The sequence below is a fragment of the Pseudoalteromonas sp. BMB genome, assembly GCF_001709235.1.
GTDB lineage: Bacteria > Pseudomonadota > Gammaproteobacteria > Enterobacterales > Alteromonadaceae > Pseudoalteromonas > Pseudoalteromonas maricaloris.
The window spans coordinates 1-112,400 of record NZ_MBQA01000172.1 but is presented as its reverse complement, the minus strand read 5'-3'; the positions used below and the strand labels follow the sequence as shown (position 1 = coordinate 112,400).

The 112,400-nt window shown below is 43.1% G+C and carries 97 protein-coding genes, 1 pseudogene and 1 CRISPR repeat array; of the genes and pseudogenes, 40 read left to right on the top strand and 58 right to left on the bottom strand.

Annotation, left to right across the window (positions count from 1 at the left end; translation table 11 throughout):
- Nucleotides 1-161 precede the first annotated feature (161 nt).
- From BB427_RS15195 to BB427_RS24515, 9 genes are all read right to left on the bottom strand, one after another.
- Nucleotides 162-854, bottom strand: coding sequence for a hypothetical protein (locus BB427_RS15195; protein WP_069021654.1), 693 nt, complete (start codon nucleotides 852-854; stop codon nucleotides 162-164).
- A gap of 274 nt (nucleotides 855-1,128) precedes the next feature.
- Nucleotides 1,129-3,525, bottom strand: coding sequence for a PKD domain-containing protein (locus BB427_RS15190; RefSeq protein ID WP_069021652.1), 2,397 nt, complete (start codon nucleotides 3,523-3,525; stop codon nucleotides 1,129-1,131).
- A 23-nt stretch (nucleotides 3,526-3,548) separates the two neighbouring features.
- Nucleotides 3,549-4,100 carry a hypothetical protein gene (locus BB427_RS15185; RefSeq protein ID WP_069021650.1) on the bottom strand — a complete coding sequence of 184 codons (552 nt, stop codon included), beginning with the start codon at nucleotides 4,098-4,100 and terminating at the stop codon, nucleotides 3,549-3,551.
- Nucleotides 4,101-4,167: 67 nt separating this feature from the next.
- Nucleotides 4,168-6,123, bottom strand: coding sequence for a hypothetical protein (locus tag BB427_RS15180; RefSeq protein WP_069021648.1), 1,956 nt, complete (start codon nucleotides 6,121-6,123; stop codon nucleotides 4,168-4,170).
- Between the two features lie 42 nt (nucleotides 6,124-6,165).
- Nucleotides 6,166-7,074, bottom strand: coding sequence for a hypothetical protein (locus tag BB427_RS15175; protein WP_069021646.1), 909 nt, complete (start codon nucleotides 7,072-7,074; stop codon nucleotides 6,166-6,168).
- Nucleotides 7,075-7,091: 17 nt separating this feature from the next.
- Nucleotides 7,092-8,657 (bottom strand): hypothetical protein, encoded by a 1,566-nt coding sequence (locus BB427_RS15170; protein WP_139119075.1) that lies wholly within the window; start codon nucleotides 8,655-8,657, stop codon nucleotides 7,092-7,094.
- 1,828 nt (nucleotides 8,658-10,485) lie between these two features.
- Entirely contained in the window at nucleotides 10,486-11,127 is a 642-nt protein-coding gene (locus BB427_RS15165) for a hypothetical protein (protein WP_069021643.1), read from the bottom strand.
- A gap of 156 nt (nucleotides 11,128-11,283) precedes the next feature.
- On the bottom strand, nucleotides 11,284-11,880 hold the full coding sequence (locus tag BB427_RS15160) for a hypothetical protein (RefSeq protein ID WP_069021641.1): 597 nt from the start codon (nucleotides 11,878-11,880) through the stop codon (nucleotides 11,284-11,286).
- A gap of 31 nt (nucleotides 11,881-11,911) precedes the next feature.
- A complete protein-coding gene (locus BB427_RS24515; protein ID WP_175401292.1) occupies nucleotides 11,912-12,073 on the bottom strand; it encodes a hypothetical protein in 162 nt (53 codons plus the stop codon).
- Between the two features lie 715 nt (nucleotides 12,074-12,788).
- On the opposite strand from BB427_RS24515, the gene BB427_RS15155 reads away from it, so the two are divergent.
- Nucleotides 12,789-13,832: a hypothetical protein gene (locus tag BB427_RS15155; protein WP_254663649.1), complete on the top strand. Its 1,044-nt coding sequence runs from the start codon at nucleotides 12,789-12,791 to the stop codon at nucleotides 13,830-13,832.
- Nucleotides 13,833-13,881: 49 nt separating this feature from the next.
- On the opposite strand, the gene BB427_RS15150 is transcribed toward BB427_RS15155, so the two are convergent.
- A complete protein-coding gene (locus BB427_RS15150; RefSeq protein WP_045990740.1) occupies nucleotides 13,882-14,295 on the bottom strand; it encodes a VOC family protein in 414 nt (137 codons plus the stop codon).
- Nucleotides 14,296-14,461: 166 nt separating this feature from the next.
- Between BB427_RS15150 and BB427_RS15145 the strand changes: the two genes are divergently transcribed.
- From BB427_RS15145 to BB427_RS15095, 12 genes are all read left to right on the top strand, one after another.
- Complete coding sequence (locus tag BB427_RS15145; protein WP_069021639.1) at nucleotides 14,462-16,480, top strand: S9 family peptidase; 2,019 nt, start codon at nucleotides 14,462-14,464, stop codon at nucleotides 16,478-16,480.
- 28 nt (nucleotides 16,481-16,508) lie between these two features.
- Nucleotides 16,509-16,739 carry a hypothetical protein gene (locus tag BB427_RS24725; RefSeq protein ID WP_254663648.1) on the top strand — a complete coding sequence of 77 codons (231 nt, stop codon included), beginning with the start codon at nucleotides 16,509-16,511 and terminating at the stop codon, nucleotides 16,737-16,739.
- Nucleotides 16,740-16,964, top strand: coding sequence for a class I SAM-dependent methyltransferase (locus BB427_RS24720; RefSeq protein ID WP_368072337.1), 225 nt, complete (start codon nucleotides 16,740-16,742; stop codon nucleotides 16,962-16,964).
- 258 nt (nucleotides 16,965-17,222) lie between these two features.
- The gene (locus BB427_RS15135) at nucleotides 17,223-17,729 is read left to right on the top strand and encodes a hypothetical protein (protein ID WP_139119074.1); all 507 of its coding nucleotides are present in this window, start codon (nucleotides 17,223-17,225) and stop codon (nucleotides 17,727-17,729) included.
- A gap of 17 nt (nucleotides 17,730-17,746) precedes the next feature.
- A complete protein-coding gene (locus BB427_RS15130; protein ID WP_069021635.1) occupies nucleotides 17,747-19,045 on the top strand; it encodes a hypothetical protein in 1,299 nt (432 codons plus the stop codon).
- A 64-nt stretch (nucleotides 19,046-19,109) separates the two neighbouring features.
- The gene (locus BB427_RS15125; RefSeq protein WP_069021633.1) at nucleotides 19,110-20,555 is read left to right on the top strand and encodes a hypothetical protein; all 1,446 of its coding nucleotides are present in this window, start codon (nucleotides 19,110-19,112) and stop codon (nucleotides 20,553-20,555) included.
- A gap of 118 nt (nucleotides 20,556-20,673) precedes the next feature.
- Nucleotides 20,674-22,521, top strand: a complete 1,848-nt coding sequence (locus BB427_RS15120) for an SUMF1/EgtB/PvdO family nonheme iron enzyme (protein ID WP_175401291.1) — start codon at nucleotides 20,674-20,676, stop codon at nucleotides 22,519-22,521.
- 130 nt (nucleotides 22,522-22,651) lie between these two features.
- A complete protein-coding gene (locus BB427_RS15115; protein ID WP_175401290.1) occupies nucleotides 22,652-23,422 on the top strand; it encodes a MotA/TolQ/ExbB proton channel family protein in 771 nt (256 codons plus the stop codon).
- Nucleotides 23,423-23,427: 5 nt separating this feature from the next.
- Nucleotides 23,428-24,498 carry a VWA domain-containing protein gene (locus BB427_RS15110; protein ID WP_069021627.1) on the top strand — a complete coding sequence of 357 codons (1,071 nt, stop codon included), beginning with the start codon at nucleotides 23,428-23,430 and terminating at the stop codon, nucleotides 24,496-24,498.
- The gene (locus BB427_RS15105; protein WP_069021625.1) at nucleotides 24,495-25,436 is read left to right on the top strand and encodes a VWA domain-containing protein; all 942 of its coding nucleotides are present in this window, start codon (nucleotides 24,495-24,497) and stop codon (nucleotides 25,434-25,436) included. The genes BB427_RS15110 and BB427_RS15105 overlap by 4 nt, the downstream gene beginning before the upstream one ends.
- 54 nt (nucleotides 25,437-25,490) lie before the next feature.
- The gene (locus tag BB427_RS15100) at nucleotides 25,491-26,546 is read left to right on the top strand and encodes a hypothetical protein (protein WP_069021623.1); all 1,056 of its coding nucleotides are present in this window, start codon (nucleotides 25,491-25,493) and stop codon (nucleotides 26,544-26,546) included.
- Between the two features lie 82 nt (nucleotides 26,547-26,628).
- A complete protein-coding gene (locus BB427_RS15095; RefSeq protein WP_069021621.1) occupies nucleotides 26,629-27,030 on the top strand; it encodes a DUF3574 domain-containing protein in 402 nt (133 codons plus the stop codon).
- Nucleotides 27,031-27,193: 163 nt separating this feature from the next.
- Here BB427_RS15095 and BB427_RS15090 read toward each other — a convergent pair whose 3' ends face one another.
- Together BB427_RS15090 and BB427_RS15085 are read right to left on the bottom strand one after the other, a co-directional pair.
- Nucleotides 27,194-27,601, bottom strand: a complete 408-nt coding sequence (locus BB427_RS15090; protein WP_069021619.1) for a hypothetical protein — start codon at nucleotides 27,599-27,601, stop codon at nucleotides 27,194-27,196.
- Between the two features lie 4 nt (nucleotides 27,602-27,605).
- Nucleotides 27,606-28,925, bottom strand: a complete 1,320-nt coding sequence (locus BB427_RS15085; RefSeq protein ID WP_069021617.1) for a polymorphic toxin-type HINT domain-containing protein — start codon at nucleotides 28,923-28,925, stop codon at nucleotides 27,606-27,608.
- Nucleotides 28,926-29,003: 78 nt separating this feature from the next.
- Between BB427_RS15085 and BB427_RS24195 the strand changes: the two are divergent.
- From BB427_RS24195 to katG, 4 genes and pseudogenes are all read left to right on the top strand, one after another.
- Nucleotides 29,004-29,382 (top strand): annotated as a pseudogene (locus BB427_RS24195) (S9 family peptidase); the annotation flags it as partial.
- 109 nt (nucleotides 29,383-29,491) lie between these two features.
- Nucleotides 29,492-30,274: a class I SAM-dependent methyltransferase gene (locus BB427_RS15075; protein ID WP_069021614.1), complete on the top strand. Its 783-nt coding sequence runs from the start codon at nucleotides 29,492-29,494 to the stop codon at nucleotides 30,272-30,274.
- A gap of 113 nt (nucleotides 30,275-30,387) precedes the next feature.
- Nucleotides 30,388-31,539, top strand: a complete 1,152-nt coding sequence (locus BB427_RS15070) for a hypothetical protein (protein WP_069021612.1) — start codon at nucleotides 30,388-30,390, stop codon at nucleotides 31,537-31,539.
- Between the two features lie 441 nt (nucleotides 31,540-31,980).
- Nucleotides 31,981-34,203, top strand: a complete 2,223-nt coding sequence (katG, locus tag BB427_RS15065) for a catalase/peroxidase HPI (protein WP_175401289.1) — start codon at nucleotides 31,981-31,983, stop codon at nucleotides 34,201-34,203.
- Nucleotides 34,204-34,492: 289 nt separating this feature from the next.
- On the opposite strand, the gene BB427_RS15060 is transcribed toward katG, so the two are convergent.
- Nucleotides 34,493-35,605 carry a VarG family subclass B1-like metallo-beta-lactamase gene (locus BB427_RS15060; protein ID WP_069021610.1) on the bottom strand — a complete coding sequence of 371 codons (1,113 nt, stop codon included), beginning with the start codon at nucleotides 35,603-35,605 and terminating at the stop codon, nucleotides 34,493-34,495.
- Between the two features lie 111 nt (nucleotides 35,606-35,716).
- Here BB427_RS15060 and BB427_RS15055 point away from each other — a divergent pair, with 111 nt between their 5' ends.
- Nucleotides 35,717-36,649: a LysR family transcriptional regulator gene (locus tag BB427_RS15055; RefSeq protein WP_069021607.1), complete on the top strand. Its 933-nt coding sequence runs from the start codon at nucleotides 35,717-35,719 to the stop codon at nucleotides 36,647-36,649.
- A gap of 70 nt (nucleotides 36,650-36,719) precedes the next feature.
- Here the strand turns inward: BB427_RS15055 and BB427_RS15050 are convergent, their stop codons facing one another.
- The 5 genes from BB427_RS15050 to BB427_RS15030 form a co-directional block, all read right to left on the bottom strand.
- Nucleotides 36,720-37,175, bottom strand: coding sequence for a DUF3293 domain-containing protein (locus BB427_RS15050; RefSeq protein ID WP_069021605.1), 456 nt, complete (start codon nucleotides 37,173-37,175; stop codon nucleotides 36,720-36,722).
- A gap of 111 nt (nucleotides 37,176-37,286) precedes the next feature.
- A complete protein-coding gene (locus BB427_RS15045; RefSeq protein ID WP_069021603.1) occupies nucleotides 37,287-38,135 on the bottom strand; it encodes a lipase secretion chaperone in 849 nt (282 codons plus the stop codon).
- Nucleotides 38,132-39,049: an esterase/lipase family protein gene (locus tag BB427_RS15040; RefSeq protein ID WP_069021601.1), complete on the bottom strand. Its 918-nt coding sequence runs from the start codon at nucleotides 39,047-39,049 to the stop codon at nucleotides 38,132-38,134. Before BB427_RS15040 ends, BB427_RS15045 begins: the two co-directional genes overlap by 4 nt.
- 241 nt (nucleotides 39,050-39,290) lie before the next feature.
- Nucleotides 39,291-40,253, bottom strand: coding sequence for an LNS2 domain-containing protein (locus BB427_RS15035; protein WP_069021599.1), 963 nt, complete (start codon nucleotides 40,251-40,253; stop codon nucleotides 39,291-39,293).
- A 158-nt stretch (nucleotides 40,254-40,411) separates the two neighbouring features.
- On the bottom strand, nucleotides 40,412-41,443 hold the full coding sequence (locus BB427_RS15030; protein ID WP_069021597.1) for an NAD(P)H-dependent flavin oxidoreductase: 1,032 nt from the start codon (nucleotides 41,441-41,443) through the stop codon (nucleotides 40,412-40,414).
- Between the two features lie 166 nt (nucleotides 41,444-41,609).
- On the opposite strand from BB427_RS15030, the gene BB427_RS15025 reads away from it, so the two are divergent.
- Together BB427_RS15025 and BB427_RS15020 are read left to right on the top strand one after the other, a co-directional pair.
- Nucleotides 41,610-42,053 carry a GNAT family N-acetyltransferase gene (locus tag BB427_RS15025; protein WP_069021595.1) on the top strand — a complete coding sequence of 148 codons (444 nt, stop codon included), beginning with the start codon at nucleotides 41,610-41,612 and terminating at the stop codon, nucleotides 42,051-42,053.
- Between the two features lie 93 nt (nucleotides 42,054-42,146).
- On the top strand, nucleotides 42,147-42,662 hold the full coding sequence (locus BB427_RS15020; RefSeq protein WP_069021593.1) for a hypothetical protein: 516 nt from the start codon (nucleotides 42,147-42,149) through the stop codon (nucleotides 42,660-42,662).
- A 103-nt stretch (nucleotides 42,663-42,765) separates the two neighbouring features.
- Here BB427_RS15020 and BB427_RS15015 read toward each other — a convergent pair whose 3' ends face one another.
- The 11 genes from BB427_RS15015 to BB427_RS14965 form a co-directional block, all read right to left on the bottom strand.
- A complete protein-coding gene (locus tag BB427_RS15015; protein WP_010375685.1) occupies nucleotides 42,766-42,972 on the bottom strand; it encodes an EF-hand domain-containing protein in 207 nt (68 codons plus the stop codon).
- Between the two features lie 9 nt (nucleotides 42,973-42,981).
- Nucleotides 42,982-43,203, bottom strand: coding sequence for a crotonobetainyl-CoA--carnitine CoA-transferase (locus BB427_RS15010; protein ID WP_010375684.1), 222 nt, complete (start codon nucleotides 43,201-43,203; stop codon nucleotides 42,982-42,984).
- Nucleotides 43,204-43,252: 49 nt separating this feature from the next.
- Nucleotides 43,253-43,474, bottom strand: a complete 222-nt coding sequence (locus BB427_RS15005) for an EF-hand domain-containing protein (protein ID WP_010375683.1) — start codon at nucleotides 43,472-43,474, stop codon at nucleotides 43,253-43,255.
- A gap of 50 nt (nucleotides 43,475-43,524) precedes the next feature.
- Entirely contained in the window at nucleotides 43,525-43,746 is a 222-nt protein-coding gene (locus BB427_RS15000; RefSeq protein WP_017218753.1) for a calmodulin, read from the bottom strand.
- Between the two features lie 68 nt (nucleotides 43,747-43,814).
- On the bottom strand, nucleotides 43,815-44,036 hold the full coding sequence (locus BB427_RS14995) for an EF-hand domain-containing protein (protein WP_069021592.1): 222 nt from the start codon (nucleotides 44,034-44,036) through the stop codon (nucleotides 43,815-43,817).
- A 79-nt stretch (nucleotides 44,037-44,115) separates the two neighbouring features.
- Nucleotides 44,116-44,337: an EF-hand domain-containing protein gene (locus BB427_RS14990; RefSeq protein WP_069021590.1), complete on the bottom strand. Its 222-nt coding sequence runs from the start codon at nucleotides 44,335-44,337 to the stop codon at nucleotides 44,116-44,118.
- A 79-nt stretch (nucleotides 44,338-44,416) separates the two neighbouring features.
- A complete protein-coding gene (locus BB427_RS14985) occupies nucleotides 44,417-44,638 on the bottom strand; it encodes a calmodulin (RefSeq protein WP_010375680.1) in 222 nt (73 codons plus the stop codon).
- A gap of 59 nt (nucleotides 44,639-44,697) precedes the next feature.
- Nucleotides 44,698-44,919, bottom strand: coding sequence for a calmodulin (locus BB427_RS14980; RefSeq protein ID WP_010375679.1), 222 nt, complete (start codon nucleotides 44,917-44,919; stop codon nucleotides 44,698-44,700).
- Nucleotides 44,920-45,490: 571 nt separating this feature from the next.
- Nucleotides 45,491-45,862, bottom strand: a complete 372-nt coding sequence (locus BB427_RS14975) for an SH3 domain-containing protein (protein ID WP_069021588.1) — start codon at nucleotides 45,860-45,862, stop codon at nucleotides 45,491-45,493.
- Nucleotides 45,852-46,313 (bottom strand): GNAT family N-acetyltransferase, encoded by a 462-nt coding sequence (locus BB427_RS14970; RefSeq protein WP_069021586.1) that lies wholly within the window; start codon nucleotides 46,311-46,313, stop codon nucleotides 45,852-45,854. Before BB427_RS14970 ends, BB427_RS14975 begins: the two co-directional genes overlap by 11 nt.
- 132 nt (nucleotides 46,314-46,445) lie before the next feature.
- A complete protein-coding gene (locus tag BB427_RS14965) occupies nucleotides 46,446-47,372 on the bottom strand; it encodes a hypothetical protein (protein ID WP_069021584.1) in 927 nt (308 codons plus the stop codon).
- A gap of 177 nt (nucleotides 47,373-47,549) precedes the next feature.
- On the opposite strand from BB427_RS14965, the gene BB427_RS14960 reads away from it, so the two are divergent.
- Nucleotides 47,550-48,362, top strand: coding sequence for a hypothetical protein (locus BB427_RS14960; RefSeq protein ID WP_069021582.1), 813 nt, complete (start codon nucleotides 47,550-47,552; stop codon nucleotides 48,360-48,362).
- A gap of 60 nt (nucleotides 48,363-48,422) precedes the next feature.
- Here the strand turns inward: BB427_RS14960 and BB427_RS14955 are convergent, their stop codons facing one another.
- Nucleotides 48,423-49,148 (bottom strand): YebC/PmpR family DNA-binding transcriptional regulator, encoded by a 726-nt coding sequence (locus BB427_RS14955; RefSeq protein ID WP_010375669.1) that lies wholly within the window; start codon nucleotides 49,146-49,148, stop codon nucleotides 48,423-48,425.
- Nucleotides 49,149-49,345: 197 nt separating this feature from the next.
- On the opposite strand from BB427_RS14955, the gene BB427_RS14950 reads away from it, so the two are divergent.
- Together BB427_RS14950 and BB427_RS14945 are read left to right on the top strand one after the other, a co-directional pair.
- Nucleotides 49,346-52,090 carry a methyl-accepting chemotaxis protein gene (locus BB427_RS14950; RefSeq protein ID WP_069021580.1) on the top strand — a complete coding sequence of 915 codons (2,745 nt, stop codon included), beginning with the start codon at nucleotides 49,346-49,348 and terminating at the stop codon, nucleotides 52,088-52,090.
- A 164-nt stretch (nucleotides 52,091-52,254) separates the two neighbouring features.
- Nucleotides 52,255-52,695, top strand: a complete 441-nt coding sequence (locus BB427_RS14945) for a GNAT family N-acetyltransferase (RefSeq protein WP_083229893.1) — start codon at nucleotides 52,255-52,257, stop codon at nucleotides 52,693-52,695.
- A 65-nt stretch (nucleotides 52,696-52,760) separates the two neighbouring features.
- Here the strand turns inward: BB427_RS14945 and BB427_RS14940 are convergent, their stop codons facing one another.
- The 3 genes from BB427_RS14940 to BB427_RS14930 form a co-directional block, all read right to left on the bottom strand.
- Entirely contained in the window at nucleotides 52,761-53,510 is a 750-nt protein-coding gene (locus BB427_RS14940; protein ID WP_069021658.1) for a phytanoyl-CoA dioxygenase family protein, read from the bottom strand.
- Nucleotides 53,511-53,745: 235 nt separating this feature from the next.
- The gene (locus tag BB427_RS14935) at nucleotides 53,746-54,219 is read right to left on the bottom strand and encodes a peroxiredoxin (protein WP_069021577.1); all 474 of its coding nucleotides are present in this window, start codon (nucleotides 54,217-54,219) and stop codon (nucleotides 53,746-53,748) included.
- 119 nt (nucleotides 54,220-54,338) lie between these two features.
- Nucleotides 54,339-56,408 (bottom strand): winged helix-turn-helix domain-containing protein, encoded by a 2,070-nt coding sequence (locus BB427_RS14930; RefSeq protein WP_069021575.1) that lies wholly within the window; start codon nucleotides 56,406-56,408, stop codon nucleotides 54,339-54,341.
- A gap of 338 nt (nucleotides 56,409-56,746) precedes the next feature.
- Between BB427_RS14930 and BB427_RS14925 the strand changes: the two genes are divergently transcribed.
- A complete protein-coding gene (locus BB427_RS14925) occupies nucleotides 56,747-59,782 on the top strand; it encodes a TonB-dependent receptor domain-containing protein (protein ID WP_069021573.1) in 3,036 nt (1,011 codons plus the stop codon).
- Between the two features lie 46 nt (nucleotides 59,783-59,828).
- Here the strand turns inward: BB427_RS14925 and BB427_RS14920 are convergent, their stop codons facing one another.
- Nucleotides 59,829-60,986, bottom strand: a complete 1,158-nt coding sequence (locus tag BB427_RS14920) for a serine hydrolase domain-containing protein (protein WP_069021571.1) — start codon at nucleotides 60,984-60,986, stop codon at nucleotides 59,829-59,831.
- A 250-nt stretch (nucleotides 60,987-61,236) separates the two neighbouring features.
- On the opposite strand from BB427_RS14920, the gene BB427_RS14915 reads away from it, so the two are divergent.
- The 4 genes from BB427_RS14915 to BB427_RS14900 are packed head-to-tail and all read left to right on the top strand — an operon-like array spanning nucleotide 61,237 to nucleotide 64,364.
- On the top strand, nucleotides 61,237-62,028 hold the full coding sequence (locus BB427_RS14915; RefSeq protein WP_069021569.1) for a MipA/OmpV family protein: 792 nt from the start codon (nucleotides 61,237-61,239) through the stop codon (nucleotides 62,026-62,028).
- Between the two features lie 10 nt (nucleotides 62,029-62,038).
- A complete protein-coding gene (locus BB427_RS14910; RefSeq protein WP_039496252.1) occupies nucleotides 62,039-62,410 on the top strand; it encodes a DUF3019 domain-containing protein in 372 nt (123 codons plus the stop codon).
- Between the two features lie 8 nt (nucleotides 62,411-62,418).
- Nucleotides 62,419-63,111, top strand: coding sequence for a response regulator transcription factor (locus BB427_RS14905; RefSeq protein ID WP_069021567.1), 693 nt, complete (start codon nucleotides 62,419-62,421; stop codon nucleotides 63,109-63,111).
- Nucleotides 63,111-64,364 carry a sensor histidine kinase gene (locus BB427_RS14900; RefSeq protein ID WP_069021565.1) on the top strand — a complete coding sequence of 418 codons (1,254 nt, stop codon included), beginning with the start codon at nucleotides 63,111-63,113 and terminating at the stop codon, nucleotides 64,362-64,364. Before BB427_RS14905 ends, BB427_RS14900 begins: the two co-directional genes overlap by 1 nt.
- A 91-nt stretch (nucleotides 64,365-64,455) precedes the next feature.
- On the opposite strand, the gene BB427_RS14895 is transcribed toward BB427_RS14900, so the two are convergent.
- Complete coding sequence (locus tag BB427_RS14895) at nucleotides 64,456-66,459, bottom strand: beta-propeller domain-containing protein (protein ID WP_069021563.1); 2,004 nt, start codon at nucleotides 66,457-66,459, stop codon at nucleotides 64,456-64,458.
- Between the two features lie 210 nt (nucleotides 66,460-66,669).
- On the opposite strand from BB427_RS14895, the gene BB427_RS14890 reads away from it, so the two are divergent.
- From BB427_RS14890 to BB427_RS14865, 6 genes are all read left to right on the top strand, one after another.
- Nucleotides 66,670-67,545 (top strand): MipA/OmpV family protein, encoded by an 876-nt coding sequence (locus BB427_RS14890; RefSeq protein ID WP_226899030.1) that lies wholly within the window; start codon nucleotides 66,670-66,672, stop codon nucleotides 67,543-67,545.
- The gene (locus BB427_RS14885) at nucleotides 67,535-67,924 is read left to right on the top strand and encodes a DUF3019 domain-containing protein (RefSeq protein ID WP_010375649.1); all 390 of its coding nucleotides are present in this window, start codon (nucleotides 67,535-67,537) and stop codon (nucleotides 67,922-67,924) included. The genes BB427_RS14890 and BB427_RS14885 overlap by 11 nt, the downstream gene beginning before the upstream one ends.
- Nucleotides 67,924-68,613: a response regulator gene (locus BB427_RS14880; protein ID WP_010375648.1), complete on the top strand. Its 690-nt coding sequence runs from the start codon at nucleotides 67,924-67,926 to the stop codon at nucleotides 68,611-68,613. The genes BB427_RS14885 and BB427_RS14880 overlap by 1 nt, the downstream gene beginning before the upstream one ends.
- Before the next feature lie 7 nt (nucleotides 68,614-68,620).
- A complete protein-coding gene (locus BB427_RS14875; RefSeq protein ID WP_069021561.1) occupies nucleotides 68,621-69,856 on the top strand; it encodes an ATP-binding protein in 1,236 nt (411 codons plus the stop codon).
- Between the two features lie 119 nt (nucleotides 69,857-69,975).
- Nucleotides 69,976-70,935, top strand: a complete 960-nt coding sequence (locus BB427_RS14870) for a DUF3137 domain-containing protein (RefSeq protein ID WP_069021559.1) — start codon at nucleotides 69,976-69,978, stop codon at nucleotides 70,933-70,935.
- A 282-nt stretch (nucleotides 70,936-71,217) separates the two neighbouring features.
- On the top strand, nucleotides 71,218-72,159 hold the full coding sequence (locus tag BB427_RS14865) for a sialidase family protein (protein ID WP_069021557.1): 942 nt from the start codon (nucleotides 71,218-71,220) through the stop codon (nucleotides 72,157-72,159).
- A gap of 83 nt (nucleotides 72,160-72,242) precedes the next feature.
- On the opposite strand, the gene BB427_RS14860 is transcribed toward BB427_RS14865, so the two are convergent.
- The 15 genes from BB427_RS14860 to BB427_RS14790 all read right to left on the bottom strand — a co-directional run bounded on the left by BB427_RS14860 (nucleotide 72,243) and on the right by BB427_RS14790 (nucleotide 91,746).
- The gene (locus BB427_RS14860) at nucleotides 72,243-73,142 is read right to left on the bottom strand and encodes an SMP-30/gluconolactonase/LRE family protein (protein WP_069021555.1); all 900 of its coding nucleotides are present in this window, start codon (nucleotides 73,140-73,142) and stop codon (nucleotides 72,243-72,245) included.
- Nucleotides 73,143-73,149: 7 nt separating this feature from the next.
- Nucleotides 73,150-75,519 (bottom strand): family 20 glycosylhydrolase, encoded by a 2,370-nt coding sequence (locus BB427_RS14855; protein ID WP_254663646.1) that lies wholly within the window; start codon nucleotides 75,517-75,519, stop codon nucleotides 73,150-73,152.
- Between the two features lie 4 nt (nucleotides 75,520-75,523).
- The gene (locus BB427_RS14850; protein WP_069021553.1) at nucleotides 75,524-76,477 is read right to left on the bottom strand and encodes a sugar kinase; all 954 of its coding nucleotides are present in this window, start codon (nucleotides 76,475-76,477) and stop codon (nucleotides 75,524-75,526) included.
- Complete coding sequence (locus BB427_RS14845) at nucleotides 76,474-77,904, bottom strand: sodium:solute symporter family protein (protein WP_069021551.1); 1,431 nt, start codon at nucleotides 77,902-77,904, stop codon at nucleotides 76,474-76,476. The genes BB427_RS14850 and BB427_RS14845 overlap by 4 nt, the downstream gene beginning before the upstream one ends.
- Before the next feature lie 37 nt (nucleotides 77,905-77,941).
- Nucleotides 77,942-78,328 (bottom strand): RidA family protein, encoded by a 387-nt coding sequence (locus BB427_RS14840; protein WP_010603922.1) that lies wholly within the window; start codon nucleotides 78,326-78,328, stop codon nucleotides 77,942-77,944.
- Nucleotides 78,329-78,357: 29 nt separating this feature from the next.
- Nucleotides 78,358-79,824: an N-acyl-D-amino-acid deacylase family protein gene (locus BB427_RS14835; RefSeq protein ID WP_069021549.1), complete on the bottom strand. Its 1,467-nt coding sequence runs from the start codon at nucleotides 79,822-79,824 to the stop codon at nucleotides 78,358-78,360.
- Complete coding sequence (locus tag BB427_RS14830; protein WP_010603924.1) at nucleotides 79,824-80,696, bottom strand: MurR/RpiR family transcriptional regulator; 873 nt, start codon at nucleotides 80,694-80,696, stop codon at nucleotides 79,824-79,826. Before BB427_RS14830 ends, BB427_RS14835 begins: the two co-directional genes overlap by 1 nt.
- Nucleotides 80,697-80,709: 13 nt before the next feature.
- Entirely contained in the window at nucleotides 80,710-81,936 is a 1,227-nt protein-coding gene (locus BB427_RS14825; protein ID WP_069021547.1) for an amino acid deaminase, read from the bottom strand.
- Between the two features lie 106 nt (nucleotides 81,937-82,042).
- Complete coding sequence (locus BB427_RS14820) at nucleotides 82,043-85,261, bottom strand: TonB-dependent receptor (RefSeq protein ID WP_069021545.1); 3,219 nt, start codon at nucleotides 85,259-85,261, stop codon at nucleotides 82,043-82,045.
- Nucleotides 85,262-85,669: 408 nt separating this feature from the next.
- Nucleotides 85,670-86,083 carry an alternative ribosome rescue aminoacyl-tRNA hydrolase ArfB gene (gene arfB, locus BB427_RS14815; protein ID WP_069021543.1) on the bottom strand — a complete coding sequence of 138 codons (414 nt, stop codon included), beginning with the start codon at nucleotides 86,081-86,083 and terminating at the stop codon, nucleotides 85,670-85,672.
- 80 nt (nucleotides 86,084-86,163) lie between these two features.
- Nucleotides 86,164-87,372: an ABC transporter permease gene (locus BB427_RS14810; protein WP_069021541.1), complete on the bottom strand. Its 1,209-nt coding sequence runs from the start codon at nucleotides 87,370-87,372 to the stop codon at nucleotides 86,164-86,166.
- A 10-nt stretch (nucleotides 87,373-87,382) separates the two neighbouring features.
- On the bottom strand, nucleotides 87,383-88,714 hold the full coding sequence (locus tag BB427_RS14805; protein ID WP_069021539.1) for an ABC transporter permease: 1,332 nt from the start codon (nucleotides 88,712-88,714) through the stop codon (nucleotides 87,383-87,385).
- Nucleotides 88,715-88,723: 9 nt separating this feature from the next.
- Nucleotides 88,724-89,413: an ABC transporter ATP-binding protein gene (locus BB427_RS14800; RefSeq protein ID WP_069021537.1), complete on the bottom strand. Its 690-nt coding sequence runs from the start codon at nucleotides 89,411-89,413 to the stop codon at nucleotides 88,724-88,726.
- 12 nt (nucleotides 89,414-89,425) lie between these two features.
- Nucleotides 89,426-90,697, bottom strand: coding sequence for an efflux RND transporter periplasmic adaptor subunit (locus BB427_RS14795; RefSeq protein ID WP_069021535.1), 1,272 nt, complete (start codon nucleotides 90,695-90,697; stop codon nucleotides 89,426-89,428).
- 245 nt (nucleotides 90,698-90,942) lie between these two features.
- Complete coding sequence (locus BB427_RS14790) at nucleotides 90,943-91,746, bottom strand: chromosome partitioning protein ParA (protein ID WP_069021533.1); 804 nt, start codon at nucleotides 91,744-91,746, stop codon at nucleotides 90,943-90,945.
- 92 nt (nucleotides 91,747-91,838) lie between these two features.
- Between BB427_RS14790 and BB427_RS14785 the strand changes: the two genes are divergently transcribed.
- Nucleotides 91,839-92,738 carry a response regulator gene (locus tag BB427_RS14785; protein WP_069021531.1) on the top strand — a complete coding sequence of 300 codons (900 nt, stop codon included), beginning with the start codon at nucleotides 91,839-91,841 and terminating at the stop codon, nucleotides 92,736-92,738.
- Here the strand turns inward: BB427_RS14785 and BB427_RS14780 are convergent.
- Nucleotides 92,730-93,155, bottom strand: coding sequence for a hypothetical protein (locus tag BB427_RS14780; protein ID WP_069021529.1), 426 nt, complete (start codon nucleotides 93,153-93,155; stop codon nucleotides 92,730-92,732). The two genes, BB427_RS14785 and BB427_RS14780, sit on opposite strands and share 9 nt — an antisense overlap.
- A gap of 883 nt (nucleotides 93,156-94,038) precedes the next feature.
- On the opposite strand from BB427_RS14780, the gene nhaR reads away from it, so the two are divergent.
- Nucleotides 94,039-94,929 carry a transcriptional activator NhaR gene (nhaR, locus tag BB427_RS14775; RefSeq protein ID WP_069021526.1) on the top strand — a complete coding sequence of 297 codons (891 nt, stop codon included), beginning with the start codon at nucleotides 94,039-94,041 and terminating at the stop codon, nucleotides 94,927-94,929.
- Between the two features lie 13 nt (nucleotides 94,930-94,942).
- On the opposite strand, the gene BB427_RS14770 is transcribed toward nhaR, so the two are convergent.
- On the bottom strand, nucleotides 94,943-95,653 hold the full coding sequence (locus BB427_RS14770; protein WP_069021524.1) for a LytR/AlgR family response regulator transcription factor: 711 nt from the start codon (nucleotides 95,651-95,653) through the stop codon (nucleotides 94,943-94,945).
- A 280-nt stretch (nucleotides 95,654-95,933) separates the two neighbouring features.
- On the opposite strand from BB427_RS14770, the gene BB427_RS14765 reads away from it, so the two are divergent.
- The 4 genes from BB427_RS14765 (at nucleotide 95,934) to BB427_RS14750 (ending at nucleotide 102,550) form a co-directional block, all read left to right on the top strand.
- Nucleotides 95,934-98,777: a TonB-dependent receptor plug domain-containing protein gene (locus BB427_RS14765; RefSeq protein WP_069021522.1), complete on the top strand. Its 2,844-nt coding sequence runs from the start codon at nucleotides 95,934-95,936 to the stop codon at nucleotides 98,775-98,777.
- Between the two features lie 225 nt (nucleotides 98,778-99,002).
- On the top strand, nucleotides 99,003-100,802 hold the full coding sequence (locus BB427_RS14760) for a 2OG-Fe(II) oxygenase family protein (protein ID WP_069021520.1): 1,800 nt from the start codon (nucleotides 99,003-99,005) through the stop codon (nucleotides 100,800-100,802).
- A 108-nt stretch (nucleotides 100,803-100,910) separates the two neighbouring features.
- A complete protein-coding gene (locus BB427_RS14755; RefSeq protein ID WP_069021518.1) occupies nucleotides 100,911-102,071 on the top strand; it encodes an aspartyl/asparaginyl beta-hydroxylase domain-containing protein in 1,161 nt (386 codons plus the stop codon).
- A 203-nt stretch (nucleotides 102,072-102,274) separates the two neighbouring features.
- On the top strand, nucleotides 102,275-102,550 hold the full coding sequence (locus BB427_RS14750) for a SelT/SelW/SelH family protein (RefSeq protein WP_017218799.1): 276 nt from the start codon (nucleotides 102,275-102,277) through the stop codon (nucleotides 102,548-102,550).
- Between the two features lie 351 nt (nucleotides 102,551-102,901).
- A CRISPR array of direct repeats spans nucleotides 102,902-106,246; the repeat unit is 29 nt; unit sequence CGGTTTAGCCCCGTGCGTACGGGGAACAC.
- Nucleotides 106,247-106,399: 153 nt separating this feature from the next.
- Here the strand turns inward: BB427_RS14750 and cas2e are convergent.
- The 6 genes from cas2e to casA all read right to left on the bottom strand — a co-directional run bounded on the left by cas2e (nucleotide 106,400) and on the right by casA (nucleotide 112,302).
- Nucleotides 106,400-106,708 carry a type I-E CRISPR-associated endoribonuclease Cas2e gene (cas2e, locus tag BB427_RS14745; protein WP_069021516.1) on the bottom strand — a complete coding sequence of 103 codons (309 nt, stop codon included), beginning with the start codon at nucleotides 106,706-106,708 and terminating at the stop codon, nucleotides 106,400-106,402.
- The gene (gene cas1e, locus BB427_RS14740; protein WP_069021514.1) at nucleotides 106,705-107,634 is read right to left on the bottom strand and encodes a type I-E CRISPR-associated endonuclease Cas1e; all 930 of its coding nucleotides are present in this window, start codon (nucleotides 107,632-107,634) and stop codon (nucleotides 106,705-106,707) included. Before cas1e ends, cas2e begins: the two co-directional genes overlap by 4 nt.
- Before the next feature lie 70 nt (nucleotides 107,635-107,704).
- Nucleotides 107,705-108,382 carry a type I-E CRISPR-associated protein Cas6/Cse3/CasE gene (gene cas6e / locus BB427_RS14735; RefSeq protein WP_069021512.1) on the bottom strand — a complete coding sequence of 226 codons (678 nt, stop codon included), beginning with the start codon at nucleotides 108,380-108,382 and terminating at the stop codon, nucleotides 107,705-107,707.
- Nucleotides 108,375-109,046: a type I-E CRISPR-associated protein Cas5/CasD gene (gene cas5e / locus BB427_RS14730; protein ID WP_069021510.1), complete on the bottom strand. Its 672-nt coding sequence runs from the start codon at nucleotides 109,044-109,046 to the stop codon at nucleotides 108,375-108,377. Before cas5e ends, cas6e begins: the two co-directional genes overlap by 8 nt.
- Nucleotides 109,043-110,209, bottom strand: a complete 1,167-nt coding sequence (gene cas7e, locus BB427_RS14725) for a type I-E CRISPR-associated protein Cas7/Cse4/CasC (RefSeq protein WP_069021508.1) — start codon at nucleotides 110,207-110,209, stop codon at nucleotides 109,043-109,045. Before cas7e ends, cas5e begins: the two co-directional genes overlap by 4 nt.
- 14 nt (nucleotides 110,210-110,223) lie before the next feature.
- The gene (casA, locus tag BB427_RS14720; RefSeq protein ID WP_069021506.1) at nucleotides 110,224-112,302 is read right to left on the bottom strand and encodes a type I-E CRISPR-associated protein Cse1/CasA; all 2,079 of its coding nucleotides are present in this window, start codon (nucleotides 112,300-112,302) and stop codon (nucleotides 110,224-110,226) included.
- Nucleotides 112,303-112,400: the final 98 nt, after the last annotated feature.

Genomic DNA, 112,400 nt, shown 5'->3' with positions numbered 1-112,400 from the left:
TAACGAAGTATGCTCTCACCCTGACCCTTTCATAAAGTTTCCCTTAAATAATTTACTTCCCAATTTATTGAATAAAATGCAACCACTTTCTTTTATAGTAAATCTATATACACACAGCAAAGCCAACGTAGCAAGGCATGAGATTTACAGACGTTCAGCCATTAAAACCCTTGTGAAATGATCACACTAAAGTCAAGAAAATCAGCTTCACGGTTACTTGGTAAACCACTACTGCTGGAGGGATAAGTAAACTGCACTTTAAGAAAATTACAACTTCCATTTGTATTGTGTTGTTTAGATACAGCCCATTTACTGCCTGAGTCTTGAGCGTTAAATGAACCACACGATGCAGACATTTTCAGTGATTGATCTGAGCGGCCAAAAACATCAAAGAATAGCATTTTCCCATCATCACCTTCTACCCTCACTGTCATTTCATATCCAACAACTTCTTTAATAGTTACGCGAACAAGCTCATCAGATCTGCAGGGGTCGGCGGGTCGTATATATACAACTCGAGACTGATATACAGGTGAAAAATTGGATTTGCTAAAATCATAACGAACACCAGAGTCGATATAAATAGGATAAACTGGCGTACTATATACTTGTGCTGGTTTCATCATTTTCTCGGGCAGTATGGTAATTACCGATGAGTTACTTGGATTTTTATCGTCGGGTATACATATCCTCTCTGGAGGACAGCATTCAAGGTCACTTGGACAACACTCCGCATTTGATAATAATGTGTTTTTATTAATCAGGTTTAGTCCAACAACCTTTGTATTCGCTGCTAAATGCAAAGGTAGAAAAACCGCCACAAAAAAAACCAAAAATAATAACAAAAATCTCACAAACCCACCTCAAAGAACCGTTAATTAACATTTAATTTAAAATACCAAATTTACAAATTAAGTAAAAACATTAACTTAAAAAACAACATAAAACATTAAGCCAAAAAAATTTAAAAGCCAAAATTCACCCTACACTGGATCAGAGAAACTCCTAAAAATAATTTCCTAGTAAAAAATTTAACAACAAACCCCACCTTATAGCCAAAAATATAGCCACAAGGTGGATTAATTAATATATATAACAAATTACAATTAAAGAAATTATACACAAACATTAATTATCGCAAATAAATGCAAAACTTGACTGCTCTATATGTGAATAATATACATCCATTTGTGCATTACTTGGAATAATTACGTTTAAATTATCTGGCACATATAGCTCGTATTTAGCTTGTGCAGGAAGGTTAATAACACGCTGCCCACTACCCCGTTCATCCAATTTAATATTCACTAATTCATCAAAAGATGTGACGAAGTTTCCGACCTTAAACATGGGTGATAACATGCGAACACCAATATCGATAGCGCCTGAGCCTACACCAATATCCAAATTACATACCTGTACACTCAAATTTAAAGGCTGTAGGTAGGGCACGGACTCTTCACCTAAGTTAACGATAAAGCCGTCTTGAGATACCTTTGGAGAGGTATAAAAACTCTTAGCTAACCGCACATCATCTGTTTCAAAAACTAAAGCGGAATCTTTCTCTGCTTCTAACTGGATATTGAAAGCGCCATTACGATCGCTGAGGTACTTTTTCCCATTGATAATAATACCTGCATTAGGTACTGGTTTATGTAGAGGATCTTTAAATGAAGCACTTACATAACCTGTCACCATATCAATTGGGTCTGATGCATCTACGCGAACTAAAGTACTGCTTGTGTTACCAACTGAATCCGTTAATTCCAAGCTAACGCTATATGTGCCTGCAACATCCGCAGTAAAACTTGCGACTGAGTTTGCTTTACCGTACAGCTGCGCACTAGATCCTTGCGGTACTTCTAGAGACCATTGATACGTCAGCATATCACCTTCAGGATCGTAACTCTTTGATGCATCGAAGTTGATTTGCTCACCAATAAGGGCTGTTCTTGGTGCATCATTTTCTAAAATAATAACAGGAAGTAAATTGGCTTTCACTTGGACTAAATGAGCTTCCACATCAGAATAATCTTGTCCATCATTTACACGTAAAGATACAATGTAATTACCAAGTGTTGTTGGAGTAAACGATGCAGTGCCATTGTCCTTTACTACGATTTCTACGTCACTGGCTGCTTCGATAAATTGCCATTCATAAGTCAGCGTATCGTTATTTGGATCGGAACTTTTAGTTCCATCTAATTCAATAGGCTGGTTCACATAGGCTGTTTTAGGACCTGAAATATGTGCTACAGGCTTGTGATTACCACTGACATTGAAAATTTGTGTATTCGAAGTAGCTTCGTTTTGACCATCTGAAACTGTCAAGGCTACAACATAAGCACCTTCGACATCGGGTGTAAGCTGCGCTTTTTCTTCTGTTGGAAATGCAATGTAACCTTCGCTCAGCTCTGGACGGCTAATTAGTCGCCATTGATAAGCAAGAAGCTGCCCTTCAGGGTCATAACAAGATGCACATACCAGCTCATTCGACTCTAATGGTATAAACATTTCATCACCAAGTGACACAACTGGCGGCAAGTTTTCTGTGGTAACAGACAAAGCATACGCAGCTGTAGATGTTGCTCCATTCGAGTCAGCCACACTGACAGTAATTTCATATGTCCCAAGTGTCTCTGCGGAGAAGCTCGTTTGTGCTCCTTTTATATCACTCAAACTCGCCTTTGCCCCATCTGGCTGGGCAGTTATTTCCCATAAAAAAGACAAGCGATCAAACCGATCTGGATCGTAGCTTTCACTAGCGTCAAAAAATGTTACTTCATTCGGCTCCAATTTAGCTTTACTCTTTTTCAATACAACCACAGGGGGCGAGTTGATCTCAAGCGCATCGCTTGTGATTGTAATAACATCCTTTGCACTTTCTCCCGTTGCTTTTTTAACGGTCAGCTCTACAACATACTGGCCAACCACATCAGGAACAAACGATGTTTTAGCTTTTTTATATTTAAATATTCGCGCTGTGGAGTTAGCTGGCTGTTCGACAATCCTCCACTCGTAGCTTGTAAGGACCCCCTCAACGGCGTAGCTATTAGTACCATCTAACGAAACTATTTGGCCCTTTTTAACCGTTAGGTCTCGTCCCGCTTGCGCGACAACAGCAACACTGTCTTGTAATTTAATTACTAATTCTGAAGGAACGCTGTTTTTTTTTCCATCTGATGCAATAAGAGACAGCACATATTCATCAGCTTCTGCAAGCTCAAATACAAGCTCTTCGCTGTTTGCTTGTTCTAAAGTGACAGGAGTTCGTCCTGTGCCTTTGCTGAGGTTCCACGAATAGGTAAGCGAGTCACCATCGTTGTCATAGCTTTTAGCTGCACTAAATCGAGCAATCGAATTTAGTTTAATTTCCGATGAACTTTGAGTAATAACGGCAACAGGTCGGTGATTATTATACCCCCTCCCAATATCAACTCCAGATACAGCATCAGCAGTACCAGAACCTCCACATGCAGAAATCAATATACACACCGAAACAGGAAAGCTATTCTTCCATTTCATACTAAACATTCCTTTTTATCAAATTATTGATTACCATATGCAGCTTCTCTTATGGCTGCATTTAATACCATTGCCTGTCTACCAAGCTCTTGCGCTCGCTCTATTAATTTTTCCTGCTCACTAATTAGACTTTCATCCAAACTACGTGAGCTCGCACCTGTTAGCGCAACACCTTTGTTTCGCTCTGACACCTTTTCAGATAATATATGGAGCCGCTCTTCCTGCACTTTTATTGCCTGTCTATATTCAGTAACTTGCTCTTCCAACTGTGGAAAAGATTTCACAACAAAATCGAAATAGCTGTTTTTATCAAATTTATCCACTTGACCTAAATGAGTGATAATCCCCTCGGTCGTGCTCAATACTTTCGCTTGTTCAATTGTTTTATCTAGCTTTTCTAACCGACTAGATTCACCTTTCTTTTTATTAAATGTGTCTTCTTCAATGTGTTCTTTTGTTTCCACTTTTGGACTCACAGCCACCGGCTGCCCTGTCTCTGCTCCGGTATATATGTTAAAGCCCAAAAAAATGAAAACAGTAGTACAGACGACTGCAATGACGATCTTTGCCTTCATAAAAAATCCTACAATTACCAAATTAAGTAAAAAATTGAGGGGGAAAGCCCCCCTCGAACCTTATATTTTAGTTACAACGGGTAGGGTCAAGGCATACTTTTGCTTTAATTGAAGCAGTACCTTGATATACGTTGAACGAATCTTTCTCAAATCTTCTCCAGATTTTTCCATATTCATCCGCATTGTACGAAGTGGTACCTTGTGCTTTCGAACCACCTATCTTGTCAAGAGTACGAAGTACAACATTGGCAAAATGACAGACCGCATTTGCTGGACATACTTTTTTGATACCATCCCCCAGTGTAGCACCGACGTCACTCTCACCTGCGTCAGGTACTTCAGGATCTTTAACGACGAGATCATAGGACTCAGCATAAACAGCTAAGAACATTTTCCACATTTCGCTGTACATTTCTGCTTCAAATTTATCAGCGAGTCTTTTTGCTTCTTGTGGATCTGGAGCTTCAGGTACGACGGATAAATTACACTCCATACCTAACTCTTCAAGTGCTGATGTACGGATATGATCCCAACTTTTAGTTTTGCTTCTGAACCAACTCCAACCTTTAGACTTACCTGCATTTCTCCAGTAACTGTTCATCCGATCGACTTCGATTGAGCACTCGCCTTTGATTTTCCCTGGGTATGCATAATAGCTATAACTTAATGCTATCGTTGTAGCAAAAACTGGTTGGTTTAGTGTTGGTCGGTACTCATCACGAGTTACAGTCCAAGAAGATGTCGTTCCGTCCGCACGCCTATATGTATAATCACGAGACACATCTTCTACAATATCACCACAACGCGCTGCGGTTGTTACATGGAAGTCAACTCCACCAGAACCGTATGCCTGAGGCCCAGTAACATCATAGTGTATGGTATCTCCGAACTCCTCACGTTCAAATGGCATCGCCCATTCATCTTTCAAATTTCTTTTGTTAATAAAGCTATCTCTAGGGTAGCTCCAAACATTTTTACGGAAAATAGGATGATTATCATCAGTCGTGATATTTGGGTTGTCACGTGTTACATTGGCCTGCATTCGAATATCAAATACATTAAGCTGCGTTACTGAATAGTCAGTGCGCCCAGCTTGAAGTAATGTATTGGATAAGATTGCTGCTTCATTCCCCCATAAGTTATAGCCAGCGGAAGCGATACCTGTAATGTAATCGCCCATCTCTTTGACAGCTTTATATTCAAAATCATATGCATTGTTAACTATCATACTTTGTGCAGCATAGAGCTGTTGTAAGAATGTAAATTGAGTTGTTAGACGCGCAATTTTTTCATCAACAGCATCAAATTTACCTTTAGCTTCGTAGTATGTATCACTGATGGCGTCGATTTTGGCTTGAACCTCATCTACTTTTTTATCTGCTTCAGCATAGAGTCCACGATATTTATCTAGGGTATCGAAATAGCATTGATACCCTTTATCTGGATCTGTTCTCATAGTGAGCATACAAAAATCTTTGTCTCGCTGTTCTTTTTTTTCCAAACTAGCAATATCAGCTTTAGCTTCAGATTTGTCTCGAGCTAAGTCTATCCACTGCTGCTCCATTATTTTGAAAGCATCTATTTCACCTTCGTGCTGCACAGCTAGCATCGAAATTTCGAGGCTTTTGCTGCGAATATCATCAATTGCTTTACCGTTAGCAGCTGGAATAGCGAACGCTAACTGAAAGTAATTACTTACAAAGTCACCACGCTCATAAGCCTGCTGTGCAAGTTCATCGGTTAAGGGAACTCTATCTAGCTGCATTCGCTTAGTTGAGTATGCAGAACAACTTGGTCCACCACCGGTATTTGCATAAGTACCCAATATTTCTTTATCATTGGCCGGACCAACATAAAGCGTTTTAGGGTTTTCATGATCTTGAAGTACATTACCAATGCCGGCCGGTGTTTGTAGACCCAAGTTGTTGAGTACATTCCCCGTGGTGGTATCAGGTAACGCATTTACCGATGCACTTTGTAATAGTGCTGCAGCTGCAGAGGCTGCAATGAGTTTTCCGTACATAATAATATTTCCTTTACGGCGTTAAAAAATCCTTTCCGATATTTATCTTAAATTTGATTTAGCTCGTTTAAGTGTTGTTAAATCGCGACCAATATTTTTGTCCTGTAAAAAAGAGATCTGCGTGCCTAGGTAGTTAGAAAGGTCGCTCATCGTAATTTCATTTGAACGAATGTCATTCAATAAAGCATTTCGTAAATTAGCCATCTGCGATGTGCACAGTGTGGAAGTACTTCCCGCTCCACAATACTGTTGTAAGTAGCGCTTTCTAGTATTCAAATCGCTAACAATCTCCGAAGCAGTGCCTTTTGTTATTTCATCTTCAGAGAACTCCGCCAGTTCTTCTAGCACTATAATTGCGTCATTAATTGACGCCAATAAATCATTATGACCACTAGTAGGTACAGCAATACTAACTAGGTGGCTCAGGTACCCATTCATAGATTTCAAATCTCTAGCAACCGCGTCAAAGTAATATGGTTCCGGATAAGTAACCAATTGCTGAACTTCTAATTGACAACCCGGTTTTATCGCTTGAAAACCTGCAGTCCCATCAAGCGCTTCAAAATTCAACGCCGTTTGTGAATTACCATGAGTTAATTCTATCGATTGTGGCTCGTGAGTACGCGCTCCCGCGATGCGGTTCGATGAAGATGAGCCATCTGCACTTGAAAGTGTATAACGGACAGATAAAGAACGTAATGACTCACACATAAACGTATAGTTGAGCACCGTCTTGAAACGACCATTACTGACTATCGAACTGTTCGAGTATGCATCATTCTTTAAAGGTTCAAGGCTCATACCTCTAAATTCACACGGTGGAATAAAACGCTCACCGAGCGATGTAGTGCGTGATTGACATTGGTCTTCTGCGTTGAAAATCACTTGCGGGTAAGCGTAAGCGACCACCGAACTTGTCAACGACAAGGTCGCAAATAATAAAACTTTCATTATCTATATCCTTTAAATTAAATTTGCTCGAGGGTAGCGGTTAAAACCTGACGACTTACAATTTCTTGCTGATCTGTAATTTTAACCACCATATTGACTTGTTGATTACTCTCTGCACAGGCATGGAATGCAGACTGCTTTATCCTAAGCTTTAAACTATTGAGGGGGGAATTCATACCCATGCCACCGGGTAATAGTGAATTGGTCATAGTACCAAGCCCATCAATAGATGGGAAAACTTCAGATAAGCTAGCCGACATTCTAGGCGTCCAGAACATCCCATCATAGTCTAAGTATTCTACTTCAATTAGCAGTTCACCCGTGTTTGTTACAGTCGGGTCAAATAACTCCCAATTAATAGTTAGAATTCGGTCTTGTGCGAATTGCTCAACATTAGCAATCGCTTGACTGCGAGCCGATAAGTTGTTTAATTGTGCAAGCTTTTCTTGTATCTCAAAGATTAGCGTCTCCGAATAGTCCTCATATAAACGATAAATCATTTCTTTGATAGTCTTGGCTAGTTGATGACTATCACTTGTGATCTGTGCCAGCTCGGGGCTAAGCTTATTAAACTCTTTACACAATAAAATAGGTTTTTCATCTAGTGTCGCTAGTGTTGATAACCCAGCGTTACTTTTTACATCAGCAATTTCAGTTAAATGATTGAGCGTTTCTCTACTCCTTTGACTACCCGTGAGATAGGCAATATTTATCGCCGTTGCCAAACGATCTAGGCTGGACTCCGTTCTATGTTCTCTAAAATCAGAAAATTTATCACTTATAAAGCCAGCTAGATTAACCACTCGAGACTGCCCTGGTGGCGTCAATTGATAACTACCATCATATACATAGGTTAATGCCGCTACTTCATCAGACAACTGAAGAAGCGCTTGTTCAAAATAAGACAGGCGATGATCAAAGTTAGGGTAGAAAGGTGTTTCTAGCGGCGCTTTAACTTTGTTAAAACATATTCCACTGCCACATGAGGCCAAAGAGATATCAACATACTGATTGAGCACTTGAGCTTTGTGCAACATAATCTCTTGCAAGTCAGTAGGAAGCTGGCCGACACGTTGGGCAAAGGTAGACATACGGCTGTTCAGCTTGCTTAGACGACTGGCAGAAATAGTTTCCAAACTGTAGCGTTTGAGAATGTTCCAAAGACGCAACTGACGAGAATAGTTTTCACTCAATTCTGTCTTTAAGCTTTCCTTTTGTGACGATGAAAAATAAGGAAAATTATCAACTTGTGAGAACATATGTACAAGAGCCTGGTTTAACTGCACCTCTAACTCAAGCCCCAGAGAATAGCGTCTGTATACCGCCGCATAACGTAAAGAATCAGCTTCTCGCTCAATACGAGATAACAAATCTAGCCTAAAGTTTTGACGCCGTAATTCATCACTTGCCGGGGAAAATCCAAACTCACCAGGCGTTGAAATAAAATCATTGTACAGTTCTTGGTGTAACGAGACTTGGAATATACTGAAGTCGGTAAACAGACTCTTATATGAGACTAAATCACTTACGTGGAACCATGACTCATCACCTTCGGTTTGAAACCCTCGAGCAGAGCCCCTCATAGAGTCAACTATCTCACATGGCAATGATAATTCTTTAAAACACTCTGATTTTATTGAAGGGGTTGCCGTTAAGCACACATCAACACAACTTTGTACATTGTATTCAAAATAGCATGTTTGAGGCTGAAAATGCCTAAGCTGAAACTTAGTGCTACAACTAGTATTCTCTGCAAAAGCAACGTTAGGAGCCAAAGTGTTTAGTACTAAAAACGCAACACCTAGCCATGCTCTCTTTTGAAAAGCAGTACATGTCATATTAAATCCTTTTTAAAAATTTAGCATGCTTGAGAAAACACAAGCAAATTGCACAAGAGGTGTACCCATATTAATACTAAAAACAACCATAAATCAAATAAAAGTTAAATCACTTAAAACAATTACAATTAAAAGCAATAAAAACAAAAATATACCACCCATTAACCATCTTTTTATTTTAATAAATTTTTATAAAACTCGAAGATCATGGCTCATCAAGTTAAAATTCAAATAACTTTATAAAATTTACAAACCCTCTTTTATTCTTATTAACTAATTTATCATTGACACCATTAACTGAACGCACAGAAAGTTAAATTAAATTCTTTCAATAGTTAAACACCACCTTTATAGCCATATACCCACCAAATATAAGCAAATGATTTTTTAACACTTATAATATACAATGAAAATAATAGAGAAGAATACATGCATGACAAGGAGAAGTCCGATTTTGACAACTACAAAGTACTCCCGTATTTAACCCTCAAGTGCGATGCTCTATCAAAAATTTTATAGTCTGCACCAACTATTTAAAGACAACCGTAGGCTGCTTAAAACCAAAACATTTTTCGGCCGATAATTTATGTGTGACATCTCGCACTCAATTACTAATCTTAAATCTACGTCTTTCTTTATATGCCGCCGTACTAAATCATTTTACATTTTCCCCACACTCTCAAGAACATCAAGGGAGCAGATGTAAAGCCCTATACCTAAAGTACACTAGCTGTAACCCCCATTACTGTCTGCTGCGCTTATGTGCTCATAAATTTTATACGGTGCAAGCGGCTCTACTGTTGCCTTCGAAACATCGCCTGCTGATTTTGATATGACTTTTTACAAGATAAAAACGTGTTTTTCGTTCTAACACCGTGGTTAATACATTCGTTCCTTGTTTTCCCAAAACAGTTTCAATATAGGCGTATCACTTATCAAAAACTTCTAGCTGTTTACCAATTAAAAGTGAATTCAAAATCGCAGAGCTTGTGTCCTTTTTTCTCGTTTATATCCTTAACATAAATGCGACCTAGCTTACCTCCAGTATGCTTATCCTGTGCAATATAGCGATAAATCCACTTGTGACAGACCGATTGCACCACGCTCATCAATGAGCTCTAGACACCAATCTGCTTCTAGCAATATTCAAATAAAATCGATACGTTTTGATGGATTGGATGTGGTATTCCTTTGCTGCTGTGCGTTTCTTCTGAGCGACAACATGCGCAGTTTTAGGGCAATAAAACGTCTCTTTAGCTCTTTACAAACGGTAGAGCGATCACAATCTATTTTTGGCGATTTCAGAGATCGAACGCCCTACTTCCGCAGTTGACTTCCTCTTCTACGCGTCCATGTGTTCCGCACTTATCGTCTGAAATCGGAAAACATATAACTCTCTTCGCCCACGCTTCTGCCATAGTGGCTAACTGAAATGCGGCAACAACAATCGAGAATAACATGCTGATAAAATTTCTTTGTCTGCTTATTTTCACTTAAAGCTCTGCTGTGTTAAAGCACGCTTTTAACTAAAAGGAAGCCTTCCTTTGTCTTTGGTTTTGTCGCTGACGATTGCTTAGTAGAATTTCTCTCTGATCGAAATATTAAGCTCGAACGCAGACGGACCGCTATTTGCGGGGAAAGTATATTTCAACTTCATAGATTGACAACTTTTCACCGTATTCTCTGTTTTAGAGATCACCCATTCATCACCCGAGTCCGACGCGCTAAACAAACCACAAGAAACTGACAAATTCATTGTCTTATCAGAACGACCATTGATATCGAAGATTAAGTCTGGACCATAGTCACCATCTACTTTGAACGTAGCCTCGTAGCCTGTTAGTTCATTAATACGAATAGGTTCTTCCATAAAACAAGGATTAAAGACATAACGCACGGTATAAATTGGAGAAAAATTAGACTTACCAAAGTTATAGCGTGCACCAATATAAATTGGCGAATTCAATGTAGCAACATTAAGTTCTGCCAACATCTCTTCGGTTGGTACCGATTTTGATATATCTTCTTGTGCCTTGGTATAATAGGGTTCACAGTATCTTTCGTGGTCATTACAGCAAGGGTACCTAAGCGCTATCTCTTGCACTGACAGCTCTTGCTTAAAGATATTCAGCTTATTGTCATTCACGGTTGCCGATGAGTGAAATGAACTTATACTTATTAACGATAGAAGTCCTGCTAAAAGTAACGCTCTCATATAACTTCCTTTTTATTGATTTGTGTTTAGAAACTATGTAAAACAAGCTATAAAATAGCTTATCCCTGATATAGAACACATTAGGTTTATGTTTCATCTTGACTTTAAGGTACAGGGTTATATACGAGCTGTATTTCCCCGCATTAATTGCGTCTTTTAAAACCCTGTAGAAATAATCATACTCAACTCAAAAGACGATTCGTCGAACCAAGTACCAGGTGATGGAAACATGACTTTCACGTGCATAGATCGACAGCTTCCATCTGTTTTTTGCTCCCTAGATATCGCCCATTTAGTACCTGAATCAGACGCGTCGAATGAACCACATGAAATACTCAGCTCCATATGTTGGTTTGATCGGCCATTGATATCAAAGTATAGATCTTGCCCACCATCACCATCAACAGGGACTGTTACCTCAAATCCCTCAAGTATACCTACCGGGCCAATCCCGCCCCAATCACAATCATTGCCGCTTCCAACATGGTAAATACGAGTGAAGTTTGATTTATCTAATTTGTGGCGGGCGCCGTCAATGTAGATGAAGCCATTACTTATTACTGTCTGTGCCGCAGTATCCATTTGCGCAAGCCATTCAGCGCTTCTTCTTGAGTAGTCTCTCGGCCGACATTGCTGTTCAACTGTCGTAGTTTGATTCGATCTTTGCTCGGCAGTGTTAGTGCCGTGTGGATTCACAAGGACAGTCGAAGGCCCCATACTTGTAAGTAACAAAAATACAGATAACGCTTTCATATAATTTTCTTCAATGCTTGGTTGATTACTACTAGTTCGAGAAAACTTTATAACCCATGATGTGTTCATTCACGTGAATAGCTTCAAAATCACTGTTAACGTATTGGTGTAATTCATCACTAACGTAAACAGGCTTGACCGCGTGAGCACCGAAGGAGAGTAAAAAAGCTATTGCTGTTGTTAACTTCTTCATTTTAAATTTCCTTTTATTTATTGATCGCAGATGAGTGTATGTTTAGATATAAAACCGCCAGGAAAATACTTCCTAAGAGCCAGGTTATTTTTAATCAGTCGTCTAAAACCATACAATATTTAGCTGAAACAGGTAGACTTCACAACTGACTGGAAAACCTGTATTTATCTAGCTCAAAATTAACTGTATGACCTGCAGCGAGAGTAATTATGGCGACCACTGGCGTCCTTGAAATTAAGCTATAGTTAACCTGATGTTATTTGGCCGCCCCCCATAAAAAAGGTACTAATTTTATATATTTCATAAACGTTCAACACATCAGAATCGACAAAAAACTACGGACCCATATTAAATCCAAACTTTGACAAATACAACCACTATCTACGAAAAACGTAAACATAATAATAATAAATACCAAACACACCCACACAATATAAAAACAACTTTTTTACAACTAAAATATGAATCAATCGGGGGGTTGTCGGAGGCTAATGATCTTGAGAGAATTACCGAATGAAAAAGGTAACACAATTCCCAGAAATCGCAAACGCGCAGTTCGTACGGTTTTGACTTCAGAACATGAGTACACTTCAATGGGCTACTTTGGGGTTAGTTTCATCTAAGTTGGTTGTAAGCCTGAAAAATTAAGGACGAGGATTAACGAATCAGCTTCAGGATTTACTGGCACGATTCAATATTCATAGAAGTTGACTATATGGAAAGTAATGATGCAGGTATTACGCCTCACAAACCCGCACTCGACAAAGTAAAAGCGGCGTTTGCAGCTCAAAATATAGCAGTGCACTTTGACGTAGGTAACTTGTATCACCAAACAGAAGGCTTATCACCTGAACAACATGATTTGGGTGGCGGCGAGCAGATCCCCTTTGTACAAACCACAACCTTTGCAAGTTCAGAGCAAGCGCCGAGTATTCTTGATCACAAAGCCAAGCATTTTGACCTTAAACGCCGGCCAATTTTTCACTATATGCTGATGGCAAACAGTCAAGAAGCAGACGGCAGTGGCGGATCTTCTGGCTTAGCTGAGTTATTTGGCAACGACCTTATTATCTCGCTGGGGAATTGGGGACTGAACTTAGAGTCTGAGCTCATGACCAATGTGACCTACAACTACCAAGCAGGAACGATTATGCACGAATTGGGGCATAATCTCGGTTTGTATCACGGTGGCAATGAAAATACTAACTTTAAGCCAAATCACTTTAGCGTGATGAATTATTTGTATCAACTCAGTGGGTTATCAACCATTGGCAATAACGAAGGCGATCGATACTTACGTCGCTGGTTCCGTAAAAACGAAAACTGCTTTCCGGAAGGCACAGCAATTTTAAACGGCCCGACAGATGATATTACGAACTTTGTTATTGACTACTCTCATGGTAAAAACCTGCCATTAGACGAAGCCAAGTTGGACGAATCAAAAGGCCTTAATAATCCCAACTCAGAAGCCATTGATTTCAACTGTAATGGCAGCACTTCTGATATTTTAGTGGACTTTAACCTCAATGATGACAGCGAAAACGCATCCATTTTGACTGACTACGATGAATGGTCAAGTTTAATACTGAATTTTACACACTTCTGGAGTGGTGCGAACAGCGGTCACTCGCATCAAACGACTGAAATGCGTCCTAAACGGTCCATCATGCATACCGACATTCAATTAGTGCATGAGGAAACGGCACCACCGAAAGCGGTATTTGAACAAATTAAACATTGGTCAAACTATCAACAATAGATATAACGCACGAATAGGCCCTAGTTTGGGCCTATTTTTTACATTAACATTAATCACTATTACGCTCAGAAGGCAGATCGCTCATATATTCCACAAACTCAATTTCATATCCGGCTGGATCGATAAAGTAAACGTTTTTTCGGTGTGGATGCTGCGCCCCGACTTTATCAACTGTATAACCCGCTTCGGTTAGCCTATTGACGACACGCTCGATACTTTGAACCACATAGGCAAAATGTGCCAAGCCGACTTGGTGACCTTCGAGTGCTCTGTTTTGACCCTCACCGTGATCGCTAAACGCTATATAATGATAGTCATCACCAAAATGCAGCCATGTTCGAGCTTTGCCATACCACTCGCCGTGCCCTTTGCTTCTAACTTTCCAGTGAGGAAATGCGGCGCGATAAAAGTGAAGCACCTCTTCTAGGTCGCTAACTACCAAATTTACGTGTTCTAAGTACATATCATCCTCTTCATTACAAATTTCGCTAACTGGTGGCAACGATAAAACCGCAAGCTAAGTTGAGGTAAAGCACTTTTTTATGGATTTTTAATTTGTTCACCGCAAAGAGTTGATTAAGCTGCAATATGGCGCATAGTGGAAATGATAATTAGAAACAGGATGAGTCATGAAATACTTTCTAGCAGGCGTCGCTATTGCAAGCTCAGCTTGCGCTGTGCAAGCCGCATCGCTTGAGCCAACCGATATATTTAATCTTGAATATGCTAATCAAATTGACATCACCAATGACGGTGACAAAGTCTTCTTCGTGCGCAACCGCATGGATATCAAAAGTGATAGAAAAGTCGGTAATATCTGGTCTGTAGACCTTGCTACCAATGCAATGCAGCCCGTTACCTCTGGATTGCACATGGATTATTCTCCTGTGCTGTCGCCTAGTAATGATCGCATCGCTTTTGTTTCTACTCGCGACGGTAGCAGCCAAATTTATGTGAAATGGTTAGCAACCGGTGCCATTGCCAAGATCAGCAATTTAGCCCATGGACCATCAGGACTACATTGGTCACCAGATGGTAAAAGCCTATACTTTAGCCAGTTTGTTCCCAGCCAGAAGGCACCACCGGTATCTGTTGTAGGGAAACCCAAAGGGGCAGAATGGGCAAAACCCCCCGTATTTATCGATGAGGTATACTATCGCGCCGACGGTGCTGGTTATACCGAACCGGGCTTTAATCATATTTTCAAAATTGACGCCAACGGTGGCAACGCAAAACAGTTAACCTCTGGCAACTTTGATCATGGCGGCGAACTGAGTTTTGCTGATGACGCAAAGGCGCTGTATTTTTCGGCTAATCGCCACAAGGATAACCAATTAAACCCAACCAACAGCGAAGTCTATAAGCTAGACCTAAACTCGCTTGAAATCACAGCGGTAACTGACCGAGTTGGCCCAGATAATCACCCAGAGGTGTCACCTAATGGCCGCTATCTGGCTTACCTTGGTTATGATGATAAAAAAACCAATTACGAGAATAGCCTACTCTATGTCAAAGATCTCAAATCAGGCGAAACCAAAACCTATGCAGCCGATTTAGATAGAAGCCTTGCCTCTGTCACTTGGGCCGCCAACAGCCGTGGCGTCTATGTGAGTTATGACAGTGAAGGGAAAACCACACTTGGCTATCAGCCGTTAAAAGGGCGTTTTGAGCAGATAACGGATGCCATTGGTAGTGTTAGTTTTGGTCGCCCCTATTCAGGTGGTGACTATGCCATCAGTGACCGTGGATTAGTGGCTTTTACACTCGCAGATACCCAGCGCCCTGCCGATGTCGCAATTGTAAAACGCGGCGAGCCAAGACCAATTACAAAGCTTAACGAAGATGCCCTTGGTGATAAAACACTGGCAAAAGTTGAAGAAGTTTGGCTAAAGTCGACACATGATCAACTGCCAATTCAAGCTTGGGTCGCCTACCCTCCAGGGTTCGATAAATCTAAAAAGTACCCTCTCGTACTTGAGATCCACGGTGGCCCAGTTGCAAACTATGGCCCGCACTTTAGCGCCGAAGTACAACTTTTTGCCGCCCAAGGTAGCGTTGTACTTTACATGAATCCAAGGGGCAGCGATTCCTACGGCAAAGAGTTTGCTCAAACTATCCACCACAACTACCCAAGCCACGATTTTGACGACCTAATGACAGGTGTGGATCATCTGATCGGCGAAGGCTATATAGACAAAGACCGCTTGTTTGTTACGGGCGGTTCAGGTGGTGGCGTACTCACCGCGTGGACTGTCGGTCACACGGATAGATTCGCAGCAGCGGTCGTAGCAAAGCCGGTGATCAATTGGTATAGCTTTGTGTTAACTGCAGATTTCTATCCATTTTTTGCGGACTACTGGTTCCCAGGAAAACCATGGGAGCACATGGAACATTATATGAAACGCTCGCCTATTAGCTATGTGGGGAATGTAAAAACCCCAACCATGTTACTGACAGGTGAAGCGGATTATCGTACGCCAATTTCAGAAACTGAACAGTATTATCAAGCGCTTAAGCTACAGGGTGTAGAAACAGCTATGGTCAGAATTCCAGATGCCTCACACGGAATAACCAAAAGGCCATCTAACCTGCTAAACAAAGTAGCTTATATTCAGTGGTGGTTCGACAAGCACGACCCGAAGAAATAAACGGGCTCCCAACCAAGCCGGGGCAGTCTTGCCTCGGTTTCTTTACTCGTTATTGTTAAAGAAAACCCACAAAAATAGGGAATTCAGTAAGGATTATGTCTCTCTCAATCGCGCGGCATGGGAAGAACGAGCCAAGGCACATTTTGACTCTGAGTTTTATGACGTCAATCACTTTTTACAAGGTACCTCTTCGCTCAATCCCATTGAATGTGAGATACTTGGTGATGTATCAGGCACCTACAATGTCACTTCGGCTTAGATAGCCTGCCATTCACAATGGCTGGGAGCTAACGAAACTGGTGTCGACTTATCGACAGAAACCATTACCCGAGCAAGTACATTGGCTCAGCAAACTGGGCTTGATGCCAGTTTTATCTGTCAGGATATCGCGCAATTTGGGCTTGAGAATACCACACAGTTCGACATCGTCTTTGCATCCTATGGCACCATTTTCTGGTTACAAGATTTATCTCAGTGGGATTGATCCCTTCGAAGGCTACTCATCCAACTTCACGAAAGGAGCTCACTCTAAATATAGCGAGTGGAGACGCAAGCGTTAGAATCAACGCTATTCTCGGTGTTGATTACTGCATAACTCCGTACATTACAGGCCACATGGTAACAACTTGTTGCAAAAAATATCAATTATTAATAGAATGCTAACCAACAAACATGTATATACAGTGGAAGTATGGTCTTTTTTAAGAAATTCATATCTGTTGTTATCATCACAATCAGTCAAGTGTCCTACGCACAAACTGAACAAGAACCGTCGTCGGCATACGACTGTACTGCCGTGGAGTTGGAGGCTGTTGATGCGTCTACCTTAACCACAGAAGAGCAAATAGCCCTGCTTGAACAATCGCTATTCAACTCCGTAGATAAATACTCTACTTGCATGGAAAAAGTACAAAAGAAAATGTCTGCTACTAGCGCTGCCAAGGGTTCTGGAGCCAATAGCGGTGCAGGAGCTAATACTACTTCAGGGACCAATGGTGATTCCATAGCCTCTGCAGGAACTGGCGTGAGCGAAAATACAGCTGCCAGTTCAGGCAGTAGCGCTAATTCAGAAACAAACTCCAATAGATCTGGCTCGTCAGGGGCCGAGAATCAAGTCGTCGCACCAAAAGATAATGACTCCGTTGTTTGCACAATGATTTATGAAGAAATCAGCAAAGAGTCAGACCCTAAAGCAAAAGAAAAAATGAAGGAACAGTATAAGCAGTATAACTGTGGCCGCTCTAATTGATAACATAGGAGATATAAATGTTCGGGTTTTCAACAATGTTAAGTAGAAAAGTCCTGTTTACCCTTGGCGCTGTTACATTGCTAGGGTTGACAGGCTGCCAAGCAACCAAAAGTAATATTGCGCAAACAGGCCCTCTTATGGTTGGTCCTGGTGCTCAAACGGCATTAGGGAAAGTTGAAAAAGATTATACATATAATTCAGATATTTACCTTGATATCGCAGTGCCAGTATTTAATCCGGGTTTGCCTTTAAACGACCGTGGCGAAGTGGACTATGAAGAAGTCGATGAACAACAAATTTGGCCACAGTTACGTCGAGCTGAAGCGAAAAGGTTTGCTATTCAAACCAAAAAAGCACTTGAGAATACAGGGGCTTTCGGTTCAGTTAGTGTCGTGCCTTCACCGAATACTTCGGCTGATGTTTTTGTTTTAGGCAGTGTTGACCTTTCGGATAGTGAGTTTGTCAAAGTAACCGCGACTGTCGTTGATAGCACGGGCGATATTTGGGGCAATAGGCAATTTGAGCATCAAGTATCAAAAGGTTTCTTCCGCGATGCGCAAAACAAAGATAAAAACCCGTATGAGCCAATATTCAAAGAAATCGGAGACTATGTTTTTGACTTGTTGGTGAAACAGAATGAACAAGAGAAAGCAAGCATAAAGGAAACTACTAAGGTTAGATATGCTCAGCTCTATTCACCAGAAACTTACGGTAAATATATCGAGCAAAAATTGGTTAAAGGGCGCAGTGGTATTCAAGATCACTATCGCTTTAATCTAGTAGGTGCCCCGAGTGAAAATGACAGAATGCTTAGCCGCATTGAAGTCCTTAAGACTCAAGATCAAATGTTTGTTGATGGATTGCAAGAGCAATATTTGGCATTTGACGCAGAGACCGTTGAATCATACCGTACATGGCAAAGAGAAACACTGCCAGAAGCAGTAGCAGCTAGAGAAGCAAAAAGTGAACGCCTAAAATCAGGAATATTAGCGGGTGTATTCGCGGTTGGAGCTGTGTTGCTTAACAAAAACAGTGGTTCAACAGCTGGCGCTGTAGGTAAAACTGTCGGCGCGTTAGCGTCTGCATATTTCATCAAAGATACATTAGATAAAAATGCTGAGTTGAAGGTTCACAAAGAATCGCTAGATGAAATAGGTGAGAAGCTAGACATTAACCTAAGTCCTTCAGTTATGGAGTTTGATAACAAAACAGTTGAACTTACAGGGACTGCTGGTGAGCAGTACGAACAATGGAAGTCTCACCTGCGTAAAATATATGAAGTTGAGTCAGCGCAAGCTCAAGATAATAAATTATAAAAAATAGAAGTGCCGAGTAATCGGCACTTCTCGTATTAGGTGTACATTAAGGACGAATACTGCCGTGTCCGAATTGAATAATTCTGATCAGGATATTGATTCTTTACAAAAAAAAAGACAAAGACAAACATGGATGGTGGTAGCCGCCGTGCTGGTAGCTATCATCATTTTGCTTTTGATATCTCTAGTTGGAGGAAAAGCCTCGCAGCAAACAGCCGAGTTCGAGTCAACAAAAGTCAACAACAACTCAGAACCTGCAGTTACATTGTCTGTGGAAGAAACTGAATCCCTCAGAGAACAGTTTAAAAACAGCTTGTCAGTATTTGAAACGCAATATCAGCCTCTGCTCGACGATGTAGAATTATCATCATGGCAGTCTGAGCAGGTCAATGAAGCGCTAAAAACAAAAGAGCTTGCGATTTCTCAATTTGCCACTGGTAGCTATAAATCTGCCGTTGTTTCTTTAGAGTTAGCCATGTCACTCACTAAAAGCGCGAAAAGTCAGTGGGATAGCGACTTTGAGGCTTTTTATAGTGAAGCTTTATCTCATTTTAATAACGACGAACTTGCAGCTTCGCAGTTAGCTTTAAATAAGGCCAAAAACGTTAAGCCTTCATCTTCTCAACTAACCGAACTTCAGCAACAGTTAGATGACTATCCTTATATTCAAAAGCAATATCAGGAATACAACGTTGCGATCACTGAGAACAATCTACAGAAACAAATTACCATCTTGCAGCGAATTCTCTCAAGGGATAGTGAGCATGAACCAGCTAAATCTGATTTAGCGCGTATCAAAGTTCGTGTTATCGAGCAGAGATTTCAAGCATATATCAATGAAGGCTTATCTTTGTTAGCTAAAGGTGATTTGCAAGGCGCAGATGCTGCCTACGTAAAAGCGAGTAAAGTATTTCCAAACCGTGCAGAACTAAATGTATTAGCCAAAAAGTTAGACAAGCAGGATGCAGATTTGACTTTACAGTCAGTCACACAGCAATTAACAGAGCTGTCAGAACAAGATAACTGGGCTGAAATCCAAACATTAGTTGCACAAGCTGAGCCCTATTTCCCGTCAGATGCGTTAGTTGCGAAATATAAAGAACAAGCGTCGGCGATTTTATCTTTACGTCGAGATGCGCAAGTTTATTTACAAAAGCCTGAACGTTTAGCAGATGACAATATTCAAGGTAATGCCAAAGCATTAATTAGAAAAGCAATACCTTACATGAGTATCAGTCAGTCTTTAGCAGATGAAATTAAGCTGATAGGCGAAAATATAGATAAAGCTTCTCAAGCTTACCCACTGACTATCATTTCTGATGGTCGAACACACATTGAAGTTTTGCGAACAGGGGTTTTAGGGACCACGAAGAATACAACCATTCAGCTAACCGCTGGTACCTATGTTTTGGAAGGCAGTCGCAAAGGTTATCGGAATAAACAAGTGACGGTCACGATTGATAAAAATACAAATAATACAGTGAATTTGGTGTGTAATGAGCGGATCTGACAAACATATACAATCAGCGCAGCGGAAAAATACAATATTAGCTTTGATTGTTGGCTCGATTGTAACAGTATTGATATTGGGCTATTTTTCTTGGCTTATGCTGGCTAAGGGATATACGGTGAAAGTTCTTCCGGAACAAGCAACCACAAGTAAGTTTCTTTCTGTTTCGAATGGACCTGGGGTAATCATTAGCGACAAAGTATACGCTTTTGGTGGCGATATTACATTGCAAGTTGGTGCGCCAAAATTTATTACTCAATCGTTGCTTATTAAGCCTGATGACCCAAGCACTATTGAAGTAATTTTGGAACCCAGCCCTGGCAAGCTTTTGTTAACAACAGGTCTTCAAAGCCCAGATACTAATTGGTTTATTAATGACGTTCTGGTGCATATAGGCGAGACTTTGGCAGAGTCACTAAAACCAGGAAGCTATACAGTTCGTGTCGAAGATAAATACTACGAGCCTTTAGAGCTTGAAGTCAAAATAGAGAGCTTAGAGGAAGTTTCACAAACTTTATCGCTGACAGAAGTGCAAGGATTGATTGAGATAAACTCAACACCAGTTGGCGCAAGAGTTAAAATCAATGATGAAGAAGTCGGTGTTACCCCCATTAAAGTTGAAGCGAGTAGCGGCCACTATGATGTTGAAGTCGAGACTTCAGGTTATGAACTTCTTACTGATTCACTAGCGCTAACATACGCAGATGCAAATCCAACGCGTAGCTATTTATTGGAACCCAAAAAAGGCACTCTCAAGGTATCCGCAGAGCCTAATAACGGCACACTGATCATCAATGGTAAAGCAGTTCAGCATGGCACCATTCAACTTGCTGCTAACCGCGAGCATCTCGTGTTATACGAAAAAGACGGCTTTTTCCCATTTTCTAGTCAAATTAAATTAACTCCGGGACAAACCAAAGCGTTTGATATTGTTCTCAAGCCTGAGATTGGGGATGTGACAATTATCGCTAACCCCAATGCAGATATCACCATTGATGGAAAGCTTGTTGGCACGGGTAGCTACAGTGGAAAATTACCAGCAATAGCCCATTCAGTAGAAATATCAAAAGCGGGGTATCGTAGTGTTAATCGAAACCTTAGGCCCAGCAGCAGTAGACTCAGTAAGATTGATGTCACGTTACTTACCGAATTTGATACTCGGCGTGCAGAAGGTAAACCTTTGTACGTAGATACCATAGGTATCGACATGGCTAGGTTTAGAATGACGGAATTCAGCTTGGGGTCTCCGGCAAATGAAAAGGGCAGGCGTCGTAACGAGTTTGAGATCCCGGTCAAGTTTTCTAAGCAGGCGTGGATAAGTCGTCACGAAATAACCCAAGCTCAATATCGAAATTTCGAACCGGCAGCCGATAATTCATCTTTGCCAATTACCAACGTAACTTGGAACGATGCCGCATTGTTTTGTAATTGGCTAAGTGAACAAGAGGGTTTACCGCCTTTCTACATCAACCGTGCAGGCACCGTTGTTGGTGTAAACGAACAAAGCAAGGGCTACAGGCTACCAACTGAAGCGGAGTGGGAGTGGTTGGCCAAACGCTCCAAACGTGCAAATTCAACGGTATTTCCATGGGGTAGCCATGAACGAATTCCAAAAGGAACAGGTAACTTTGCAGATGAATCAGTAAAAGGCTCGCAAACATTTTATCTGAAACAATACAATGATGGCTTCGTTGGCACGGCTCCGGTTGGAAGCTTTAGGGCTGATCGCGCAGGTTTGTTTGATATCGCGGGTAATGTGAGTGAATGGGTACATGACTACTACTCCAGCCGTCCGCCAGCTGATGGCGTTAAGGTTGACTATTTGGGGGCTACGAGTGGCAGTGGTCATGTAGTCAAAGGTGGAAACTATCAGTCCGGTCGTTTGGCAGAGCTCAGAGCCGCTTATCGTGAATTAGCAGATAATGCCTCGGAAACAATAGGATTTAGAATAGCTCGATATCAGTGAGAAGGATGATGAAGAAAAAATTCAATAAAAAACTCGTTTTAGCTATCACGCTTTTGCTTGCATGTGGCTCAGCCGCAGCAGTCAAAATTAGTTTACATTCGCCAGCAAGCTTTCCTGTGGATATATAACGATGAACAACACTCGACTTCAAAGCATGAACCCTTCAAAAATTGTGTTCTATGCTGCATTACTTGGTATTTTTACGCTCATACATTTACTTTACCAAGGTATTGTTAGACCGACAGCTGAAGCGGCAATTGCGCTTCAAGGTGCAGGGGCCACCACAAATATTTGGGTTATTTTAAAAGATTTTGAACAGCAAATTTGCCTCTCTTTAGGGATCTTTTGCTTATTCCTCATTGCTTACAAATCATTTCGGATCTTGAATGAGGAGATCGTGTATACCTTCAATCATCTACATAACTTGCGTGATGATGACGGCCAAGACTTAGACAAAATGCTGGCAGAGCTTCAACAAAGTAAATACAAGGATAACGAAGGCCTGCAAACTTGGATCAATTGTATCCTACGCTACAAAAATACCGGTAATGTTCAACACGCTTCAGATGCGATTAAAGCGACGGTTGAGGGATTAAGTGCTCAGCTTGAGGCCGGGAATAATATGATCCGTTATTGTATTTGGGCTATTCCAAGCATTGGCTTCGTGGGGACCGTTCGTGGTATCGGCATGGCGCTGGCAAAAGCTGAAGAGGCAGTAGCTGGTGATATCTCAGGTATGGTTGATAAGCTAGGGGTGGCATTTAATTCTACATTAGTATCTCTGCTAATTTCACTGGTTTTGATGTTCTTTTTGCACCTTTTAAATAACCAACAAGATCTGTTAGTTATAAAGACTCAAAAGTCGTGTGAAAACAATTTACTTACCCACTTACATAAATAACGTTTATGACAAAGCGTAAAAAGGAAGACGGCTTTAACGTCTCATTCTTGGATGTCATGGCATGTGGACTTGGTGCCGTGCTAATGATCTTGATACTGGTCAAGTTCAATGCCAATACCAACATTCCAAGCGATGAAATCGAACGACTTAAAAAAGAGCTTGCCGCCACGCAAAACGAACAGACTCAAGTGCAAAAAAGCATTGATGAAGTCAATGAAAAAGTGGCGATGGAAACCGCCACATTAGAACAACTTCAGCGACGCATAGAGCAGCTTAAGATTGAACAGGACGCGAGTAGACGAGCACTAAACGAAAAAATGGCAGTAGTTGCCAATCTTGAAAAATCAGTTGCCGCGGCAGCCCCAAAAACGGCGAATGATGCGATTACGCTGAGTGGTGGTGGCGAAGAGAATTACCTCCTGGGCCTTAAAGTAGAAGGCAAGCATATTGGTTTTTTAATCGACAAAAGCGCTTCGATGACTGAAGAAAAACTTATTGACGTCATTAAACGGAAAATCAGTGCACCTGCAGTGCGTAAGGCTAGTCCCAAATGGCAACGTACGGTGCGCATAGCTAAATGGCTTTTAGCTCGTTTGCCAAAAGATGCCAAAGTGAGCATGGTGGCTTTTAGTGACACCGCAGCAACGCTTGGAAGCAGAGCGACTTACAGCACGAAATTTTCGCAAACTGCGCAAACATTGGCCTCAGAAATTGATAAATTAACGCCAGAAAATGGTACCAATCTACAACTTGGCTTGAAACAGATCACTAGTGCAATGCCCAAAATGACAGATTTATATATTGTTACTGATGGCTTACCGACCCTGGGTGAGCAGGCCAAAACCCTTAAAAGTTTCACTCAGTGCCGTAGCTTTTTTGGCTCAGCGAAAACCATTTCTGGTGAATGCCGAATGGCATTGTTTAATCATACGCTTAAAACCACAGCGCCACGAGGTGTACGTGTAAACGTCATTCTGTTGCCATTAGAAGGTGAATCACAAGCATCATCTGCTTATTGGCAATGGGCAAGTGTCACAGGGGGAATGATGATAAGCCCAGCGAGGACTTGGCCATGAAAAAGTCTCGAGCGCCAATAGAAGTATTTAACCTCGCGTTTTTAGATATTATTTCCTGTGCTTTTGGTGCGGTAGTAATGTTGATCCTACTGGCAAAAAATGGTGAGGAAGGTGAACACAACGATGCTTCCCAAGTGAGTGAGTTGATCCAAGCAATAACCAAAGCAGAAGCACAAGTGAGTGAACTGCAAGGCGCGTTATCGGATAAAGAACTTCAGCTGATGCAAGCAAAGGCTAATTCTGCAAGCAATGCAGAGCAAGCTGAGGCGTTACAGGCAAGTATTGCTCGGGCGCAAAATAATGTCCAAAAACTCACCGATGCTGCCTCTGGGCTTGAGGATGTAAGAGAACAGCAAAAACGGGCAGCAATTCAAGCAAATGAAGTAAAGGAACGGGATGAAGAAGTTGGTGGTATCCCAGTTGACAGCGAGTATGTGATTTTTATTGTTGATACATCAGGCAGTATGAAGCGAATTTGGAATAAAGTCATGAGCACCATGAACGAGGTACTGAACAATCACCCTGAGGTGAAAGGCTTTCAAGTCATGTCCGACAACGGGGAATATCTAATTAGTTCTTCCAAAGGAAGTTGGCGTAAAGATGGACAACGACAACGCGCTTCAATTCTGGACGCAATGCGCAAGTGGCACGGTTCGTCGTCGAGCTCTCCTGCTGAGGGCATTGAAGAAGCTTTGAGTCGCTATGGGCAAAAAACTGACTCTTTGGCGCTATACGTGTTTGGCGACGAGTTTTCTGGTGGTTCTTACGACAGCACGTTGGAAAAACTCAATAAATTAAATACCAACAAACGAACCGGTGAAAAAATCGCTCGGATCCATGCTATCGGTTTTAACTCTGGATATTCATTCGAGAAATTCGCGACCTTAATGACGGCGGTTGCACGAGACAACAACGGTACATTTATGACAGTCAACTAATCTTGAGGTCATTGTCAGTAATAAAATAACATTTTAATTTGATAGGCATTTAACTTGGGATCTGAATTTATAAATTTTGTTGGTCTGTTCTTTGGCGTAACTCCACCGCTTATTTTCGCGTTGATGCTTAAAGGAGCAACACCGGTCTACCATCGGTATTGGCTGTTTGGTGTGTTTTTTATCATTATTTCAGCGGCGTTCTTCGCATTATTAGATGGATTGACCAAGGCGGTGCTTAGCTTAAAATTTGAAGAAGAGGTGATTAATGATGTAAAAAACGCCTTGGCTATTTGGGCCTACATTGGGCCTGCTGCTTCACTTGCGATTGGTGCTAATTTAATCACTCAATTTTTAATATTAGCTAAACCTGAAACTCCATTCTCTCAGCGAGTATCCGAAATGTTTAATAAAAAGAGCGCTATTAAAGGTTTCATCGATTTTATTTTGTCAGCTCCTGCGCCTTTGAACTGGCTGGCTTTAATTTCCATTATCTCAATAGTAATAAAACCGCTGCTTTTTGATAAAATTCCCGAATTATTCAATGGTGCAAAAGAGCTCGGTATTATTTTAGAAGCCGTATTAGCATCTGTTATTGCAAGCTATATATTTTATTTGATTGTCGTACACAAAAAACAGTGTGATGATAATCAGCTAATTTTACCTTTAGTTAATAAATGGGCGCGCTCGCTGGTTTCAGACTGTAAAGGATTGTTGAACGCCATCGCAAAAGAAAGTGATACGGAATTAGCTTTTGAAAAATTAGATGAGAGTCAGCTTAAAATTGCACTGGAAAAAATTGATCTGAACCGTAACTCAGCCCCATTACATATTTATGCTCAAGGCGCTGCAACGTGGTTCCAGTACTTGAGTTACAATAGAACGAGGGCGCTTGAGAATACATCAAGCATATTTTCACAAGTGGTGTTTTTAGACGCCGAATTCGCTTCTAAAATTATAAAAATCAACGACTCTCACTACCTCAATCAAATAGAATTGGTGGCAGAATTTCCAATTAATAACACAGAAGCACAGTTTTTGAGTAAACCCCTATATGACTATGTTCAATGCTGTAGAGACTTAGACGAGTATCTTGGAAAAAATGAGAAATAAAGGTGATAAATATTGCGCTTTTGGATAACAGCTAAGCGGTTATCGCTTGGTTGTGAAGACACTTTCAATAGGAGATTTACTTATGCTCGGGCGAATACTAATTTTAGTGCTGGTCTTATTTTGTGGTGTAACGCCACTCAGCTATGCAAATACCGACGACGTTTTCCGGCTAAGGTTATATTTTGGTATGTCACTTCCTGAAGGTGGCGCGGTTTCCCTAGCTGAGTGGGAATCGTTTCAGAATGAACAAATCACAAAATATTTTGATGGGTTCAATGTGGTAGATTCTGTAGGTTACTATAAAGGTCAGCCGGAGCGCTCCAAAATCGTCACCGTGATAGTCACTGAACAAGAAGTAACAAAAGCCAAAGAGCTTGCTTCTATTTATGCAAAAACGTTCAAACAAGACTCTGTCATGATGGTTAAAGTACCAGTTTTAGAATGGGATTTTATTGAGGCGACGAGTTTAGAGCCTGAAAAATAGTAGTCAGTATAATGAATACTTACTGCAGTTAATACTCGAACTTATTATTTTTCGTGCACTGCTAGCTCCAAAGAAGTGGAAATTATGTTTAATGACAGAAAAGAGAAAGCTTCCGACAGAAGGATGTCAAATTAGTTACAGACACTAATGTGTACGAACTAAGTCAAAGATCTTCGTAAGTAAGACAAGTCATTGATGAAACAATATTGTTAGAGGTCCAAACTTGAAGTCCAAGATCAAAGTATTCTCTTGGAACTTTAATATCGTTATCATCATATTCGACAGGCTCTCCAATTTCATCAGGAAGAACTCCCAGTAGCGCACCTAATTCTATAATATTTATGCCAATACAGTTCCTTCCTAAATGTGTGAAATTCTTAAATGACGTTATAGATACAACAGTATCATCTTCACAGTCTACATATACGTCATCATTTTTTATGTAGTAAGTTGACCAACCTGTAATGGGATCGGATTCATGACCTAAAAGACTATGTTTTGATTTAACACTAGATAGTGATTCCCCTAAATTTATATTACCTAGTGATTTATTTGGAATCCAATGCCACAAAATTTTATCCTTTCTTTTTCATTGAATGATTTTCACCTTTTCTTTTTCTTTCTATATCTTTTTGTATATTTTTTATTTTTTGTTTTATCCTTTTAGCATCTCTTTTATTTGCGGTTTTCAATTGCATCTTTAAGTCAGCAAGCTGTTGCTCTGCTTTTATTGCTGCTCTACCACCGTCTCCGTGTGCTTCATTTTTACCTGCCCCTGTTCTTTTTTTAAAAGGGCAATTATGTACCAAGACATTTTTTTCTGTTACATAATATGTTTGAAAATCGGCAACGGTAAAGTTGTAAGTCAGTTCTAATCGACTTGTATCAACAACACTGACCACTTGCATTGGACCATGACCATCGGTTTCGATCAAGTCACCAATGTTAAGCTCTATGGTTTGCTTCCAACCACTACCAATTACATAGAAAGGGTGGTCATCGGTTGCTTCAATCTTTTGTTCAAAGTCACTCTCACTTTCCAAGCGAATATCATAAATACCACGATCAGGTTCGACAAACACTCTGGTGACGGGTTTCCAATCTTGTTCACCTGTGTCAGTGTTTTTAGCCCAAAGCTTCTCACCAAGTTGTACGTCTTCGATATTTTTGTAACCGGTTGCTGTAAGCACCTGAGTACCAGCTACAAAACAACAAGATCTTTTTTTGGGCGCCTTGGTTTTACCAATCATTGCCACATGGTTTGATTTGTCATTGTTTTTGGCTTTAGAAACATGTCTAGGAGGGGGACTATCTTTGAGCAAAGACTGCTTATTGAGTTCTTCGTCGATTAGTTTATTGCATTTTGAACTTGATAATTTTCGACACTTATCCCTTCTTACCTTACGAGCAACCTGTTTTACTGCATTTGCTTTTTTTGGTTTTGCGCGGCTAACAAACTGCTTGTCTACCTGACTAATTTTGGATGATGAAGCGGTTTTAGGTCGAGTTGCATGGGCTTGAGGTTTGGTATTATTTCCTTGGCCTTCTTTATGCCATCGGTTAAGGCTACGGCTGTTTTTTAGTTTTTGACTACGTAAGTTAGCGTTAATTTGTGAAGAACTTTTTTGTGATGTACTTTTCGATGAATTGCTTTTGGATGAAGTGCTTTTCGATGCTTTGTTCTGTTTGGACTTATTGTTTTTCGTTGAGGAGTTTGTTGGCTTGTTTCTTATACTCCCTTTTTTTTTAGCACATTTGCCTTTGGCACATTTTCCCACCACCTCTTTAGCAATTTTTCGAGCCAATGGGTTTGCATCCGCTTGGGAAGTGTAAGAGCCTAAAAAAATAACGGTAATTAGTAACAGCAATGAAAACGAATGGTTTTTCCTGAGCATAAGAGGTGACATCCATATCAATGATATTCACAAACTATATACATTCAATTACATATAGTAAAGGCGTGTTCTGGTTTATTTGCACTCGCAGATACCCAGCGTCCAGCCGATGTTGCAATTGTAAAACGCGGCGAGCCAAGACCAATTACAAAGCTTAACCAAGATGCCCTTGGCGATAAAACACTGGCAAAAGTTGAAGAAGTTTGATTAAAGTCGATACATGCTCAACTGCTAATTCAAGCTTGGGTCGCCTCCCCTCTAGGGTTCGATGAGTCTCAAAGGTATTCGATCATACTTGAGAACCATAGTGGCCCCGCTGCAAACTATGGCGCACACTTTAGCGCCCGAGGTACAATTTTTTGCCGCCCAAGGCTGTGATTCCTGTGGCAAAGAGTTTGCTCAAACTATCCATCACAACTACCCAAACCATGACTTTGACGACCTAATGACAGATGTGGGTAATATAAAAACCCCAGCCAAGCCGGAGCAGTCTTGCCTCGATTTATTTACTAGTTTATCTAACTTCTTTATTATTAAAGAAAATCCACAAAAATAGGGAAATCAATATGGATTATGTCTCTCTCAATCGTGCGGCATGGGAAGAACGAGCCAAGGCACATTTTGATTCTGAGTTTTATGACGTCAATCGCTTTTTACAAGGTACCTCTTCGCTCAATCCCATTGAATGTGAGCTACTTGGTGATGTATCAGGCAAGAGTCTGCTTCACCTACAATGTCACTTCGGCTTAGATAGCCTGTCATTCGCAAGGCTGGGGGCTAAGGTGACTGGTGTCGACTTTTCGACAGAAGCCATAACCCGAGCAAATACATTGGCTCAGCAAACTGGGCTTGATGCCAGTTTTATCTGTCAGGATATCGCGCAATTTGGGCTTGAGAATACCACACAATTCGACATTGCCTTTGCATCCTATGGCACCATATGCTGGTTGCAAGATTTATCTCAGTGGGCTGCCACTATTGCCCGTGCATTAAAACCCGGCGGTCAGTTTTGTTTCGTAGAGTTTCACCCAAGTATTGACCTTCATTTAGGTTACCCTTACTTCCCACAAACTCAGCCTGATATTAGCGAAGAATCAACCTATACCGAAAACCATCAAGATAGCAAACAAACCATTGCGACTTGGCCGCACTCAATCGCCGAAGTGATGCAGTCCTTAATGCAAGCAGGTCTTACAATTACCCACTTCGATGAGCACCCTTATAGTCCATATAACTGCTTTGAAGGTTTAGAGGCAGTGTCTGGACAAGGTTTTCAGTTATTGAGTAAAGGGCATCAAGTGCCATTGCTATTTTCAATATTGGCGAATAAAGCGGGGGCTACATTTTAAAAAGCCAAAACCTAAATGCGCGCAACAAATAGAGCTAAGATATATAACTGTATACACTTAAAGAAATAAATGTAAACTTAGTGCGTAAATTGACCAATATATAAGGAAATAATATGAAGGCAATTGCATTACTGTTTTTTGTTTTACTTTTTAACTCCAACAGCAGCAGCGCAAGTTTAAATGAGGCATCAACTAGTTCAAGAGACTTCTACGAGTCTGTCATTTGTGATAACTGTGGTTATAGTGAGGCAAGAAGTATCGCATCAAGATCTAAATACGTCCCTACCATGCAATGCTTCGTCGGTAGTTCTGGTGGACCAGAAGATGAAGCTTGCTATTCAGCTGTCAACAAATTAGTGGTTTATGACATCGCACAAGAACGAGCATACGGCTTTTATATTAGGCATAAAAATCAAGGCGGTATATCCCCATATCTAACTATTGAAATCGCCGATATGCAACAGATCCCCGCTGATGTGATGACGCTTCATAAAAATATCGTCAATGGCTACAAAGTGATGACGAATGTCACTCGAAGTTTAAGACAGGACTTTAGTTTTGATTCTTTAGTTTCTGACTCTACCCAGTCAAGTCCATCGCTCAACAATCGAGCTACATCGGCCAATACGTTAGCCACCGACTGTAGTAGTAGCCCTGAGACGAAGGCTATGGACTTAGCTCATAATCTTTTAGCAACAAGTAAGTTAGGAATTGAAGCTAATAATAGGACGGATCGTGATAGCAATTATAAAGGCTCTTTCCAAGATATAAGGATAACAGGTGCCAACTTTCAAGCCGCTATCTATTCTGTTGGGATCGATGGTACTGTGGAGTATTTTGATACAATCAAACAGATTGTTACCGACTTTACCGTGCACTCAAAATACTTTGGTACAGATACGCAAAATCAAGTCGTATTCGATTTAAAAATGCTTGATGGCACCGTGGATGCTGAGGTCAATGCTCGAAGAACTGTAATTGGAGGTGAGAGATTGCTCGATATTCAGAAGAGTGGTAGTAGCGTCGGAATAATGAAGGCGAGTCAAATATCCAATTGTTTAGCCGACGCGATAGATAAAACATTTCCTAAGACGGTAAGTAGCTCAGGCAGTATAGGCGGTGGAAGTAGTTCAAGTCCAAATTGGGGAAATATTCCGCTGAGTCAAGGTCATGGTAATACCGATGGTGGCGGTGATAGTTGTACACACACTTACCACAATTTAAATGGAGAGCCGATGTTTTCATTTGCAGGCCCCTGCCCGTAACTTTGCTCTTTATGGCTCTAAGGGGGTTTGCGTATCAATCCTCCCCTTTAGCAAGATATCAGGCATCAAGTGCCATTGCTATTTTCAATATTGGCGAATAAAGCGGAGTAGAATTCACTACTCCGCCATATATTTTTTCATCTCCAATACAATCACGAGACTTTTTTGCACAACCCTTACGCACCTAGTTAACTACCAAAATACAATATGGCCTTACAAGCTTTCTGTTCTAAGCCAATTATTGCAAAAGACTAAATTAAATTTTCAATTCAAAAATATTCTTGCTATAGAAGATAAACATAACACTTTGATAAATTAAATTTTTTATCGATTTATTTTTCCGAACATACCAATTTGTTTTTCTGGATTTTCTCTTTCCAATTTGTGAACTAAAGTTTAACACGCAGTTTGAGACACACTTTAATTACGAGGGAAAACCCCATGAATAGAAAATCTAAAACGATGTTGTCTGCCGTCGCGCTCGCAGTAACAACAACGCTATCAGCCCCGAGCTTTGCTGCAATGAGTGAAGCAAAAACTAACCAATTTTGGTGGCCAGAACAACTAAACCTAAGCCCATTAAGACAACACAGCCCAGAATCCAATCCTTACGGCGCAAATTTTGATTATGCTGCTGAATTTAGCAAACTAGATCTTAAGCAAGTCAAAAAAGATATTGAGCAAACACTCACCGATTCACAAGACTGGTGGCCTGCCGACTGGGGTCATTATGGTCCCTTTATGATCCGTATGGCATGGCATAGCGCTGGGGTCTATCGCGTACACGATGGCCGTGGTGGCTCGGCAGGTGGCCAACAACGTTTCGATCCGCTAAACAGTTGGCCTGATAACGCAAACTTAGACAAAGCAAGACGATTATTATGGCCGATTAAACAAAAGTACGGCCGTAGCCTATCGTGGGCAGACTTAATGGTCTTAGCGGGCAACGTTGCGCTTGAGTCAATGGGCTTTAAGACCTTTGGTTTCGCCGGTGGCCGTCAAGACGATTGGGAACCAGATTTAGTTTATTGGGGTCCAGAAGATGCTTTCTTAAAAGACGAGCGTCGCGACAACAAGGGCAAACTAAAGGGCCCATTGGCAGCAGTTGAAATGGGACTTATTTATGTCAACCCTGAAGGTCCACACGGTAAACCAGATCCATTACTTGCCGCAAAAGATATTCGCATGTCATTTGGTCGCATGGCCATGAACGACGAAGAAGTGGTCGCACTGATCGCGGGTGGTCACACCTTTGGTAAAGCACATGGCGCGAAAAAGCCGTCTGATTGTGTGGGTAAAGAACCAGCCGATGCAGAGATTGAAGCGCAAGGCCTAGGCTGGAAAAATAAATGCGGCACGGGTAAAGGTGCAGACACCACAACAAGCGGTTTAGAAGGGGCTTGGACGGTCACGCCAACTCAATGGTCAACCAATTATCTCGACAACCTAATGAACTTCAATTGGGTAATGACAAAAAGCCCAGCAGGCGCGACCCAATGGATCCCTGACAACAAAGCTGCGGCAAACCTAGTGCCAGACGCCCACATTGAAGGTAAACGCCACGCACCAATAATGTTCACCACGGATTTGGCATTAAAATTTGACCCTGAATATCGTAAGGTCATTGAACGCTTCCGCAAAGATCCAAAGCAATATGAGTTGGCGTTCGCGAAGGCTTGGTTCAAATTGACCCACCGTGATATGGGTCCAAGAGCCCGTTATGTGGGTTCAGAAGTACCGAGCGAAGTACTGACTTGGCAAGATCCAATTCCAAAAGCGGATTATAAGATGATTGGTAGTAAGGACATAAACACTCTGAAAAAATCAATCTTGAACTCAGGTCTAACAAAGCAAGAACTGATCAGAACGGCATGGTCGGCAGCATCTAGCCACCGTGTTACTGATATGCGTGGTGGTGCAAACGGTGGCCGTTTACGCCTCGAGCCTCAGGTAAGTTGGGAGGTAAACAACCCTGACGAGGTAAACAAAGTACTAGCTACATTGACGGACATTCAAACCCAGTTTAATAAACGCGCTGGCAAAAAAGCGGTCTCTATAGCCGACTTGATTGTGTTAGGTGGTTCTGCGGCAGTTGAAAAAGCCGCAAACGACGCAGGCTACAAAGTAAATGTAGCGTTTAAACCGGGCCGTACCGATGCCTCACAAGCACAAACGGACGTCTTATCATTTAGCTATCTGGAGCCAAAAGCTGACGCGTTCCGTAACTATTACAGTGATGAAGCATTTATGTCACCAACTGAAATGTTAGTAGACAAAGCCAATATGTTGGACCTATCTGTACCTGAAATGACGGTACTATTAGGCGGCCTACGTAGCTTAGACGCAAACTACAAAGGTTCAGAGCACGGTGTATTTACTGACAAACCAGGTCAGTTGAGCAACGACTTCTTTGTTAACCTGCTAGATATGTCGACTAAATGGTCAAAGGTAGAGGGGCAAGAAGGCTTATACGAAGGCCGTGACCGTAAAACTGGAGAGATAAAATGGACGGCAACACCGGTTGATTTAATCTTTGGCTCTAACTCTGAGCTTCGCGCAATTACCGAAGTCTATGCATCGGACGATGCCAAACAGAAGTTTGTAGACGATTTTATCGCCGCTTGGGTGAAGGTAATGCAACTAGACCGCTTTGACTTAAAATAAACCAATTAAGTAGCGCAAACGGGGCCTAATTTAGGCCCCGTTTTTTATTCGTGCTGCAAACCTACTAAGGTCAAAATATTGCCAATATGCGTTTTCGCACCACACGCTCGCAGTGTTTTCATAAGACATTTGTGAATTAGCTTCAGGTACTCGAGACTCACGAGTAGACAAATATGGTTGATAATTTATCTGACTGGCCACGGGTAGTTGGCTTTATGCAATTGGTAGAGAGCCGATTATTCAATTTAGTTTATGCACAAAAAATCGGCGCTTAGCGCGCCGAGAGAACTTAATGATCAATCATATCAGCCAAAATGATGGCTGCGTGGGTTTCCACCGCACCTGAATCGAAACCATACATGTGCCCATATTTGTTCGCTAGCTCGGAATGCACATTATTGATGATCTCTTCTTGCCAGCGTTTGAACCAAATGAAGTGGTTGCCGTCACTAAAAATTGGGGTGTAGGGCGCAACTTCTAATTGTTTACCGACTTCAGTTCTAACATCAGCAATGTATTCCAGCAGATCTTTTACGTCCTTTTTTGAACCTATATTGCCATGACCGCCATTAATAAAGTTCCAGTGCTTACTGAGCGGTTTCCTCAGAAGATTTTGTAGATCCACTTCGTAACCATGGAAATCTTCCGCTCCCGCAAAATTGTAAAACGGCAGCTGATCAGGGTTAATCATGTCAGCGAAATGCAGCACGCGATCGCTTGGAATTAGAATCATCGTGTTATCCGGTGTGTGACCAGAACCTTCTGGTGCCATCATCTTCAGCCTTATGGAGCCAAATTTGACCGTTTTAGCTCTTTTCAAATCGTACACCTCATTTGGTGCAGGAACTTTAGGGGTTCTCACACCGTTTTCGTTCAATTCAGCGTGAAGGTTGATCTTGTCAGCAACGGTTTGACTAGCGATAACACGGACATGACCCACCCTTGGGTAATTTTTCTTAATTAAGTCAATAAGTTGATTACCTCCACCTACATGATCTAGGTGATAATGAGAATACATAATAGCAGTGATCGGCTTATTGGTGATGGATTGAATACCTCGAAAAAGCACATCAATACGACCATCACCAAGAGGGTCAATCAGCAACACCGAGTCTTTGGACACCACAACGGTAGCGTTGTAGTAATTTACTCCGATCCAGTAGGTGTTTTTACCCAATTTTTGTACTGTGAATTTACTGTCATCAAACTGGCGTTCATAAAGGTTATTGATTTTTTGGCCGATTTTCAGCGAGTGCTTTGCTGATGGTTCAACTTCGATTTGAGCCGTTTCACCAGGGAATAAAATCGCGTGTTGGTTATTATGGTCATGGCCCAACGCACTGACATTAAAAGTAAACACTGCAGCAGCAATAGGGGTTAAAGCTAGGGTGGGTAGTTTCATTTTTCTCTCCTCAATAAGATGAAAAAAAGATAAAACAAAAACAAATATATCAAAAATGCATGTTCGTTATAGTATGTAGATCATTTACGCATAACTTTATACGGTGATGGCATGGGTGTACCTGAGTTGAATCTACGCAGTATTGACTTAAATTTGTTAACGATCTTAGAGAAGGTGTTGATCCACAAGCATATTAGTCAAGCCGCTCAAGCATTAAACATGAGCCAGCCAGCAGTGAGCCGAGCCCTGATGCGCTTAAGAAAGCAATTTGCTGATCCATTGTTGGTAAAGGTGAAAAATGAGTATCGTTTAACTGCAAAAGGTGAGCGCCTTCGTAGCGAACTGGAGCTATCACTCACTACAATTCGTCATATGTTGGTGGATGATGAGTTTGACCCCCTGCAATACTCAGGCGTATTCACTATAGGGGCGCTGGATTTCGAAATGATGATGATTATGCCGAAATTGTTAGCGCGTTTTCAACAGCGTGCTCCAAATTTGAAATTACAAATTGTGTCTTACAACTCGTTTATACCGCTTCATGACTACTTGGAAAAGGTAGCGGATTTATTACTGTACTCCACAGATGAGACACCCACCAACGTGTTTAAACAGCGTTTATTTAATGATAATTATGCCATAGTAATGTGTTGTCAGCATAAATGGGCTCATCAGCCTATGACGTTAGCGCGCTATTGCCAGAGCCGACATCTAATCGTTTCAGGTAATGGCTTGTGCAAAACGGATATGGATCATGAACTAAAAAGGTTGGATGCTCAGAGAGAAGTAGTGGCATCTTTACCCCATTTTTCAATGGTGCCGGAGTTATTGATTAACACGGATCTGATTGCCACTTTACCAAAGCGGCTGGTCACTCATTTAAGTAGACGTTATGACATCACGGTAGCCGATTTACCGTTCCACACTGCCGATTTTCAAGTTGAACAATTTTGGCATCTCATTCATCACAACAGTCCAATCCACCAGTGGGTGAGGCAGGAAATAAAAAGCTTGGTGGATGAAGAGATCGGTGAAACGGTGTGAGGCGACTCGATTAAATCGCCTTTTCACTCGCTCTCTCAACTAAGCATTATCTTTATCGATAGTTCTGTTATTAAACATCACTTCGCGCAGCTAGACATCCTGAATTATTTTTAGGCAATGCAACAAAGCAAAGCCGAGATACGAACTTATCCGTCACCACATCGCTTTGCGCCTTATCGCTACTGTTATAGAGATGCAATTGATTATCTTCGACGAAATAAAACCCCAATTGGTTTAATCGTGCCGCCCACCGAAACCCCGATGCTAAATCACACTTTATATAAACACTTAACTCTCGATATTGCATTTGCTGATCACCGCCCCACAGCAACTGATAAGGCACATTTGCGCGCTGTAAAGCCCCTTGCCAAAATCGTGATAAGCGCTGATTTTTATCTTCACGGAGTACCTTTCCATGTGGATTCCACAGACTTAAGATTGCGCCCCGTGTATCAAAGCGGATTGGCTGTAATGGTTGAAAATATACTTGTAAATAAAGCTGCCACAGGTTTGGTTCAATTTTCATGTTTTACTGTTTGTTTGATTGTATTTACCAGCTACCAAGACGGGCTCATGGCTGAAGGTTTGGCTGCTCCATGTAACCGACCTATACATATTATCAATAACTAAAAAATTATCACTTAACCAATACAGCAACTCGCTTTTGCTCGTTCTCCGTAAAGGTTTGTTTGAGTAGTGACTCGACTTTTTCTTTTGCGACTTGGCTATCACCAAGCTCGGCTAAAATATTTTGCTTTTGCAGCATAAAGCTTTGTAGTTTTTGCTGCCAATGCTTTTGTTGCTTCTGGACTTCAAGAATACGAGTTGCAGCTTCATCACCAAATTCGGCACTTAGTTCGTTATAGTGTTTTTTCTGCCAGTTTGCGTTTAGGGTGTGTAACTGAGCTGAGGTTTGAAATAACACTTGTTCGCGCTTTGGCAGCCCACTGATATGCGTTTCAATTAATTGCTGCTTTTGCGACTCAGGTATAGATGCGTCTGACAAAATTTGCCAGCGACTCAAAGCTTGCGTATCCCACGCATTATCATCTTCAAACCAAACTGCAATCACTTCATCCGTAAAAAATTGCCGCTGCAGTGCGTGTAGCAGCTCAACACGTTCTTGTAGATTAAGATGTGTGTCCACGTCAATTAAGGCCTGCTTAAATTGCACGTAGAGACCAGCAACTTCGTGAAGGCATTGTGGTAATAGTTCCAGATAAGCTTGCCACTGCTCGGCTTGGTTATGGTTTTGTAGCTCAAAAAGCCAATCGTCGATTTGGTGCTTATGCTGTTTATTAATGGTCTCACAATGGACGCTTACAGATACATTCCTTTTGGGTTGTGGGACCTTATGCGCATCATTTTTCAGCTCAGATAACTCCGCGAACCGGGGAACATGACGCGGCGTCTCTTGCTGTTCACTCTTGATATAAACCAGCGACAGCATAGTCAAAATGATTAGCAAAAGGCCCCACTTTTTCATAGCGCCAGACCTTTTAAGCGGCGAATATGCTGGCGATAAACGGTTAATGGGTCTGTTTCGAACAAGTGATGAATACCAATGGTGTGGTTTACCTGATCTAAATGGTTCATTTTGAATTGGTTGTTGATCACCTGACCTAAATTACTAGAACAAGCTGATACTAGGCCGTCGTTGGCCTCATCAAAAACTTGAGAGAACAGCGCAAGTGCGTTGTCAGCAGGGTCAAATACATTGGTCCATGCTTTGCTGCCACTCCATGAAAAATAATGTACACCATTGCTCGCTAGACTTTGGGTTTCGCCACAATAATGACTTGGCACACCCTCAGGGTATTTTTGGTTAAATGCTAATGTGCCAGCCGTGGTCAAAGCGCCTAGCGCTTCGAGTGCATCTTTTGGTGCGGTTGCTTTACCAGATAACAAATCAATCAACCCCGCAAGGCCGTTAGCAAGCGACGCTAAAAACTGCTCCGAAAATGAGCCACTGTCTACTCCACCGCGAACAACATCAGCAAAACGGCTCCCCCAGTTTACGCCACCAATACTAGTCGCTGAGGCCACCCACTCAGGTTTAACTGAGGCGACGTAGCGAATAGTTTGCGCACCTTGGCTGTGACCAATTAAATTAACTTTGTCTTTACCCGTTAATGCTCGAACCAACGCAACTTGCTCAAGTAGTTGCTCACCACGCAATTCTGAATTATGGGCTGATGATACTTCTGCAACATAAACCTGCCCACCTTCATCTTGGATCACTTGTGGTACGCGATAAAAATAATCTACCCCGAGCAGATTATCAAAACCAAATAGACCGTGGACTAAGACCACGGGATACTCTAATTCCTCACCGCTGTGGGCGGGAGAGGTAACGACCGATAGCAACCCAAGCAGGGCGCTGAGAATTAACCTTTTCATGTACTTGCTCCAATTATTACAATTTAGTAACAAATAAACTTTAGATTACAATGGTCAGAGGTCAAGCCAGAATAGTGTAAAAAATGAAATTTTAATGAATGTTACGTAAACAAAAGTAAATAATGGGAGTGTGAGTTAGTACCTAGGCCCAGAGGTTAGTACACACAGGATGCCCCAAAAGAAGCCAAAATACGGCTCCTTTTGAGAATTTCTAAAAATTAGGATCAATCGAAGGTAAGGTCTACAAGCAATCAGCGTGAGGATAAGTTGTGAGCTCACCTAAATGCACTTGGTAACTATTGCCGGTAATTGCTGTGGTATCGTAATGTCCGGCATCAGAACCAATAGTAAACGCCTCTGAAGCTGGGATCCCCGCTTTGATAAAGGCTTCAGCATCTGTTTTGGCATTACCATAAGCACGAACGACATCAATGCCCTGCGCCTTTAAGCGATTAATCTCCGCTGTTTTATATTCTGCCGTTTTAAACAAGCTGGTTTCATTACTGAGTGATGTGCGTAAAAAGCCTTGCGGTAGGCCCATCCAATTTAACCAACCGCGCGTCCCTTTAGCATACCAATACACTCTGGCTGTTAAGAATACGGGTTGATAGCCCAAATCAAGATAGTGGCGTACTAAATCATAAGCGCCATCTTTGGGGTCGGCATGATCTATTCCGGTATAGTCGCCTATTTGCTCAGCATCGGATTCGGTTAATGTGCCATCGATGTCAAACAGGACCGCTTGAGTGCCTGGCTCAACAACCGTAACATAACCTTGTGCACCGGTGCCATCAGCTGGTACGCCTGCGTATATACGATACTGACCTGCCGATAATTCAGGCAAGGTGATAAACGCCTTACCATCGCCATTAGTGGTTTGCTCACCAAGATACTGCCAATTTGTGTCCGACTCAGCACGGTAGTAAAACTCCACCGACTCGAATTCCAAGTCTTTATGAGTGATGCTACCGTAGTCAAATTTAGCAGTGATCTGAGTTGCAGCACCGGCAGCGGTTACTTGATCGTGTACCATATGGTAACTCGGCAGCCAAGATAAGTATTTGTTAAATGAGCTAGAAAAGCTACGCTTGACCATATTTGGTGCTGCATAATGGGTTTCTAATGCGGTAATACTTGGGCAAGTAGGGGTTGCCAGCGAAGAAAAAGAAGCGAATAACGCTGCTGTTAAAATAGAATGTCTCATGCACGACTCCGTGTTTATTATTGTCAATAGCGAGGGCCACCTAAACATAAAAATGGACTTGTTCAGGTGGCAAAGAGCAAGGCACAGTAAAACTGGCCTCATTATAAAACGCTAGAGCATAAACTCAGATTGTGTCAAATTTGTTAATTAAAAGAATATCATTTAACATTCCATAAATTGTTTATCATCTCTTCTGTGCTGACCTCCATACAACCTTGGCGGTTAACCCCTGACCAAAGGGGGCTGAAATCGCCGCTTCCTTGCTTTTCAGCAGCAGCGCGCAATGGCGTCAAAGCAGCTGATGCGTATGGAAAAGTCGGTACATCTTCATTAATGAAATTAAGATCTATCATTAAGCGATTTTCAATCCCACGCGCAGGGCGACCAGAAAACACATTGGTCACGGCAGACGGTTCAGCCAGTGATTTAAGTGCATCACGATGTACCAAAGAGGTGCTTGCTTCATCACATAGTAAGAAGCATGTGCCTATTTGTGTTCCACAGGCACCCAATTCGTGCATCATAGTGACATCATGATGAGAAGCAATACCACCTGCAGCGATTACAGGAACCGATAGCGCATCAGCGAGGATGGTGACCAATTGACGAGTATGTAGCTGAGACTCAAGAGTTGCTTCTGTAAAGGTTGCTCGATGTCCGCCCGCTTCAATCCCTTGTGCTATCACGATGTCTGCACCATTTTCAGCTAACCATATCCCCTCTTCTAAGGTCGTTGCTGAAGATAAAATAATCGTCCCCCACGACTTTACCAACTCGACCAATTCGGCATCTGGAAGACCAAAATGAAAACTGATCACGGGAGGTTTATAAGGGGCAATGGCCTCAGCCATGTCCCTATCAAACGGGCGTCTTAAGATCCCCATGTCATCGCTAGGTGTTAACTCCAGCTCATCGTAATATGAAGCCAGCTTTTTCTTCCACTTATCTTGTTGGTAAGGGTCAAGTTCCGGCATTTCATGGCAAAAAAAGTTAAGGTTGTATGGGCCAGAAGCATGCGCTTTAAAATGCTCGATTTCAGCAACGATCTGCTCCTTACTCAGCATCCCACATGGGATTGAGCCGAGTATTCCGGCATTGGTCGCTGCGGCCGCTAAGCGCCAATTTTGCACGCCTGCCATTGGCGCTTGGATCATAGGAATGGAGATATTAAGTAATGTGGTAAGCTGCATCACAAGGTCCTTGTTTTAGGCAAAACGACATAAAGCCGAAGGTGCTTCCCAGTGTGGGGAAGAAGCGCTTAACGGTCAATGATTGTATGCTTTATAAAGCAAACTTTCTCTTGCCAAAACAACCATGTTTGAAATAGTGTTTCTATAACAATACAAGGACGCCATGATGACTATTTCTCTAAGAGCCATTGATAAACACAACTACGAAGCCATTTGCGATTTAGATGTCAGCCCTGAGCAGCAAGATTTGGTAGCCTGCAACATGTTTTCCATCGTGGAATCAAAATTTAATGATGGCTATACCACACGCGCAATTTATCACGATGATGAAGCTGTTGGGATGCTAATGTGGGTACAAGAAAGTATAGAGCGCATCTCCATTTGGCGCTTTATGGTTGATCAACAATTTCAGCAACAAGGAATTGGGCACAAAGCACTCACCCTCGCGCTCGAAGAAATCAAGCTGACACCAAACCTTGCCACCATAGAAATCTGTTATGTACCGAGCAACCCCGTTGCAAAATCGTTTTACGCGAGCTTTGGCTTTGAAGAAGTTGGACTCGATGAAGAGGATGGTGAAATGCTAGCGGTGATCAAACTTCCTCTATAACAAGTTGTAATCTTCGGTAATTTGCGCAAATGGAAGCGTAGGGTAAACTTACTGACAATGTAAGTTGAGCTGCTCAAAGGAACCCGAATTAACATGCACGAGCATACAAAGCGCATTTGTGATTTTCTCACCGAAATCCAGCTACCTTTTCGATTTCATGAAGTCGAGGAAAATACGTTTTTACCGGGTCTAAAAACGGTGATGGGGACACTCTATATTGATAATGAGAAATTGCTATATCCTGGCGATATATTGCACGAAGCCGGCCATATCGCCGTATGTGAGCCGATATTCCGCGACCAACTTCATGAAGACGTGTATAAAAATGGCCTAAAAAATGGCCGAGAGAAGCAAGCCATGCAAGGCGAAGAAATGGCCGCCATTGCTTGGTCGGTTGCTGCCATTCAATATATCGGCTTGCCTCTAGAGGTCGTACTACATAAGGATGGCTATAAGGGCGCCAGCAATAGCTTCGTAAGTGCTTTTAAGGAAGGGAAAGGGTTTGGCTACCCATTACTCAATGCATGGGATATGACTTGCCCAGAACAAGGCTTTCCTAAAATGCAGAAATGGATCAGGGATCACCGCTGGATTAATGAATTAAGTTAATCCATTCCCTATCTACACCTTAAGCTCCCTAGCAGCTCGAAATAAAAAAGCCCGACTACAAAGTCGAGCTTGGGGAGGCGTGGCGCTTTGGATTGCCACTTGCTTACTGATTAAATTCTTTCTCAGACAGTTTGCCATCTCCGTCGCTGTCTAACTTATCAAAGATTGAAGCAAGAGATTCTGACAGTGACGCTTCACTTTTGGAGATAAAACCGTCTTTGTCTAAATCAAAATCGTTAAATTCTGCTGCCATTGCTGAGCCGGCAAAAAGTACTGTGGCGGCTGTAATTGCTGTTGCTAACTTTTTCATTGTGACCTCCTAGCCTTTAAAGTTAGAGAATTCAGAAGCGCTTAGCTGACCATTTTTGTCTGCATCTAGCTTCTCGAACTGACCAAGTAGTGTTGATGATACTGATGCTTCTTGCTGGCTGATCTGCCCGTCTTTATCCTTGTCTACATCTTGAAATGACAAGGTTGCTGCCAGTGCCATCGTACTCACCAATACACCTATGGTCGTTGCACATACCGTTCTAAGTTTCATAGCCATTCTCCTCACTATGCCCGTCTCTCATTGCGGCTCTAGTCGCAAATTAACCTTTAAAGTTAGAGAACTCAGTTTCGTTTAGTTCTCCGTCAGCGTTTACATCTAAGTCTTTAAACTGCTCGATAAGCGCTGTATTTACTTTTGCTTCGCTCATGCTAATAGCACCGTTACCATCTGTGTCATAGCTTGCGAAATCTTCACCAGCGATAGTATTTGCTGAAGCCAATGTTAGACCTGTGATTGATAGTGCGATAAGTACGTTTTTCATCATTCTGCTCCTAAAATTTCCTAAATATGATTTGCTTTTGGGCGGCTTGATTAGCCTTGGTAATTTGCGAATTCAGACTCGCTCAACTCACCGTCGGCATTGCTGTCTAGTTGCGTAAACTGCTCTGCAAGCGACTGATTTACTTTTGCCTCAGTCATGCTGATGGTGCCGTTACCGTCAGTATCATATTTAGTGAAATCTTCACCAGCTAATGCAGAAGCTGAAGCGAATGTTAAACCTGCAATTGAAAGTGCTGCTAATACGTTTTTCATGATAGTCCAATCCTTCTGTCGTGTTCGTAATGGTGTTAAAGGCAGTGGGCGCTAAGCCCACCTAGCAATTAGCCTTCGTAATTTGCGTATTCAGACTTGCTTAGTTCGCCATCGGCGTTCGCATCTAAGTCTGCAAACTGTTCAGTTAGCGAAGTGCTTACGCTTGCTTCAGTAACGCTGATTGAGCCATTACCATCAGTATCTAGTTTTTCGAAATCGCCACCAGCAAGTGCTGACGCTGAAACCATTGATAAACCTGCGATTGATAATGCTGCTAATACGTTTTTCATAATGTAATCCTTCAATTGTGTTATTCGGTTTTGGTGAGTTAGGAACTCTGCCTAACTCATTGTTGATTTCAGTGCTAAATTAGCCTTCGTAGTTCTCGTATTCAGACTTGCTTAGCTCGCCATCAGCATTGGTGTCTAAGTCTGCAAACTGCTCGCTTAGCGACGCGCTGACACCAGCCTCTGCTACACTGATTGAACCGTTGCCATCAGTATCCAATTTTGCGAAGTCATCACCAGCGAGAGCTGACGCTGAAACCATTGATAAACCTGCGATTGATAGTGCTGCTAATACGTTTTTCATACTCTAATCCTTCAAATGTGTTATTCGGTTTTGGTGAGTTAGGAACTCTGCCTAACTCATTGCTAAATTCAGTGCTAAATTAGCCTTCGTAATTTGCGTATTCTGACTTGCTTAGTTCGCCATCGGCATTAGCGTCTAAATCCGCGAACTGCTCGCTCAATGACGCGCTTACGCTCGCTTCTGTTACACTGATTGAACCGTTGCCATCAGTATCCAGTTTTGCGAAGTCATCACCAGCGAGTGCTGACGCTGAAACCATTGATAAACCTGCGATTGATAGTGCTGCTAATACATTTTTCATAATCTTTTCCTTAAATTGGGGTATATTTAAAACTTTGCTATTATGTCGTCGGCTCGTGCTTAGCCTTCAAAGTTATCAAACTCAGACTGGCTTAATTGACCGTCTTGGTCGGCGTCAAGGTCTTTAAACTGCGCCATCAAATTTGGATTTGCTTTTGATTCGCCTAGTGAGATGTAGCCATCTCCATCAACATCGTATTTATCAAACTCAGAGTTTGCGTGAGCACCTACTGATGCGAAAGAAAGTACAGCTGCTGATAGTGCGATTGCTAAAGTTTTCATAATCAGTTCCTCTCATATTTCTAAACTTGTCGTTTCTGCTTCTCTACGTTGGTTTGTGTTGAAGCGAATGTTTTTTGCTTTCGAGATAACTATTCCAACTTTGATGCCAAAGTTTAAAAGTAATTAAGAATCAATAGGTTAAAAATAAAGGTAAATTTTCATTAAGGATGGATTCAGTGATATTGTTGCCATTTAGCAACAGGTGATTTTGAGATAAAATTAAAATTTATTTATTTTCAATAGGTTAAGCTGTCGCATAAAAGCAACACCTTAAAAAATTAGGATGTAAGTGCAGCCCAAGGCGGTTAAGTTTCATGCGACAATCATTCACATTCGGTATTGAGCAGACCCGCCAGAAAAATTTTTATGAAAATATCGAAAATTTTTTCTTATATTTTCTAAAAATCAAAAAATAAATATAACACATTGAAAGTAAACACATTAAAACCAACTTTCATCTTGGGTAAATTGCTATAAAAGTGACTGAGTGGGCGGGAAACTGACGAAAAACACAAGTATTTTAAAAAAGTAGTAAAGAAAAGAGAGGAGTGTTGCTAAAAAGCAACACCCGCTAGATTGGTGTTAGATTACGAAGCGGTACCCAACCTTGCAGCTCTGACTTTTTACTTGAGCACCACACCCAACCATTGAGTTGGTTATGCCCCAATAAGCGTTCACCTTGAACTACCGATAGTTCCTGAGCGGTATAGTCCATTAATGCGATACCTTGTTTGGGATTGACTAAGCGAAACACTTGAGCAGGTACCCAACCAGACACTTGCTCCTCAGTTTCACAGAAAAACCAATTGTCCCACCCCTCTTCGCCCTCATATTCTTCACCAACGGCCAATCTGGCGCCTTGTTTAAACGTGATGGGAGTCGGAAACTCATTGATATGTTCCTTGATTACTTGATATTCGATATCTAACTGCTTATTTTCCAAGTTTCAACTCCATATAGACAGACAGCGGATCCGATCTGTGATCACCAAATTCTTTTCTTTCGATAAAACCAAACTGCGCATATAACCTGAGGGCTTCTGGTTGCTTAACTCCGGTTTCTAACCGTATCAGTGGATATTGACGATTATCTGCAAAAGCGATTAACTCGGACAAGATTGCTTTTGATAAACCAAGACCGCGATGGTTTGGCTTTACATACAGTCTTTTCAACTCACCATAGAGACAATCATGATGCTTTTCGACGATTGCGCCGCAAGCAATGATCTCGTCATGCTGGATAATGCCAATAAAATGCGCAGTAGGTGAACATAGCTCTTGCAATGTCGATAGCTGGTTGCTTTCAGCAGGGTATAGCGAATTCATCAGCGCATCGATTTCTGCTATTAATGTATCAAGCGATGGAACACTCGCATCAAGTGCAACGATTTGCATTTATCATTTCCTTGATTTTCGGTATTAATTAACTAGAGCCGGGGATTAAGCTGAACATTCAAGTGCAACTATTAGTAAAAGTACTAAAGTTTGGTAAAGCTCAGCTCCTCACTCAGTTAGCCTTAATATGCGTCAGCCATTAGACTGGCGTTTTAGCTCTTCTAGCATACGCTCATCGCCCATCAAGTTTTTGAGGATGGCTTTAACCTTAGGGTCCGATGCATTTTCGTAGAGAGACAGCAAATCCTGAGCGATCCTTTGTTGCTGCTTTGGATCAGCGCCTGACTGGAAGTACTGTGACATCAATCCTTCTGCTGCGAGACTTTTCACGTAATCATTAGGCTCTTGCTCTAGCATTTTCACAAACGATTGTGACAAACGCTCATCAACGATAGGTGTACGCGACACAAGCTCAAGCGCCTGTAGCCTCAACTTTTCATCACTCATGTTATGCGTCATATTGAGGATAGATTCTACTGCTTGATAATCATATTGCTCTAATTCATTGCGATTTAGCATAAACATGTTCATTTGCAGTTGACTCATTGCGGCTAAGCGCTCCGTAGCCGATAAACTACTATTTAGAATTTTCTGTTTTAACTCATTGCTAACTTGGCTTGCGTACTCAGGATCGGTTTTGATCCGCATTTCGTAGTCTTCGGGTAAGTCTTCATAGAAGCCATAAATCGGGTTTTCTGCTTTCATCTCGTCGATTTTCTGCTGCTCACGCTTTTCTATCAAAGAGAAGATTAAAGACTCAAACTCATCCGGTGCTTGCTCAGAAAGTAAATCAGACTTTTCCATCGACAATGCCTGTAACCTCGTTTCAAGTTTATTGATCCGAGCCATTAACTTAGCAACTTGTTCAGACTCATCAGCTGAAGTCTGAGCATCCTGTGTATACTGAGTTGCATTATAGTGAGGCTGTTGAGTAGGACTCTGATACACGTGCGTTGCCACAGGAGAGGTTGCTAATTTGGTTTGAATGACATTAAACCCAGAAAAAGCCAATGCAAGAGCTGAGCATGAAAGCGCTATATTGAGTTTAAGATTAGACATGAAAGAGTTACCCTTATAAAAAGTAGCAATGTAATAGATCTGCAAGACAAATACTGTAAATGATTGTACTGTAAATTGATACAGCAAGAGGCAATTACGCAGATAATTATTACACTTTGCATAAGGTGAAAAAACGAGCCTCTAAACAGCTGCCATAATTGCCAACAAGGAATGACTGTGAATAATATACTGCAAACCGTCCACTATAAACCTATCACATTGCTTTTACTTGGCATTGCGACCGTGACGTCTTTGCTTGGCAGCAGCCTACTTTGGCAAAGTCACCAAGCCTTATTTCAATGGATTTTACCATCAGCCTCACTACTTCTTGTGTTGCGATTAGGGTGGCATGTTCGTAAAACAAGCTTGGCTACTAGCCCGAGTAGTTTGCACAAAGATATAAAACTCTGTTGGATTGCTCTGCTTTTATGTACTTGCGGGGATATCGTCAACTTCAATCTCTTTGAGCTTTATCATCGTCAAGATCAAACCATAAAACATGACTACTTGATCGACTCTATTTGGTTTTTTGCCCTTGGTTATGGGCTTTTACTTGGACTGCTTATTCGATTTTTAAGGCGGGAATTTGCATTAACATTAGCAACCGCGACCGTATTGGTTGTGGTGTCTATTGCGCTATCGTCGCTTAGCTATCAAATGATGTACCTACCCACGATAAGCCAATACTCCCTGCTGTTGAGCGCAAGTTATAGCTTATTAGTGACCTTGCTCGGCGTATTTGGTTTTTGGCTTATTATTCAAAACGTTAAATTCAACGAAAAAGCCAACTTCGCAGTTGCCAGCGGCTTTATCCTAGCAATGCTAGCGGATGCTATTATCGGTCAATTTTGGCTGTTCGCAAACCAAGGGGATGGCTACTTTCCCATTGCAAGGCACGTTAATTGGGTCATCTATATTGGCTCGCAAACGCTACTATTATTGTTTCCTGTTGCCATGATAAAAACTAATGTTGCGAGGTGTAAAGCATAGGCAATAAAAAGGCCGAACTATGTCGGCCTTAACTATTTGTGCGCTATATCGATAAGCGGCTTATCTTTTGACAATCGCATTGTGGTAAACGTTTTGTACGTCATCCACATCTTCAAGCATATTGATTAGCTTTTCGAATGTCTCGATTGCTTCTGGATCTTCAATTTCTACGTGAGTTTGCGGCACCCAAGTGATTTCGTCTACCTCAAACGTGATCCCCTCAAACGCTTCTGTCAGTGCAGTTTTCGCCTTGAAGTATTCAGTGTGAGGTGCGAAAACAGAAACTTGGCCGTCTTCAACTTCTACGTCAGTAACATCAACATCAGCCATCATTAGCGCTTCCAAAACTGACTCGTCGTCATCACCTGCAAATCCTAAGATTGCAAAGTGGTCAAACATATGCGCCACACAACCTGGGTTACCTAAGTTTGAACCAGTTTTGGTAAACGGTAAGCGAACATCTTTGATAGTACGGTTCATGTTGTCTGTTAAACAGTCAACAATGATCATGCTGTTGCCAGGACCGTAACCCTCGTAACGCGCTGGCGTGTAATCTTCACCTGCACCGCCTGCCGCTTTTTCGATTGCTTTATCAATAACGTGTGCAGGAACTTGATCTTTCTTTGCCTTGTCGATTAAACGACGTAGTGACAAGTTCGTTTCAGGATCTGCGCCGCCATTTTTAGCAACAACGTAAATCTCTTTTCCGTATTTTGAGTTTACTTTTGTTTTTGCCGCCGCCGTTTTTGCCATGGCGTTTTTGCGGACTTCAAATGCTCTGCCCATCTTAATGCTCGTTTTTATAAAAATTGGCGAAGATTTTACCAAGACATTTGAGTTACGGCTATACCCTTATTATCCGTGATGGTAATTTGCTTTACGTCGCACGATTATATGCTTGTTTTGCGGCGATTTTGTGGCGGACCTAAGCAACTTTACTATAGTTAATATTGTTAAAATTTACCGCTACGGGTGGCTTATATATGATCACGTTTGGCTTGGGAAAAGCAAAAAAGCAAGATGGACAAGATACAGCGCTATTTCAACACTTTAAGGCAACTACGCCTTACTTAGAAGTGGATTATCAAACAGATATTTTTCAGGTTAGTCCAGCCTTTACCCGCTTACTCGGATACCCAGTTACCTACGAGCTGAAATCTCTCGCTTTTATATGTCACACCTCAACCGATGCCGCTGCACTTAAGCGTGGGCTCGCTCAACTTGAGCACCAAGCACATGTAAAGATAGCGCTCTCTCTCAATACTGCGAATGACCACAAACCGAAGAAGTTGTTACTAGAGCTATCACGTACTCAAGAAGGCAGAATTTTAGTTATTGCGACTGACATTAGCGATTACCTCACAACCATTGCCAACATGAGTGCAAATTTACAAGCTTTATCAGCGTCCTTTGCGATTATCGAGTTCGACATGCACGGTAAAGTGCTAAGCGCGAATGACAACTTTTTGTCTGTTATGGGTTACAGCCTAGAGGAAATACAAGGCAAGCATCACAGTCTGTTTGTTAAGAATGACTACGCAGCCAGTGAGGAGTATCAAGCATTTTGGCAACGCCTAAACAATGGCGAATTTTTTGAAGGTGAATTCGCAAGGCAAACAAAATCAGGTAAAACGATATGGATCCAAGCCACTTATAATCCAATTTTTGATGAACAGAATAGGCCTATCAAAGTCGTAAAATATGCCTCAGATATCACCGCTCAAAAATCAAATGCTGCGGACTTTCAAGGTCAAGTTAATGCCATCAAACAAACTCAAGCCGTTATTGAGTTTGACCCTTACGGCAATATAAAGACTGCAAACAGGCTATTTTTAAATGCGGTTGGTTACACATTAAGTGAAATACAAGGTCAACATCATCGACTCTTTGTGGCACGAGAAGACGCTGAGAGCAGCGAATATCAAGACTTTTGGCACGCTTTACGACAAGGAAAGCATCAATCAGGTGAGTTTAAACGCCTAACCAAATCAGGAAACACTCTGTGGATCCAAGCAACCTATACTCCCATCTATGACGAAAATGGCCAGTTGGGCAAAATCGTCAAATATGCCTCGGATATTACCCAAGCAAAACTGGCGTCTTTCGACTTTGCTGGACAACTCAAAGCCATCAATCGCTCGCAAGCCGTTATCGAGTTTGATTTGCAAGGTAATATTTTAAAAGCAAATGAAAACTTCCTGTCTGTCATGGGCTACAAGAAAGAAGAAATCATTGGCAAGCATCACAGCATGTTCGTCGACAGCTTTTACGCGCAAAGCAGTGAATACAAAGCATTCTGGCAGCGTTTAAAACAGGGCCAATTTGAATCCGGAGAGTTTCACCGTTTAGGCAAAGGTGGCAAAGCAATCTGGATTAGTGCCACCTACAACCCCATTTTAGACGAGCAAGGCAAGCCGATAAAAGTTGTTAAGTTCGCAACGGACATTACCGAGCAAAAAGCCACTGCTGCTGATTTTGATGGTCAGCTTCAAGCCATTCGTAAATCACAAGCCGTCATTGAGTTTGCAATGGATGGTACTATTTTATGGGCCAATGAGTCATTCCTAGATACGATGGGGTACTCACTTGACGAAATCAAAGGTAAACATCACCGTATTTTTGCTACACACGAACAAGCCACTAGTTCTGAATACCAGCAATTTTGGCAAAAGCTCAACCGAGGTGAGTTCGACTCAGGGCAATACTTAAGATTGGCAAAACAAGGTCGAGAGGTATGGATCCAAGCGTCTTATAACCCTATCCTCGATCAACAAGGCCGTCCCTTTAAAGTCGTTAAATATGCAACAGATATCACAGAACAAAAACAAGCGGTTGAACATATTAAAAATGCTATCTTAGCAATGGAACAAGGTGATTTAAGACATAGGATCACCCACCACTTAGGTGGCGAGTTCTCGGTGCTGCAACAAGCGATGAACGGCTTATTCGATAAATTAAGCGACTTAGTTAACACCATAAACAACGGTGCAGAGCAAGTGTTTGATGTAGCTAAACAAATCGCGAATAACAACGAAGAACTCAATAGCCGCATTGAAAATCAAGCGGCGAGCTTAGAAGAAACCGCCGCCACTATGGAAGAGCTTACCGCTACGGTTAAAAAGAATGCGAGTAGCGCAAGCAATGCCGCAGAGAAAGCGACTATTGTTAGAGAAAAAGCACACTCAGGTAAAGCATCGATTGACGATGCCATTACCGCAGTGGGTAAAATCGAATCTTACAGCACGAAAATCTCTGACATTATCAGTGTCATTGACGAAATCGCTTTCCAAACCAACCTCTTAGCACTCAATGCTTCCGTTGAAGCAGCCCGGGCTGGTGAGGCTGGACGCGGATTTGCCGTGGTTGCCGGAGAGGTGAGAAACCTTGCTCAACGTAGTGCATCAGCGGCACGTGAAATCAAAGCACTGATCAAAAATAGCGTTGATGCTGTGGCGCAAGGCAGCAAACTTGTATACGAGTCTGGCACGACTTTCGATGAGCTAATGCAATCAATTGCCGAGGTGAGCAAAATGGTGGCCGATATAGATAACGCGGGGAAAGAGCAAGCTGAAGGGATAGCTGCGGTTTCCACCACCATCGCGCAAATGGATAATATTACTCAGCAGAACGTTACTCTGGTTGAAACAACATCTCGTTCAGGTAGAAATATGGAAAATCAAGCCAAACTACTTACCGATCAAGTTGCATTTTTTCAACTAGATGAATAGTTAAGGGCGCGCACTATCTATACAACCACATACAAGTAGTTTATCTGAATATACCCGTTGTACCCTTAATGCATCGGGTATGTTAAGCTCGTCCGGCTGGCCAATCTTCCTTTTGTTTATCGCTTTACCCATTTGGACTGTTTTATTAGACAAAAGGAAAAATGATGATAAGTCCAGTTACACCAAGCGATCACCAAGAACTACTGGCTGTTTGGGAAGACTCTGTGCGAGCCACTCATGATTTTATCACTGAGGCGGATATCGCTTATTTTAAACCTATTATTATTGAACAGGCGTTTCCAAACGTTACACTGCACTGTGTAAAAAATAGCGACGCGAATATTGTCGGTTTTATTGGTGTACATGACCTAAAGATCGAGATGTTGTTTGTACTGGCGAAAAGCAGAGGACATGGTGTCGGTACTGAGCTGCTTCACTTTGCGCTTGAAACACAAAATGTGCAGTTTGTTGATGTCAATGAGCAAAACCCAGAAGCCGTCGGCTTTTATGAAGCAAAAGGTTTTAAGGTATATGAACGCTCACCAACTGACGATATGGGAAAACCTTTTCCAATCCTGCGAATGCGACTTATAGAATCTAATTAATTCATATATTTTAAGCTCAACAAGAGCTAATCGTGTTGAGCTTTACTTACCTCGAAATAAACTACTTAACGGTGAAAAACATGTGGTACGTCAAGTAACGTCAGCATTTCTCCCTCGGGTAAACACTCTTGATTAATATACTGAGTGAGTTTGGGGTTACTCTCACAAAATAATATATCAAGTGCCAACCTATTTTTGCCATAAATACCGCGATGTATCATATTGGCTGAGAAAGCGAGAAGGTCACCCGCTTTCAGTGGAATAGTTTTACCTTCTGACAGACTTTCATGATTATGATGCCCTGATTGCTCTAACCTCACATTTAACTCTTGAACAGTGTCCCAACGCTTGTGGGTACCTGGTATCAATTCTATTCCGGGCTCATCTTCCAGTGCTAACCGAAAGTGAACCACTTCGGGCCCCGACAACAACGCTTGTTTTTGCTCTTCGATGGTTAAATGGTATTGCGGATCTCGGTGCCAGTAATTGAGTTGAGTGGTGTTCACTGGGTTAAAAAATAGCTGAGTATTCATAAACCTAAACTCACCCGACAATATGGATGCGGCTAGAGACACCAGAGGAGTAGAAGCAATGAATTGAAAAAGGACAAGCCTTTGCTGTTCGCCTAGGTACTTTGGTGCAGTAAGATAGGCAGAATTTACGGCTCTGTTTTGATAAAAGTCATTATTGTCAGCCCGCCACGCATGATGAAACGCTAAAACGACTTGCTTTATTTTGTTAAGTTCGCCGGACGGTATAAAATTGTGTTTTATAACGTAGCCACATTCGTCAAAATCATGGGCTGATTTTACCATCACATATTGACCTCTGACATTGTCGGAAAATTCCAGTAAATAAATTAGCCCCCGTGCGGCTTTATAAAAGCTAAGAGGCATTTAGCCCAATCAGAGTGCATATTTATCACCTCTTATCAGTGGCTTAAAAATAGTCGTTCTTTTTCATACCAATTCGCTCAGACAAGCGCACCTTTAGGCCATTCAAAGCGAACTGGTATTATTTACCTGAACTTCAGGTCATTGACTTTTACAGTCATAGAGCATCTAAAATAACTTCTGCTTTACTGACTTCAAATTGCTTAGGTTGTTCTACATTGAGTGTTGTCACGACGCCGTCTTCAATAATCATAGCGTAACGCTGCGAACGTACACCGCCAAATGAACCGGTATCCATTTCAAGCCCTAGCGCTTTGGTAAAGCACGCATCGCCGTCTCCAAGCATCATAATTGCTTCTGCATTTTGTGCATCACCCCAAGCTTTCATTACAAAAGCATCGTTTACCGATACACATGCGATGATATCAACACCTTTTTGAGCAAATTTATCTGCATTCACGACAAAACCGGGTAAATGAGACGCAGAGCAAGTCGGTGTGAAGGCACCAGGAACCGCAAAAAGCACTACTTTCTTACCAGCGAACAACGCTGTCACTTCGTGATTAACCATGCCGTCTGAAGTAAGTTCGCTTAACTCGGCTTGTGGTAATTTTTGTCCAGCTTCAATCATTGTTTAAATCCTTCATCTAAGGGCTAATTGCCTTGAGTTTGTTATATAACCTGAGCTTGGGATAGCTAATTTCTTATCCAAACCTGTGGTTATGATAGTCGAGAAATTGTGACTCATGACTACATTTCGATTCGTTTTATATCTACTTGTGGGATTTCGTAACCGGTAAATAGCAGCCACTGTTTTTCTGCTATATATACAAGCCCGCGACTTCGGCTAAAGCTACGTTCTGGAACTCGGATAATATCTTTATGCGCTTTACTGGCAAAGTCAAAATAACTAATGCGGAAGTCTCCACGACGAACATACAAATAGTAAAGTCCCGCATCGGACACTGACCAGCTTGCACTCGAAGCCAAGTGTGCATTTTCAAATAACAGCGTATCGACCCCAGTTGCCAAATCGATACGCCACATTTCTTGTGTCTCGCTTTTATATACGTACAACATCCCTTCATGTTCAAGTGCGGTGGTGCCAGTAGTTAACTTCACTGGAGCGGTTTTTGAATCAAGAAAAATGCGAAATACATTATTGTCATCAGAAATATAAATTGAGCTACCGTCTTGAGACCAACTGGGTTTACCGTGATACTTTAGCCCAGTTTTTAGTTGCGTTACTTGTTTAGTGGCCATATCCAAAAGTTGAAGTTGGCTTCCTTGATGTGACTTTGTGGTAAAAATCACTTTAGTGCCATCAGGTGACCATGCTGGGTGCATTGCTTGTAACCCAAGCTCTGTCAGTTGTATTCGCTGGTCACCTTCCAAATTAGACACCCAAACTTCATCAAACCCTGATTGGTTAGACACAAAGAGTAAACGCTCCGACACAGGTGAATAACTGGGATAACGGAAGCTAGTTTGTGATTGTAGTAATGGAAAGGGTGAACTGGTGACCTGCGCGTTTAGGTCAAGTTTCATAATAGAAGTATTAATGTTCCAGTCATGAAAATATAAACGCCCTGATTGACTAAAGCTTGGGTAACTTAACCCATCAAACGGCAATGTCCCCAATACTTTACCTTCAAGTGAAAGTTTATACGCGCGACGTGCGCCATGTTCAATCATTGATACAACCAAATAATCATCATTGGGATGCCAACTCACGCCTCGCAGGTCATCATGTCCGCTTAATATTTTAACTTCCTTCCCGGTATCCAGATTTTTCAAATAAAGATTTTCAAGTCCGTTCGGCAAGTTGCGACTAATCGCGATTTGCTTGGCATCGGGAGAAAGCGCAATACTTTCAAGCCCACTCCCGTCACAATCTAGCTCACAGCCTAACTCTGTCGCTGTTTTATCGTTTAAATTTAGCAAGGTTACTTTTGGAGAATCCGTAGGGCCTTGCTTTGCGATAAATCCAAGGAGGTTTTTTTCAGCTGAATAGCTTAAGGTAGTGGTCGTATCTGCAATACAGCTAGCTATATCTGATTGTGTTTTGGTCACTATATCCAGTGACTTAATCGTACATGCTTCTGAGCGCTTCTCTATATAAAAGAGCGTGCGATTGTCTCGCCCCCACACAGATACCGAGACATTTCCAGGGCCATCGACTAATACTTCAAGAGGTTCATCCGGACGTTTTAGATTTTTTAAATATAGTCCTGCATGACTGCCAAACTTTCGCCAAGCAAACGCTAGATGCTGCTCATTCGGGGAGACACTAGGAAAAAGCTCACGTCCAGGATAATCCGTCACGCCTTCGAGTTGATGACTTGACTGTTCAACAAAGAAATATATAAAAACACTCAGTAGAATGAATAATGTAGCGACTCCCCCTGCCACTTTGAGCTTAAAAGGCAAATTTTGCTCGCCAGGCTTACTGGGAGTAGCCTGGATATCGACGAAGGTTGGCTGTGCTTTTAGTCTATATCCAGACTTTCTTATGGTTTCGATCACCTCAAAATCAGCGGTGCTGCTTTCTTCCTCGTTACTTGCAAGTAGGGTTTTAAAAGTTTTGCGAAGATGCCAAATTGCATTAGTTAGCGCTTTCTCTCCAACAAATAGGTTCCCCCCCCAAACCTGCTCAATGATTTCTTCTCGAGTAACCACGCTTGGGTAAGCAAGCGCCAATACTGTCAACACTTCGATAAATTTAGGTTGGACACAACACTCCTGCCCGGCACTGGACAAAATATGCCCAACCGGATCAATATTGACATCTAATAACTGATAAGTCGCACTGTGCTGCATTTTTATAACCATGAGTAAATACGTTGTAAATCATACCTAAATTAGCGACCAAAAGACAAAAGTAACGCGACAAACATCATGGCAACAATGCAACACCTCAAGAAATAAGACTTAACAAATTGAATTATATGCTTATTTTATAATAGATATTAAATAGAGTTAAAAACGTCAAAGAATAGATGTCCAATTCGTTGCATGAATCATAGTGACGGTCACAATGGCTAAAATGAGGTGCAGTGCTTTTTTGCTTAATCAAAACAATGAGGTATGTACTTCTTTCAACAAGCCCTAACTATCTAATAAATAAACAACAATCAGAAATTAAAAGAGGGACTCCCGTGTCACCTAACAATAATATTAAATTACTCGCCCTGTCTATTGCGCTCGCATGTAGCAATACAGCAACTGCAGAAGAGCAACAAATCGACCGCCAACAAGTTGAACAAAGTAGTTCGGTAGTTAAAACGCAAGGTGAAGATAAAGCACTAGAAAAAATCGTCATCACCGGTTCTCGCATCAAGCGTGATAGCTTTTCGGTACCTACTCCTATCGCCACTATGGGAGCTGAGTCTCTCAATGATGCAGGCTTCGGTTCGCTTTCAGATATTCTTTTTGAAGAAATGCCTCAAGTAAGTGAAGGTACAGGAAATGGTAACTCGCAAAGCAGCGTGCAAAATACAGGGCTTTCAACTATCGACTTACGTGAGCTAGGTGTTAGTCGGACATTAACGTTAATTGATGGCCGAAGAGTGGTATCAAACAGCTATTCAGGCAACTATGTGAGCCTATCAACCATCCCTAAAGGTATGGTTGAGCGAGTTGAAATCATTACCGGTGGTGCATCGGCAGCTTATGGCTCTGATGCAGTTGCAGGTGTTGTGAATATTATTACTCAGCAAGATCAAGAAGGGGCTACATTTAGTGCTCGAGGTGGTGAAAGTACCGAAGGCGGCGCTCGTGAATATACGGTAAATGCTGATTACGGTACGACTTACGATAATGGTAAAGGCTACTTATTTGTCAGTGCTACTTACGACGAAGAAAAGGGACTAAGCTACTGGGATAGAAAGCGTGCTCAGCAGCAAGATAGCTGGGACTACGATACCGACCGTATGTGCAACGTGATGCTCACTGCCAACTACGACCCAGATACAAAAAGTGCCTATCACTGCATGAGAGATATTGATAAATCACAGTGGACAAGTTTAAGCGACTCAATTCCCGGTGGTGTATTTGATGAATCAAGCAGTGCCAAACCTAACTCCGGCTTTTGGTACGACGGCACCACCTTACGTGACGATTGGCAAGAAGAACTTCACGGTATCGATTTCAACCAATTTACAATGTTAAAGGTGCCTGACAAAGACCTCTCAGCGGCAGTAAAAACAGAGTATGAGTTTGACTCAGGTACAGAAGCTTACTTTCAATTGCAGTACAGCCGCAACACCTCTCGCAATGTAAAGTCGCCTGAAAGCGAAGACGAGTGCGACGCAATTGTGACCTATGACCCAAACAGTAATCAATTTGGCTCAGACTGTATGGGCCGTATTCCTTATGATAATCCATATATGCCAGAAGCAATTCGAGATAAGGCAAGCTCAAAAGGCGTGACCTGGGATCGACTATTCACAGAGGTCGGTAACATAGTGAATAGTAATGAAAGAACAACAATCAGAACATGGGGTGGTCTACGCGGTTATATTTGGGATGACTGGGAGTGGGATGTTTCTGTTGGCTACGGCAAATTTAAGCAAGAACAAACCCGCAGTAACGAAATTTACGTTGCTCGAGTTAAACAAGCGCTAAATGCTGAGCGCCTTGCTGATGGTACGATTCAGTGTAAAGATGAGCAAGCACGTAACCAAGGCTGTGTACCAATTAATTTATTCGGTGAAGGCTCAATCACGCCTGAGGCGGCAGACTATATTCGCGCCAATCCTTCCATTACAACGGATATTGATCAGGTAACGGTATCTGGATTTGTTACTGGTGATTTATTTGAACTCCCAGCAGGCGCCGTTGCTTCAGCTTTTGGTTTTGAATACAGAAAAGATACACAGAGCGTATCGACCAACGTGCCAAATGGTGGCGTAACGTTTAACTATGTGCCCACATTTGAAGGAGATGTAAGTGTTCGTGAAATCTTCGGTGAATTATCGTTACCGCTATTAAAAGACGCACCAATGGCAAAATCGCTTAGCGCCGAGGTCTCTGCTCGTATCGCAGATTACAGCTGGGCAAATACGGGATTAATCCAAAGTTACAAGGCTGGCTTTATTTATGAGCCAATCGAAGGTTATTCCATTCGTGCAAACTGGGCTCGAGCCATGAGAGCACCGACAATCACCGAACTTATGTCACCACCTCGTGGCGACTATAATAGCTTTGATGATATCTGTGATGGTGTGACCGCGACGTCAACAGGTGCAGGCCACGACAATTGCCGTAAAGAGGCGGGAATACAAGCCGCTATCGCCGCTGAAGGTACTTTTGAAGACGAAAATAACGGCTACTCACCCAACTCAGGAAATAGCGAGCTGTTTGAGGAAACCGCAGATACCATCACCATTGGTTTATCTTTAGCGCCTTCCTTTGCGCCGGATTTTAGAATTGCGCTAGATTACTACGATATTCAAATTGATGATGCGGTAAGCTCACTTGCTAACGAAGACATCATTAAGTTCTGTTACGCTTCGTCTATGGAATTCGGCGACAATAACGAGTTTTGTCGTGATATTAAACGCGATGAAGAAGGGCAGATTTATGAAGTCAATCAACGTGTCATCAACACGGATGAGATCCGCACTAAAGGTTACGATATCGCACTAGAATATGTGTATGACGCTAGCGATTACGGTAGCTTTAAGGTGAAAGCCGATTGGACACACGTGATCGAATACTCAATCACCAGTACGGGTCCTGATGGACAATACGAAGACCTTTATGAAGGCTACCTCAACACCGATATCTTTGAAGACAAAGGCGCTATTTCACTGACTTGGTATAAGAATGATTGGCGTGTACGCTGGAGCACAAAATATAAAGGTGCAGTGGAAGCCAGCCGTTCGAGATATGAAGACTGGCAAGCTGCAATCGCCAAAAATAACGAACGCTGTACAGCTGGTGAGACAAGCTGTATCGCAGATCCAGAGCCGCTCTGGCAAGGTGCGCTGCCATCAGTTACAACTCATAGTTTAACGGTAAACTACAGCATGGAGCTAGGCGATAACCGCACTCTCTCTGTTTATGGTGGTGTGAATAACCTATTTGATGAAAAAGGTCCGTTTATCGTTGGCGGCTCAGGTAACTTTGATAGTGCCTATGGCTCAGGTGTAGGACGTTTTGCGTTTATTGGAGCAAAATACCAGTTTTAGACTTCTGCATTGACTTGAGGGGCTACCACTGAGTAGCCCCTTATCTTTACAAACCAAAAAGTGTATCGCGTAACTTATCTGAGATTTTATCAATCTCTGTATTGCATTGATTGTAGCCTTGGCAATTAATAATTGCGCTCATAACCATGTTTTCTGACGGCAGATACCAATTTAACGTCGCGTACCCAATCTCAGCACCGTTATGATGATAAACCGGTTTATTTCCGACGTGCTCGCTAAAGATACCCATGCTGTATTGCTGTCCGATGACATCAGTATCCACCCATACAGATTCGCCTAGCAATTGCTCACGCACCTTAGCGGGAATATCTGGGCTCGTTATCATGATTTTAAATAAGTCACCAAGGTCCTTAGCCGTCGATACAATCGGTGCATCAGCCACACCAATATTGGCATAGTAAGGTTGCGTATTAATTTCATTGCCCTCATCATCAACAAAGTACCCTGATGCAATTTCACCAAACGCCTTTTCGATTCCTCCATAACTCATACTACTTAAGCCAAATGGTTCAAAGATATACTCACGCATCGCCTTTGAGTGATGCTCCCCCAAAACTTTATCCATAATTAGGCCCGCCAATAAATACCCGGTATTAGAATATTTCCACGCAGCTCCGGGTTTGAAATTGGCTTCTTGATTGAGGGCAAACTGCAGTGCAAAGCTATCCGTTTTTATTAAGTCTGGCTGTTGTAATACTGCAGCAAAAAATTCACCGTTAGCATCATTGAGATAATCATATAATCCAGCCGTATGATTGAGTAACTGCCGAACATACATTTCGTCACTGTTTTCTATCTGTTGTAAAAGTTCGTCAGACAAATAATCACTTATCGGTGCATCTAGATCTAATAACTGTTGTTCATGCAACATCGCCATTAAGAGCGCTGTTACTTTTTTCCCCGCACTGCCATTTGGGATCCTAGCGTCCGTGGTCATGGGTATCGTGTTTTCTTTATCTGCTAACCCTGCAGCACCATAAAATTGAAGCGTAGGCGAGTCAATATAGAGCACAATACCTGGAATACCGACTGCAACACTTTGTTCGAGCATCGCTTGAAAATCAACTTCGGCTACGGGAGGAGAGACAGGGCTCGGTTTAGGGTTAGACGTCGATGGGCCATCATTACAACCAAATAACGACAGACCACCACACAATAATGTGACCAGTTTTAGTGTTCTCATGAGAAATACCTCGTTTCGTTTAAGTGATAAAACAATAACTAAGGTATGTATGCCATGCTGTCTCTGACTTTTTCTAAATGTATCAAACAGTAACGACTTCCTTTATTTTCATGCATAATGTCAGACCATTAATTATGGAAGGCCAGAACAAGCTGGATACAATTCGATACAACTTGCAGAAAGTCGATACAGCTATACTCGCTTACACTCACTACAGTAACTAGCAAATTAATAACTAATAGAAATTGCTATGAAAACACATTTATTGATTGCAGCCGTGCTTATGGCCGCAAATGCAGCGCAGGCCAAAAGCACTGACGCAAAAAAAGAAGGTCACGGCTATTTGGCCATTGGTTACGGGATAAATTACAACAGCGATATTTACAATAATGCCGAGACCTCGCTTTCGCCCACTGTACATGGCGCCTACTATTTTAGTAATGGTCTATTTGTCGAGTTTCCAGGCCGCGCTGAGAAGTTTGACCCAGCACTTGCACTCGGTTATCAGTTTTATGAAACAGAAAATTGGGAATTTGATGCCCTACTCTCAACCGCTCATGGGCGAATAAATTACCGTTTTGGCGGGACTCGCTATGAGCTAAACACTTCGTCTTATCTTGGGGTAAGAGCGACAGGGGATGTATTTGGCTTACAAATTAGAGCTATTGTTGCACCAAAAGTGATTAACTCAGATTATTCAGATGGTCGCTACGCTTCATTATGGATCTCTAAACCCTGGCAATACAAAAACTGGCACTTTTATACCGCAGTCGGTGCACAATACCGAAACTCGGCCATGTTAGATTATTACTACGGTGGCGCACCATTTAAAGGTTACGATGCCAAAGGCGGGGCTAATCTTGGGGTAAAGCTCGGGTTTTCACGCGCTTTAACAGAAAATTGGATAGTCGATGGCCACGTCAGCTACACCAAATATGCATCAGGTATTATGGATAGTCCTATCACCAAAGCAATTGTCAGTTTTAACGATAGAATTGAGCATGGTGAAAGCATTGGCTTGTCACTTAGCTACGTTTTTTGAGGAGCTAAATATGAAAAAACGACTATTTGGCTTAGCCCTACTCGCAATGCAAACTCAAGCGAAAGAAGAAATTAACGTCCCCGTATGGACCGTAAAACCAGGGCAATGTGTTGCGCTCGAACAAGGTCAGCAATGTTTTATCGACCTCTCAGTGACCTGGCAAACCTCTGTGGCCGGTAACTTTTGTCTCCATGCCGATGAAAAAGAGCTGGTTTGTTGGCAGCAGCAAAAAACCGCGAGTTGGCAAGGCGAGATTTTAGTTGAGAAAGATTTGCTTATTACCTTAGAAGATAACAAGGATATTCTCGCAAGCTATGCGCTGCAATATGCTTGGGTGTTTAAACAACAAAAAAGTAACGCCGTGCGTTGGCGACTTTTCTAGGAGTAGTTGTGGTAGCCGAGTTAGTCCTAATAGAAGACGATAAAGAATTGGCCCAGTGGCTGAGTGATTACCTCTCTACCAAGGGATTTTCAGTGGGGCTATATCATGATGGTCAAGACGGGCTGGAGCACGTTTTAGCCTCTCCTCCCGATTTGGTGATTTTAGACGGTATGCTGCCAAGTTTAGATGGCTTTGAAGTCTGCAAGCAACTTCGTCAGTCGCTAAGCATCCCAATATTAATGCTAACAGCAAGGGATGAGGAAATTGATGAAATTATCGGTTTAGAGATGGGTGCTGACGACTATCTCAAAAAGCCAGTAAGAGGCCGGTTATTAGAAACTCGCATAAAAGCGCTATTAAGGCGCCATCATCCTCAAGATACCGTTCCCAAACAAACACTTGAGTTTGGCGCTCTCTATATCAATAAAGAAGACAGAAGTGTTACTCTTGCTGGGCAGCCCGTTAACTTATCCAGCAATGAGTTTGATGCGCTTTGGGTACTTGCCAGTAAAGCCGGAAAAATTGTTACCCGAGATGAACTTACTAAAGCACTCAGAGGATTTGATTATGATGGGTTTGACCGCTCTATAGATTTGCGTGTTTCGCGACTGAGAAAGAAGCTAGGTGATGATGGCCAAAACCCATTTAAAATAAAGACGGTATGGGGTAAAGGATATCAGTTGGCGAAGGACGTGTGGTAATGTGGCGCTTCGTGTTTGCTTTGCTTACCATCTTAACGCTCGCAAGCGTTATCACAGGTCTGATATTTGACACGCTTATCGCCTCATCCTCAGAGAATAATGAAGCCCACTACGATCCACTTAGCACAACCGCACCAATTATTGCCGCAATGGCTAAAGACAACATACCTGAATCACAAATTATTGCGATCCCACTGCACCAAACACTAACCGCTCAACTTGTACCAAGAGCCGACTATCCACTCCCTGTGAGCTTAAGCCGCAAACTCTCTCAACAGCGATTTATTTATCTCGAAAGCGAATCCTCAGTAAGTGCTTGCATACTTATAAGCCAAGAAAATGTCTATATTTTAACAATGCAGAAGCAATTGCAGACTAAATATGGTCTGCTCATGACCTTGTTATTTTACGCTATCGTTATCGTTGTTGTCGTCGCCTTTTTAACCCCATTTATTGCTAGGCTGTTAAAGCTCAAAAATGCCGCACATCAGCTGGGTAAGGGCGAACTCAACGCCCGCGTGCAAGTCGGTACGGTATGGTACTTAAAGGATATTGAGCAAGCGTTTAATCAAATGGCACGACAAATAGCCGGGTTAATGACTGACATGAAGCTATTAAGCAGCGGACTTTCTCATGAATTACGTACGCCACTTGCAAGGGTAAGAATGGGGCTAGACACACTGGTTGAAACTCATGATGATGAGCTGCGGGCACAGTACGAAAATAGGATTAACCAAAACCTTGATGAAATGGAGCAAGTGATTGATGCTATTTTAGATTACGCAAGATTGCAGCACCGCCTTGACGACGTGGAACTTCAGCCTGTTGACTTGAATGCGATGGCTCGCCTGTTAGCCAATAACGCCCACCATCATGACTTAACACTAAAACTTTCGTCAAAACCTTGCTGGATAATCGGTGAAGGTCAGTACTTACGCATGTTAATCAATAACTTACTATCTAACGCGATAAAATATGCCAACGCTAAAATATCACTAGAAACCCGAGTCGATAATGACAAGGTTAAGCTTATTATTGAAGACGACGGGATAGGTATAAGTAACGAGGTTCGAGACAAAGTGTTACTACCATTTTATCGCGACGGTTCTCAATCACAATCAGGGTATGGTATTGGCTTGGCCTTTGTGCAACGTATAGTCACTCGTTTTGGCGGTACCATTGTAATTCAAAAAAGCCCCGCGCTGGGCGGGGCCAAAATCACTGTTTCGCTGATACAGACTCAGCAAAAGTAACGTTAACTCTGAAGCTGTGGTAAGCAGTGCTACAGTTCACCGCTTGGCAACGAAACAGTGTACAACAACCTAATATTCAAAGGGAGTTAGGTTAATGTGGTCCACTGTTGTCAGCAGGCGTTTGCCAATTACTCTGCCACACGTAGTTGCCATGGATATAAAGCAGTTTATCAGCCTGAATAAGCCCTCTATCTGCTTCGGTATACCCGAGTGCTTTGTCACTCGCTATGGGCGTTGCTACCTCGGCACGGCTACTCCCGCGATAAGTGAGTGTTGAGTCCACGCCGTGGATAATTTCAAATGCGGCGAGATCGTTTTGGCTATACCAGTTATAACTACTTTCATTCACTTGCTCTGTATTCCAGTAAACAATCGGCAAAGTGAACCGGGTTACTGAGGCATTGTCTTTTAGCATGGCCAAAGCGCGATAATCATATTCCAGCGGTGTAAATCCCCCTGTAAACGTATGATCTTTTAATAGCTTGGGTTCAGCAGGATTTGCAACATCAAACAAGCTCACTTTGGTGCCGGGCTGCACGTTTCCATCAGGATCTCCAAGGTGCTGACCTACCCCAAGAAGCAAACCGTCACCAACAGGGTGCAAATAAGAAGAGAAACCGGGGATCTCTAAACTTCCCGAGATTTTAGGCTGTGATGCGTCAGATAAATCCAGAACGTAGAGAGGGTCTATTTGTCTAAAGGTCACGATATAGGCGGTATCGTTAAAATATCTAACCGCATAAATGTCTTCATCCACAAGCCCCGTATCCGGATTAATTTTGCCAATAGGGGTTGGATTTTGGCTATTTGGTAGCGTCGCCACGGTGTTAAGTTCATTCCCTTGTGGTTTGAGCATATACAACTTATGACTATTACCGATATCTGTATCATACTGACTCGTTACTACGCGCAGAACGCCATCTTTTTCATCAAATCGAGTCGCAGCCATCGTATCGCTGACACGAGCAAGTTGACCTTCCACCTCACCAGTTGCTTGGTATGTCACCCCTTCATTCGTTAACAATAACTTATGTAATACTATGCCTGATGGCTCCCAGATTGATGTGTTGACATCGCCATCACTGCCATTAAAGGAGTAATTGTAAAGATACACAGCTGTTGCAGACATATAAAAGCCAAAGGTGCGCGTACTGACGCAAGTCGTTTTCACCTCATCAGGATTGCGAATGTCAACCTCAGTCACTGTTGTTAAGCCATTATATCCATCTTGCGCGGTAGCATCGGCAGGCAAATAACAGCCATCTGCGGCAACCAGTGGCGCTACACTTCCTTGCTTTAAATTTCTAAATTGAGGTAATAAATCGTTAATGTTAGTGTCCATTAAGCGATTGTAGCTTGCTACTTTGTCAGCGCTATTAAAACCACTGTAGCGTATAGTATGGTCGGCGATAACATAGAGTTTGTCACCGATTAATCTGCTGCCAACTAGTGAACCATCAATTTGAAAGCGTTTTTCGACCTCAGCCTGTGCGGGTAGGGATACGTTACTAAAAGCAAGCTCAATCACGCCTTGATAATTGACCTCAGGTTGCACCTCTTGCGATGACATATCATCAGCAAAATCATACTCATAGTCCATTAATACGCTGATGAGTTGATTGTTTTTAAGGTAAAGATTTTGGCTTGCAAACTCTGAATCTGATACCGCTAATTCATTAACTTGTGTAGGGACATCCGTAGCTTCTGTATCTAAGATCCTAACGAAGGTTTTGCTGTCAGTATCCGCATATGCAACGCTGGTCGAGCCACCGATGAATAAGTAACGGCCATCGAATTTAATCCGGTCGCTTTCTGATACCCCTTCAACCAGTTGATTGGTGCCTGAGTAAGGTGCACTATCTGTGGTTGCTGATGGATTTTCCAAATCATCGCCATTATTCAACCCACCGCTGGCAACGAAAATGCCGTTTTTAATAAACTGACTAAACTGTGCTGATGAAGCTGACTTCAACGGCGCAGAGCTATTATTAAGCGCGTTAAGTTCTGGTAATTTATCTTCATCATTGTCGTTACTACCACCACATGCGCAAAGGCTAGCGGCAAGCGGAAGACTGAGCCAAATTTTGCATCTCATGATATGTTTCCTTGTAAGTTAAGTGCCAACGTAAGCCTAAACTTTCACACTAAAATTTCTGTTATCTTCGCTACTTGTTTTGTTATTTAATGTTACCCTTTCTGGTAATTTGTATAGCGACTGGTAAATTACACTGGTAGTAATAATGCGCTTTGATTGACACCTCTAAAAAGCCAGTGCAAAGCCCAAATTCAGAACTGGAGTTCCAAGTTGAATAAGTTATTAATGGCCTTAACCTTGCTGATTACCACTCAGGTAAATGCCACGGCGGTGCCATGTGACGCCAATGACAGCGAATGTACGCCAGTCGATGAATGGCGATTTGGCATTGCGCTTGGCGGCGGCGTGATCTCCAACCCACTCCATGACGGTGAAAATATTCCCTTGGTTGTTGTGCCCTATATTAGTTATTACGGTGAACACCTCTTTCTTGATAATGGGACTTTGGGCTATACCTTTCACTACACTGATAAATTTGATCTTAGCTTGATCGGCACATTTAATACCGAGCAGGCCTATTTCGAGAAATTTCACCCAAGTAATATATTCGTGCAAAAAATGGGGTTTGATGCCAGCAATGAGCTGCCTGGCGGTGAATTTGCCGCAGAGCAAACCGCTATCTCCTTAGACGATATTGAGTCGAGAAAATGGGCCATAGATGGCGGCGTTTTAGCCCACTGGATAATGAGTGATAGCGTAAAAATCAGCGCATCATGGCTCACCGATATCACCAACACTTATCAAGGTTACAATGCTGATGTTGGAGTTAGCTATCGTTTTAGATTCGATAATTCACCTAACACTTATGTGTTTATTAAAGCGGGGCTAAAATGGAAAAGTCGACAACTGGTGGACTATTACTACGGCATAGACAAAGCGGATACACCGAATAGTGAGCTATGGTATAAAGGCAGCTCAAGCTTCCAACCCTATGTTAGCTTTGCCTACTCTTATCCCGTGAGTGAGTCTTGGACCTTTAAATTTAACGCCAAATATCAGCAACTTGATAGCACAATGACAGATAGCCCGATAGTCGAGGATAGCTATACCGCGACGGTTTTTGTCGGGGGAAAATATGAATTTTAGGTTGTACTTAATCATAATTATAATTTTCAGCGCACCAAGTAGAGCTTTAACCAAACCCAACAATGGCATTAATTTAGAAATAAAACCGATTACATGTATGGTGAAACAAGCAGGGCAACGCTGTGAAATGACGGCAAAAATTGCTTGGCAATCGCCCTCTAAAATGAACCTATGTTTATTTCAGGAAAAACAAAAATTACAATGCTGGGAGCAGGCCAAGGAGGCAAAATCAACACAAATTATCCAACTCTCAAAGTCCATGCTCTTTACCCTAAAAGATGCTAAAAATAACGTTGTTGCAAAACAAAATATTGAAGTACACACAAGCGTCAACCAACAATATAGACGCAAACTCAGAAGCGATTGGAGTGTGTTTTAATGGCCAAGGTATTACTTGTCGAAGATGATGTAAAACTAGCGGAGTTAACCGCAAAGTTCTTAATCCATAACGGCTTTGAAGTCGTTCAATTACACAATGGTATTAACGCCATTAAAGCGATTGAAGCAGAAAAACCCGACATTCTCATTTTAGATATTATGCTACCGGGACTTGATGGTTTTTCTATTTGCAAAGCTGCGCGCGGTGAGTTTAAAGGGCCGGTTTTATTTCTTACCGCCAAAGACAGCGACTTCGACCATGTAAAAGGGCTTGAGATCGGTGCTGATGATTACATTATCAAGCCTGTTGAGCCATATGTACTACTTGCCCGTTTGAATGCGCTATTAAGACGTACACAAAATGATGAAGTTCAGTCTGATTCCATTACCTTAGGCGAATTACAAATAGATAAATCGGACCGTAAGGTCTATTTGGCTGGAGATGAAGTTGAGCTCACAAGCTATGAATTTGATTTACTAAAGACATTGGCAGGCCATGCGGGCGAAACGCTGAGTCGAGACTATATCTATAAACATGTTGTTGGCCGCGAATATGACGGATTAGATAGAAGCGTTGACGTACGTATTAGCCGTTTGCGTAAAAAGCTTGGCGACAATCTAGAGCAACCCGCGAGGCTTATTACCGTGTGGGGTAAGGGCTACCTCTGCTCTAAGTCTGCTTGGGGCTAGTGTATTTGTGCTAAAACTATTACTCAGCCTCTATTTGGCTGTGTTTACCAGTATTGTCGTCATCAACCAAGTGAGCGAAGCTATTTGGTCTCATTGGGTGCACTCCGCGCCCGATGAGTTGCGACACGCAAAAGCGGTTGCCAACACACTGAAATCCACGATTTCCTCAGATCAGCTACCCCAAGAGTCAGAAACGCTCAAAATACTCAACATGGACGATGTCGCTTGGCTGCCTGAACAAGCCAGCACTTTAGTTCAAGGTGGTATTTTAACGAGTTTTGATGATGAAGGCCGCGCTTGGCTGACTTTCAAAGTACCCGATTCAACATTGCTGCTGCAATTAGGGCCATTAGCACCGGCGGCTTCTGCCGCCAATAAACAATGGATCATCAAGTTGCTTTCTTATGCCGTGCTCGCGTTTTTACTTATGCTGTGGATAAGACCCTTGTGGCTTGATTTATTGCAACTGAGATATATCACCGAAAATCTCACTCAAGGTCAACTGCCCAAAGCGACCCGACATTCCCGGTTTTCTGCCATTTCAAATTTAACCGAGCAGATCCGCGACTTAGCGTCTCAAGTTGCAAGGCTAATTGAAAACCAAAAACTACTCGTTAATGCGGTTTCTCATGACCTGCGCACCCCACTTGCTCGACTTAAGTTTGCTTTAGCTATGCTACCGGAGCAAAGCCGTGAGCAAGCAAGTGATATGGCGGACGATGTGGTCGAAATGGAGGCGATGATTGATGAAATGCTAGCTTACGCTCGGCTTGAATTTGAAGTAGAGAAACTTGAGATAACGCCAATTGACCTTTGTGAACTTGTCAGCGATCAGATAAGCAAACTCAATAAGCTTACCGATAAAAAAATAACGTTCAAGAAAATGAGTAATACAGTTATCATCTCTGGCAACCTACATTATCTTTCTCGGGCTTTGCAAAATATCGTACAAAACGCTGATAAATATGGTCGCTCAACCATAGCGATTAATATTGAGTGTGACAAAAGCAATGCCTATATCCATATTGAGGATGACGGTGATGGAATTCCTAAATCTCAGTGGGAGTCGGTTTTTATTCCCTTCTCACGCTTAGATGAAAGTCGCAGCAAAGATAACGGTGGTTATGGCCTAGGACTGGCTATCGTACGCAAAATCGCCACTTGGCATCGCGGCAGTTGCCATGTTGGGTTCTCCGAACTTGGCGGTGCTAAGTTTACTCTGACTTTGCCACTGGCAAACTAATTTGTCTAGGGATAGGTATAGCGGTGAATACCGCATAAAACAAAAATTTTACCTGTACCATTTTATTTGGGTAGAATTTTATACCAGTTGTATTTAAACATGACTTACAAGGAAAGTTTATGGCTTTATTAGAACAGAGATCTCTCCATCATATCGATCCGCGTCTAGCTGGCGTTGAGATGCAGTTAAAAGAGGCCTATTACAATTTAGATAAAACCACATCCAGCTTTGATAGCGATCTTGACAATAAATTGAAGCCGCTTAAACGCTATAAGTGCTGGGCAATTGGTATTGCAATCCCGTTACTATTTCTTGCGCCTTTTCTCTTAATCTCAATAATTCCTATCTACTTTTTGTTAAAACACTCTCTTAAGTCTTTCACTAAGGGAGTGTTAACTCGAGCTTATATGATGGCGCCAATTGCTTCAGCACTTAACTTAGAATATTCAGTCGGCGGTAATTTACTTATCTGCGAAGAAGCTATTAGTGCAGGTATATTAACCAAAGGAGGACGAGCTGTAGCTGAAGATGGATTTAACGGCGAAGTAAATGGCATTCATTTTTACTTTACCGAAGTGCATATACGCACGCTTCATCAGAATAATGACAGTAAACGTTTGTTTAATGGTGCAGTTATAAAACTGAGTATGCCTGAACCTGTAGATACCCCAATCGTGGTATTACAAGATGCGGGACTTTGGAACATGCTGATAAGTCGACGTCGATCTCTAAAAGAATTACAGCGAGTTAAATTTGAACAAGGAGACTTTGAAAAAGAGTATCAAGTCTATGCTAAAGATGAACAAACCTGCCGCGAAGTACTCACGCCAGAATATATGGCGAAATTGTCGCAAGTCAAAACGTTCTTTTCATCCGGTAACCTACCAAAAGGGTTAAAAATCCCCGAAGTAAAAGCCCAAATGTTTATAGAAGGTAGCGATATACTGATCACTCTTGATTATGGTGCCAATTTATTTAGCCCAAAAAAACTGCAAAATGAATATGATCCCAGCTGGGCTGAAGATATCGCAAAACAATTTTTACTGATTGAAAATCTAGCAAAAAGCCTGGTGCGCTAGCGGCAAGCTTGTTTTTTGTAGTTGAAAATACGATAACCCGACGATGAATACAGCGACACCCACCAAAAATTGAACGTGGATACAGCGGTGGTAATAACAACCGCTGTATCAATCTTAACAATCAAGGAACGGAACTATTTAGTGATTTAGTTATTGTTTTACATTAGTTTACACGTGGCTTTACGCCATAGCTGATACAGTGTTCGCTGTTCAAAATAATAATGTAAAGCGCTAACCCCCTGCGACTGTGAGCAGGTTTATCAAGTGCCTAAGGAGAACAGGATGAATTTTATAAAGCCCGCCACCTCTTTGCTTTTTGCAGTCATCATGCTCACCAATGATGTCCATGCTAATGAAGCCTTTCCTAGGCTAAAAGGACCTTGGCTTGGTCAGACACTACCAGGGTCAACCGCACAGCTCTTTGCTCCTAATATCATCTCCATTAATGGTCGTTATGAATTCGGCGTGTCGTTCTCTCCAGACCTTACAGAAGTGTATTTTACCGCCTTTAAAGAGCAAGAAAATGTAGACTCAAGCCCACAAATCATGTATTCAAAGGTAGAAAATGGACAGTGGACTCAACCTCAAACCGCAGATTTCACCCGTGGAAGAATGAGTTATGAACTGGTTCCCCACGTTAGCTTAAACGACAACCGGATTTACTTTACTGCGCGTTCAGATGACCCCAAGGAGTCTGGAATTTGGTACGTTACCCGTAGCAAAAATGGCTGGAGTGAAGCCAAAAGATTCGATTCGGCAATAAATACGGGTAAGTTTTCAGACTTCAACCAAAGCGCAAATGGCGAACCTGTTTTCTCCAATATGTCAGAACGCAAAATGTATACCGCTGAAAATAAAAACGGCGCGTTTACGACTCCCAAAGCCATTGACATTGACTTTGGATTTCATGGCTTTATTTCTCCCGCTAACGATTACCTCTTAGTTAATGCCCCACATATAGGTGATGAAAATAGAAAGGATAACGACCTATATGTCTATTTTAAGGAGCAGGATGGCACTTGGTCTAGCCCTATAAATTTAGGTGAAGGGGTCAATACCTCTTATTCAGAAACCGTCCCAAGAATTACACCCGATGGTAAATACCTGTTTTTTGGCAGATATAATGAACCCGGTGATGTATCAAACATTTATTGGGTAAGCACTGAGGTCATTGCCCGGCTAAAAGAAACTTATTTTGCCGGAAAGTCGACTAAGCAGATTTAACAGCGTATTCGATATGGCAGCTCAACTTTGAGCTGCCAGTTACCTATTTTTACTTGCTGATGGCTAATTTACACTGAGCCGAACTATTTCTCTCGCCCAGCAAACTCTACCTCAACCATCTCGATAGCGCCGCGTTTTTGCATGGTAATAAATAAGCGTTTCCCCTCCTCGCCACCAAAAGCCACATTGGTCGGGTGCTTGCCTTTCAGTTTAATTTCTTTAATTAGCTTGCCCTGAGGTGAAACCACAGCGACCACACCAGCGCCATAACGGGCGATATAAAGATTGCCTTGGTTGTCCGTGCGCATACCATCTAAGCCAAAATCGGTAAACGAGATAAATAATTGTTTGTTACTAATATTGCCTTGTTCGTCTAACTCATAGCGCCATACTTTACGCTGCACGCTTTCATTCACATAAAGTGTTTTATTGTCAGGGCTAACTTCAATGCCATTGGTGGTGCCCATATCCGCTTCTAATAGGGTTACTGCTCCGTTTGTATTTATACGCCAAAGTTTACCGCTACTGGCTTGCCAATTAGGATCGCTGGCGAAAAGAATTCCGTTGTCCATGGTCGCAAGGTCATTAGGTTGATCCATGCGATTATCGTGAGCAAATACCGTCACGGATCGTGACAAATCACCACCTTGAGCAAGTGCTGCTTTGGTGACTTTGAGCACGTTATGATTGACGTAATCGGCTATATACATATTCCCTTGTTTATCAAAGCGAATACCGTTACCAATAGAGCCATTTTTTAACGTCAGCAGGGTTTCGGCTTTGCCTTGTGCTGTCACTTTACCAATAGTGCCTTGCTGTTGATGGTTAACCGCATACAACACGCCTGCGTCGTCCACTGCGGGTCCCTCAATACCTTGCGTGAAAACACCATCCGTTATCCAATCTTGTGTATCTACAACCGTGTTGGCAGCTACATAACCACTGCTCTGTAGCAAAAATAAACTGAATATGACTTTTCTCATGACTTTCCTATTTACAATGAAGGTAAAGCGCTCGAACTGGATATATTCCAGTTATGACCACTTCATCCGTTAAATTTTGCAGCGCTAGCAGATGGCTATCTAGGTGCGGAGCCTGTAAAGCCCCTTTACAAACCTTAAGCACTTGCTGACTCCATTCAATAAACTGCGTCACCTTTAACGCCGTTGAGTGTGCTTCTGTAAGTTTGGGACTTTGCTGTAACAGTGTTAACGCCTCAAGCCCCGCTTGCCAACGTTGCAATATCGCGCCAATGTGCGCTAACGCAGTGTTATCACCAGCGATATAGCTTGCGACTCGCTCCTCAAGTAGCCTCACCTGACGGCTTTCAACCGCAACATAGTCGACAAATTTATCAAGTGCTGCAAACTGGTGATACTCGTCGTTTAAGAACTTAATATGGTGACGCGTGTAATAGTGACTTGGCTCTACAAGCTCTGCAAGATGAGTGAGTAATGCAAGCGTAGCCTTGCGCTTTGGCTCATCCAAGGTTGTGCTGATAAGCCTATTAAAACCCGCTTGTTGCTGCGTTTTATGACCTAAGCCAATGACGTTATGTGCAACATCGCTTATATGATCCAATCGCGCGTACATCTGCTTGCTATCCGTAAGCGTTTTAGCAGACCATAAACGCTCGGCAATCACAAAAAGTCGCGGCCATATTCTGACATCAAGATTATGTTCGCTGACCATTTCGCTCCAAATGGTCGCCTCGCCACCTAAAATACGAGCACCATTTTCTTGGCTTAACGGTGTTGAAACCTTGACTGGTTGTGGTTTTTCAAGCGCCTCAAGTGTGAGCGGATAACGGCTATTACCAATCATTACCGTGCCTTGTTGCTGCGCTGTATTAAACTCAAACTGTAACGGTCCCATCCAACTATCCATGGTAGCGATAAATTGCTGAGTCTTGCTAGTAATTGGCTTATCTGTTTGTGCTAGCTGATGGCGGTTGTTATTAAGCTTTATAAGCACTTGTTCGCCCAACACCACAAGCTCGCCGTTGACTGCGCTGCCTTTTAGGCGTGGGATCGTAAAGGCTAAGCTTAATACTCGCGGTTGAGTGAGATCCACTGTCGGTAGCACCGGATGTGGGTCGTTACGGTAATGAAATGATGAATACTGCGGCTGATCAATATAAAACCCGGTTGATAAAATACCTTGATAACCTGCTTCTGCAATTGCAGTTAATGAATCATGACCACGCCAAGACTGCACGACAGTATCCGTAGGCAACGCCGGATGAAAAATTTCATCCCATCCCATCATCACACGTTGGTGCTTAGCAATAAGCTTTTGTACGCGAATATTAAAGTAATTTTGCAGGTCGTGACCGTCTTTCAACGCATGTTTTGCCATTAACTCCTGTATTTCAGGGCTTTCCAACCAATGCTCAGGTTCTACCTCGTCACCCCCAATATGCAGGTAGCCGTCTGGAAATAGACTCGTCATCTCAGCCAGTAAATCGTCGATAAAGGCGTACACATCAGGACTTGCGATATTGAGCAGTGGCTTAAATACTCCCCAATGACGCTCCATCTCATAAGGTTGCGCTTTAGTCATCAGCTCTGGGTAAGCGACGGCAATCGCGCTTGCATGCCCCGGCATACCAAATTCAGGCACCACGCGGATCCCTAAAAGGCTTGCATACTCAATCACTTCTTTCACTTCTGATTGACGATAATACAATCCGTCTGAGGCCAGTTGAGTCAGCTTAGGAAACACCTTACTTTCCATTCGCCAGCCTTGGTCATCAGTTAAGTGCCAATGCAAAACGTTTAGCTTTGCCGCAGCCATACCATCGAGTTGGCGCTTTATTGTCGCAATTGGCATAAAGTGGCGAACACTATCAATAAGTAGCCCACGCCAAGGGAAGCGGGGACTATCGCTGATCGTTGTATAGGGGAGTATGAATTGACTCGATGTATTACTCTGGGCCAATTGTAATAGGCTAGCAAGACCGTGCTGCGCGCCGAAAACGGAGGTTGCGCTAAGCACTATTCCACCCTTTTCAATATGAAGCTGGTAGTCTTCTGGCATATTCAGCTGAGGAAACTGTAACTCGGTTTCGATATTTTCTACGCGAATGGTTAAGTCCGCTTTGCCACGCTTTACTACCCGTATCGGAATAGGTTTTCCAGTAATGCGCTCAATGTATTGCTGCATTCTGGCGAGCAAAAATGCCTGCCTCTGCGCACTAAAGCCGTGTATCGCAACCTTGATTTCGTTATCAAATACTAGCGAGCCTTCGGTCATACTCACTTGTTGCGGCATGGGCATAAGCGACAGTGGTGTTGCCTTTGCAGTTAAAATCGGCAACAACACGGTGAATAAAAAAACACTAAAATACATTCTCATCATTACACTATTCCTGAGTAACAAGCTTTGGCAGAAAGTCGGCAGATATCAGCGCGCCGTGATGCTGGATCACCTCGGCGGCAACTTGGTGTGCAAAGCACGCAGCCGTTTGCAAATCGCGACCTTTCAGCCAATGCGCTAGAAACCCCGCCGCAAACGCATCGCCCGCACCACAGGTATCTAAGATAAGCTGCGGCGCTATGTTTTGCGCCGCGATATAAATAGGTGAAGAATTATTAGGTGGCGCGATCACGCATGGCTGAGCACCTTGGCGAATAACTAAGAGTTGTGAGCTTTGCTTTTGATGCTCTGCGATTATTTCGTCCACATTTGCGGTGCCATACACTCCATATTCGTCCTCGTCGGTTAAAAATGCGATGTCTGCCAGCGCCATTACAGCCTGATAACTCAATTTTGGGTTATCACTACGCCAAAGGGTTTGGCGATAGTTGTTATCAAAAAAGATGAGCCCACCTCGGTTTTTAAACGCGGCTAACGCCTCAAATAAGTGCTTTCTCTGTGACTCATCTAGGATAGCAAGGCTTATTCCAGAGAGATAAATTGCATCAATATCCTTGTTGTGAAGCGCCTGAGTTAAGGTCTCATCACGCTTAAAATACTGCCTTACGGGGCTGTGTTCACGGGCAAAGGTAAAGCGTCGTTCCCCTTTCTCATCGAGCGTAATCCAGTACTCGCCAACCGCGCTATGTGGTTCAAGCACAATATAGTCTTGTCTGATGTTGGTGTTTGACAACATATCAAGCAAGTTTGTACTGGCCTTGTCCGTACCAATGGCGCTGGCAAAACTGACTGCGATGTGGTTATCGTGGCTTTGCTTGAGTAACTGAGCCAAATACCAAGCCGTGTTAAAGGAATCACCGCCAAACGAGCTAGTCCCGTCTGCTCTATGCTCCACCATACATTCACCAAAGCACAGCAACTGTTTTATTGCGCTTTTCATGATGCCACTTCCGTTTTTTCGGGCGATGCGGTAACACTGGGTTTTGTCACCACACTCGTCAATACACCAAACATCAAAGCACTGAGCAGCGCAGGAATAATCGGGTTACCAAAATAAGCCAGCCAACCGTCGTTCATACCAACGAGCAGGGCAGCCACTGAACCTGCCATCAAGGTGACTAAACTGCCTTGCCAAGTATAACCTTGCCAAAAGCGCCCCAATAACCCCATCACACAAAGCCCCGCTAATACAACGGAAATCATTTTGGTGATATAGCTAATAATGTCGCTCGACAACACCGCCATAAATAATGCCAGCGATACGGTAGTCAGCATGGCAATACGAGAGACCAAAAGCGGATTGTGTGGCGCAATATTTCCCTTACACCAAGTCAGATAAATATCAGCAACCAACACACTGACTCCAGCAATGGCGTCGGAGCTGGCACTAGAAAGCGTTGCAGAAATACCCGCCAATAAAATAAAGCCGCCAATCAATACCGGCATCGCCGTTAACGCCAAATAGGGGAAAGCAAATGAAGGGTTGTCTAAACTCGAGTTAACTGCATAAGCACCAATACCAATCACCGCAGGAATACATGAAAACCCTAAATAAAGTAATCCCGAGATAATAAACGACATACGAATACTGCTTATGCTTTTGGCGGAATAGATCCGCTGCCTAAACGATGGGGTTGCCAATACGCCCACCAGCACCGCCAGCGCCATTGAAATAGCAGGCAACAAACCAATATTTTGATATGAAAAGAGCCCAGCTCCCGCTGCAACCGAAGCACTGGTTAGCGTTTGCCAACCACCGACCACCTCGACTACAAAGTAGGTCATCAACAAAAAGCCCGAAAACAAAATAACGGCCTGAATAGCATCCGTCCAGACTACCGCCGAATATCCACCTAAGGTCACATATACCGCAAGTCCCAGTCCAATAATCAGTTTTGCACTGTTCTCATCTAGCCCAGTAAGCCAGGCTAAATACATGCCCCCGCCAATCAAATGTGCGCCAAGCCAGCCGACACTTGCCGCGTAAATCAATATTGCTAAGAGCTTTTTAACGACTTGATGATTGCCTACATAGCTTGCTAACTCTTCACTCATTGTCGCGAAGCGCTCAGCCCTAACCGGCGCAAACAACCAAGCCAGCAATAAAATACCCAGCGCGCCGCCAATGCCATAAAGCGTGCCCGCCCAACCGTGTTGATAGGCAAAGCCGACCGCTCCCATCGACGAGCCGGTGCCGACCATAGTGGCAACGGTGGTGCCTAGCGTCAGCATCAGCGGTACTTTTCGCCCAGCTAATAAATAGTCGCAATTTGACCGTTGCCACCGAGATGCCAGCCAACTCACCAATATCATGGCAGACAAATACAACAGAAAAATAAGCAAATACACTTGCTGACTATCCGTCATGCTTCTCCTCCTGTGAACATTGTTGTTCGTATAACGTCTATTCGCCTTTGTAACAGGTGACATCAACCTCAACTTTACAATCCACGACTAAGTCGGCCACCATGCAAATTCGCGCAGGAGGATGCGCTGAAAAATACTCTGCAAAAACCTTATTAAAGGACTGAAAATATCTTGCGTCAGTTAATACCACAGAAACATGCGTAACATGCTCAAGGCCATAACCTGCCTCGGTCATAATCGCGATACAGTTTTCTATGGCCAGACGCGACTGCTCAACAATGCCACCCTCAACCACTTCACCATCTCGCATTGGCGTTTGCCCCGAGACTTTTAACCAACCGCCAGCTTCAACCGCTCGTGCAAAGGGTAAGTGTTGTCCACCAGTACCCGTACCACCCTCAGCACCTATTCTTCTTATTGTCATGTTAACCTCTTGATGATTTTTGATTTTTATTAGTTTTGACGCGTTAAAAATCGTCCTGCTCGGCCGAAATCGACAATGGTGTCTGCATTCGCGCCCTCAACATAGCTGAGCTTGCCATTCACCCAAACCTTCACAATGCCTGAGGCAAGTTGTTTTGGATTACTGTAACTTGCTTGGTCTAGAACCCGATTGGGGTCGAATAACACCAGATCGGCAAAGTAACCAATTTGAATATTGCCGCGTTGCCGCAGCTTAAAGCGCGCTGCTGGCAACGCTGTCATTTTATAGATAGCCAATGCCAACGGCAGCGATTGTTGTTCTCTACAATAATGTCCAAGCACCCGCGGAAATGTCCCCCACAGTCTCGGATGCGGATGCGGATCGCACGGCAAACCATCGGATCCCACCATACTGTGTTCATAACTTAAAAACCGCTGCACATCATCTTCCAGCATACAGTGATACACAGCACCCGCTGGCTGCAAACGCTTTGCCGCTTCACGCTGAGACACTTGCCATTGCGTAGCAATGTCTGCCAAGCTTTGCTGTGCAAGTTCTGGATGAGGCTCCGACCAAGTAATAAAAATGTCCGTCTCCTCCGTTACTTGGTTAAGATCTAAGGTGCTTGAACTCGCGGCGTAAGGGTAGCAATCGCAGCTCACTAGATGTGTTTGCCTATGCTGTTCAAAATGCGCTAATACCTCAGGTGCCCTGCCCCAATTCTCTCTACCTGCACATTTTATATGTGAAATAACCAGCGGCAGTTTGGCATGCTCTGCCGTTGCAAAGGCCTCGTCCATGGCTCGGATGACTCCTTGAAATTCTGTGCGTAAATGCGTGGTATAGATACCATCAAATGGTGTAACAACCTCGGCCAACGCATTCACTTCAGCTTGACTTGCCCCCTTCGCATTGTAATAAGCAAGGCCAGTACTAAACCCTATCGCCCCCTGCACCATCGCTTGGTGCAGTAAGGTTTTCATCTGTTCAAGCTCTTGCGCATTGGCGGCTTGAGATAAATCCGTCATGACCTGCGCTCTGAGCGTTGTATGACCAACTAACATGGCTAAATTGACACTCGGAGCGGCCTTATTAAAGGCATGTTGATAATCCTGTAGTTCACAATAGGCGAATTCTGATTGCTCCCCGAGTAAGTTAATGGGGTCGAGCGGCGCTTGATTTGTACAGTAAGGCACTACACTAATGCCACAATTACCGGCAATGACGGTGGTGACACCTTGGCTCACTTTGCTCAGCATATGTGGGCCTCGCAGCACTTCAAGGTCATCATGGGTATGTACGTCAATAAAACCCGGCGCGAGCACTAATCCCGTGGCATCGATGCATTGCTGTGCTTGCAAATGGTTGCAGTTGCCAAGCGCAACAATTTTGTCTTTGCTAATCGCGACATCCACCACTTGTGCTTCAGAGCCTGGTTCAAAATACACCGTCGCGCCTTGAATGAGGGTATCAACATAAAGAGATGAGCTCAGCATTAATCCCCCAAAGGAAAGCGTTTATCGGCAGGTGGCATATTGCTGTTTTTATCTCGATGCTGATCTAACTGGGTTTTAAGCCGTCGGAGTTTTTCTCTTGAGCGCTTTTGATTACGGATAGCAACTTCGCTCGACAAAATGTCCACCGCTGCCATCATGGCATAGCGTGCAGCGCTGGGCTTAAAGATGTAATCACTTTCTTGAGTTTTGATGGCTAAGTGGTGATCGGCAATGTCCGCCAAGTCACTCACTGGGCAAATAGCAATAACCTCAGCGCCATACTCTTTGGCGATAAGCGCCGCCGCTTTCACATCAGGAGAAACACCACTAAGTGAGAGACAAATCACCACATCCCCTTTATTCACCGTAGCGGCAACCATGCGCATCATCATAGGATCGGAGTGAGCATTACTAAGTACGTCCAAGCGAAATAAGCGATTTTGACATTCTTGTGCCATCAAGCTGCTACCACCACCAACCCCAAAAATTAAACAATGACGCGTGGCGCAAATCACTTCACTCGCCTGCTCCACAACCGCTTCATCGATGAGTCCCGCATTGAGCGTAAGGATCTCCTGAATAGAGGTATAAACATGAGAAATCTTTTCTTTTTCAATTGGCTCAGGGTTTGTAAAACGCTCACCAATTGCGGCTGATTGTGTCAGCTGAAACTTAAGGTCACGTACATTGGTACAGCCTAAGCTACGCGCTAACCGTGTGATGCTGGCATGACTGACCTGTGCTTTTTCAGCTAACTCACTAATGGATGCGCTTGCGGCAAAGTTAAGCTCAGCCAAAATAAGCCGAGCGACTTTTTCTTCCGCTGGGCTAAAGTGCCCCAAACCTTCCTTAATTTTGCTAATAATGTCCACAGCTTCGCCTCAATTAAAAATAGGTAGAAATGGTTTGGGTGATCACCCAATCTCGCTCGACAACACCAATTTGTCGCCACTTATCAAAGGTCAAGCAAGGATGAGAAGTCGAAAAGCAGATCATATCGCCAACCTGTACCTCGCACCCAGGTGCAATACTTACCATAGCATGTTGATCCATGATTGTTTCGACCTTTACTGCGCCGCCTAATGAGCACAGCTGCTTTGACGGCGGAGAGTAAATCAGCTCTGGTGTGGGCATGCCAGCATCAAATGCGACATCCCTTTTACCCATACCAACTATCGCGACGCCCGGCTCTGGAGTCGAAAGCACGTAAGCCCATATGTTTAAGCTCGACACCAAACTTTCCCCCAAATCGCAAGCGAGATTGCTCCGTGATAACACCGCTTGCTGCGCATCCTGATAGATCCCAGTATCGTGAATAAGGTAGCAGCCGGGACGGATCACAAAACGAAATTGCTGAGCCTGTTCACTTTTGTTTAGTGTCTTTGTCACAACATCGTACCAAGTAGACCCCGCCCCCGTGATAATAGGTAACGCCTTTGAAAACACGTTTTTTTGTCGTAAATCTTCCGCTGTTTTTATTACTGAACTAACGAATGTGGCAATCCTTTGCTCGGCATTATGGCCGTGGATCACGCCTTCATAAAATCCGATGCCTGCTACCTCTAAGCTAGCATATTGTTGGCATACATTGACCAGCTGCACTATCGTTGCAAGATTGCGCCAACCAGCGCGACCACCTTCAACCCCCACCTCGAGTAAAATAGAAATACGCAGCGAATGCTGAGTAAAAAATGTGCCTAAGGCATGGGCATTTGCAATAGAGTCAACAAAACAATTGAGCTCAACGTCAGTATCAGTAAGCATGTTTGCAACTTGCTTCATATGATATTCGCCAACAAGTTGATTCGCTAAGATCACTCGTTTTGCGCCCGCGACTATGGCTACGGAAACTTGTGGTATGGTCGCTACCGTGATAGCCCATGCGCCATGTTCAAGCTGTAGTTTAAATAACGCTGGTGACATCGTCGTCTTGCCGTGAGGCGCCAATAATACCTGGCTTTCCTTTGCAAAATTCGCCATCCAATTCGCGTTGTGGCTGATGGCGTCTTGCTTTATCACTGCAACTGGCAAACTTACCTGCTCTGCGAGAATATCCCAGCCGCTATCTTCTAGTTGCAGTGGGTCACCAGTGCCTTTCGCTAATATTGCCATTGTTTATTCAAATCCTTGAGTTTAAACATTAGTTCCCCACGTCAAAATAGTACATTGACTTACTGCGATTGGTATCAGGCCAAGCTGCACTTGGCCTTTGCTGACATTAGAAAGTCGCACGGACGCTCAATGCAAAACGTCTATCCGTGGTAAAGTTGAGTGCCTGCGTTTTTGTCCCAGCTTGGTCCATCTGATACTTGGTTTTGGTTTCCGTATCCAATAAATTGCTGGCTTCAAAACCCACTTTCCAATGGTCGTTGATGGTGTAATACAAGCTTGCGTCCATCATACCTGACGCCTCTGCATAAGCAGGGACATACTCTTCAGATTCCCTAAGTGTGAGCAAATACTCAGAGCGCCAAGTGTATGCAAGGCGAAAAGAAATGTCCTCGTACTCATACATACCGATGATATTAAAGTTTTGGTCTGAGTAACCTTGTAGCGGCAAACCTCCAAACACTCGGAAGGTATTACGATTATCGGTTAGCGGGTTACCATTTTCATCGAAACCAAGCGTGCCTTTAGATACTTCATTTGGATCTTCAAGTCCATCTTGATCGATATAGGTAAAGTTAAGTTGCAAACCTAAACCGCTCCATGCACCCGGTAACATGTCGTAGAATTGTGAGTAGGAAAACTCCATCCCACGAATGGTGCCAGAGCCCGTGTTAGCGGGGCCATAAGCAGAGACATCATAATCTTCGCCACCATAAGACACATCAAGATCAAAGGCGCGGCTACGGATTATATTATCTAGCTTTTTGTGGAATAGCCCTACCGTCACGTAACCTGCGGACGCGAAATACCATTCGGTAGTTAAGTCAGTATTGATCGCTTCTTCAGGCTCTAAATATGGATTCCCAGAAAGCGCGGTTAGACTGATATCGTCTAGCCCAACAACGGGGTTAGTTGCCTCGTCATAATCAGCGCCGGGAGTTTGTAGCACGCGAGTGTAATCCAAGTTAAGAATACTGATATTTCTGGCATCAACTAAATTTGGGTAATACAGCGCTTTTGACGCACCAAATCGCACCACTACGTCTTCTGATACACCAAAACTCAAATTTAAGCTCGGAAGCAAAGTGCTGTAATCTGTGCCATCAACGGTACTGAGTTCGGACTCTCCCCCTGCAATGTCGTAATATCGCTTATATTCTGCCTGCTGCATCACATTATTAAGTGATGTCCCCTCTTCACCACGTTTGATAAGGGCGGGTTGCACCAAAGCGCCCGTAGACTCAAGTTGATAGTTTACGTAGCGCAGGCCAACATTGCCCACCACAGGAATGTCTTGAAACTCGAAGTCAAAATCACCGCGAATGTAAAATTCAGTACGCTTCTCGTTAGTCGAACTTATATTGTGTGCGGCGAATGGGCCTTCAACGCGATTGGGTTTGTCTGCATAAGGTACATAAGTGCCAGAACATGTACCGTTGTTTGCCGCACTGTTGGTGGCATTGTGCCACCCATCACGACAACCTTGGCGCAAAGAGTCGGCGTAGTTTTTCACCAGATCCATACTTGGGAACAAGAAGTTATTGACTGGCCCCTGTAATACCTGACCATTGTAATAATCTGAAAAATCAACGCGCTCAAATAATTCTGGACGATTTACCGCCGCGGCGGCATTTCGGTCATCTTGGATCCAAGGGGTGCCAATTGCAGACCAGCCCTCGTAAGCGGTATCTCGTACCGTTAAGTCTTTATCTGACATATAAAAACCGGAACTGACACTCGTGAAATGACCGTCTAGCTCATACTTAAAATCCAGTTTGAAACTGTCTGATTCTGCCGTATTGCGCTCAACCTGCTCCATACCGCTGCCCAAAAACAGGTTAGGCACAGGTCCATTCCAATCTTCATTGGGTGACCAACCTGCCGTTAGAATATTGTCACTGAGAAACTCTACTGTCGGCCTTGAGCCACGCATATCGAGGAAATAAGGCGAGACAACGTGGACATGGTTTCCCCGTGTTTGACCCGACATACTGTAGTTTTGCACTTCTTTGTCGGAGTCGATCCGCTGGTAATCAAAATCGACCGTCAATCTATCTATTGGTTTTAACGTTAGTTTAAATGAAGTGTCCTTCACGGTATTTTCGTTGTAATTCCAGCGGCTACGATAAAAGAATGGCGTTTCGGGGCTCACGCCAAGTGCAATACCGGAAGTCACAAAACCATCATCTATAGTGAGTGGATGGCCACTTTCCGTATTTTCAGTCCAATTTTGTGAAGACCCCATGAAACCTTTAAAGCCTTGAGCTGCTTGTCCTATTTGGCGCTCGTTCCACTCAAGAGATGCTTCTGAGCGAATGTGCTCTAATGTCGCAACTATGGTCTCATCGGCATTTGCCCACTGCAGTGAAGAGGTTAAGCCGGTACGTTCACGGTCATTAGTTGCTGTGCTCATATGGATAGCGACAGGCACATGCCATACACTGCCAGCGGGTTGCCCTGGTAAAGCGGGGCCATCCACAGGCGATGATGGATCAACACCTGTTATGCCACCCCATTGATCCAAGGTAGGAATAAAGGAATCGCCTCGAGAGTGGAAGTTGCCAAGGCCAACACCATCTCCTCGAGTCTGATATTCTGATGAAGAAGCTGCAATTAAAAATCCGAACTTACCTGCACTGGTTTCCCAACTGTCGGAGAACAGCGCTGAAAACGAAGGCGTCACTTCTTCTCTAAAGTCGCCATAATTGGCCTTTGCATTGAACGAGATAAGCCGCTCATCAGAGTCGAATGGTTTGCGGGTGATAAGGTTTACCGTGCCAGATATACCGCCTGAAATAAGATCCGCAGTTTGGTTTTTAACCACTTCCACCGCACCTAGCAATTCAGCAGGAAAGTCCTCATAGCTCAAACCGCCTGACGGATTTGCACTAAAAGCGTCTCTGCCATTCACCTCAGAGCGAACCCTGTCTAGGCCACGAACCAGCACGCCTGTACCTTCATCAGCATAATGTTTAGGGTCATCGGATGATGCAAATCGCTCAATCGTAACACCCGGCACACGCTGTAGCGCTTCAGTCACCGATTTGTCTGGTAATGCCCCGATATCTGACGCCGTGATCACGTCTTTGACCGTATCAGCGAAGCGCTTAATGTTTTGTGCGCTATTGATACTGCCCCGGATCCCGCGAACTTCAATGACTTCAACCGCTTCGTTCTGTTCCGAGATTTTGACATCGCTGTCATTTTGACCCACAGTTTCAGCAGCAACCCAAAGTGGAGAAAGCCCAAAAAGTACAGACGAAACCGCAAGGCTCAGTTTGCTTCGTTTAGGGTTATGTTTACCAATATCGGTGACTAGTTTTGACATTTTATTGTTCCTTTCTTCTTTTTAAAAACCAGTGAAAAAGCCAGCAATGCCATCACTAGCACCACAGCCCAAAAAACCTACCACACAGTGACGTGCTCTAAACGCCCCAACACATCACATGTTACTTACTAACAAAAAACCAAGATTACATTGTTACTTTTTAACATTACAGACTAAAAAGCAAACACTTTTTTACGGAAAATTTGGTTATATGAACTATAGCTTTGAAATATAAAGAATTAAAATTAGTTACATCTAATCTAATGTTTAAGAGGGAATATTGACAGTTGCGTTTACATATCCGGTTAGTTACTTGTTCAAGCAGCTTTAAATCGAATGAGTTTTGTATTCAGTTTGCCGTACACTGGCGGAAAAATTAAGAAACTACATCATCAACAACTAAAGTCATTACCAGTTCACCGACCCCCTCAGTGATTTGGTTTGACCTCGTTTGGTCTTTTGATTCAGGCGTTTCTTTTGCGAGCTTTTTGTTGGCTTGGTTGCTCTGCGTGTCTTTTCAACTTTGGTGGCTTCTAAGATCAGTGTTTTTAGCCGCTCCAAGGCATCTTCCTTATTTTGCTCTTGGGTGCGAAAACTCTGTGCTTTAAGCACAATGACACCCTCTTTGGTCACTCTAGAGTCTTTAAGTGCAAGCAGGCGCGCTTTGTAAAAGTCAGGCAGTGTTGAGCGGTTGATATCAAACCTAAGATGAATGGCACTGGAGACTTTATTGACGTTTTGTCCACCCGCACCTTGGGCACGAATAGCGGAAATATCGATTTCCCACTCCGCTAGAGTGACATTATTTGAGATTTTAAGCATAGTAATTTCAAGCCTCCACTTGCTATTTTAACAAAGTAACGGAAGGCTTGAAATAGCAGCGATCAGTGCGTAGCGTGTAGCTATGCTGTTCGAGTTGCGATAGCTGGAGGCACTCTTGCAGCAATCATAGCAGGGTAAGTAACCGCCAACTGACCTGCGAGCAACATTACTATCGCACCTGCAATCAAATAATCACCGGGTACACTGGTAAGCCCAAAGTAATTAACTAAATAAATATTCGCAGTGATTGCGATGATTATGCCCAGTGTAATGCCAAATAAAGACACCACCGCATTTTCAATCATAAAGTAACGTAGAATATCGGCCTGAGTTGCCCCAAGAGCACGACGAGTACCGATTTGCTTACGACGTTTATTAACGGTGTATCTTGCCTGACCGAATATCCCCAGCATAGTTACACACGCCAAAGCTGCGATCACCGCTTTTAGCGTTTGGCTCACCGCATAATCCGCTTGTAAGTTTTCCGTTTTTATTTGCTCGAAGGATTTAAAGGCATCAAGTTGACGACCAGGCTTTTTAAGCATTAAGGCTTGAACTTCCTCCATTGCAATTTCTCTTTGGCCAGGCTTTGCTTTTACTACTATGATGCTTTCTTCATAATGTTCTCTAACCGAACTTATTACGGTCATATCGTAAGCGTACCAAAACCGCCAAGGTGACTTCATAGTTTCAACGATACCCACAACCTTTTGCGGTACCGATTCAACATAAATAGTTTCTCCAATCACACCGCGCCAATCGTTAGGGCGAATTTTATGTGCCAAGTCCTGCGAAACTAACACGCTGGCTGATTCCGTATGGCCATCAAAATAGGTGTGTACCACATCATTATGTTGTAAGTTTCTACCCGCAACCACTCGTAGTCCAAGCGTATCTACAATGGTGTCATCCGAACCATAGTAGCCTGCGTGAGTTATCCTTTCATCTTCCTCAGGGGTTAAACCAACATCTAGTGAGCGACCCCAGTTAGTAAGCGGCATACTAGTGATCGTACTTACACTCTCAACACTGGCTAGTGCACGGATATCGGCAAGGTCGGTATCAAGAGCTGCATTTTTTTCTTCATCGCTACCTTCCAAATGAGTTCTAAAGCTGAACAACTGGCTCTCGGCTAACCCTGTCGGTTGCACCAATTCTCGCTCTTTAAGTACCATCATATAAATGGCATTAACCAAAATGGTAAACGTTAGCGCAATTTGCAATATCAGTAGTAGCGGAGAAGCTTTATTTTTGTTTAAGGTTTTTAAAATTGGCAATAAATCTCTCATGGTCATGCTCCTACAGGCTTTTCAGCTGACTAGATGGTTGTACTTTTGCAGCATGTAAAGTCGGTAGCAAACCAAAAGTCGCAGCACTCGCCACAGCTAATACAATCGTCATGATGACTATACCTGCGGTCATCTCAAGCATCTCAGCATAAAGATGGCTGTATAATTGCGCGGTGACACTCAAACCAATTTGCGCAAGTAATAGCCCAAGTATCCCTCCCAAGAGCCCAATAATACAGGTCTCAACAGTAAACTGAGTGATAATATCTTGTTTAGAAGCTCCAACCGCTCTACGAAGCCCAACTTCACCAGCTTTACCATGAAACTTTGCGACCATCATTGCCATACAGTTCAGCAGACAAACCGCAAGAAATGCGAATGCAAGCCACACAGCTACATTGCCATCATCTTTGATAATTTTTCTTTCAATTAATTGTTCCTTCACATTAAATAACTGATGTAAAGGCTCTCGTAAAAAGCGACCATACTCTCTTTGTTCCATCGAGTAATTAACCAAAAAGTCCATGTAATTATCACGCTCTGACGCGGAGTTTAATTCAACCCAATACGAAACCCATACGCATTCAGATGCTAAAATTGCCGAAAATGAGTCATCCTCGGGTTCTTTCCAGCACTGATAAGATACGTCGGAGCCAGTCCATAGCCCGTTATTGATTTGCGCTTGGAATGGGACAATAACGTCTCTAGGTTTGTTGAAAGCACGAGTTCTGTAATCAAAAAACTTGGGAATGGGATACCAATCGTCGGTAACACCAACCACTCGGTACTGTAAATCCCCTAAGAGCAATGACTTACCGACGGAGTTTTCTCCACCAAATAACTTATCATTCAACTCGCTACTGATCACCGCAACTTGCAGCCCATCCTGATCGGCAATTTCGTCCCATGCACCACCAAACTTAAACGGCACCTCAAACATGTTGAAGATGTCACGGTATGCACTTCGGATTGGGGTCATTTTTGCTTCAGTGATTGACTGCTCTGTGGTGCGAGTCATTATTTTAAAACTACCAAGAGGTGTTTGATTAACGCCCTGTTTCGCATTTTGTAGATTGATTGCATCTTGATAGGTGAGAATAAAAGGTGGAACTTCTTTCCCTTGGGAAATATTGAACGGCTTATCTGGACCATAGCTATTCAATCGAACATTAAACAGGCGGTCACTTTTTGTAGGGATCGGATCTTTTTGTAGCAGATAACTCACTGTATAAGTCGTCATCGCAGCACCAATGCCTACAGCTATTGTGGCAACCATTAAAAATGACAAAAATGGCGTTTTCCGCAATGAAATAAGCGCTAATTTGAGATAGTAGCTAAACATAACTTATCCTTAAGCAATCGCTTTGTTACAATGTTTTCGCTCTATTATCACGCCATCACGAATTTCAATAATGCGATGTGCTTTCTCTGCTTGATGAGCATCATGAGTCACCATCACAATGCTTGTTCCCTGCGCATTGATATCTTTAAGCAGCTCCATAATGCCATCGGCCATTTTACTGTCTAAGTTGCCAGTTGGCTCATCGGCGAGTAGAAAGGACGGTTTACCAGCTATCGCTCGAGCAATTGCTACCCGTTGCTGTTGACCTCCAGACAGTTGCGATGGGTAATGCGCTTTGCGTGATGCAAGACCCACTTTATTCAACGCATCCATGATCCGCTCGTGGCGCTCTTTTGATGATAATTTGCGATAGCGTAAGGGCATGTCGACATTATCGTAAAGATTTAGCTCAGGAATTAAGTTAAAGCTTTGGAAAATAAATCCGACTTTTTCGTTACGCAGCTTTGACTTGGCTTTATCACTTAACTTTTCAACATTGACACCATCCAGCTCATAACTGCCATCGCAGAAATCCTCTAATAAGCCGGTGATATTTAGAAAGGTCGTTTTGCCTGAGCCTGACGGGCCAATAACGGAGACAAACTCGCCTTGCTCTATTCTCAAGTCAAATGGCTGCAAAGCTTGAGTTTTTATTGTGTCTGTATAGTAAGCTTTTGATAGATGACGCATGGATAGCATGTTGCAGCTCCTTTATTGAATTATTTTCACACTGGGAGCATCTTTAAAGATCCGCGCGTCAGAGGTGATAACCTGATCGCCGATATTAAGCCCCGATAGTACTTCTACTTGTCCAATACTTCTCAGTCCAATCTTTATTGGCGTTTTGACGGCCGTGCCTTCTTTTACTACATAAGCAAACTGGCCATTGTACGCTTCTAAATATTGACCATGTGGTAGGTAGGCAATATTTTCTTTCTGTTCGAGTACAATTCGACTAGTTAACCTTTGGTTTTGCCTTAATCCCTGAATTGTGTCGTCTCTAAATCGGATTTTTCCGGCAACACGGCCATTTTCAATTTCAGGCGAAATTGCAACGATTTCGCCACTATAAACGTCACCATTGAGGTTCACCTCGGCTAACATTCCTAAGGCTAAATCATCTGAATAGCTCTCAGGTATTTGCACCTCTATCTCGTATTTAGAGAGATCGACCACGCTTAATAGTGGCTGATTTTTAGCCACTGAATTTTTTTGTTCGACTACTAAATTACCAACGAGCCCCCCTACTGGTGAGACAACTTTAAGTGCATCGACTTGCCTTTCAAGCTCAGCTACTTTGACTTTTTGTGCCTCAAGTTCAAGCTCTTTGGTCCGAATCTCAAACTTCTGACTTTCTTTTTGCAATTCAACTTCTTTAATTGCTAAACGATATTCCCGCAGCGCATTTTCGAGATCATCTTTGGCTTTTTGATAATCAATATCGCTGACAACTTGAGTTTTTAAACCATCTTCAGAGCGACGCATTTCACGCTTAGCAGCATTCAATACAACGGTAGCCTTACCTAAATAATTTTCCTGTGCTAAGTCTTGTTTTTTAGCTTGAATGATTTGTCGCTGAAGTTCAGTATCTAACTGATTTAGCTTAGCTTGATGCTGTGCAAACTCGCTCTTTAATTCCGGACTATCTATTACGGCAATAGTTTGACCTTCAATAACGCTATCTCCTGATTCGACCAAATAGGTCACAGTCCCTTGGGCAGGGCTATATATTGTCGGACGCCGCGCTGCGACGACTTTTCCCTGAACAGAAATATCGCGAACAAAGTCACCTTGTTTAACTGCTGAAATATGAATTTTATCGCTTGAAACTGCGGTTTGACCACTTGCCCATTGCCCGACGATTGATGCAAAAAAGAAAACAGTAATCAATATCAGAATACTTGCTACCGCTATCAATATTTTATTTTTTTTAGGTCTTTCAATCTCAGAGTCTTGAGCACTCGTATCTGGAATATAGGCCATGAAACAATCCTTTTACCACTGCCTTAGTTATTGAGAAATATGCACTTTATAAGAGCTTATCAAAGCTATTCGCTCAACTAGCGTTAACGTCACTTGATAGAGTTTGGAACCGACCAAGTGTATCTTTCTCGTCACTTTTCAAGTGAAGCAAATCTCAAAAGATAAAAAGTAAAACAGGTAATGTGAGTGCCTAAACCTTACACAAACTCAAGACTAATGTCACGAGAAATAAAACACTTTGTTAACTATTTGGTTTGATTCTTGACGACTTCCAAATATCGGCTTTCTATAAATTTCTTCTCTTTGGACAAGTGCTCAAGTGCATCTCGGGTTTGCTCCAACTCTTTTTGAATAGCTTGCAACTTTGGACCATCTTCAACCTCCTGTTCTTGAACTATTAGCTGTTGCAGAGCTTGGCTTTGTTCGGCAATTTGTCTTTTGTATTCATTGATAGTTTGAGACATATCTTGGCGCTCTTTTTCAAAGGTTGCGACCAGTTGCTCTAGCTCTTGCTCGGATGTACCTCCCACAGACTTAGAGGCTTCTAGTTGCTGCTTTAATGTGTCATTTTCTTTTTGTAGTTCCTCTGTAGACTCATATTGGTCATATAGCTTTCTTCTCGTTTGCTTAAGTCGCTCTAAACTTTTCGACAAATCTCCTCGAAGTTTTTTTATTAGCCGATGCGATTTAAGCAACTTACTGTTTAAATCATCCATGCGGGTTTGCTCTTCTGGCGAGATATGATCCTGTGTTGATCGTTTAACCTCGGCTAATTGCTGTTCTAGGTGAACTTGTAAGTTAGCCAATTCTTGAATGGTGTGTTGGTTATCTTCGACAAACTTCATTGACTTGTTAATTGCATCGCGGCAATGCTGAAGCAGATACTGTTGCTCTGCATTGGATGTCCCAGCTCCACCAGCAGTCTTTGCAAACAATCTAAATTCTCGAAGGATTAACAGCAAAATATAAAACCAAAAAACTAATATCAGTAGCCCGATATTCACCGCCATATAGATAAATACATCAACTGGTAGTTTGCCTAGAAACATATTACGCACTCATTATTTTCTTACTTTCATTTTAGTATTGGTTAAAAATCGTGCCTATAATAAATCTATATTTTTCAATAAAGTGGTAATGTGTGAAGATATTGCTCGTGGATGACAGTGCGGCAACACTTGAGATTATTCGTCGCGGTTTAGTGCGTTTTAGATATCGTAAGTTGTTGATAAAAAAAGCACAAAGTGCAAAAGAAGCATTAAAGATTATTGGTTCTTGGCATCCAGATATTGTATTGACCGACTGGCATATGCCCGATATTTCAGGACTCGCTCTCGTCAAAGCAATCAAACAAAAACAGCTTGATGTCACCATGGCGATGGTAACGACTGTCGACGATCGTGAGCAAATTAAGCTCGCCCTTGATTATGGTGCGGCGTTTGTACTGTCAAAGCCGTTTGCTGACGACGACCTCCATAACAAAATCATGCCGCTGGTCAAAGCCGCGGAAGAAAGCAGCAAAACGAGAGAAATTCATACGCTACATAAAGGCGTGCCCTTACCTCAAGTTGGCCAACTTGAAAAATTAATGAACAAACATATTGATACAGAGCTGAGACTCTATCAGGTACATCAAATGGAATATGATCCCGATAACCTTCCATGCGTTATGGTCGCATACGAAGATCCAAGCAGCCAGAAGGTTCGCGCAATCGGAATATTTGATGTGTATTCGGTCTGCGTGCTTGCCGCTTCCACAGGGAATTTATCTGATCAAGCTGGGTTTGAAGCGATTCATCAACATCAGATAACAGACGACATGTTAACCGCCTGCCACTCAGCACTAAACTCTACGTCTTATGCATTTCTAGACGGCATAACAAGAAGGAGCCTTAGAGTAAAAACCCTACAGTTGGTCACTAAGCCTTTTCCTAAGTTAAAACGCTTATATAAGTCCGCCGCAAACATGCGCATAGATTTATGTTGCCAACGCCCAAATATGGCGCAAGGTAAAATATTGTTGGTTGGATTTTTAAGCTAACGCTTTAAGCAAGATGCCAGGATCAGTTATCCCTGCTTCTTTTAAAGCTTTTTGGATATTTTGTGTTAATTCAATAACTTGATTCTGAATACGTAAAATATATTCAAGCTTTTGTGTAACTAGCTCCGCTTTCATTTCATCTGAATATGCGTCATTTGCTTTTAGCTCTTCGAGTAATTTTTGCTCTTCCTTTATTTTCTCTCTGAGCTCTTCTAGCTTTTCAACCATTTTTTGAATGTGAGGTGGTAGTGAAGCTTCTTCCTGCTCTTCTCTCACCTCTTCTCCAGATAACTTAGACATATCTTTTTCTGATAGTCTGAGTGGTTTAGGTTCTGTCGTTTCTTCAACTTTGGTTTTCTGCTCCATCTGACTCGTGGTTGATTGAGCTGGTGAGTGAATTAAAAAGTTCACGTTCATTGTCTTTGGCCAATATGATTTCCTTTGGCCTATATATCGGTAATTTATCGAGGATCTTTAAGAAAATTGCTCGGCTTCCTTGCCGCAGCTTACTTAGGACACCGTCAACTAAGAAGACATAAGAAAACATTGACTGAACAAAAATTAAACAATACATTAATATACGATTAAACAAGGAGAAAATACTATGAAATTGAAATTATCGTCAAAAAAGTTAAAGCAACTAAATAATGAGAAATTCATTCCTCTTAATAAAACAAAGGATATAGCGGGAGGTTCTGGTTCAGAAGGCTGCAATCATCCCTCTGAATATCGAACAAGCTGTCAAGTGCACTAAGTAGATACATGTAGTAGGATCGGGACAAGTTTACAGCCTTACTCGTTCCGGAAAATTGAGTGGCTTCCTTGCCACTGCAAGTGCTTGGGAATGGAAAAGCCTAGTTATAGATTAGCGACTAAGCTTGTGATAATACACCCTAAGAATTCGCTCAATATCACCCGAAGCTCAGGTAAGTGTGCAGAGCAGCACCTTATCCGAGCTCTACCCTTGTATTGCAGGGAATTTAGATAACATTGGCTCAAAATGACATAAGGCAAAGCCACCAATCTTTATATTCTTTTGCTTTTTAACATTATCTTTGAATATATTTTGTACATAGCGGCACACATCAGTATTTATAACCCTATATAAAAACCATTTTTTGATGTTTCTATCGGTGACTTCATTTCATTACAATCTAAGTCCGTCAAACAACGTAATCTTTGCAGGACATGAAGTGACGTACAAAAGTTAGTGCTTGCGCGGTAAAGCTAAATCTACTAATGTTCAGGAAAAGATAAAAGCTGATTATATCTAACGGACTATAAGTTTTTTACGAACCATATGAACATAAACTTCAATCACCTTTACTATTTTTGGCAAGTAAGCAATGAAGGCAGTATCGCTGGTGCAAGTAAAGTCCTTCATTTGACGCCTCAAACAATCAGCGCGCAACTATCAAGCTTAGAAGATCGGCTGGGGAAACCTTTATTTATAAGAGAAGGAAGAGGACTCAGGTTAACTGACTTCGGCATTTTGACCAAGCAGTATGCGGACGATATGTTTTCGATTGCCAAAGAATGGTTAGAAACAACACAAGATGGTGCAACAGCCATACATCGCACATTAAAAGTAGGTATCTCAGATGCCATTCCAAAATCGTTAGTATCAAAGTGGCTTGCGCCTTTGATAGAAAATGAGCAAGTTGCCAACTTGCACTGTATTGATGGTCAGCAGTCTGAATTACTGGCTCAGATGGCGATGCATAAACTCGATATCGTACTCGCAGACAAACCACTTGATAGTAATCTGCCATTTAAGGTATTTTGTCACGAGATAGGTAAAAGCCAGATTGGCTTTTATGGTTCAGTTTCTACTTGTGAAGCACTTAGGACAAACTACCCAGAGTCATTACAAGCGCAACCAATTATTCTTCCAGCGAAACACAGCCCAGTAACGAACTCGATTCAATTTTGGCTACAAGAGCAAAATATAGAAATAAAAGTCGCAGGTCATGTGGATGACAGTGCCTTGATGAAGGCATTAGGTCAACAGGGGTTTGGCATTTTTCCTGCCCCACTTTCGATAAAATCAGAATTGCAACGGCACTATGATGTCTGCCTCATTGGCACTATCGAAAGTACGTATCAAAACTATTACGCCTTCACACCCGACAGACTAATTAAAGACTCTATCTTCAGCGAATTCGTCAATTTTGCCAAAGGAGTAAGCTGACACTACAGTCAGCTTATGTTGGCTGTAAAAGAGAAGACAAGTTTTGTTTATAACGTCTTGATAGGTGGAGTGAATCTCCATTTTCTAGAATAACGTCGTAATCTCCATTATCTCTTGTCTTAAGTTCACTGATAGCATTTAAATTAACAAGTGAAGACTTGTGGATCCTAGAAAAGCCAAAGGTTTTAAGACTTTTTTCCATTGATGACATCGTGTCCCTATGCAAGATTGAACGCTGCCGATTGATCATATGAAGTTCAACATAGTTCCCCGCACCACCAACCCAAGCTAAGTCTTCAACTTTTATCACATGAATGTGCCCTGAGTCTTTTACAATCAGTCTTTGATTTGGGACATACTCTGATGGCGCCTCTGTAGAATGCAAAAGTGCCACCTGAAGAATATTAGTGATCAGAGCACCTTCTGTATCCTTCCCATCAACGCTCATTGTTGTAGAAGCATTTAACTTAACATCTGTCGTTATTTTAATAGTTGGCACAGAGTCAAACTGTTTTGTGATTGCTCCTTGCTTTTCCAGGTCAATATCATGTGAAATATCAATTAACAAACAGTCGATTTCACCCACTGAAATAGTTTCCAAAACATCAACAATACTTTGATAATAAACAAACTGGGAACAAACCGAGACTTCTTTTAATTTTGTACTTATTTCGACGCCAAGCTCAGACAAATAGCTAGGAATAGAGATCGTCACTCTTTTCATTCATCACCTTAAACACATCAACAGGTTAACAAGGATACTAATACTTTGTATCCTATTTCACAATAGTTAACATATTATTGTTATAGATTGTCACTATGTAATCTGCAAATTAAATTTGATCTTTTTTTTCTCGCCTGTCGTCACTGATTCCCACCGCCTTACGTATCTCAACTGGCATATTCCAAGCTTCCGTCATAACTTCGTCGTGATACTAATAAGCCTTTGTGATGAGTTATCAAACTTGCCGAGGGTATCTAAAACAAACCTATCAGGGGATATCATGAAACAATTCAAGCGTTCTAAGTTAAGTATGCTTATCACTTCCGCGTGCCTAATCGGCGGAAGTTTAAGCCTCCAAGCATCAGCCGAAGAAGCAGCTGATGGTGCCAACGAAGAAGTCGAAAGAATTTCTATTACAGGTTCTCGTATTCAACGTGTAGCGTTAACTGCAAAAACACCGGTTATCGAACTAGACGGTTCAGAATTTGCCATGTCGGGTAACTTAAACGTTGAGCAAAAGCTTGCCGAACTACCGCTAACAGTTCCTTCTTTCGGCCCAAGTTCAAATAACCCGGGTGATGGTACTGCTCGTGTCGACTTACGTGGTTTAGGTAACGAACGTACTCTTGTACTTGTAAATGGACGTCGTTGGGTGCCATCGACACAAGAAGGTATTGTAGACCTTAATACTATCCCAGCCTCGCTGATTGAAGGGGTAGACATCATCACTGGTGGTGCAGGCGCGGTATACGGTTCTGATGCTTTGGCTGGTGTTGTAAACTTCCGTCTAAAAGATGACTTCGAAGGTGCAGAAATTTCTGCGTTATACGACATCACAGAGGAAGGCGATGGTGAAAAGTTCAACACTGACCTTACCTTGGGTGGAAACTTTGCCGACGGTAAAGGTAATGCTACTGTTTATATTGGTTACGCCAAACGTGAGTCAATCTTTCAGGGCGATAGAGACTTTACTAACGTAACACTCACTGAAGGCGATACAGGGTTAGTGCCTGGTGGTTCATCTGGTATTCCTGGCACTCGTATATTTGCCGGCCCTACGCTTCCTAACGGTACAACTCTAGGCCGTTTTGGTCCAAACGGTGAGGGTCTACCCTATACATCAGCCGATGCATTTAACTATGCCCCTGATAACTATCTGCAACTACCACAAGAGCGTTTAACGCTTAACTCTTTTGCACACTATTACATCAATGATGAAACTCGCTTATATAGTGAATTATCATTTATTCGCAACGAAGTACCATCACAGCTAGCGCCAACTCCAGCATTCGTAAATGGCTTGGTGGTTAATCCTGACAGCCCATTCTTCGGTGCAGATGTTCAAGCCGCAATGAAAGCGTTAGTACCTGAACTTGATGCTGAAGGTGAACCAACGGGTAACATGGTTAGCCAACTTGACGCTAATGGTAACTTTACATTCGCTACAATTGGTCGTCGTATGGTTGAAAACGGTCCACGTCAATCGATTGATACACGTAACGCTATGCGATTGTTAGTAGGTGTTGATGGTTTTATTGGTGATTGGGCATACAACGCATACTACAGCCGCTCTGAACTAGACCGCTCTAACCTTCTTAATAATGACGTGTCTGAAACGCGTTTCAGACAAGCGATTTTAGTTACTGATGATGGTAGCGCATGTCAAGACACATCTGGTGGCTGCGCACCATTGAACATATTCGGTGAAGGTAATATTTCACAGGCTGCGATTGATTTTATCAATGTTGGTGCATCTAACGTAACAAACATCAAACAAGAAATCTTCCACATCGATTTTGCTGGTGAGTTACCATTTACTGTTCCATCTGCGGATATGCCTATTGGTTTTGTAATTGGTTACGAGAGCCGTTTTGACGACTCTAGCTTCCGCCCTGATGAGTTTTTAGCATCTGGTGATGTTCTTGGCTTTAACGCTGGTGAACCAACAGTTGGTAGCTATAGTGTTGATGAGATCTTCACAGAGATCGATATTCCACTAGTAACAGATGCAGCATTTGCTGAAGACATTACGCTATGGTTCGCAGGTCGTCTTTCTGACTACTCAAACATCGGCAATGCTTCTTCATTCGCAACCACATTAAACTGGAAAGTAAACGAATACGTTTCGTTCCGTGCAGGTTATCAAGAATCTGTTCGTGCGCCTAACATCGCAGAGCTATTCCAAGGTGCTGCAAATGGCTTCCCAAGCGCAACCGATCCATGTAGCGTTGATGGTTTCGTAGAAGGAAAAACCGATAGATCACTTTGTGAAGCGCACGGTGTTGCATCTTCTCAAGTCGGTGTATTCGAGCAAGCCAACGCGCAAATCGAAGGTAGCTTCGGTGGTAACCCTGACTTGAAAGAAGAAACATCAGAAACGGTTACACTAGGCCTTGTTATTACACCTACCGAAAACTTTGACATAACCGTTGATTACTTCGACATTCAAATTGACGATGCTATCGACGTACTAGGTGGTGGCGTAAACAATATTCTGGATGTTTGTTACAATCAACTAAAAGATCCTAACTCTGAATACTGTCAAGCAATTACTCGTCGTCCTGATGGCAACGTTGACCTTGTTACAGCGCTAAACGCGAACATCGCATCGCTAGGAACAAAAGGTTATGACGTTAACTTCAACTGGACGACTGAACTTGGCTTTGGTATTGGCGAAAATGGCTCAACACTGAATATCAATTCAAAGAACACCATTCTTGAAGAGTATTTTGAAACTCCGAGTGTAGGCTTTACCGATACAAATTACTGTGAAGGTAAATTCGGTAACACATGTCTTACTCCTCGACCTGAGTTCCAAAGTAACAACCGATTCACTTGGACTTCAGGCGACTTAAGCGTGTCAGCACTAGTGCGATACTTGAGTGAAGTTGATGATGACACTGGCGAAAACGAAATTGTGCCTACATCTAAAGCTTTATGGTACCTTGATCTTAGCGCAAGCTACCACTTCACAGATCATGTACAAGCAACATTTGGTATTAAAAATGTGTTAGACACTGAGCCAACGCCATTAGGTGATGCTCAACAACAAGCAAATACATTCCCAGAGTTGTATGACGTAATTGGCCCACGTTACTTCGTGAGTGCTGTGTACACGTTCTAATCAGTTGATACTGAAAGACTAGGGAGCTTCGGCTCCCTTTTCTGTTGTTGCTGAATTAATTCCTTTATCTACAATGAGTTACTAAGTTTTCCATCGCGTTTACTGAGAAATTGATCGAAACCAACAAAACTTCAAAATAACAACACTTTACTCGCAACTAAGTCGAGTTTGGCTAAAATAAAAAGTATGCAGCCCAGTCTAATTGACCGTTTAAGAAAAAATAATATGAAGCAAACGCCCGAAATTACTATTGCAGTTCAAGATGCTTTCAAATTGATTCAACAAAAACAATTTCAACAAGCGTTAGCTAAGTTACAGCCTTTTACTGACTCGCCTCACCCCGATCTACATTACCTTTTGGGAATTTGCTATAAATCACTTGCTGAATGGCAAAGCGCAATAACCTCATTAAGTGATGCCGCCAAACTGGCCCCACTTAAAACTGAAATCTTAACTCATCTAGCCAAATGTTACTGGCTATCGGGTGATTTACACCAAGCAGAAGCCCATTACCTTACGCTGTATGAAGCTGAGCCCAAAAATCTAGATTTACTTAAAAACTTGTCGCTTCTATATCTTGAACAAAATCAGCTCGACATGGCAAGTGAGTGGGCACTCAAAGGACAATCTCTAGATGATTCTGGACAACTCACCAAAATACTCGGGGACGTTGAAAAAACAAGAGGAAACCTCAGTGAGGCGATCAGTTACTATCAACAAGTTCCCCAACACTCCCCGGTTGCCTTTCGGGCAATACACAATTTAGGCCTTTGCTATAAATTACAGGCTAAATTTGACCAAGCAATTCAATGCTTTAAATTTGTGCATCAAAAAGCACCTGAACACTATGAACCGCTTTACAATCTCGGGGACTGCTTTTTTGCAAATGGCCAATTTGAACAAGCACGACAAGCCTACAATCTGGCATTGAGACAAGCCCCATACAATCCAACTATACATAAAGCGATTAACGAGCTTTACTGGCAAAGTGGGCAGCATCAGCTTTTTGCTAGCAGTTTGCTAACCGCGCTGGAGTCAGCAAATAACCGCCTAGAACTCATAGAGTGCCTAGCTGAACTGTATTGGAATACTAATCAATACAGATTATGTAAGGAGTGTATTCAGGCGTCAGGTTACGCCGATACTTCAGCTACTTTACTCGCGTTAAGAGGGCGTCTGGCGGCCACAAACAATGAGCTAAATGCAGCCTTTGAGCATTTCGATAATGCCAATAAGATAGTCGTTAATTACGACAGGATATGTGAGCAAGCAAAATTTGCCATCCAGCTGGGAGAGTTCAGTACCGCACAATCCCTGCTCGAAAAAGTGTTGCAAGCGCAGCCCAACTCACAACTTGCATTAGCTTGGCTAAGCGTAGTATATCAAGCTACCGATAAACAAAAGCACCATGCTCTATGCAACCCTGATTTTATTCTGACCACAACCTTAGGTGCTCCGATCGGCTATCAAGACACTGAAGACTTTCTTAAAGAGTTGGAGTCATGCTTACTAACACTTCATCAAGGCAAACAAGCACCAAGTGAACAAACCTTAGTAAATGGCTCACAAATTTCAGGAGGCTTGCTTAATAGAGATATCGAAATCATCTCCAAAGCTCGAACTCAACTGCTGCGAGATATAGATAAATGCCTTAATAAGTTAGATTTAGATCCAGAGCATCCCTTTTTAGCTCATTTACGCAAAGAGAAATGCATTACAGGCTCATGGTCTGTCAAACTGACGGAGCAAGGTTTCCACGTAAGCCATATTCATCCCGCAGGCTGGATTAGTGTAGTTCTATATATCAACACGCCAAATGACGATAGCAATAATGGTGTAATTGAGTTTGGGCGGCCACCACTGGCACCACCCTACGATTTTCCACCATTCAAAACCGTAAAACCCCAACGAGGGCAAATCGTGATCTTCCCCTCTTATTTTTGGCATGGAACACAGCCATTTAACCCTACGGGTAATAACTATCGAATGACTTTGCCACTCGATATTGGCGTTCTTAATAAATAACCTGAGGTTTGGATAAGGAATGTTCAAACTCATTGTTTCTAAAGAACAACTTAGTTTTTCCTTGTCTATATCCGCAGCTCAGGTTAAATAGAAAGAGAAACCACTTTAATGACAAACGAAGAGACACAACCACTCAATATAGACTCACTTTTACAGCCAATTCTCGAATGCGAGCCACAAAATAGTTGGCCATTACTATTATCGAAGCTAATCGATAGTTATCCTCAAAGTGCTGAACTAAGCTATCGAGTTGCTGTAATTTTAGAGCAAATTGGAGCGTTACCTGAAAGTGAAAAGGCCTACTTTCACTGCCTTACTCTGGCACCCAAAAACTACTTAGTATATCTGTACCTTGGACATTTATTAGAGAAGAAGGGAGAAGACAGTACAGCACTCGTATGTTACACCTTATGTGAAGCACTCACAGGTAGTTTTAAGCGGCTTCAACTCACCAATAGCACCGCCCCCCAAACACTTGAGCGCTTCCAAAAAGCTTGGCAGTGTATGGAAAAAAACCTTGGTACAGCATCAAGCATTGAGTCCGCTCGCTGGGTGCAATACTGCAGTAAACCTTTTGAAACAGCCCAAGCCCCACATCTTTTTTATGTCGCGAATCTAAGAGCTCATCCTATCTGGCCCGCGGAGCAATTTGCATGGTATGAAAGCTTTAACGCTACGATCCCCGACATTATCAAAGAGTTTCACAATACGTTTAATAGCGCATCTTCACACCTTACGCCTTATTTGTCGGGTAAAGAGTATGAAAGCGCATTTCCAATGCTCGCAAACAGTAACAACTGGCAAGCGTTATCCCTTTTTAAAGAGGGAGTGGAAAACGTTTCAGTGTCAAAGCACTTTCCTATACTTAAAAAAGCCTTAGAGAAAGTACCTTGTTATGGCTTAACAGCATCGCCATACGAAGTGTTTTACTCTAAATTAGCCAAAGGCCAAACCATCACTCCACATTACGGCCTTTCGAACCACAGCTTAACAGTGCATTTAGCCATAGATATTCCCCATGACTGTTACCTAGACGTCAATGGCGAGCGTGCTTCATGGCAAGAACATCAACTCACCATCTTCGATGACTCCTATTTGCATATGGCACATAATGGCAGCGACCGTGACCGAATTGTACTTATATTCTCAATTTGGCATCCTGATCTAACACCGACTCAATGCCAGGCAATACAATCAGAATTTAAAAATAGACAACGTTGGATTGATAATTTAAACGCAACTTTGGTTCAATATAGAAACGATCACTAGAATCCTAATTTTCATCACGTCTCCCCCCCAACTTACCACAAAAGGGGTTGTTACTATGTGAATAACCCGTAACTTAAAGTCTGACCTTATGATTGAGGTCTCCCTGGATAATTTCGGGGGGTAACCCCCGTTTTTTTCATGCTAGCCACATCATAAATCACAGTGCTAAAATCCAATCACAATATTCAAGTTAATGTAAATTCATGCAAAAACCGATCATTACAATTCATTATTGCGTGCTTTGCCAATGGATGCTGCGAGCTTCTTGGCTTGCACAAGAATTGCTTTCAACTTTCTCTGACGATTTAAAACAAGTTGCACTTGCACCAGCAAGTAAAGGCATATTCGAAATCTACTACAATGATACGTTAATTTGGTGCCGAAAAGCCGACGGTGGTTTTCCAGAAGCCAAGGTGCTCAAAAGAAGAGTGAGAGATTTATTAGATCCTGAGCGTGATTTAGGCCATGTAGATAAGTAACCGGCGAACAATGGTGGCTATCACTTAATCCGGAGCGTATGGGCGAGTCCAAAGTCCCCACCGGTTAACAGCTTCATAGATAAATTCCAGCACGTAATCCAGACCTGAGTAATTCCGATTTAGTCCCGTTCATACGGGGGCGAAGTAGGACCGACAAAAATATCTGGAATATTTTTGAACAGCTCTGCTGACCCGAGGGCGAAAGGCAGGAAGTCTGGAGTCATCACCGTTTCGCAGCCTGCTAAGGTGAGCGCATGGATGCGTGAAGGATGCTGCTTCACGGACGAATTACAGCACATGATTCAGACCTGAATAACTCAGGTTTAGCCTCGTACTTTTCCGTGTTTTGCTCGGTTTAGCCCCGTGAATACGGGGAACACGTCGATGTAACACGCCTCAATGATTTAGTTGAAACCCAGTTTGAAAGCCGCGGTTTAGCCCCGTGCGTACGGGGAACACAGGGTCGACATCGAGCGATACCGGTATGTTAGCGGTTTAGCCCCGTGCATACGGGGAACACTGGGTGTCTAATTAAAGAGCTATGGAATCACGCGGTTTAGCCCCGTGCATACGGGGAACACGCTCTTTGACTTAAACAGGTTCACCCTATCGTCGGTTTAGCCCCGTGCATACGGGGAACACAGAGAAATATAATAATCAGCAAGTCCATTACGCGGTTTAGCCCCGAGCATACGGGGAACACGCCTGGCTTACTTCAGAAAGTTGGAGTGGTGTGCGGTTTAGCCCCGTGCATACGGGGAACACTACATTGAAACATTTACAAATAAGCAATATTACGGTTTAGCCCCGTGCATACGGGGAACACGAACTGACATGTAAATGGCAAGGCGCGTTATTCGGTTTAGCCCCGTGCATACGGGGAACACTGGCAAGCAGGTAGAAAAGGTGTAAGAAGAACTGGTTTAGCCCCGTGCATACGGGGAACACTCCGCTTGCTTGGCTTTTTTGAGCTGCTCACCCGGTTTAGCCCCGTGCATACGGGGAACACAATTAAAACTCTGAAGGCTGAGTTTGAAAACACGGTTTAGCCCCGTGCATACGGGGAACACACCTACGCTACCAGCGTTTAATAGTGAAATAACGGTTTAGCCCCGTGCATACGGGGAACACACCTACGCTGCCGCTGAAGACATGCAAAACCGCGGTTTAGCCCCGTGCATACGGGGAACACAACCAATTTGCAAAACTGTTTGAGTCTAACGGCGGTTTAGCCCCGTGCGTACGGGGAACACAAATCATTGCCGGCACACGCATATTAAAGTTACGGTTTAGCCCCGTGCGTACGGGGAACACTCAGTGCAAAAGAAAAGGGATTGAAAGCCGAACGGTTTAGCCCCGTGCGTACGGGGAACACCTGCAGCGTGTTGAGTTTGGCGAATATAAAGACGGTTTAGCCCCGTGCGTACGGGGAACACGCCGAAATAATCTGTTGTAGTAGCGGCATCTGACGGTTTAGCCCCGTGCGTACGGGGAACACCGAACTGAAGCGCTTGCTTGTGCGCCAGTCGGCGGTTTAGCCCCGTGCGTACGGGGAACACGGTTTGTTTATAGCTATGTGACAATTAAAGAGCGGTTTAGCCCCGTGCGTACGGGGAACACACTAAAGCAAAACCATCCTCTTCAATAACCTGCGGTTTAGCCCCGTGCGTACGGGGAACACACTTAAAGGAATTGGTTGGGTCACGCGAAAAGCGGTTTAGCCCCGTGCGTACGGGGAACACAACTTGAACATGTGGAACTAGCGTCCATTCAACGGTTTAGCCCCGTGCGTACGGGGAACACATTGACCTGCCCATAAACCTCGATGTTGATTTCGGTTTAGCCCCGTGCGTACGGGGAACACTATCTAATGTCGATAGTTAATATGTCGGCATACGGTTTAGCCCCGTGCGTACGGGGAACACCACTAGAGCATTTTTCATTTCCATTAAAAGGTCGGTTTAGCCCCGTGCGTACGGGGAACACGTGTTTAGATCAAAAAAGCCCCTCGATGGGGGCGGTTTAGCCCCGTGCGTACGGGGAACACAGCAATGAGGTTATAAAACTGTTCCAGATTGTCGGTTTAGCCCCGTGCGTACGGGGAACACACATCTGGCGTCATCACATCGCCACTGGGTAACGGTTTAGCCCCGTGCGTACGGGGAACACAAATTACAAGCTAACTGTGGAGATATGCCGATCGGTTTAGCCCCGTGCGTACGGGGAACACATAATGTGACGCGCCTGGGCACATTGATGTGACGGTTTAGCCCCGTGCGTACGGGGAACACACTTTGAGCTAAATAAACCCATTTAAACCTCACGGTTTAGCCCCGTGCGTACGGGGAACACAAAGTTTACCGATTGGGACTCCACACTGTCACCGGTTTAGCCCCGTGCGTACGGGGAACACGTTTCGTGGCTTAGGTTATGCACTTTGAGATACGGTTTAGCCCCGTGCGTACGGGGAACACTTCTTTGGCCGAGTCAATCTCACCATATTTCTCGGTTTAGCCCCGTGCGTACGGGGAACACGACCGGTGCTGATTTAGGTTTTCGATACCATACGGTTTAGCCCCGTGCGTACGGGGAACACGCCCTGGTACTAACGTAAAGGGATCGGGCTTTACGGTTTAGCCCCGTGCGTACGGGGAACACTAGTATTGGCCTAGTAAGAGGTTCGCGATCTCCGGTTTAGCCCCGTGCGTACGGGGAACACGCTACAGGCGAGAGGTAAGGCGCACCGTCTACCGGTTTAGCCCCGTGCGTACGGGGAACACGCCAATACACCGCATACAGCGTTAAACCAAGGCGGTTTAGCCCCGTGCGTACGGGGAACACACGTTAACATTAGATTTCCTATTTATAGTTTACGGTTTAGCCCCGTGCGTACGGGGAACACTTTTAATGTAGAGACAGAATTTCGAGTAATATCGGTTTAGCCCCGTGCGTACGGGGAACACAAAAATACATAATAAATATATTTTATATATTTCGGTTTAGCCCCGTGCGTACGGGGAACACGTGGTAAACACAAAACAGCAGTTTCTCGATCACCGGTTTAGCCCCGTGCGTACGGGGAACACCTGTTTGTAGATTTTCAGGGGGGATAACATTGCGGTTTAGCCCCGTGCGTACGGGGAACACAAGAGGGGGGGAAATATCAACCACCAATTTACCGGTTTAGCCCCGTGCGTACGGGGAACACGCGTCTTGATAATATCACCCATAAATGTCTCACGGTTTAGCCCCGTGCGTACGGGGAACACTCAAGCTGTTCACGCTCGTAGTAGTCGTTTTCCGGTTTAGCCCCGTGCGTACGGGGAACACAAGGAATACGCGATGAAAGCCTGACGAAAACACGGTTTAGCCCCGTGCGTACGGGGAACACAGACAATGCAAATGCGCGCATGTCTGATTTGGCGGTTTAGCCCCGTGCGTACGGGGAACACATTCGAGCAATTCTAATGCTGTGCGCAGCGTTCGGTTTAGCCCCGTGCGTACGGGGAACACTCGTAGCGTTGGTTTTTAGTGGTCACCAGTGACGGTTTAGCCCCGTGCGTACGGGGAACACTACTCGGCCATTTTGGTGAGTAGTTCAGTTTGCGGTTTAGCCCCGTGCGTACGGGGAACACGCCCCATCTGGCGTGGCAATAACAGAACAATCCGGTTTAGCCCCGTGCGTACGGGGAACACTCTAAAATTATATACTTGTTTTTAATAAAGAAAAATCACCTAGTAAAAGTTACCGAAAATTTTAGGTACAAAAGTACCTCTCATTGTGAGGTAAAAATCTTAACCTCCAACTTGTTAAAGAGCATTAAATCGAATTAAAAAGTGGGGCGTTCGCTAATCTGCCCCCTGGCTATCATCTACTCTGGGCGTGTACTTCACCAATCTCAGCCCCTGAAAATCAACCGGCATTCTGGCGTTTTCGCCGTAAGTGATAAAATCAAAACCTGATTCTGTGTTGGTTGCCCAGGCCATAACGGCATTGCCGCCTTCCGCCAGCTCACTGACCTGAAACCAGATCATTTCGCGAATGCGTTTACTTACATCCCCCACGTACACACCCGCACGGATTTCCAGTAGCCACACCGCCAAGCGACCTCTTAACCTCGGTGGCACCGCCTCAGTAACAACCATGCACATACTCATAGTGGTCCTCCGCTGCGATGACCTTCGTCACCAATGGATTCAGGTTCAGGGATAGCGGGCGGTTGTGCGTCAGCATAGGGCTCGGGCGGTGTTACCTCTCCGGCGGCTAATACTTCTTCAATCAGCGGGATAAGGCGTGGTAATACCTTGTCTTTACGGAACGCTTCGCGACAGGCGATACGTACTTCACGATCGGGGGACTGTGGCCGCCGTTTGGCAATTTTAAACGCCACAGGCACCACGGTATCGAATTTTATAATGTCAGCAATATCATACACAAACGACAACGGCTTGCCGGTATGCAAAAAGCCAATGGCAGGCGCATAGCCTGCGGCCAAAACAGCGGCTTCAGTAACGCCGTACAGGCAAGACGTAGCAGCGCTGATGCACTGATTGATCACGTCACCCTTCGCCCAGTTTTTGGGATCATAACGTCGTCCCTGCCAGCTGACCTGATACTGTTTAGCAAGCAGTTCATAGGTCTTGCGCACACGCGTGCCTTCAATACCCCGCAGCTGATCAACCGAGCGCCGCTCCGGTGCCGGTTCGCCAAAGCGTAGCTCAAACATTTTGCGCACGACTTTGAGCCGCAGGTTTTCATCCAGCGCCAGCTTGGCCTGATAGAGTAGCTTATCGGAGCGCGCACCACCGGGCTGCCCAGCAGAGTATAGCCTGACGCCCGCTTCGCCCACCCAGATAAGCAACGTGCCCGTGGTCGCTGCTAGTTTCACCGCCGCATGGCTCACCCGAGTGCCCGGCTCCAGCATAATACACACCACAGAGCCCACCGGAATGAGCATCCTCTCGCCGTTTACTTCATCAATCACAACAAATGCGCCGTCGCGCACATCAATACGCCCCATACCAATAAAAATCATGGAGTTACGATCTTTAATTGGAATAGGTTTTAAAGGAAGAAATGCCATTCCCTGCACTCCTAAATTAAGTAAAAGATTAGCTAAGAAAAAGGCGAGTCGCCCCGCCTTACTGATTAGATTACAACGGCTTGATCAACATCAGTCCGCAGCCAAAAGCTTTGGAGCGGCCGATGCCGTTGAATAATGCCTGCTCCAGTTTTTGCACATCGGTGATTTTTGCCACACCAAAATAGTCCAGTGTGCTCAACTGGATGGGCCTGGCCCCGTCTTTTTTAACCACTTTGTGCTGCTTGTAATTGCTGAACTCAATACACTGAGTTAGCAACTCCAGACCACCCTTTTGTAGTTTTTTGTCAAGCCAGGCTTTTGCAGCAATATCAACAGCTTCATTCACGTTGCTATTTGCTCTTTGAGCCTGTTTTTTGGCATGCATCAAAACATCGTGACGGCGAGTTTTCTCTCCTTTTGGCGTAATATCTACCGTCGGGTTAGCGCGCAATGAGAACTGAACCAGCCCTGCTTCTTTGAGCTGTTCCTGCTGTGTTTGAGTGACTATTTTCCAGCTTTTAATCGCCTCTTTTAGCTGACGCTTTGAGCGAATAAACACTGTTGGCACTGGCAACGCCATATCCACGCGAAACATAAAATCAGCCTGAGTCAGCTCGCTGTCAACAAAACAACGCCACACCCACTGATGCTGCTTGTAAAGATCATCAGGATGTAAAAAGCCAAGATCTTCTCCCGCCTGGTCAGGATCAAAATACAATCGGCTTTCATACCAAAGAGTGTCAGACATATAGCACTTCCTCCGTATCCACCAACCCCCAACTGCTTTTAACACTTCTGAATGTAAAGGCTCTGTGGTTGATCTCAAAGCTCAGTGGCACGTCATGCCGTTGCTCCGTGCCTTCTTGTGCTTCGCTGTCTATGATGTACTTCACAGGTGTTCCGGCTACCTTTTCATGCTCGGCTTGCATTCTTGGTGCTTGTTGCAACGCCAGCTCTAAAGGTAATTCTAAACACGCACTGTGAGGATCAACTAAAGGAATGCCCGGTAAATATGACTTACGCCCTAAAAACTGCGGCCAGACCGGGTTTAACAGAGCATGATGCAGTTTTTTAAGCAAAACCGCATCGCCTTCAAAGCCCACCCAAAAGGCGGCATCTGCCAGATAAGCTCGCTGTGATAATTGAGTACCCGGCGGATTTCCATTCGCCCTAGCCACATTCAGCGCCGTTTGATAATCAAATGCCAGATCGCCCGGTTTATCTATGCGCACGCCCATTCGCAATGCTGTAAGATCATTCAGTGGTTCGTTTCGCTCACGCCCTAGCGATGCGCACAGCAAACCGATCACACCACTTTTTGTCGGATCAAGCTGGGTATTACGCAGTTCAAAGGCACTTTTTAGCCCCCATGACTGCATTGGTCCGGCTAGTCGGATCAACAAAGTGCTCATTGACACTCCAAAGCACCTTGCAGTGCATCCAGCATCTGAGCTTCCAGTTGTGCAATGGTGCCACTGTCTTTGTCCTGATACTCTTCCAGATTATCGATGTAAGTGCTGCGCCCCTCAAAAATAAAGCCCGATTCGCCATACATAGAAGCCAGCTTCTTGGCGAACATTTCCAGTTTTTGTGCCGACTGGTGCTCAAGCTCCGCTTCATCAGGCTTGTCTATCATTACCGCCTGAGTAAATGCGTTGCTCAGAGACCAGGGCGCACCATCTTTGCGTACATTCACTTTGATATAGCTTGGCGGATTCTGCGCCGCAAAACTGTTTTGTTTACCCGAAGGCACCGCCTGAACTAACGCCCGGAAAAAGCCTTTTACAGCGCCTGTCACCTGCTCCTTATCCTGCCCAAGATTGGCCACTAGTTTATCTATATTGATCTGAGCATAACGGTAATAACAGGCACTGTTGAAGTACACTCCACCCATCATACCGGAGCCTTGCTCACCTGCCTGCAATTCGTCATCCACAGCAGTAAAAAAGTCCATAGCTGGTATAACGATATTGGTTGAAATTGCATGAGCCACCTGGCACGCAGCATCAACATCAAGATCTATGCCTTTGTTATTATTCGCCACCATACGGCCAAATAGTGCGATATCAGCAGCAAATGTTCTGCTATCTACGCCAAACGCTTCTTCTACTAATTTTATGAGCTTTTTATCTACTTTTTTCTTGCCTTCCTGATTTAGCGCGTCGAAGTTTTCAAGTGAAATCGTTTTCAGTGCCGTAATTTCATTCAATCCAACATAGAGTAAGTACTTTGTTTTAAAATTGTTCTTTTCTTCTGGTTGTTCCAATTTTAATTCAGCAATACCAAGTAAATTTTTACATACCCTATTGCTGTCATCCTCTGGTTTCCCATTCTCTACCAAGTGACCCACTAAAATAGACACTAATTTCTTAGTTCGGACAGCGAGATCACCCTGATGCTCAACCACGGCATCTTTAAATACATCATGGGTACGGATTGCACGCTTCTGACATTGGCTTGAGATACGCGCCCGTTGTGAACCACCAAACACACAAGATTTAGGCGTATTGGTATCGTCGCGGTTTAGGTTGCTGGGGGCAAAGTTTTGTAATACATGAAATTCTATAAAAGACATAAGGTAACTCCTTTTTAATTTGTCGCTTCTGCTGAGTCTGTTGACTCATCGGATTGAGTTGGTTTGGCCCAGTAATCTCTGGCCCATTTAAGTTGAATGCGTTTGTCGTCGCTATCCCAGTGATAGAGATCTTCCATCAGAGTTCGGTAATCAATGGCAATGTCTTTGCTTTTTAGAATTTGTACCATCTGGCGCAGCGTTTGCTTTAACTGCTCACCTTTGGCCTCCAGCAGGCATTCAAAACGAAAGCTCATACCGGGGCGTTGGCCTTCGTCTGCCAAACGCCAACTACCACCAAAACTAGTGTGCTGAGCTTCCTGAAATGCTTTGGTATGGCTTGCAAATAAACCAGAAACAAAGGTCTGGACTTCAGAGCGCTTTTCCTCTCTCGCCAATAGCGGACCTAAGTAAGATACCGCCGTCAGTTGAGAGCCTTTTTGCAGATCCAGAGACTTCCTAAGTGCTGCCAGAATATCCCTTCTTGGGTAATCTGGATTATCCCACTGAAATAACTGCCTGATGATTTCCTGAGTATCCTGACTCCAGTAAACATGACGCTGCCATGTTCTTCCGTATAGCGATTCTTCTAGCTGTTGTTTAGCGATACTCAAGCCCTTTTGCGCTCTAACTCCACCATAGCACCAGCTGTATGTCGCACCTTCGAATGCAGCAAATGCAGTTTCCTGGCACACTTTGCGCCAACTAGATTTGGCCTCTTCATTGTTGTTGCTTAATGCCCAAATAAACTGTTCAAACGACTCATTAAGCTTAGGCCAGTAGAAACGTGCAGGGTTGATCGACTCAACTTTTGTTGAAATATCTTGTGTCGTTGCACCATCTGGTAGTAGGTGAGAAGCAAAGGTTCTTACTGCACTCATAAGCTGACTATGAATGGCCTCTGCGATTTCCAGGCCTTTAACCAGATGCGCACTGTACTTGTTCTTTTGTACTTGGTCTTTTTCGATCAAGTTAATCGCCAGTGGCAAGCGTTCTTCAAACCAACATATAGGGGTAGCATCACTGTTCTCCAGAGCGATTAGCTGACAATTTATTTTTAGTTTATCGATTAACTCATTGTCTTCCGCGGCTAGCAATTGGATACCTGCAGGCCGCAAATCTGTGGGCTCTATACCCACTTTAGTCGATCTGGCATATTGCAATAGATTGGCCGTATCTCGCCAACAGGCCCGTTCAAAACTCAACCTAATCGGCAATTTCTTTTGTTCTTTATTAAGACGGTAAGCGAAGTAAGGCTCCTGCTCCATTTCTTTTGGATTAGGCAAACCCTGTGCAAAAAACATACGGCCAACACTGCCATCTGTCTGGGGCAGTAAACGTACATGACGAGTACGCCAAGTGAGGTAATCGGTCAACCCCCGCATTTCACGAGCCTGAGGCTGCTCAGGCTCATTTTGCTCCCATACAGGCAGGTCCGTTTTGCACTCGAGCAATTCTTCATTTTTAGGCATATGCAAATTGAGCATCAAAGTTTGGAACAGATTCTCGCCCTCCACCATTACAACAGCCCCTCCAACCAAAGGCGCGTAAGTGAAATTGGGGTGCTTGCCAAATTGAACAGAGCTACCGCTATTCCCACCACCCAAGCTAAAATACTGACAAACAAGTAGCTGAAGTGCGGCTTCATTTGCCGGTAGTGAGAACTCATGATTATCAGCAATGTGGTTGAATAGGGTTTTATTGTTGCCGCTCGCCAGATCAGGGGAGAGCTTTTTGACCGATGTTGTTACGCCCTTTTCCTTAGTAAAGTTTGCTGTTTGAAAGAAGGGGTTTGATTCTGAAAAAAGGTCAAACCGTTCTGCGCACTTAGGCGAGCCAAGATAGCTGGAGACTTGATCAGCGAACTTCCCAGCTGCAAAAACCTCATCCCACTCGTCCGGTTCCAGGTAGCCATAACTGCGATACAAGATTGCCAGTAATAAGCGTTGTACCGATGCCACTACAAGCGGCTTTTCGTGCACTATCCGCTTTAACTTTGGGGCAGCCTTAAGCAACGATAATATTGAATATTCGTTGGTTACCCCCTGTAAATCCTGGGCTGGTATCCAGCTTTCAGTTAATAAATCGTATTTCATATTCCCTCACACTCTGTAAGTAAACCAATTATTGCTTTCTAATTTCATTAATTTTGGACAAAGCTCCACAGTGTTACTGCCAGGGTGGGATTCCACTT

Coding starts and splice junctions, on each gene's coding strand:
- BB427_RS15190 (WP_069021652.1), bottom strand. CDS start 3,525: ATGAAATGGAAGAATAGCTTTCCTGTTTCGGTGTGTATATTGATTTCT.
- BB427_RS15185 (WP_069021650.1), bottom strand. CDS start 4,100: ATGAAGGCAAAGATCGTCATTGCAGTCGTCTGTACTACTGTTTTCATT.
- BB427_RS15180 (WP_069021648.1), bottom strand. CDS start 6,123: ATGTACGGAAAACTCATTGCAGCCTCTGCAGCTGCAGCACTATTACAA.
- BB427_RS15175 (WP_069021646.1), bottom strand. CDS start 7,074: ATGAAAGTTTTATTATTTGCGACCTTGTCGTTGACAAGTTCGGTGGTC.
- BB427_RS15170 (WP_139119075.1), bottom strand. CDS start 8,657: ATGAGGGGCTCTGCTCGAGGGTTTCAAACCGAAGGTGATGAGTCATGG.
- BB427_RS15165 (WP_069021643.1), bottom strand. CDS start 11,127: ATGAGAGCGTTACTTTTAGCAGGACTTCTATCGTTAATAAGTATAAGT.
- BB427_RS15160 (WP_069021641.1), bottom strand. CDS start 11,880: ATGAAAGCGTTATCTGTATTTTTGTTACTTACAAGTATGGGGCCTTCG.
- BB427_RS24515 (WP_175401292.1), bottom strand. CDS start 12,073: ATGAAGAAGTTAACAACAGCAATAGCTTTTTTACTCTCCTTCGGTGCT.
- BB427_RS15155 (WP_254663649.1), top strand. CDS start 12,789: ATGGAAAGTAATGATGCAGGTATTACGCCTCACAAACCCGCACTCGAC.
- BB427_RS15150 (WP_045990740.1), bottom strand. CDS start 14,295: ATGTACTTAGAACACGTAAATTTGGTAGTTAGCGACCTAGAAGAGGTG.
- BB427_RS15145 (WP_069021639.1), top strand. CDS start 14,462: ATGAAATACTTTCTAGCAGGCGTCGCTATTGCAAGCTCAGCTTGCGCT.
- BB427_RS15130 (WP_069021635.1), top strand. CDS start 17,747: ATGTTCGGGTTTTCAACAATGTTAAGTAGAAAAGTCCTGTTTACCCTT.
- BB427_RS15115 (WP_175401290.1), top strand. CDS start 22,652: ATGAACAACACTCGACTTCAAAGCATGAACCCTTCAAAAATTGTGTTC.
- BB427_RS15110 (WP_069021627.1), top strand. CDS start 23,428: ATGACAAAGCGTAAAAAGGAAGACGGCTTTAACGTCTCATTCTTGGAT.
- BB427_RS15105 (WP_069021625.1), top strand. CDS start 24,495: ATGAAAAAGTCTCGAGCGCCAATAGAAGTATTTAACCTCGCGTTTTTA.
- BB427_RS15095 (WP_069021621.1), top strand. CDS start 26,629: ATGCTCGGGCGAATACTAATTTTAGTGCTGGTCTTATTTTGTGGTGTA.
- BB427_RS15085 (WP_069021617.1), bottom strand. CDS start 28,925: ATGCTCAGGAAAAACCATTCGTTTTCATTGCTGTTACTAATTACCGTT.
- BB427_RS15075 (WP_069021614.1), top strand. CDS start 29,492: ATGGATTATGTCTCTCTCAATCGTGCGGCATGGGAAGAACGAGCCAAG.
- BB427_RS15070 (WP_069021612.1), top strand. CDS start 30,388: ATGAAGGCAATTGCATTACTGTTTTTTGTTTTACTTTTTAACTCCAAC.
- katG (WP_175401289.1), top strand. CDS start 31,981: ATGAATAGAAAATCTAAAACGATGTTGTCTGCCGTCGCGCTCGCAGTA.
- BB427_RS15060 (WP_069021610.1), bottom strand. CDS start 35,605: ATGAAACTACCCACCCTAGCTTTAACCCCTATTGCTGCTGCAGTGTTT.
- BB427_RS15055 (WP_069021607.1), top strand. CDS start 35,717: ATGGGTGTACCTGAGTTGAATCTACGCAGTATTGACTTAAATTTGTTA.
- BB427_RS15050 (WP_069021605.1), bottom strand. CDS start 37,175: ATGAAAATTGAACCAAACCTGTGGCAGCTTTATTTACAAGTATATTTT.
- BB427_RS15045 (WP_069021603.1), bottom strand. CDS start 38,135: ATGAAAAAGTGGGGCCTTTTGCTAATCATTTTGACTATGCTGTCGCTG.
- BB427_RS15040 (WP_069021601.1), bottom strand. CDS start 39,049: ATGAAAAGGTTAATTCTCAGCGCCCTGCTTGGGTTGCTATCGGTCGTT.
- BB427_RS15035 (WP_069021599.1), bottom strand. CDS start 40,253: ATGAGACATTCTATTTTAACAGCAGCGTTATTCGCTTCTTTTTCTTCG.
- BB427_RS15030 (WP_069021597.1), bottom strand. CDS start 41,443: ATGCAGCTTACCACATTACTTAATATCTCCATTCCTATGATCCAAGCG.
- BB427_RS15025 (WP_069021595.1), top strand. CDS start 41,610: ATGACTATTTCTCTAAGAGCCATTGATAAACACAACTACGAAGCCATT.
- BB427_RS15020 (WP_069021593.1), top strand. CDS start 42,147: ATGCACGAGCATACAAAGCGCATTTGTGATTTTCTCACCGAAATCCAG.
- BB427_RS15015 (WP_010375685.1), bottom strand. CDS start 42,972: ATGAAAAAGTTAGCAACAGCAATTACAGCCGCCACAGTACTTTTTGCC.
- BB427_RS15010 (WP_010375684.1), bottom strand. CDS start 43,203: ATGAAACTTAGAACGGTATGTGCAACGACCATAGGTGTATTGGTGAGT.
- BB427_RS15005 (WP_010375683.1), bottom strand. CDS start 43,474: ATGAAAAACGTACTTATCGCACTATCAATCACAGGTCTAACATTGGCT.
- BB427_RS15000 (WP_017218753.1), bottom strand. CDS start 43,746: ATGAAAAACGTATTAGCAGCACTTTCAATTGCAGGTTTAACATTCGCT.
- BB427_RS14995 (WP_069021592.1), bottom strand. CDS start 44,036: ATGAAAAACGTATTAGCAGCATTATCAATCGCAGGTTTATCAATGGTT.
- BB427_RS14990 (WP_069021590.1), bottom strand. CDS start 44,337: ATGAAAAACGTATTAGCAGCACTATCAATCGCAGGTTTATCAATGGTT.
- BB427_RS14985 (WP_010375680.1), bottom strand. CDS start 44,638: ATGAAAAATGTATTAGCAGCACTATCAATCGCAGGTTTATCAATGGTT.
- BB427_RS14980 (WP_010375679.1), bottom strand. CDS start 44,919: ATGAAAACTTTAGCAATCGCACTATCAGCAGCTGTACTTTCTTTCGCA.
- BB427_RS14970 (WP_069021586.1), bottom strand. CDS start 46,313: ATGCAAATCGTTGCACTTGATGCGAGTGTTCCATCGCTTGATACATTA.
- BB427_RS14965 (WP_069021584.1), bottom strand. CDS start 47,372: ATGTCTAATCTTAAACTCAATATAGCGCTTTCATGCTCAGCTCTTGCA.
- BB427_RS14955 (WP_010375669.1), bottom strand. CDS start 49,148: ATGGGCAGAGCATTTGAAGTCCGCAAAAACGCCATGGCAAAAACGGCG.
- BB427_RS14950 (WP_069021580.1), top strand. CDS start 49,346: ATGATCACGTTTGGCTTGGGAAAAGCAAAAAAGCAAGATGGACAAGAT.
- BB427_RS14945 (WP_083229893.1), top strand. CDS start 52,255: ATGATAAGTCCAGTTACACCAAGCGATCACCAAGAACTACTGGCTGTT.
- BB427_RS14940 (WP_069021658.1), bottom strand. CDS start 53,510: ATGGTAAAATCAGCCCATGATTTTGACGAATGTGGCTACGTTATAAAA.
- BB427_RS14935 (WP_069021577.1), bottom strand. CDS start 54,219: ATGATTGAAGCTGGACAAAAATTACCACAAGCCGAGTTAAGCGAACTT.
- BB427_RS14930 (WP_069021575.1), bottom strand. CDS start 56,408: ATGCAGCACAGTGCGACTTATCAGTTATTAGATGTCAATATTGATCCG.
- BB427_RS14920 (WP_069021571.1), bottom strand. CDS start 60,986: ATGAGAACACTAAAACTGGTCACATTATTGTGTGGTGGTCTGTCGTTA.
- BB427_RS14915 (WP_069021569.1), top strand. CDS start 61,237: ATGAAAACACATTTATTGATTGCAGCCGTGCTTATGGCCGCAAATGCA.
- BB427_RS14910 (WP_039496252.1), top strand. CDS start 62,039: ATGAAAAAACGACTATTTGGCTTAGCCCTACTCGCAATGCAAACTCAA.
- BB427_RS14900 (WP_069021565.1), top strand. CDS start 63,111: ATGTGGCGCTTCGTGTTTGCTTTGCTTACCATCTTAACGCTCGCAAGC.
- BB427_RS14895 (WP_069021563.1), bottom strand. CDS start 66,459: ATGAGATGCAAAATTTGGCTCAGTCTTCCGCTTGCCGCTAGCCTTTGC.
- BB427_RS14885 (WP_010375649.1), top strand. CDS start 67,535: ATGAATTTTAGGTTGTACTTAATCATAATTATAATTTTCAGCGCACCA.
- BB427_RS14880 (WP_010375648.1), top strand. CDS start 67,924: ATGGCCAAGGTATTACTTGTCGAAGATGATGTAAAACTAGCGGAGTTA.
- BB427_RS14870 (WP_069021559.1), top strand. CDS start 69,976: ATGGCTTTATTAGAACAGAGATCTCTCCATCATATCGATCCGCGTCTA.
- BB427_RS14865 (WP_069021557.1), top strand. CDS start 71,218: ATGAATTTTATAAAGCCCGCCACCTCTTTGCTTTTTGCAGTCATCATG.
- BB427_RS14860 (WP_069021555.1), bottom strand. CDS start 73,142: ATGAGAAAAGTCATATTCAGTTTATTTTTGCTACAGAGCAGTGGTTAT.
- BB427_RS14855 (WP_254663646.1), bottom strand. CDS start 75,519: ATGATGAGAATGTATTTTAGTGTTTTTTTATTCACCGTGTTGTTGCCG.
- BB427_RS14850 (WP_069021553.1), bottom strand. CDS start 76,477: ATGAAAAGCGCAATAAAACAGTTGCTGTGCTTTGGTGAATGTATGGTG.
- BB427_RS14845 (WP_069021551.1), bottom strand. CDS start 77,904: ATGACGGATAGTCAGCAAGTGTATTTGCTTATTTTTCTGTTGTATTTG.
- BB427_RS14840 (WP_010603922.1), bottom strand. CDS start 78,328: ATGACAATAAGAAGAATAGGTGCTGAGGGTGGTACGGGTACTGGTGGA.
- BB427_RS14835 (WP_069021549.1), bottom strand. CDS start 79,824: ATGCTGAGCTCATCTCTTTATGTTGATACCCTCATTCAAGGCGCGACG.
- BB427_RS14825 (WP_069021547.1), bottom strand. CDS start 81,936: ATGGCAATATTAGCGAAAGGCACTGGTGACCCACTGCAACTAGAAGAT.
- BB427_RS14820 (WP_069021545.1), bottom strand. CDS start 85,261: ATGTCAAAACTAGTCACCGATATTGGTAAACATAACCCTAAACGAAGC.
- arfB (WP_069021543.1), bottom strand. CDS start 86,083: ATGCTTAAAATCTCAAATAATGTCACTCTAGCGGAGTGGGAAATCGAT.
- BB427_RS14810 (WP_069021541.1), bottom strand. CDS start 87,372: ATGAGAGATTTATTGCCAATTTTAAAAACCTTAAACAAAAATAAAGCT.
- BB427_RS14805 (WP_069021539.1), bottom strand. CDS start 88,714: ATGTTTAGCTACTATCTCAAATTAGCGCTTATTTCATTGCGGAAAACG.
- BB427_RS14800 (WP_069021537.1), bottom strand. CDS start 89,413: ATGCTATCCATGCGTCATCTATCAAAAGCTTACTATACAGACACAATA.
- BB427_RS14795 (WP_069021535.1), bottom strand. CDS start 90,697: ATGGCCTATATTCCAGATACGAGTGCTCAAGACTCTGAGATTGAAAGA.
- BB427_RS14790 (WP_069021533.1), bottom strand. CDS start 91,746: ATGTTTCTAGGCAAACTACCAGTTGATGTATTTATCTATATGGCGGTG.
- BB427_RS14780 (WP_069021529.1), bottom strand. CDS start 93,155: ATGAACGTGAACTTTTTAATTCACTCACCAGCTCAATCAACCACGAGT.
- nhaR (WP_069021526.1), top strand. CDS start 94,039: ATGAACATAAACTTCAATCACCTTTACTATTTTTGGCAAGTAAGCAAT.
- BB427_RS14770 (WP_069021524.1), bottom strand. CDS start 95,653: ATGAAAAGAGTGACGATCTCTATTCCTAGCTATTTGTCTGAGCTTGGC.
- BB427_RS14765 (WP_069021522.1), top strand. CDS start 95,934: ATGAAACAATTCAAGCGTTCTAAGTTAAGTATGCTTATCACTTCCGCG.
- BB427_RS14760 (WP_069021520.1), top strand. CDS start 99,003: ATGAAGCAAACGCCCGAAATTACTATTGCAGTTCAAGATGCTTTCAAA.
- BB427_RS14755 (WP_069021518.1), top strand. CDS start 100,911: ATGACAAACGAAGAGACACAACCACTCAATATAGACTCACTTTTACAG.
- BB427_RS14750 (WP_017218799.1), top strand. CDS start 102,275: ATGCAAAAACCGATCATTACAATTCATTATTGCGTGCTTTGCCAATGG.
- cas2e (WP_069021516.1), bottom strand. CDS start 106,708: ATGAGTATGTGCATGGTTGTTACTGAGGCGGTGCCACCGAGGTTAAGA.
- cas1e (WP_069021514.1), bottom strand. CDS start 107,634: ATGGCATTTCTTCCTTTAAAACCTATTCCAATTAAAGATCGTAACTCC.
- cas6e (WP_069021512.1), bottom strand. CDS start 108,382: ATGTCTGACACTCTTTGGTATGAAAGCCGATTGTATTTTGATCCTGAC.
- cas5e (WP_069021510.1), bottom strand. CDS start 109,046: ATGAGCACTTTGTTGATCCGACTAGCCGGACCAATGCAGTCATGGGGG.
- cas7e (WP_069021508.1), bottom strand. CDS start 110,209: ATGTCTTTTATAGAATTTCATGTATTACAAAACTTTGCCCCCAGCAAC.
- casA (WP_069021506.1), bottom strand. CDS start 112,302: ATGAAATACGATTTATTAACTGAAAGCTGGATACCAGCCCAGGATTTA.